The 85,527-nt window shown below is 65.4% G+C and carries 81 protein-coding genes, 1 tRNA gene and 2 pseudogenes (1 of these 84 cut by a window edge); 48 read left to right on the top strand and 36 right to left on the bottom strand.

Annotation, left to right across the window (positions count from 1 at the left end):
* Positions 1–188 precede the first annotated feature (188 nt).
* From ME121_RS33295 to ME121_RS33260, 10 genes are all read left to right on the top strand, one after another.
* Positions 189–659: a hypothetical protein gene (locus ME121_RS33295; RefSeq protein ID WP_139239579.1), complete on the top strand. Its 471-nt coding sequence runs from the start codon at positions 189–191 to the stop codon at positions 657–659.
* 1,862 nt (positions 660–2,521) lie between these two features.
* Positions 2,522–3,100, top strand: a complete 579-nt coding sequence (locus ME121_RS33290; RefSeq protein ID WP_139239580.1) for an ABC transporter C-terminal domain-containing protein — start codon at positions 2,522–2,524, stop codon at positions 3,098–3,100.
* A 700-nt stretch (positions 3,101–3,800) separates the two neighbouring features.
* Positions 3,801–4,616 (top strand): hypothetical protein, encoded by an 816-nt coding sequence (locus ME121_RS33285; RefSeq protein WP_139239581.1) that lies wholly within the window; start codon positions 3,801–3,803, stop codon positions 4,614–4,616.
* Positions 4,613–6,847, top strand: a complete 2,235-nt coding sequence (locus ME121_RS33280; RefSeq protein ID WP_081948797.1) for a TnsB C-terminal domain-containing protein — start codon at positions 4,613–4,615, stop codon at positions 6,845–6,847. The genes ME121_RS33285 and ME121_RS33280 overlap by 4 nt, the downstream gene beginning before the upstream one ends.
* A 1-nt stretch (position 6,848) precedes the next feature.
* Positions 6,849–7,901, top strand: coding sequence for an AAA family ATPase (locus tag ME121_RS33275; protein ID WP_179696867.1), 1,053 nt, complete (start codon positions 6,849–6,851; stop codon positions 7,899–7,901).
* On the top strand, positions 7,894–8,985 hold the full coding sequence (locus ME121_RS33270) for a hypothetical protein (protein WP_139239620.1): 1,092 nt from the start codon (positions 7,894–7,896) through the stop codon (positions 8,983–8,985). The genes ME121_RS33275 and ME121_RS33270 overlap by 8 nt, the downstream gene beginning before the upstream one ends.
* A gap of 1,070 nt (positions 8,986–10,055) precedes the next feature.
* A complete protein-coding gene (locus ME121_RS04845) occupies positions 10,056–10,424 on the top strand; it encodes a cupin domain-containing protein (RefSeq protein WP_059408428.1) in 369 nt (122 codons plus the stop codon).
* Between the two features lie 54 nt (positions 10,425–10,478).
* Positions 10,479–11,015: a cyclase family protein gene (locus ME121_RS33265; protein ID WP_353806844.1), complete on the top strand. Its 537-nt coding sequence runs from the start codon at positions 10,479–10,481 to the stop codon at positions 11,013–11,015.
* Positions 10,952–11,272, top strand: coding sequence for a hypothetical protein (locus ME121_RS04840; RefSeq protein WP_059408427.1), 321 nt, complete (start codon positions 10,952–10,954; stop codon positions 11,270–11,272). The genes ME121_RS33265 and ME121_RS04840 overlap by 64 nt, the downstream gene beginning before the upstream one ends.
* A gap of 28 nt (positions 11,273–11,300) precedes the next feature.
* Positions 11,301–11,732: a LysR family transcriptional regulator gene (locus ME121_RS33260; RefSeq protein WP_179239981.1), complete on the top strand. Its 432-nt coding sequence runs from the start codon at positions 11,301–11,303 to the stop codon at positions 11,730–11,732.
* On the opposite strand, the gene ME121_RS04835 is transcribed toward ME121_RS33260, so the two are convergent.
* Positions 11,723–12,184, bottom strand: a complete 462-nt coding sequence (locus tag ME121_RS04835; RefSeq protein WP_043378308.1) for a MarR family winged helix-turn-helix transcriptional regulator — start codon at positions 12,182–12,184, stop codon at positions 11,723–11,725. The genes ME121_RS33260 and ME121_RS04835 overlap by 10 nt on opposite strands.
* A gap of 222 nt (positions 12,185–12,406) precedes the next feature.
* On the opposite strand from ME121_RS04835, the gene ME121_RS04830 reads away from it, so the two are divergent.
* From ME121_RS04830 to ME121_RS33250, 5 genes are all read left to right on the top strand, one after another.
* On the top strand, positions 12,407–12,715 hold the full coding sequence (locus tag ME121_RS04830; RefSeq protein WP_043378310.1) for a hypothetical protein: 309 nt from the start codon (positions 12,407–12,409) through the stop codon (positions 12,713–12,715).
* 79 nt (positions 12,716–12,794) lie between these two features.
* Positions 12,795–13,322: a YkgB family protein gene (locus ME121_RS04825; RefSeq protein ID WP_043378313.1), complete on the top strand. Its 528-nt coding sequence runs from the start codon at positions 12,795–12,797 to the stop codon at positions 13,320–13,322.
* A 45-nt stretch (positions 13,323–13,367) separates the two neighbouring features.
* On the top strand, positions 13,368–13,919 hold the full coding sequence (locus ME121_RS04820; protein WP_043378316.1) for a carboxymuconolactone decarboxylase family protein: 552 nt from the start codon (positions 13,368–13,370) through the stop codon (positions 13,917–13,919).
* Between the two features lie 343 nt (positions 13,920–14,262).
* Positions 14,263–14,403, top strand: a complete 141-nt coding sequence (locus tag ME121_RS33255) for a hypothetical protein (RefSeq protein ID WP_158713259.1) — start codon at positions 14,263–14,265, stop codon at positions 14,401–14,403.
* Entirely contained in the window at positions 14,400–15,311 is a 912-nt protein-coding gene (locus ME121_RS33250; RefSeq protein ID WP_139239449.1) for a helix-turn-helix domain-containing protein, read from the top strand. The genes ME121_RS33255 and ME121_RS33250 overlap by 4 nt, the downstream gene beginning before the upstream one ends.
* A gap of 473 nt (positions 15,312–15,784) precedes the next feature.
* Here ME121_RS33250 and ME121_RS04815 read toward each other — a convergent pair whose 3' ends face one another.
* A complete protein-coding gene (locus ME121_RS04815) occupies positions 15,785–16,381 on the bottom strand; it encodes a cytochrome P460 family protein (protein WP_051975887.1) in 597 nt (198 codons plus the stop codon).
* A 36-nt stretch (positions 16,382–16,417) separates the two neighbouring features.
* The gene (locus ME121_RS04810) at positions 16,418–17,293 is read right to left on the bottom strand and encodes a cytochrome P460 family protein (protein WP_051975888.1); all 876 of its coding nucleotides are present in this window, start codon (positions 17,291–17,293) and stop codon (positions 16,418–16,420) included.
* 226 nt (positions 17,294–17,519) lie between these two features.
* On the opposite strand from ME121_RS04810, the gene ME121_RS04805 reads away from it, so the two are divergent.
* Positions 17,520–17,852 carry a hypothetical protein gene (locus ME121_RS04805; protein WP_043378319.1) on the top strand — a complete coding sequence of 111 codons (333 nt, stop codon included), beginning with the start codon at positions 17,520–17,522 and terminating at the stop codon, positions 17,850–17,852.
* Between the two features lie 66 nt (positions 17,853–17,918).
* On the opposite strand, the gene ME121_RS04800 is transcribed toward ME121_RS04805, so the two are convergent.
* Together ME121_RS04800 and ME121_RS04790 are read right to left on the bottom strand one after the other, a co-directional pair.
* Entirely contained in the window at positions 17,919–20,684 is a 2,766-nt protein-coding gene (locus ME121_RS04800) for a sensor domain-containing protein (protein WP_051975889.1), read from the bottom strand.
* A gap of 608 nt (positions 20,685–21,292) precedes the next feature.
* Positions 21,293–22,426, bottom strand: a complete 1,134-nt coding sequence (locus ME121_RS04790; protein WP_230365910.1) for an RNA-guided endonuclease InsQ/TnpB family protein — start codon at positions 22,424–22,426, stop codon at positions 21,293–21,295.
* Between ME121_RS04790 and tnpA the strand changes: the two genes are divergently transcribed.
* Positions 22,403–22,810 carry an IS200/IS605 family transposase gene (tnpA, locus tag ME121_RS04785; protein WP_043378321.1) on the top strand — a complete coding sequence of 136 codons (408 nt, stop codon included), beginning with the start codon at positions 22,403–22,405 and terminating at the stop codon, positions 22,808–22,810. The two genes, ME121_RS04790 and tnpA, sit on opposite strands and share 24 nt — an antisense overlap.
* A gap of 88 nt (positions 22,811–22,898) precedes the next feature.
* Here tnpA and ME121_RS04780 read toward each other — a convergent pair whose 3' ends face one another.
* Both ME121_RS04780 and ME121_RS04775 read right to left on the bottom strand, forming a co-directional pair.
* On the bottom strand, positions 22,899–24,170 hold the full coding sequence (locus ME121_RS04780; protein ID WP_043378323.1) for a glycosyltransferase: 1,272 nt from the start codon (positions 24,168–24,170) through the stop codon (positions 22,899–22,901).
* Between the two features lie 485 nt (positions 24,171–24,655).
* Positions 24,656–25,642 carry an AraC family transcriptional regulator gene (locus tag ME121_RS04775; RefSeq protein WP_043378325.1) on the bottom strand — a complete coding sequence of 329 codons (987 nt, stop codon included), beginning with the start codon at positions 25,640–25,642 and terminating at the stop codon, positions 24,656–24,658.
* A gap of 162 nt (positions 25,643–25,804) precedes the next feature.
* On the opposite strand from ME121_RS04775, the gene ME121_RS04770 reads away from it, so the two are divergent.
* From ME121_RS04770 to ME121_RS04715, 12 genes are all read left to right on the top strand, one after another.
* Positions 25,805–26,494: a cytochrome b/b6 domain-containing protein gene (locus ME121_RS04770; RefSeq protein WP_051975891.1), complete on the top strand. Its 690-nt coding sequence runs from the start codon at positions 25,805–25,807 to the stop codon at positions 26,492–26,494.
* Positions 26,491–27,264, top strand: coding sequence for a molybdopterin-dependent oxidoreductase (locus ME121_RS04765; protein WP_043378328.1), 774 nt, complete (start codon positions 26,491–26,493; stop codon positions 27,262–27,264). The genes ME121_RS04770 and ME121_RS04765 overlap by 4 nt, the downstream gene beginning before the upstream one ends.
* Entirely contained in the window at positions 27,261–27,791 is a 531-nt protein-coding gene (locus ME121_RS04760; RefSeq protein ID WP_043378331.1) for a hypothetical protein, read from the top strand. The genes ME121_RS04765 and ME121_RS04760 overlap by 4 nt, the downstream gene beginning before the upstream one ends.
* A gap of 19 nt (positions 27,792–27,810) precedes the next feature.
* Entirely contained in the window at positions 27,811–28,554 is a 744-nt protein-coding gene (locus ME121_RS04755; RefSeq protein ID WP_043378332.1) for a TIGR04282 family arsenosugar biosynthesis glycosyltransferase, read from the top strand.
* The gene (locus ME121_RS04750; RefSeq protein WP_043378335.1) at positions 28,551–29,909 is read left to right on the top strand and encodes an MptA/MptB family glycosyltransferase; all 1,359 of its coding nucleotides are present in this window, start codon (positions 28,551–28,553) and stop codon (positions 29,907–29,909) included. Before ME121_RS04755 ends, ME121_RS04750 begins: the two co-directional genes overlap by 4 nt.
* Positions 29,906–30,958, top strand: a complete 1,053-nt coding sequence (locus ME121_RS04745; protein ID WP_043378338.1) for a radical SAM protein — start codon at positions 29,906–29,908, stop codon at positions 30,956–30,958. The genes ME121_RS04750 and ME121_RS04745 overlap by 4 nt, the downstream gene beginning before the upstream one ends.
* Before the next feature lie 3 nt (positions 30,959–30,961).
* Positions 30,962–31,660, top strand: a complete 699-nt coding sequence (locus ME121_RS04740) for a glycosyltransferase family 2 protein (RefSeq protein ID WP_043378343.1) — start codon at positions 30,962–30,964, stop codon at positions 31,658–31,660.
* Positions 31,657–32,889 (top strand): pyridoxal phosphate-dependent aminotransferase, encoded by a 1,233-nt coding sequence (locus ME121_RS04735; protein ID WP_491892820.1) that lies wholly within the window; start codon positions 31,657–31,659, stop codon positions 32,887–32,889. Before ME121_RS04740 ends, ME121_RS04735 begins: the two co-directional genes overlap by 4 nt.
* Positions 32,890–33,128: 239 nt before the next feature.
* Entirely contained in the window at positions 33,129–34,784 is a 1,656-nt protein-coding gene (locus tag ME121_RS04730) for a patatin-like phospholipase family protein (RefSeq protein ID WP_210274612.1), read from the top strand.
* Positions 34,785–34,855: 71 nt separating this feature from the next.
* On the top strand, positions 34,856–35,071 hold the full coding sequence (locus tag ME121_RS04725; RefSeq protein WP_043378346.1) for a ferredoxin: 216 nt from the start codon (positions 34,856–34,858) through the stop codon (positions 35,069–35,071).
* Positions 35,068–36,393 (top strand): NAD(P)/FAD-dependent oxidoreductase, encoded by a 1,326-nt coding sequence (locus ME121_RS04720; RefSeq protein WP_043378349.1) that lies wholly within the window; start codon positions 35,068–35,070, stop codon positions 36,391–36,393. The genes ME121_RS04725 and ME121_RS04720 overlap by 4 nt, the downstream gene beginning before the upstream one ends.
* On the top strand, positions 36,386–37,627 hold the full coding sequence (locus ME121_RS04715; protein ID WP_043378352.1) for a cytochrome P450: 1,242 nt from the start codon (positions 36,386–36,388) through the stop codon (positions 37,625–37,627). Before ME121_RS04720 ends, ME121_RS04715 begins: the two co-directional genes overlap by 8 nt.
* A gap of 238 nt (positions 37,628–37,865) precedes the next feature.
* Here the strand turns inward: ME121_RS04715 and ME121_RS04710 are convergent, their stop codons facing one another.
* Both ME121_RS04710 and ME121_RS04705 read right to left on the bottom strand, forming a co-directional pair.
* Entirely contained in the window at positions 37,866–40,577 is a 2,712-nt protein-coding gene (locus ME121_RS04710; RefSeq protein WP_043378355.1) for an MGH1-like glycoside hydrolase domain-containing protein, read from the bottom strand.
* 11 nt (positions 40,578–40,588) lie between these two features.
* Entirely contained in the window at positions 40,589–42,526 is a 1,938-nt protein-coding gene (locus ME121_RS04705) for an amylo-alpha-1,6-glucosidase (RefSeq protein ID WP_051975920.1), read from the bottom strand.
* 232 nt (positions 42,527–42,758) lie between these two features.
* Here ME121_RS04705 and ME121_RS04700 point away from each other — a divergent pair, with 232 nt between their 5' ends.
* On the top strand, positions 42,759–43,022 hold the full coding sequence (locus ME121_RS04700) for a hypothetical protein (protein WP_043378358.1): 264 nt from the start codon (positions 42,759–42,761) through the stop codon (positions 43,020–43,022).
* Between the two features lie 7 nt (positions 43,023–43,029).
* Here ME121_RS04700 and ME121_RS04695 read toward each other — a convergent pair whose 3' ends face one another.
* The 4 genes from ME121_RS04695 to ME121_RS04675 all read right to left on the bottom strand — a co-directional run bounded on the left by ME121_RS04695 (position 43,030) and on the right by ME121_RS04675 (position 46,352).
* A complete protein-coding gene (locus tag ME121_RS04695) occupies positions 43,030–43,257 on the bottom strand; it encodes a zf-HC2 domain-containing protein (protein ID WP_043378361.1) in 228 nt (75 codons plus the stop codon).
* 26 nt (positions 43,258–43,283) lie between these two features.
* Positions 43,284–43,925 carry a sigma-70 family RNA polymerase sigma factor gene (locus ME121_RS04690; protein ID WP_043378920.1) on the bottom strand — a complete coding sequence of 214 codons (642 nt, stop codon included), beginning with the start codon at positions 43,923–43,925 and terminating at the stop codon, positions 43,284–43,286.
* Positions 43,926–43,932: 7 nt separating this feature from the next.
* Positions 43,933–44,505: a chlorite dismutase family protein gene (locus tag ME121_RS04685; RefSeq protein WP_043378364.1), complete on the bottom strand. Its 573-nt coding sequence runs from the start codon at positions 44,503–44,505 to the stop codon at positions 43,933–43,935.
* A gap of 935 nt (positions 44,506–45,440) precedes the next feature.
* Positions 45,441–46,352, bottom strand: coding sequence for a LysR family transcriptional regulator (locus ME121_RS04675; protein ID WP_043378370.1), 912 nt, complete (start codon positions 46,350–46,352; stop codon positions 45,441–45,443).
* A 306-nt stretch (positions 46,353–46,658) separates the two neighbouring features.
* Between ME121_RS04675 and ME121_RS04670 the strand changes: the two genes are divergently transcribed.
* The 7 genes and pseudogenes from ME121_RS04670 to ME121_RS33245 all read left to right on the top strand — a co-directional run bounded on the left by ME121_RS04670 (position 46,659) and on the right by ME121_RS33245 (position 52,035).
* Positions 46,659–47,525 carry an alpha/beta fold hydrolase gene (locus ME121_RS04670; protein ID WP_043378372.1) on the top strand — a complete coding sequence of 289 codons (867 nt, stop codon included), beginning with the start codon at positions 46,659–46,661 and terminating at the stop codon, positions 47,523–47,525.
* 2 nt (positions 47,526–47,527) lie between these two features.
* A complete protein-coding gene (locus tag ME121_RS04665) occupies positions 47,528–48,460 on the top strand; it encodes a C-terminal binding protein (RefSeq protein WP_043378923.1) in 933 nt (310 codons plus the stop codon).
* Between the two features lie 18 nt (positions 48,461–48,478).
* Positions 48,479–49,054 (top strand): carboxymuconolactone decarboxylase family protein, encoded by a 576-nt coding sequence (locus ME121_RS04660; protein WP_043378376.1) that lies wholly within the window; start codon positions 48,479–48,481, stop codon positions 49,052–49,054.
* Positions 49,055–49,076: 22 nt separating this feature from the next.
* The gene (locus tag ME121_RS04655) at positions 49,077–49,799 is read left to right on the top strand and encodes a glutathione S-transferase family protein (protein WP_051975893.1); all 723 of its coding nucleotides are present in this window, start codon (positions 49,077–49,079) and stop codon (positions 49,797–49,799) included.
* Positions 49,796–50,491, top strand: a pseudogene (locus tag ME121_RS04650) (glutathione binding-like protein). The gene ME121_RS04655 and the pseudogene ME121_RS04650 overlap by 4 nt, the downstream one beginning before the upstream one ends.
* Positions 50,492–50,544: 53 nt before the next feature.
* Entirely contained in the window at positions 50,545–50,898 is a 354-nt protein-coding gene (locus ME121_RS04645; protein ID WP_043378379.1) for an ABC transporter substrate-binding protein, read from the top strand.
* Positions 50,867–52,035 (top strand): IS3 family transposase gene (locus ME121_RS33245; protein ID WP_089231281.1). Its coding sequence is split into 2 segments (ribosomal slippage): positions 50,867–51,134 and positions 51,134–52,035, totalling 1,170 coding nucleotides; the frame shifts between segments, so codons are not numbered across the junction. Before ME121_RS04645 ends, ME121_RS33245 begins: the two co-directional genes overlap by 32 nt.
* Positions 52,036–52,104: 69 nt before the next feature.
* On the opposite strand, the pseudogene ME121_RS04635 reads toward ME121_RS33245, so the two are convergent.
* Positions 52,105–52,935: pseudogene (locus tag ME121_RS04635) on the bottom strand (FAD-dependent oxidoreductase); the annotation flags it as partial.
* A gap of 144 nt (positions 52,936–53,079) precedes the next feature.
* Here ME121_RS04635 and ME121_RS04630 point away from each other — a divergent pair.
* Together ME121_RS04630 and ME121_RS04625 are read left to right on the top strand one after the other, a co-directional pair.
* The gene (locus ME121_RS04630) at positions 53,080–53,742 is read left to right on the top strand and encodes a TetR/AcrR family transcriptional regulator (protein ID WP_051975894.1); all 663 of its coding nucleotides are present in this window, start codon (positions 53,080–53,082) and stop codon (positions 53,740–53,742) included.
* A gap of 599 nt (positions 53,743–54,341) precedes the next feature.
* On the top strand, positions 54,342–54,896 hold the full coding sequence (locus ME121_RS04625; RefSeq protein WP_051975895.1) for a GNAT family N-acetyltransferase: 555 nt from the start codon (positions 54,342–54,344) through the stop codon (positions 54,894–54,896).
* Positions 54,897–55,101: 205 nt separating this feature from the next.
* Here ME121_RS04625 and ME121_RS04620 read toward each other — a convergent pair whose 3' ends face one another.
* Positions 55,102–55,920, bottom strand: coding sequence for a helix-turn-helix transcriptional regulator (locus ME121_RS04620; RefSeq protein WP_043378391.1), 819 nt, complete (start codon positions 55,918–55,920; stop codon positions 55,102–55,104).
* A 96-nt stretch (positions 55,921–56,016) separates the two neighbouring features.
* On the opposite strand from ME121_RS04620, the gene ME121_RS04615 reads away from it, so the two are divergent.
* Together ME121_RS04615 and ME121_RS04610 are read left to right on the top strand one after the other, a co-directional pair.
* Entirely contained in the window at positions 56,017–56,562 is a 546-nt protein-coding gene (locus ME121_RS04615; protein WP_043378394.1) for a carboxymuconolactone decarboxylase family protein, read from the top strand.
* Between the two features lie 107 nt (positions 56,563–56,669).
* Positions 56,670–57,056 (top strand): SPW repeat domain-containing protein, encoded by a 387-nt coding sequence (locus ME121_RS04610; protein ID WP_043378397.1) that lies wholly within the window; start codon positions 56,670–56,672, stop codon positions 57,054–57,056.
* A 1,418-nt stretch (positions 57,057–58,474) separates the two neighbouring features.
* Here ME121_RS04610 and ME121_RS33240 read toward each other — a convergent pair.
* The 8 genes from ME121_RS33240 to ME121_RS04585 form a co-directional block, all read right to left on the bottom strand.
* On the bottom strand, positions 58,475–58,795 hold the full coding sequence (locus ME121_RS33240; RefSeq protein ID WP_081948535.1) for a DUF6634 family protein: 321 nt from the start codon (positions 58,793–58,795) through the stop codon (positions 58,475–58,477).
* Between the two features lie 328 nt (positions 58,796–59,123).
* Positions 59,124–59,879, bottom strand: coding sequence for a tyrosine-type recombinase/integrase (locus ME121_RS04605; protein WP_158713260.1), 756 nt, complete (start codon positions 59,877–59,879; stop codon positions 59,124–59,126).
* Complete coding sequence (locus ME121_RS33235; RefSeq protein ID WP_081948537.1) at positions 59,876–61,282, bottom strand: tyrosine-type recombinase/integrase; 1,407 nt, start codon at positions 61,280–61,282, stop codon at positions 59,876–59,878. The genes ME121_RS04605 and ME121_RS33235 overlap by 4 nt, the downstream gene beginning before the upstream one ends.
* A gap of 161 nt (positions 61,283–61,443) precedes the next feature.
* Positions 61,444–61,923 carry a hypothetical protein gene (locus ME121_RS33230; protein WP_051975896.1) on the bottom strand — a complete coding sequence of 160 codons (480 nt, stop codon included), beginning with the start codon at positions 61,921–61,923 and terminating at the stop codon, positions 61,444–61,446.
* Complete coding sequence (locus ME121_RS04600) at positions 61,913–62,680, bottom strand: GIY-YIG nuclease family protein (protein WP_139239451.1); 768 nt, start codon at positions 62,678–62,680, stop codon at positions 61,913–61,915. Before ME121_RS04600 ends, ME121_RS33230 begins: the two co-directional genes overlap by 11 nt.
* Positions 62,681–62,952: 272 nt before the next feature.
* Entirely contained in the window at positions 62,953–64,998 is a 2,046-nt protein-coding gene (locus ME121_RS04595) for an AAA family ATPase (RefSeq protein ID WP_051975897.1), read from the bottom strand.
* Positions 64,995–65,729, bottom strand: a complete 735-nt coding sequence (locus ME121_RS04590; RefSeq protein WP_043378406.1) for a hypothetical protein — start codon at positions 65,727–65,729, stop codon at positions 64,995–64,997. Before ME121_RS04590 ends, ME121_RS04595 begins: the two co-directional genes overlap by 4 nt.
* Positions 65,730–65,892: 163 nt before the next feature.
* Positions 65,893–66,321 (bottom strand): hypothetical protein, encoded by a 429-nt coding sequence (locus ME121_RS04585; protein WP_043378410.1) that lies wholly within the window; start codon positions 66,319–66,321, stop codon positions 65,893–65,895.
* Between ME121_RS04585 and ME121_RS33225 the strand changes: the two genes are divergently transcribed.
* Both ME121_RS33225 and ME121_RS04575 read left to right on the top strand, forming a co-directional pair.
* The gene (locus ME121_RS33225) at positions 66,305–66,883 is read left to right on the top strand and encodes a helix-turn-helix domain-containing protein (protein ID WP_179239979.1); all 579 of its coding nucleotides are present in this window, start codon (positions 66,305–66,307) and stop codon (positions 66,881–66,883) included. The genes ME121_RS04585 and ME121_RS33225 overlap by 17 nt on opposite strands.
* A 509-nt stretch (positions 66,884–67,392) precedes the next feature.
* Complete coding sequence (locus tag ME121_RS04575) at positions 67,393–67,797, top strand: TetR/AcrR family transcriptional regulator C-terminal domain-containing protein (RefSeq protein WP_230365904.1); 405 nt, start codon at positions 67,393–67,395, stop codon at positions 67,795–67,797.
* 326 nt (positions 67,798–68,123) lie between these two features.
* Here ME121_RS04575 and ME121_RS04570 read toward each other — a convergent pair whose 3' ends face one another.
* The 5 genes from ME121_RS04570 to ME121_RS04550 form a co-directional block, all read right to left on the bottom strand.
* Complete coding sequence (locus ME121_RS04570; RefSeq protein WP_043378413.1) at positions 68,124–69,953, bottom strand: ATP-dependent helicase; 1,830 nt, start codon at positions 69,951–69,953, stop codon at positions 68,124–68,126.
* Positions 69,919–71,703, bottom strand: a complete 1,785-nt coding sequence (locus tag ME121_RS04565; RefSeq protein WP_043378416.1) for an ATP-dependent nuclease — start codon at positions 71,701–71,703, stop codon at positions 69,919–69,921. The genes ME121_RS04570 and ME121_RS04565 overlap by 35 nt, the downstream gene beginning before the upstream one ends.
* 53 nt (positions 71,704–71,756) lie before the next feature.
* A complete protein-coding gene (locus ME121_RS04560) occupies positions 71,757–72,677 on the bottom strand; it encodes a restriction endonuclease (RefSeq protein ID WP_043378421.1) in 921 nt (306 codons plus the stop codon).
* Positions 72,678–73,720: 1,043 nt separating this feature from the next.
* Positions 73,721–74,743, bottom strand: coding sequence for an IS110 family RNA-guided transposase (locus ME121_RS04555; RefSeq protein WP_043378424.1), 1,023 nt, complete (start codon positions 74,741–74,743; stop codon positions 73,721–73,723).
* Between the two features lie 149 nt (positions 74,744–74,892).
* On the bottom strand, positions 74,893–75,408 hold the full coding sequence (locus ME121_RS04550; protein WP_043378427.1) for a metallophosphoesterase: 516 nt from the start codon (positions 75,406–75,408) through the stop codon (positions 74,893–74,895).
* Positions 75,409–75,530: 122 nt separating this feature from the next.
* Here ME121_RS04550 and ME121_RS33220 point away from each other — a divergent pair, with 122 nt between their 5' ends.
* From ME121_RS33220 to ME121_RS04540, 3 genes are all read left to right on the top strand, one after another.
* Positions 75,531–75,773 (top strand): helix-turn-helix domain-containing protein, encoded by a 243-nt coding sequence (locus ME121_RS33220; RefSeq protein WP_043378430.1) that lies wholly within the window; start codon positions 75,531–75,533, stop codon positions 75,771–75,773.
* A gap of 173 nt (positions 75,774–75,946) precedes the next feature.
* Positions 75,947–77,101, top strand: coding sequence for a nucleoside triphosphate pyrophosphohydrolase family protein (locus ME121_RS04545; protein ID WP_230365903.1), 1,155 nt, complete (start codon positions 75,947–75,949; stop codon positions 77,099–77,101).
* 107 nt (positions 77,102–77,208) lie between these two features.
* Entirely contained in the window at positions 77,209–77,775 is a 567-nt protein-coding gene (locus ME121_RS04540; RefSeq protein ID WP_230365902.1) for a uracil-DNA glycosylase, read from the top strand.
* A 102-nt stretch (positions 77,776–77,877) separates the two neighbouring features.
* Here the strand turns inward: ME121_RS04540 and ME121_RS04535 are convergent, their stop codons facing one another.
* The 8 genes from ME121_RS04535 to ME121_RS04500 form a co-directional block, all read right to left on the bottom strand.
* Complete coding sequence (locus ME121_RS04535) at positions 77,878–78,600, bottom strand: hypothetical protein (protein ID WP_206406839.1); 723 nt, start codon at positions 78,598–78,600, stop codon at positions 77,878–77,880.
* A 31-nt stretch (positions 78,601–78,631) separates the two neighbouring features.
* Positions 78,632–79,318: a C1 family peptidase gene (locus ME121_RS04530; protein ID WP_043378441.1), complete on the bottom strand. Its 687-nt coding sequence runs from the start codon at positions 79,316–79,318 to the stop codon at positions 78,632–78,634.
* Complete coding sequence (locus ME121_RS04525; RefSeq protein ID WP_081948541.1) at positions 79,315–80,328, bottom strand: ImmA/IrrE family metallo-endopeptidase; 1,014 nt, start codon at positions 80,326–80,328, stop codon at positions 79,315–79,317. Before ME121_RS04525 ends, ME121_RS04530 begins: the two co-directional genes overlap by 4 nt.
* Before the next feature lie 3 nt (positions 80,329–80,331).
* The gene (locus ME121_RS04520) at positions 80,332–80,706 is read right to left on the bottom strand and encodes a helix-turn-helix domain-containing protein (RefSeq protein ID WP_043378444.1); all 375 of its coding nucleotides are present in this window, start codon (positions 80,704–80,706) and stop codon (positions 80,332–80,334) included.
* Entirely contained in the window at positions 80,703–81,041 is a 339-nt protein-coding gene (locus tag ME121_RS04515; RefSeq protein WP_051975900.1) for a hypothetical protein, read from the bottom strand. The genes ME121_RS04520 and ME121_RS04515 overlap by 4 nt, the downstream gene beginning before the upstream one ends.
* A gap of 1,155 nt (positions 81,042–82,196) precedes the next feature.
* Positions 82,197–82,271: transfer RNA gene (locus ME121_RS04510), tRNA-Gly, on the bottom strand.
* Positions 82,272–82,378: 107 nt separating this feature from the next.
* The gene (locus ME121_RS04505) at positions 82,379–82,843 is read right to left on the bottom strand and encodes an NUDIX domain-containing protein (RefSeq protein WP_012320000.1); all 465 of its coding nucleotides are present in this window, start codon (positions 82,841–82,843) and stop codon (positions 82,379–82,381) included.
* A 13-nt stretch (positions 82,844–82,856) separates the two neighbouring features.
* Positions 82,857–83,552, bottom strand: a complete 696-nt coding sequence (locus ME121_RS04500; RefSeq protein ID WP_012320001.1) for a fumarylacetoacetate hydrolase family protein — start codon at positions 83,550–83,552, stop codon at positions 82,857–82,859.
* Positions 83,553–83,689: 137 nt separating this feature from the next.
* On the opposite strand from ME121_RS04500, the gene ME121_RS04495 reads away from it, so the two are divergent.
* Together ME121_RS04495 and ME121_RS04490 are read left to right on the top strand one after the other, a co-directional pair.
* The gene (locus ME121_RS04495; RefSeq protein WP_043074006.1) at positions 83,690–85,135 is read left to right on the top strand and encodes an FAD-binding oxidoreductase; all 1,446 of its coding nucleotides are present in this window, start codon (positions 83,690–83,692) and stop codon (positions 85,133–85,135) included.
* A gap of 258 nt (positions 85,136–85,393) precedes the next feature.
* A protein-coding gene (locus ME121_RS04490; protein WP_012320003.1) for a DUF2218 domain-containing protein crosses the window boundary here: on the top strand, positions 85,394–85,527 show its 5' end (the start). Its footprint extends 160 nt past the window's final position; 134 of the gene's 294 nt are visible here — the first part of the coding sequence; the start codon lies at positions 85,394–85,396; the stop codon falls past the right edge of the window.

Raw genomic sequence — 85,527 nt, 5'->3', positions numbered from 1 at the left:
CAAAACCGGAAAACTCGCACTCACGCCGGACCAAAGCGATGGGGGGACGTCAGCTCGCGCGACTGATCCGCCAGTTGGCTGGCTGCGCCCACTCGGGCTTTGCCCCACACGTAGCCTCATACCAGCTGAGCGCGGAGGCGAGCCGTTGCACCAGCTCCCGAGCGAGCCCGCACAAGTGCCGACGCGGAGTGACAAACATCCACGAAGGAATGATGTTATGCTCCAAGCGAGGCACCTTCGCAGGTGGCTGCGATGCACCTGCGATCGAAGGAACCTGCGTGGTCGGGCGTTCCAAGAGTCATCTGACGAATATGACCGGCGCGGAATTCCGTTCGCGCCTCCGTGAGCTAGGGCGAACGGATGCAGCATTCGCGGAGGAGGTCGGCAGTTCAACTCGCAGCGTGAGCCGATGGGTCAGCGAAGGGCCACCGCCCGAAATCGCCTATCTCGTCGACCTCTTGCTGACTCTCGAGTTGCATATCGGCGCACCCATTTCGCCGGAAGGAGGTGCGGGAAAGGACGCTTTTGATATCGTGTTCGACGACATGCTTGCGCGCGCAGCTATAAGTGGCCGAAAATCCGAATTGATTGCGAGTATGCGCCGCTGGTTAGAGCACCAATATGTCAAGATGAGCAGAAGTACTACTGGTGAAAGTTAGCATCTCGCAGTCGTCGATCGCACGCGAACGCCCGCGACGTCTCGAGGTCAACGGGAAGACGGACGCACCGTCCAAGCTGGTAGCCGTCTTCCCCCAGCGGCTGGCCGCCGCACGTCGGTCCTTCAGTTGAGCTGAGAGTTGCTCAACCCGGTTGCAGCCGTTGAGGCGTCATTTCGGGCAAGCGGCGGGAGACTCATTCCTCGGCGGCGGGATCGCGGGCCGAGCGTCCTTGCTCCAGACGTGCTCGCGGAAGAAGTAGCTGTCATGGTCGCGATTGCCGACAGCCTACCTAAGCATGCCCGGAAGCTGATCGAGCAGCGGGAACGCAAGCGGCCACTCATACCCTGCGCCGGCACAATCAAGGCTGTCGCGAGGCCTTGCCATCAGCGATCACGCGCACCGTGGTGGCACACCCACCAAGTGATCGGCCATGAGCCTAACGATCGTCTCGGTTTCAGCTGCAAACTCCGTCATTTCGCAACCACTGGCCCCATTCTCCGGAGCGAGCCCGCTGGTTCCGTCGAGAGAAACCGCGCCGCCTTGCGAGCCGTACTCCTGAGAGGCTGAGGAGCCGCTTCCAAACGCAAGCGCGGGCTCAATAGATGGAGAGCTGGGCGGTCCATCGCCAAGGTCCAGGCTCGACTCCCACAGCGCGCCGCTTGCTTCGGTCTGGATCCGCCAGAAGATGGCCGAGAAGGCGCAGCGAAAAATTCTGCGGGCTCCCACTCCGATTTGCCCGTTGCGCCTCCGATAGCACCGATCCCGAGCAGCGTGGACAAGTCGCTCATTACATCAGACGGCTCAAGCGGTTACAGTAACAACCGGTGACGGGCATCCCCATGATTCACAGATCCGCCAGAAGCGTTCATTTGGTGGTGCGCCATTTTGTCTATACTGTATCCATGCTGGTATTTCGGGGCCGATCGGAGGCAATGCCGCCGGATGTCGGATGTTAATGATGGCAGCTGGCTCGCGATGATTGCCGCCGCGATGAGTTAATGTCTCGCCGATCCGTGCGTTGCCGGTGCGAGCTGAGCAGGCATGGAGGCAATCAAGATGGACCCAATCTCCCCAGCTGAACTAAGGAACGAATTTGGACGGAAAGCGAGTCGTCACAGTTTTGTATCGATAAAAAACATGCGGCCGATCAGATATAATCAGCGCTGGCACCGTGATGCCCTTGTCCAACTATCCCTTGATCCGTCTGTGATAGCATTCGAAGCCGAGTCCGAGCCGCTCCCCCACGAAGTGCTGAACTTGATCGTTACCATTTTGGGCGGGCAGATGCGTGTTTCCCTCGTTCGGGACCACACCAACAGCACTGACTCAAACCAAGCGAAAGACCAGATAAGAATCAGCAGATCGACGATTCTGCGGGAGCCAAGAGCGAGTAATGCAAGAGCAATATGGGCCACTCGAAAGAGCATCGTATCTATCGGAGACAGAGTGAGAATTTTAGGAAAGCTAGATGCTGCGCCGAATGGCCTCAAGTTGGCGGAGTTGCTCGCATGCATCTCGACGTCACGAGTCGACCCAGTCGATGCAATCCTTGCTCTTGTATGCCAGGGCTTGGTCACTCTCGATATCGAGAAGCCAATCGCACCAAGCACAACCGTCCGACGTTCCTTGAATCCAAGATCGGACTGTGGACCCAAGACAGCTTTGAAGTCCTAGCTCGCGTCCTTGAGTACGGATAATCAGCTGATTGTTCCGGAGCGGGGCCGATCCGAATGTGTCCGGAGCTTTTGGAGGGCAGCGGAGATCAATCGTCCATGTCCATCCAAGCCACTTGCCACCGCTGTCCAATGCTCTACAAAATGCCGAGGATTGCTCTTCGTCTCCGCCTGAGGGAGCGAACCCAGATGTCGAAACGACGTCGAGAGATTGAGCAGCTTGAGGCTGAAATCGCTGCCATGGAGCAGCAGGTTCAGCAGATCGCTTCTAAGCGAGCAGTCGCAGTACTGCGTATGAGAACGCTCGAAGCCATGGAATTTTTCGAGACCGCGGCCGTTCCACATCAGGAGCGACAAGGGCATTTACCTCTCATACCCATCAATGGCGACATGCGAGGTGGTCCTTCTGAGCAGCGAAGTCGGCCGATAAAGGGAAAAAATACTACGACTGCACCCACTGACAAGAAGCGGTTGGTTGATAGAGACAAGCTGGCTGAATTGACGCGCCAACTGTGTCCAGCGCGTCAAAAAGCCGTGCTTCTGGTCGTCGAGATGATCGAAGCAGCGTATCCTTCAAGCGTCACATCTGCGGAGATCAATTCTCGATTCGCTGAAGATGGGACCGTCTCGATATCCGTGCTTGCGAAGTGCAAGACGGCTCTCCATCGGTCTCAGCTCGTGTCATTTAGTCGGGTAGATCAGAGGTGGTCCATCAAAGGAGCGCCAACTGACTCCGAGTCGCCAGGTTTGGCAATCGTGCCAGCATGACTGTGCAGCGGAGGAAGCATGAATTCACCGGCTTACAGCTGGGAGGCCGCCGGAAAGGTGGTGCGCAATAGCGCAAAGCGAAGGCGCGGCCTTTTGGGCCGCGCCTTCCAGGTGCGAATCTCAGGCTAGCAACCAGCTTCGCACCTCCAGACACTTTCGATTCGTCTGTTTCGAAGCCCCTGTGGCAAGCAGGGACTTCGACCGACACTCTGCAGGTACCATGCCGCTGTAGCAAGCAGAGGCACGGGCCGAGCGCTGAGACTTTGGCATTTTTGACGTCAAAGGCAAGCCTCTCCCCTGTGGGATCGGTCGGTACTGGGCGGTCGACGGCTTTCAGCACGCGCCCCTGTGTTCCGCGGGCAAACAGCTCAGCAGGTTGGAAGGCCCGTCCATCCGGCTCCCAACCTTGGATATCGAGCGCGGCGAAGTGGGTGCCGGACCGGCCCCCGCCAAGAGGTGTCATCGACTCCCTCATGCATCGAGCTCGCGTCGTGTTGGTCCGTAGCCGTTCCTCAAGCCGTTCCGGGGCGCGGGCAATAACGGCAGCAGGCACAGCACGGCGAGCAGATGGCGCGCGGCTGAGTGTGGATTGGCAGCAGTAGACGAAAAATTTTCCCTGTAGAAATAAGCATATTTATCGGGCCAAGCGACTGAACTGCCGATCGCAGAAGGAGAGGTTTAGTTTATCGGAGGAGATGTCATGTTTCAACCTCGTGTATTTAGGAGCGCTGACAAAAGAATACTGCATAAATCTGGACCCGAAAAAGTCTGGGAAAGCCTTGGTCCGGGCGTAGAGGTATTCAGATATCCAACTGGCGAACCCGTACGGCGGATCATCACTCAAGGTGGCTCAAGGAAAGTTGGCGGGTTCTACTCGTGGAAGATGATGAACCACACCGTCTTCGAGTCTGTGACCGAAGAGCGTTGCAGCATGCTGATGGACGTTCACTCCGCCGTTGACGCATTCTACGCCCAGCCTGAAACCATCCGCGTTACGGGTACCGAAGGCAATTCCTTCGAGTACACTCCGGACTTTCTAAGCATTTTAGGTGGAACAAGGTTCCGACTTGAGAATAAGCGTGCTTGTGATCTGTGGCCACCGAAACCGGCCGACCGCTACGACGAGTCGGGCATCCGGAAATGGGAGAAAGCCGCACTTGTGCGCGCTCGCCTCCGTGCCGTGCGGCAAGCCTACACACGCTGCGGCCTACAATGGAAATTGGTCTTAGACCTTCATATCGCCAACATGGCTGCACCGGAGGTAGTGGACGAACTGGTCTCACATGGCGGACGTCCGATTAGTGAGGGGGATTGGCGCCGCCTCCGGGAACATATTATCGCAGCCGAAAACGCCACGACGCTGGATGCCGCGTCCGCTGTTCTGCGTGAAGCAGAGGACCCGCGGGGGACGGTTCTGGCGCGTGTAAGTGAGGGCCTCCTCGGGATCGATCTCCACGAAATCCCTAGAGACGAGAGCCTTGTCTTCCTCACCGGCAGACGGAGGGACGAGGTATGACGGACGTCATGGAAGCGGACCTGAGCAGCGAAGACTCAATCGAGCCGGTCACCATAGATCATATTGTACCTGACGATCTTGAGGTCGGGGCTTTCATTATCTACGAAGGAAGGCCGTTTAGTTTCCTTCATAAAGATGAAGGGTGTGCGCCACTTATTTTCAAATCCGAAACCGGCCCTCCTCGGCTGATTGAGCTGCTGCCGACCGAATATATTCACAAAATTGCGCTCGGCGAAATAAAAAGGCCTGGTAGAAAAAACATCGCCGGACTAAATGCAGAGCCTGAGTCGTATAGGCATGACGAGAAATTTGAGGCGCTTCCTAAAAAAGCGCGAGAAGTTGCAGGATTGAAGGATTTATATGTCGAAGAGTTTGCGCGCAGGATCCGAGACGCCGAAGAACGAGGTGAGAGGTTCGCGCGAAACGAAACGAATGCATTGATTGTTCGCGAAATCGTAGATGCTGCTCTACCAAAGGACGTTCATCCACCGGCCATGCGATCGGCCCGCAGCATTTTGCGTTGGTTGCAGAGATCGGAGCTTAAGAAGGGCTCTCCGATGGCGAACGTCCACGGCAACTACCAACGTCCATACAACCGTAAAATATCCCAACGTGTGCTGGACCTTATTGCCACGATCATTCGTGAACAAGCCGACACTCTACCTCATGCCTTGCGGCCAGGTATTATCCGCGGTCAAGTAAACACCAAAATTAAAGAAATAAATTTGGAGGAGAGTCTCCAAATACCGCCAGTAAGAACAACAACTGTGACTTCAGAGTTCAATCGTTACGACGGATGGATACGGCTTGCAGCTACAAAGGGTAAACATGCGGCGGACTTGGAATTCGGTGCCGTCGGAAAACTCGTCCGGCCAACACGTATCAATCAGCATTGGGAGCTTGACCATCACTCGATCGACCTCATCCCCATTTTAGGAAGCACAGAACTCGGGCAAATGTTGTCAAAATCGGCGTTAGGCAGATTGGACATAACTTTAGCGATAGACGTTTACTCGGGCTATCCCGTTGGATTCTACCCGTCTTTCGAAGGTACTGGTCTGCTGCCTTCTTTGATGTGCATTGCTCATGGCGTTCAGGAAAAGACCTACGTGGCTCAACGCTTCCCGCATATCAGCGGCTCACTGCTCGCACATGGCAAGCCTACCAAGGTCCGGTTCGATCGCGCACGGGAGTACGTCGGCAGACAGATGGCGAGATCTCTCCGCAGAGTTGGAATTGGCTTCGAGCTGGCGCGACCCAGATTTCCAGACGATAAACCATACATTGAACGATTTTTTGGAACGCTCGAGAATGATTTCGTCTCTTGGCTTAAAGGAAGAACCGGATCAAGCCCTCGTGACAGGGGTGCTGCAAACCCCGCGAAGGAGGCGGCTATTGAACTAGATGATTTCGTTGCGCTTCTGCACGAATATTTTATCACTGTTTACGCTCGCAGACCCCAAAGAGGTCTTGATTGGGAAACCCCGGAGCAACGCTGGCTGCGAGGTCTGCGAAACTATAAGCCTAGGCTTCTGACTCCTGATGAACAAGCTCGCGTAGACGTTCTTGCCTCCATTGAGGTAAAGGTGAACGCTGGCCGGGAGGGGATACAGTGGCGCAACAAGCATTATCAATCCCCGGAGCTTCAGAGCATCCGCCGTACGTCGGGTAATTTCGGAGTTCGCAAAAACTCTATGACTCCGCTGATTGGCAGAATTTCACTACGAGACGTCGGCGTTATATTCGTGTCCGTTCCTAATACTGATACTCCCTCAGAGATTGCTGTTCCCTGTACCGCAGCGGCAGCACACGGCAGGACTGTTTGGCAGGACGAAGTTGTACAGGCGCTTCTTCGCCAGAAGAAAAAGAATCCGCAATCGAAGATCGACTATGAGGATGGATTTTCGGCGCTGTTCCGCCGGTCGATTGGATGCATGGGCATCAAAACCGACAAAGCCTCGAAGCTTGGTTCATCTCGCGGTGCAGTTACCGCTGCACGATTTACCGGCGTGATGGTCGACGGCGTATGTAAACATGCTTTGACGCGTCTGGTTCGTGACGGCACTGCGCTTGATCTGTTCGGCCAATTGGCGGCGCAAGATAAAAGCCAGGCGGTCTGCGAAGAAAATATAAATGCAATAAATACGGATGATGAGGACATCGTCGATATCTACGATGACATGCCTGCCGATGAAATAGATATGAGCGATCTCCTCGGTGAGGAGGATTGAGGTGGCAATATTCCCTCACGAGCTTCCGCACAAGAAGCGGCTGGATTACATAGACAGGATCTTTATACGGCATGATGCGATCAAGATCGCCGCACAGGCTCTCCAGCACCTCACGTTCGCTCCGAATCGGCGCAGGGAAGGATCCGTAGGATATATACGCGGATATTCACGTTGCGGCAAAAGCGAAATTCTAAAACGTCACATCGAAGAACTTACTGGCACACAGGTCGGAAAGGGGCTTCAGCGGCTCATCGAAGGCAACGGCCATTTGATCGTTTACCTCGAGCTTTCTGCCGGGGAAACACCGCTAGGTGTTGCGACCCGATGGTTGCGCCTCTTCGAGGATTTGCGTGTGAGCGCACGGGGCCGCAGGTATGAGCCGCCCCTACGTGAGCGTGACGCGATTCAGCGCGCTATAGATATTTCCAATGACAACAACGTCACGCTTGTCGCGCTCGACGAGTACCAGAATTTGTTCAGAAGTGGATCTTCTGCGGCAGTCGATGCAGCCAGAAGTATGCTCATAACCATGCAGAATGCAGCAACGTTTCCGATCGCAATCACCGGTTCTCCGCTCCTAGAGGAATTGTTCTCGCGACATGAGGCAGTTAAGGAACGTGCGGGTCCAAGAGTACTCTTAAAGCCGCTGCCGTTCCGTGCGCGGAAAGAACAAATTGCGTTCGCTAGTGTAATTAAAAAATTTGAAGACAAGCTACCGTTCTTGCAGAAGCCGGGATTGTCGACGAAGGATTGGTTACAGTCGACATTTTTTGCAACGCGCGGCCGTCTTGGGCGGCTCACCCTGCTCACTCGCGCTGCGACTGATTTGGCATTCGCCGATTGCGCTGAGGGAACGATGCCTTCGACGTTGTCTATCAAGCATTTAAATCAAGCTTTCGATCTACTTCATGGCGACGATCCTACAATGAATGGCGTAAATCCTTGGGTCAAAGATTTCCAACTTCCCAATATTCCGCTGTCGGTCGAGGACGCAATGCGCATCAATTTGGACGATAGGAAGCGACGCAAAGGAAGGACGCTTTACGATGAGTGACGTGCCTCCTTCAGCGGCGCGGCTGCGTCGAACCGTACAAGCACAACCTGGGGAGGACCTAAGAAGTGTAGTCGTGCGCTACGCTCGGATAAAACGTATATCGGTCGAGATGCTTCTGCGTTTTGGCCTGCAGGTAGACGCGAATAGCTTAGCTTCTGTCCCGCTTCGCAGATACCAACTCGAGACGTTTGCGGACCTTGCGGGTCTCGAGCTGCAAAAGCTTGCAAATGATGCATTTGCCGAAGGTAAGAACGGCTTTGAGCTTTTCGGTCAGGACGCTGGCTTGGACGTCATCGAGCCACATCGGCGGCGAGTGGCACCCGGCATGCTCAAATCGGATGGTATTCCCTGGATCAGGGCGCACTGGCAAGTCGCCTGCCTTCCATGCGATCCGGACACTGGGGAATGTTTTGTTCAAATCTGTCCTACATGTCAGAAGTCGCTTTCTTGGGTAGGAATCGAGAGTGTCTATCTGTGTCAAAACTGCGCTATCGATTTGCGTATGGTCGCGCCCCGGTACGCCTCAGAGAGGAAACAGGAGTTGGCCAAGCTAATGGTCGGCGTGCTGCGTCGCGACGCGAACGCCCTCACGCAGTTGCCGGCCATAATTGCGCATTCAACTGCCCGCGAGCAACTCGCCTTCTTCTCGGTTCTCGCCAGTCTATCCTTCATTGTCGCAGGCCGTATCTTGCCACATGGGGCATTTGCAACTTTCCGCGGCCTTGAGCTTGCGCTCGAATATCCCTCTTGTCTCGATGGCATAATCGCAGATATAGTCCGGTCTCATGAAGAATGTAGCATTAAATTGGGCTGGTTTGCGGCGTTCATGGAAGTACGTTGTCGAGTAAAATTGCTCCCTTCCGGAAAGCTTAAGCGATCGATGGAGAGGCGTATCTTTAGAATTATGGGAATTGACGAGAAAAACTACATGGTTGTTCGCAGGGTCAGGCCTGATTTTTCTTCGGAATCTTGGCGATCAATTTCCTTTAAATACCAGAGTTTCCTGAGAGGCGTCCCAGCCAATCGTGAACCGGAATCATTGCCCGTGGGCGTAATCGATATGCCGGGCCCATTTCAGTCTTGATTTTTTCAACAATTTCGAGTTCTGCGACTCTCCTGAGGCAGGACTCGGCTTCGTCTTTTCCTAATATCTCTCGTTCGATGTCGCGCATCGTCTTGTAATCATCCGAGATGAATTCCAGCAGGAGTCTCACTCCTGGGTGGTACAATGCCTTGAAAAACAGATCTTCCCGCGCAAGTTGAGAGATCATGTTGCATTGTGGACGGCCGGATGCGTCGTCGAAAATATTAAGCTTGCTCGTATTTTGATTTGAGGGTTCCGCGCGAGTGCTACGGCGGGGCGGCTGCGCGGGTGATGCCCTTTCCATGTCCCACTCCCTCGAAATCAGTCTCTCAACTGCTGCAACATCAGGTGCGGAGTCGTGATGTGAACAGGCTCGCCGCGCCGAATCCATATGTCCGAAATCTGGCTAGAGCGTGCGTAGCTACAGCTGTTTAACCGTTCTGCGCTCGGTGTCTATCGGTCGGTTCAATAAAGCTGGCTTTCACCCTGTCAATGAGGAGCTATCGTGCGGTCGATCCAGTGTCAGAATATTTGTTCGAACTGCTTTTTGGTGTCAATTCGCCGGCATTCGGTGACAGAATAAGAGTGTCGTCGGCGGTGAGATCGCTTGAGAGCTCAGATTATTTCGGTGCCAATTTATTCCGAGCCCGACACGGGCTTCGCACAGGCCGCCATCGTCGGCCGGTTCGAGGCCGGACCCGCCGCGATCCGGGTCGAGGCTTGAAGGGGGGGCGATGCCACCTCGTGACGCGCTCGCCGCTCCGATGCTGCGCGACAAGGTGCACGGAGCGTCCTCGGCGTTCACGTCCTAGAGCCTGCTGCGCAAGGCGGGCAACGCGGCCTCGACACCGTGCCGAACCGGTGGTCGTCGCGGGCTTGATCGATCGGCCCGAGCGGGTGATAGAGGCCCTATGCGCGGGGGCCGTCGCGTTCACGGTCGGCACGGCAGTGTTGGATGGCGTCTTCCAGGCCCAATCGTCCGCGCTCGCCGACCAGTTCGAGGCCATCCGGGCTGCGCTCGCGGCCGCGTGGGGCTGCAACAAGAGCCCTCCACAGCAAGGAGCGACATCATGGACAAGGTCAACCTCGCGAAGGCGTTCAGCACGTTCTCGGACCACTGGAGCCCCAAGATCGCCGGCGACCTGGGCGACTTTCAGGTCAAGCTCGCCAAGTTTAGGGGTTCCTTTCACTGGCACCAGCACGACCAGGAGGACGAACTCTTCCTCGTCGTCGAGGGTCGGTTGCGAATGAGCTTCCGCGACCGGCCGGCGCTTGATCTCGATCCGGGCGAGTTCATCATCGTCCCTCACGGGACCGAGCACTTGCCGGAGGCGCTCACCGACGAGTGCCATGTCGTGCTGTTGGAGCCGAACACCACGCTGAACACCGGCAACGTCGAGAATGAGCACACCATTCGCGAGCTCGGCCGGGTCGCCTGATGGGGCACGACCCGCATTCGGTCGAGGATCTCTGGGCGCTGCTGCCGCAACTGCGTGCGGCGCGCTGGGGGACCTGGCGCATGCCTTCGACGTGGACATTCTCCACCGCTCGAGCTTCGCCCCGGCGCAGCGGACGGTGATCTACCACCAAGATCCCGGCGTGGGCAGCAAGAAACACGGCTTCCTTGCCGAGGAGTGGCGATTGCAGGGCCAGTGGGGCGCGCATGTCGACCCGCCAGCTCAGTTCGTGCGGGTCCCCCGCTTCCTGCATCGGATAGCGGTGCAGAGCTGGTCTTTCCGCTCGTCGTGTCGATCATCGGCGAGCACACGGTAACCGATCCGGATTACCGTGCGAGGCTTGAGGATGTCCGAGCCTGGGAAGGACACAACGGACCCATGCCGGCGGGCGCCTTCGTCGCGCCGCGGACCGACTGGTCGCGTCGCTGGCCCAGCCAGGAGGGCATGCTGAACCGGCATGTGGCCGGCATGTGCCACTTCCCGGCTGGAGCCGCGACGTTCCTGCCTACGTGCATGAGGAACGAGACATCACCGCTTCCGGGTATGACACCACCGATACCGACCCGGACGTGATCGTCAGCGGAGGCGCCGTGTTCTTGGAAGCCTACGCTCTCGGATTGCCCCGCCGGCAGGTCGAGCTGACGGTCAATCTCGATCAGGTGCACATGTGCGGCTGTCTGCCGGTCGCGAGTTGGCCAAAGATGAAGCAGAGCGCGGGCTTTCCCGCACGGATTTTCGCCCTAATGCCGGCCGCCGGCGATAGCGACCTGCCAAATCGAGCCGGCCGGTCCGCGGAGGACGTGGGGCTGAGCCCCGCTCGGATCGGATGACGCTTTGGCTCGTCGGGCTGGAAGCACCGTGCGATCGGGAGGCCGGCTTGAAGCCACCCCGATTGATCTCGTATCGTTGCATATCGCGCTTCAGGTCAACGAGCTTGGAAGCATTCGGTGCGCCGCCGAGGTACTCGGATCGCCGGCGTCCGTAGTGAGCCGTCGAATTCGTGCGCTCGAGGACACGCTGCCGGTTTCGCTGTTCGATGGGTCGGCTCGTGGCGTAGAGCCGACGATCGCCGGGCATCGGCTGCGGAGTGCTGCACGGTCCATCATCGTCGATTCCGAACACACGGTTCGTTCCGCACTCGCCCTCGACATAGATCGAATGGGATCGCTTCGGGGAGCTGGTCGCAGCCATCGCCGCGGGACAAGCGTGTCAGCTTCTCGACGCGTACAGCCCGACTCATGCAAGTATCGACAACGACCATACGGACGGCCTACTTGGGTTCAGACTTGATCACGGTCCGCCAACTTCGCCAATGCTCGGCGAAGCGAGCCCGCATTTGCCTCGCCGAGACGAGCCAAACACTCCGCCTGCATGTGCTCCCACAGTGGAACGGTTTCGTCGAGACGGGCACGGCCCACCTCTGTTAGGTGAACGCGCCGGGCACGCCGATCGTCCGGATCGGGTTCGATCGTGATCAACCCACGCCGCTCGAGCAGCTTGATGTTGGCCGTGAGCGTGCTTTTATCGAGGGCAAGCTCATCGGCCAATTCACGCATCGTCGGTCCGTCAGCACAGGCGAGCACGGTGAGAAGTGTGAACTGCCAGTTCGAAAGACCGACGGCTCGGAACGCCGCGTCGAACTCGCGCCCGATCACGCGGGCGGCGCGCTGGACGGCGACGCAGATGCATGCCTGCTCGATGGCTGCAGCCGCGACGGGGGTCAGCTTGAAGGACGAGGGCACGTCGTGGTTCCAAACGGAAGCTGGTTCTAGGATATAGATCGAGCGAGCGCTCATGCGAGCCGCCGAGCCGGACCTCCAAGAAGTTTGATATCACATCATGTGCGCCGGCGCACGTGCCGCGGACGAAAATGGTTTTATATAAAACTTGTTCAACGAGCGGCGCCATTCGCCGCCTCGAATCAATCGCGGCAGAGACCCGCTCAGGCTCGACGGAGATCCAAGATGTTCATGCGCACGATGTCAGCGTTCACGGTCGCGTTTGCCTTGACCGCCACCACGCTGCCGGCCGCGGCCCAGCAGAGCCGCACCTTCACCGCCTGGGGCCACGAATTCGTCGCGCCGGAGATCGACCCCCGGGAGATCACGCCCGCCGCCCCGAACGGCGCGGGCCCTGCCCCGTTGCGCAGCAACGGTCGGACCACCGCCTACACCGCCTCTTCCGGACAGCCTGCGACCACGGCATCGACGGCTCGGAACCCGACGCGAGCCATCGACGTCCGGGGCGCCCGCTTTGAAGTTCCGGCGCGGTGATGCGTCGTACCCTCTCCTGGACGGCGAAGGTGCATCTCGTCTCCGCCGGCACAACTTCGCAATAGAAAGCTCGATTCCCATGTCCAATCACTCTCTTGTTTCCGGCCGAAGCGGCGCCTTTGTCGAAGTCGGTCCGGCTTTGACTGCGATCGAGCGGTACGGGGATCACCTGACCCGAGCGGCGCTCTACGGTTCGCTCGCCGTCATCTACGCTTGGTTCGGGGGAATGAAGTTTACAGCCTATGAAGCGGAAGGACTGGTTCCGCTGGTCGGCAACAGCCCGCTGTTGAGCTGGTTCTACAGCATCTTCAGCGTGCGTGGCTTCTCGGCTTTCCTCGGCGTGCTCGAACTCAGCATCGGCGCCCTCGTCGCCGCGCGGCTCGTCAACCCCAAGCTCTCCGCGCTCGGCGGTCTCCTGTCGGCCGGCCTCTTCGTCACGACCCTGAGCTTTATGGCGTCGACGCCCGGTGTCGCCGCGCCGGAGCTCGGCTTCCCCGCCATCTCGGTGTCGATCGGTCAGTTCCTCCTCAAGGATGTCGGCCTGCTCGCCATTTCGCTTTGGATTGCCGCCGACTCGCTCAAGGCGATCCGTCACCGTCGCGACTGATTTGTCGCCGGCCTCGGATACCGACCATTAATGAGGAGACCCACCATGCAACGCATCGCTTCCATCGACCCGGTCACGGCGACCGGTAGCGTCAAAGATCTGCTTGAGGGTGTGAGAACGCAGCTCGGTGTCGTACCGAACCTTCACAAGGTCCTCGCGCAGAGCTCGGCCGGCCTGGAAGGCGTGCTGGCCTTCTCCGGTGCTCTCGCACGGGGTACGCTCGATCCCGCGACGCGCGAGCGCATCGCGCTGGCCATTGCGAACGTCAACGGCTGCGACTACTGCAACGCCGCCCACACGGCGCTCGCCAAGCACCGCAAGCTGGATGAGGCGGAGATCGCGGCCAACCGCACAGGCCGCTCGACCGACGCCCGCGCGGATGTGGCGGTCAACTTCGCCCGCAAGATCGCGGTCACCCGCGCCGATGTCGCTGAGGACGACCTCGCGGCTTTGCGCAGGGTCGGTTACACGGACGCGCAGATCGTCGAGATCGTGCTTCATGTCGCGGTCAACGTGCTGACCAACTACGTCAACGAGGTGTTCAAGACCGAGGTCGACTTCCCGCATATCGGGCCTGCCACGCGCATCGCGGGCTGACGTCGAGCGGAGCCGGAGCCTCGGCACATGGGCTCTGGCTCCGTCGTGGGAGTGCGGATCACCGCCGTGGGGCGCATGAGCTCCGTTTCGACGCACTCTCTTTAACCGGACCGTCATTCATTTCGGCGGAGAGCGCTCCAGCCCGACGCGCTGCGTTCTCCGATCGTATGACGAGGTCCAGCTAGTGCTCTGACGCCGACAAAGCGTACACAAGGCAGCGCCGTTTTCGCATCGATAGCAGCAAGTTAACGGACAGGCACGTGGTGCGTTCGTTGGCGTCTGTGCACTAGCGGCCGTTCCGGGCGATCCACGCCCCCGCCCAAGATCGCCGGAAGACCCCGTTATGATCCAGTTCACCGTCCATACTACCGACCTCTGCTCCGGAGCTTCGAAGGTGGTGCTCGCCGACGTCGAACAGGCGCTCGGCTTCGTGCCGCGTGCGCTGAACTATGGGCGCCCGGATCGGAGGGGGGACTGCTCGTGAACACGCCGGCGATCATCGCCCTTTTGGCACAAGGCCGGGATAGCCAACCAGTCAAGCGGCCGAAGGGACGAGCAGAGTACACCGAATCCGTGGCGTTCCAGACGCGCAACGACGATGAGGCTTGGAAGCCTTGGGCCGAGCCGAACCGCGAGCACCATGACTTGACACTTCGGTTCTGCACATTCGACTGCGACATTTTGCAAGACGATAATTATCAATTTCATACTCAAAAATCACTAAGTAGCATTTACTTGGTGTGTCTAGATGAACACCCGCGGCTTCCGATCGGCGGATTTCGCACCCTGAATATCTACGTACCTGAACCGTCGCTTGGCGATATAGTCGAGTCCGGGGATTCAGTTTCGTCTGCTGCGCCAACAGGATCGATTGACCCCAGAGCCGTTCCTGACTGGCAACTTCGTCGCCTTGAAGTCGAGATGCTGGCTGAAATGCGCATGGCTCGACCTTTATCGCGTCTTCGCATCGATACGTTGGGACTGGAGGTTGCGGTCCATCTTCTTCGGCAGCACTCGTCCATGAACGGCGCAGTCCGTTGGGAATCCCTCGGTCCGCGCCGTAGCCGTTTCGATCCCGCCGTCGGAAGGGCGATCGAGTACATGGAATCGCGTTGGGCCGACGATATCAGGCTGGTGGACGTGGCTCGCGCGGCGCAGCTATCTCCACGCAAGCTCACGACTCTTGTTGCCAAGGCAACGGGTTTGCCTCCCCACCGTTGGCTCATGCGCCGTCGTATCGAACGCGCGTGCGAAATGCTGCTCGATCCGCGCCGCTCGATCACCGAGGTCGCCTTTGCGTGCGGATTCCACTCCTCGCAGCACTTCGCGACCAGGTTTCGCAAGCAGATTGGTTGTACGCCGAGTGCATATCGACGGGAGCGGCTCTCGTGAATTTTTCTGACACTCCACACCGAAGCGACGGCTGCAGCAGGATTCTCAATTTTTTCGGAGAGGACTTTGCATGCACGTCTGGATAAATTCCAGCAACGAGTATTGCATATTGCTTTAGTTAATTTGATACATTAAATAATTACTTTTGTCCCGTGATATATCGATATTGTAATTATGATATACATTAACTAGATATTTTTGTTTTATCAATCGAAGACAATAAATGCCCCCTGCCAATAAATAAGAAAGATGAAACTTACGAGATCACGCGGCGGCAGGTTGTTCGGACCTCTTAGTGAACAGAGCGCCTGGCCCATTCGCTCAGGCTGATGGAGGTGATGCGCGGGGGATCAGTCGACGAGCCCGTTGCAGGCGTCGCAGCAGAGGTCGAGGGCAATGGCGCTAGGATGATGACAACAACCGCGAGCTTCGTCGTGATGTGCCATCCAGCTTGATCGAGCAGCAGCGTGGCCTCAGCGGGCAAGGACTGGGTAACCTTTGACGTACAGCCAGTCGGTGGCTTGCGCCGGGGTGTGGCAGCCCAGACATTCCTGGCGATAGTCGAGCGTCTTGGTCTTGTCCGGGCTCCCTTTGTCGAACCATGCCCAGCCCCACCCGTCACCCCAAAGCGGATTGCCCGGGTAGCTGCCGCGATCGTCTTTCACCATCATGAACCAACCGGCTAGACCGGCGGCCCGACTCACCCGGCCGGTGGTCATGTCCTCGCTCTCGGCGTTGAACACCTCCTTCACCAAGACGGTGCCATTTTTGAACCGGCCGTTGGCTCGATACTCGTCGATCGCGCCCGGAGAGACGTAGACCGTATGCATCTCCTTCGAGCCTGGCACGGTATCGGAGGCGACAGCCCAGGTGCCGAGGAACTGGTAAGCCGCTCGATAGTCGAGAGGTAGACGCATGGTGCCGGCGACGTCGACCAGCCCAACCGACGCCCTCGGGGTTTCTGCAACGTTCGCGGACCGTACCTGTTGGGCGAGCAAGCCTGTCGCCGCGGCGAGCGTCGCTCCGCAGGTTAGAAGAAGAGTAGCCGAGGGAAGACGGCGACGGAACATATGATCCTCCACTGACAACGCCGAGCGCTTGGGCCCCTAGTTCTTGCCGACGCGCTCCAGCAAGCCACGCAGCACCGGGTAGTGCTGAATGAATACGAAATCCCGGCCGGCGTTTGCAGCATGGCAGGCATTGCAGGTCTCGACGGCCTTTACCTCGGTCGCCGAGGCGTATTGTGCCTCGGGCACGTGACCGAAGGAGAAGTAGGCCCATTGACCCGGTTCGTTCGCGAAGCGACGCGAGTCCTTCACAGCCGCCTCGAGACCGGCATACTCTGCCATGAAATAGCCTTTGCCGCTCGATTCCGTGATCGCGCCGTTTGCCGGGTCCGTCGTGCTGTTGATCTGCTGGCGCACGAGCTCCTTGACGATCACAGTACCTTCGCGGAACTCTCCCGTCCGTTTGAAGTGCTCCCAAGCAGTCGGCTCGACATAGACGATGTGAAACTCCGGGAATGGCGCCTCCGGTAGGTTGAGCCGGTTCGGCGTCAGCGGCGTGCCGATGAACGGCCACTCGCGCCAGCCGATCGGGCGCACCAGCCGGCCGTCCGGCAGGTACTCGGCGACGTACGGGGTCCGCCTGCCGTCGACCGTGTACGGCTGGGCCGGCGGACGACCGGATTCGGCCGCGGCCGCAGCCCGCTCCTGCGGCTGGTTCTGCCGGGCTGCGCCGCTTTGCTGCGGGGGTGGCGTCTGCCTAAGCTGCTCCGGGGTGCGCTCCTGCGACTGGGTCTGTCGGGGCTGCGGTTCGCCGCTCGGCTGGGGCGGCGGTACTTGCCCCGACCGCGCCGTACCGGCCGCGGGCGGCGGCGTGGTCTGCGCCTCGGAGCTCTGGATCCCGCCACAGCCGACCATCAGGGCGACAGCCCCGGCCGTCCGAAGCAGCGTCCAGCGATGACGAGACATGAAGAACATTTTCGGATCCTCCGGATTGCGGCATGGCCCGAACGGCGCGTCAGGGCGAAGCTCGACGGTTCGGCACGCGCGCGTGTTCCTGGCCGGTTGCCGGGCCAGCCCGAGATATGAGGCACACGACCAGCCCTCTGCAAGATCACGCCCGGTTCGCAGGCGACGCGTAAGGGTGCCCGCGCCGACGCGCGATTGCGTTCACGAAAAAGAGGCGACGTTCACGATCCGGAGCATGGGTCAGGTCGACGCGATCCATGCCGCAGCGCAAAGCACAACGGACGCGGTCGGCGGTATCGCGGCGACGATCGCGCAGTCGAGTGGCACGGCGCGCGCCGTCGCCGCTGCCGCCGACGACCAGGATCAGGTCGGCCAGGAGATCGCCCGTGCCATCGCGAGTGCGGCCGAGCAGACCATCGCCGGGCGCATCGGGACGATGCGAGCGGCGGCCGCCTCCAACGGGGGTCCGAGCGGGCGCGGTGCGAGCGGACGCCGGGCAGCGAATCAGGGCTCTCACATCCCGCGGAGCGCGATACCAGCCTTTCCTGAACGCGTGCGCACAGCCTGAGCGACGTGCGACGAGGCTGCAGGTTCATATGCGGCCCTCGTCCGAACCGGGTTGCGCGCGCGATCGTCAGGCGGCTCGCGCGGCCTGTTCAGTCGCCGCGATCAGCTGCCGCAGATCGGCGACCGGCAGCGGACGGCTGAACAGGTAGCCCTGCATCTCGTCGCAACCCTCATGCTGCAGGTGATCGCGCTGCGCCGCGGTCTCGACACCTTCGGCCACTGTCGTGATGCCCAGATCGGCACCGAGTCCGGCCACCGCCCGCACGATCGCCGCGCAGTGGCGGTTGACACCGAGCTCGCGCACAAAGGACTGATCGATCTTGATCTTGTCGAAGGGAAACGTCCGGAGATAGCTCAAGGAGGAGTAGCCCGTCCCGAAATCGTCCATGGCGATGCGCACGCCGAGGTTGCGCAGCCGGTGTAGGACCGCCAGGTTGGCGTCGCTGTCGGCGAGCAGCACCGACTCCGTGATCTCCAGCTCCAGTCGGCTGGGATCGAGCCCGGCGTTCGCCAGGGCCGACACGACGGCCGGGACGAGGCTCTGCTGACGGAACTGCACGGGCGAGAGATTGACCGCGACCTTGATCTCGCCCGGCCAGGTTGCCGCCTCCCGGCACGCTTCGCGCAGGACCCATTCGCCGATCGGCGCGATCAGGCCGGTCTCCTCGGCGATCGGGATGAACTCGGCCGGCGAGACGAAGCCACGCTCGGGATGGCGCCAGCGCAGCAGCGCCTCGCAGGCGTTGATGCGGTTCTCCCGCAGGTTCAGGAGCGGCTGGTAGAACAGCTCCAAGGCGCCGGTGTTCAGCGCCTCGCGCAGCTCGCGCTCCAGCGTACGACGCGCCTGGATGCGGGCGTTCATCTCCGGCTCGAAGAACCGGAACGTGCCGCGTCGCTCCGCTTTGGCCTGATACAGCGCGAGGTCGGCGTTGTTGAGCAGAAGGTCCGGCGTGGTCCCGTCGCCCGGCAGCATCGCGATACCGAGGCTCGCTCCGATCACCACCTTCTGACCGATGATGGAGAACGGCTGCGCCAAGCACTCGACCAGGCGCGCGGCGAGCTGGCCCGCAGCTTCAGGCGACGGCGCGCTCGCCTGCAGGATGGCGAACTCGTCACCGCCGAAGCGGGCGACCAAGTCCTCCTCGCGCACGCAGTGCCGGAGGCGATCCGCCACCGCGCGCAGCAGCGCGTCGCCGGCTGCGTGTCCCAGCGTGTCGTTGACTGCCTTGAACCCGTCGAGATCGAGGCAGAGCACGGCCGCCGGCTCGGCATGACGATGCTGTCGCTCGAGCGCGTCGCTCAGACGTTCGCGGAAGCAGGCACGGTTCGGCAGGTCGGTGAGCGGGTCGTGGTGTGCCATGTGAGCGATCCGCGCCTCAACGGCGCGGCGCTCCGTCACGTCCTCGGCGATCCCGAGCAGGTACTGCGGTCGCCCTTCCTCGTCGCTCACGGCGAGCTTCTTGACGTGCAGGAGGCGCGTACCGTTGCCGCGCGTCTCGAATTGACGCTCCTCGACGATCGCGTCCCGACCGCTGGCGCGAAACAGCGCCGCGTCCTGATCCAGCACGGCCCGGGCCGTCGTGTGCTGAAACAGAGCATGCGACGGCCCTCCGATCAGTTCGTCGCGCGGCACGCCGAGCAGGGCCTCGCAGGCACGGTTGACGAGCAGGAGGCGGTGATCAACCGCATCCTGCACGTAGAGCATCGCGGGGATGTTCTCGATCACCGTGTCGAGGAAGCTGCGCGTGCGGCGCAGTTCCGCCTCGGCGAGCTGGCGCTCGGTGACGTCGATGCTCGCAGCGAGCACGGCCGGCCGGCCCCGCAGCATGAGCGGACGCACGTAAGGCAGGATCTGGATCACCGATCCATCCGCCTTGCAATGACGCCAGATCCGCTCGCCATCGTAGGGCTTCGTCCGGTTCGCGAAGACGATCTGCAGTTCGGCACGGTCCGCCTCCGGTCGGATGTCGTGGGCTGTCATCGCCAGGAAGCGGTCGCGGCTGTAGCCGTAGTGCTCGACGGCGGCGGTGTTGACGTCGAGGAAGCGCAAGGATCCGGCGTCCAAGACCCACATCGGAACCGGGTTGGCCTCGAACAACATCCGGAAGGAGGCTTCGCGGGTGCGCAGCTCCGTGATGTCGACGAGGGTGACTACGAGCAGGTCGCCGAGTGGGGCTACGGCGATCTTGAGGTAGGATTCCGCATCGTCCCCGATGAATTCCAGCTCGAAATTGTCGCTTCCGCCGTTCTCGACGACACGGAACAGGCGAGCTGTGATCTCCTGCGCGTGATGACCCATGTAGACTTCGGAAAGATGCTGCCACAACAGGCTGTCCAACGACCGGCGCATCAGCTGCGCGGCGCCGGCGTTCAGGGTGACGATCTGCAGATCACACAGCTGTCCGTCCGCGTCGCGCACGGGCGCGAGGGCGAGAACCCCTTCCCGGGTCGACTGGTAGACTTGTTCGATGAGACTGGATCGGGTCTGGGGTTCGCTGACGTGGACGAGGGCGACCGGGAAGCCCCAGTGCGTGTGCAGGGGCAACGCGAGGATCTCGTGAACCTCGACGATGCCGTTCTCGACGCGGCTTGCAACCTGCCGCTCTGGCTGGCCGGTCCGGAGGGCGCGTCGCACGATTTGATCCAAGAGCCGCGCGCAGTCGCTCCGCTGGTGTCCGGCGGCATGACGGGGCGTCCCTTCGAGCCATGTAGCGACGGCTGATGCCGTTTGCAGGTGGACGAGATCTGGCCCGTCGAGGCGCACCAGCACCGTGCCATCGGCGAAACGACCGAGCGAGCCGAGAGCGATCTCTTCGTAAGGCGGCAACGCCATACCCGGCTTCCGAGCGGCATGCCAACGTTGGCTCAGGATGTGGGCAGCACTGCCCGCGAGTCCAGGCGGTCGTTGCTTGGTCTGAGGCGACATGGCGCGAAGAGCGTTCTGGCGGATGCGGGCGAATGACCGTTGGCCGAATTCGCTAAATATTTCTGAATAACCGATTGGATCGGTGACAAAAACCGCAGCGATAAGCCGGCTAGCGATATCTCTCAAGTCATGCGTGCGTGCGAAAATCCGCACCTGGAGCTCCTGAACACGGGTCTGTTACAGACATTCGACGTTTGAAACCGGAACGCGGAACATGAATCTTGATGATTTACACTCTGGATAGCCGTGCAGTCCTTGCCCGGCCTTCACAGCGTCCGAAAGCTCTTTCCCGCTCGCCCGCCCGGATCGGGACAGCGCGGCCGTCCCGATTTCCGTTCGTCGACGTCAGGCGTGGAAGGTGCATCGATCGTGCACGCCACATTCGGGGCTGCAGATCCAACCGACGGCGCTTTTCGACCGGTGCGAGGAATCGAACGGGCTCTCGATCACCTGCATGACGTTATGTGAAGGCGTCATCGCGCTGTCATGATGCACCTTCGTGATGTCTCCCCGACTTAAAAGCCGGGGCTTCCATGCCCGGACGGGCACGGCGTCTCACATCCGAGACGAGCGATATTCCGCGCGGCATTCTGGTCGCGCTCATGTTCTGATCCGCACTCGCCGCACGTCCACCGCCTGATGCTGAGACCGGCCAGCCCCGTGGGTCCACTGAGGCGCCCACAGAACGAACAGGTCCGTGTCGTGTTGGCTTCGTTCACCTCGGCGTAGGCGACCCCTGCGTGATCGCATTTGTACCGGAGCATGCCGCGTAGCGTAGACCATCCGGCGTCGAGCACGCTCTTCGCCATCCGGGTCTTCGTCATAGCCGAGGCCGACACGTCGCCGACCGTGATCTTGCGGGCGCGATCCACGAGCGCCCGAGAGAATTTGTGAAGCACATCCTTCCGCCGATTGGCGATCTTGGCGTGAATCGATTTGACCTGCCGCTTGCGCCTCTTGCGCTGCGCTTCGGCGAGCTTGGGTTCGAGGCAGCGATAGAACTGCGCCTGCTCAAGTCCTGTGCCGTCCGAGCACTTGGCGACGGACTTGAGCCCGAGATCGACGCCGATGTCATCGCGCCCGCGCCCCTGCGAACGGGGCACCTCGCACACGAGGTTGCAGTACCAACGGCCGCGCGCGTCTTGGCTGAAGTTGCCCGACTTGATCCGCCCCTCGACGGCGCGGTGCAGCCACAGGCGGAAGCGCTGGCCACGCAGGAGCACGGTTGTTCCGTCGAGGGCGATGTCTTGGTTCGTGAACGGCACCCACCCGAGCGCCCGCCTGGGCCCACGGCTCGCACGCCAGCGAAGCTTCGGACGGCGCGCAGCCTTCCGTTTTATGACGTACTGGTTGATCATCTCTTGCACGACCTGCGACGGAAGGCCGAGCAGCTTGCCACTGCCCTTGGTCAGAACGCGAAGCTGCTTCTTGGCCGCCCAGATCGGACCACGCTGTGCCGAGCGCATGCTGATCTCGTTAAAGTAGTTCCAGACCGTATTGACCGCATCGCCGAGCGCGATCAGCCGCTCGTCGCGTCCTTGACGCGGAAGCTGAAGGTCTTCAGAACCGTTTGGTCTGTAAGGGTGGTCACGCCCTTGACATAGGGCATCGAGACGGTTTGGTCTATGGAGCTTCGCACCGGGCGGCACGTCGTCTTCACCCTGCACGCCCACCTAGTGTTCACGACGAAGCGGCGGGGCAAGGTGCTGACCCGTGCGCACCTCGACCGGCTCCAAGCGATCTTCGCCAGCGTGTGTGCGGACTTCGAGGTCGAGTTGCGCGAGTTCAACGGCGAGCGGGACCACGTTCACCTGCTGGTGTTCTATCCGCCGAAGGTTCGGCTCTCGGAACTGGTCAACAGCTTGAAGGGAGTGTCGAGCCGCCTGCTGAAGAAGGAGTTCCCCGAGATCGCCTCGTTCTGGTCTGTCAGGAAGAGCCGAGGCGTGCTGTGGACACCGAGCTACTTCGCCGGGTCGGTGGGCGGCGCCCCGCTCTCGATCCTGAAGCAGTACATCGAGAACCAAGGTCGCTGATCGCGGCTGTCGCCGCGAGCGCGCCTACAACCTCTCCCTGAAAGAAGAGGGATTGGCGCGCGTTCCGCTAAGAGCGAAAGTCGAAACTCTACCCCGACACGTGGGTGAGAGCGTCGATGGCAGCTAGGATCTCGCGCCCTGGGTCCAGATCGGCGAAGGCCCGTGCCATCACACGAGCACGTTCGCGAAACCGCTGCTCCGTGAGCACCCTCTCGACGGCCCAACGCAAGGCGTCCACGGTCGGGCGGTTCGTCGCAAGATTCAAGCCGACGCCCGACCACTCGATCCGGGCTCCGACCTCGGCCTTGTCCTCGGTCAAGCCGGCGGAGACAATCGGAACGCCAGCGGCGAGAGCTTGTGAGACGCTTCCGTAGCCCCCGTTGGTTACCAGGAGATCGATTTTGGGGAGAAGCACGTCGAAAGGCAGAAAGGTGGCGACCCGGCCATTAGCCGGTATTTCACAGTGTATCTCCTCTACGGATCTCCCGCCAGTTGTTGCAACGATGAGAAGATCGTCGCGCCCCTCAAGCGCCTGGAGCGTCGGCTCAAGTAGTTCGCTGAAATCAGCGTTTGCGAGCGTGCCTTGTGTCACTAGGATGATGCTCTTGCCGCTCTCCAGATCCGGCCACCATTCCGGTACCGCGACCGCCATCGGCGTGGTCGGCAGCAGCCCGACAAAACGCAGTCCTGGAGGAAACGTACCGAAATCGTACTCGAACTCGCGGACGCTCGGCTGCAGGAATGCGTCGGGCAGTATCGCGAGCGATTGGGTCAACGAGGCTGGCAAAGGTCGCGCGCCGAGCCGGGCCAGGCGGGCGTCGGTGAGGGCGCGAACCGGTCGGACGAATGAGGCATCGAGACCCACCTTCAATGCGGCGTAGCGAGCACGCTCGATGTCGTCCCGGGCCGGGAGCAGCCCCATGCCGACCGGCGCATCGTCGGGACGGTCGAGGAACAGAAAGCTGATGTTGAGTACGATGATCGGAGGCCGGCACGTCGTCGCATCGAGAAGAAGCGGCAAGATCCCAAGAAACAGGCTGCCTGCCACGATCACATCCGGAGCCTCCGTCCGGATCGTCTCGCGCAGAACCGCGGCTTGCGTCGCCATCGGTTCGATGAAGCGGTGCTCGAATTCGTGCGTCCACCGCACCGGTCCAGGCGGCAGGTGCGGCTCCAGATAGGTCGCCGCACCCCTGTCTTCGTAAGCTGTGAGGCGCAAACCCGAAGATTCGACCTTCTGCCGAAACGAAGGATCGGTCACCACCAAGACGGTGTCGCCGCGCCTGGCCAGCAGTCGTCCCACAGCCAACAGGGGGTTGACGTGGCCCGTAAGGGGGCTGGCTGCAATCAAAACTTTCATGCCGACATCCGGCGCAATCCTCGATCAGGGTTAGTCACATTTATTTCGCGTGTGTCGCTCGGTCCGTTACCAGCGGTTCCGCAAGTATCGGCTGGCGCCTTCGCAATCGGCGTTGCGAAGTTCGGCCAAGGTGATGCGAACTCGCTCCTGCGGGGGAACCAGGAAGCCGCACCGCGTCCGTCGCTGGTCGGACGGCACGTGAAACAAGCCTTGTTCCATCGCATGTCAGGCGATCACCTCGAATGTGGCGCCTCATGCACGTGCGGCCGCCGCGCACGTCGCAACGGTGCCGCTCGCCATAGGACTGCGACCGATCTGAAATTGTCGACACGGGATATGCGGCGCAGCACCTGTTTTGGACGATAACGCACGCCAGTCCGCTTCCATGCCTGCCTTCGATCCGCAAAATCGAGCGGGAAATCGCGAAGATGGTAGGCTCGATGTCGTCGTCGCATGGGCTGCCGGTTCTCCAGGCCAGCGCGCGCTCAATCTTCGCCCGTGACATCCTGTGCGGAGTCGAAGGTCGCGTTGGATCCGGGTTCGATGGCCTTGGCCGCGTCCGCGCATCGACCGCGGTATGCGCTCGGATCGACGCCGTAGGCCGCCTTGAAGGCATGCGAGAAGTAGCTTCGACTGGTGTAGCCCACACTTGCGGCGATGACCTTCACGGGCATGGGCGACGTCGTCAGCAACTGTGCCGCGAGGCGCAGGCGGACCCGGTGCAGGTACTCGATGGGCCCCTCGCCGAAGATGGCGGAGAACCGCTCGGCGAACGCGGACCGGCTCATCCCGCAGAGTGCAGCGAGACTATCGACCGTGTGGGAGGCGCCGGGTGCGTCGAGGACCGCCGCGACGGCGCGCATGAGCCGCGGATCCCGCAGCGCCGCGAAGATTGGCGAACTGGTACCCCGCTCCTTCAGGTGAACCCGCAGCAGAATGGCGAGGCACTGCCTCATCAGCGCGCTCGTCACCTCCTGCGTGCCGAGTCCGGGCTGGACCAACTCCTCGATCATGAAGGCGAAGGCGTGCCGCAGTCGGTCGTTGCCCGACAGGTCCTCGATCAATGCGCCCTGCAGGCGGTCGAAGAGGCCGAGCGCGCCGGCGTAACTGGCCGAGATCGCGCCGCAAGCCACGAGGATGTCGCGACTGCCGTCGCCGGCCGTCAGCGCGACGAGGCCGTCGGGAAGCACCCTGAGCGCATCTCGAGCTGTAACCGTGTGCATGGCCCCGGCGAAACCGAGGGAGTGAGGAACGCCGCGCGGCGGAATCACCATGCTGTTCGGCCCGAAGGCCACGGGCTCCTGGTCGCCGACGACGATAGTCCCGGTGCCTGACAAGACATAATGGACGAGCAGGGCGTCAGCGATGCCCTGCTTCCGCAATCGCCACCCCGATTGAATCTCGCAGAATGCGAAGGCATGAACCCTCACCGTCAAAGTCGATAGTAATTTGACTAATACATGATCTGACATGTGTGCCGACCGAATCAAAGCGCAACGGATTTAAACGATATCGTGCCGGAAGACGAAATGAATTAGGAGTTGTAGCATGATACAACAAACCACACCCGTGAAGCACGCACGCAGCATAAGCCACGCTGGGATGCTCGACGTCCTTCCACGCGATCACGGTTCATGTCCGTGTTGAGAGGCAACCCTGGAACTGCGCCGACGCAGTCCACAGCTGTGCCTCGCCGGCTGCATCCCTGGCCGGTACGGGTCATGCACTGGACGAACGCCGCGGCGATGGTGGTGCTGATCGGGTCCGGCTGGGGCATCTACGACGATTCCGTCATCATCCACGGCATCTATTTCCCCAAGTCGGCCCGGATCGGATCCTGGGCGGCCGAGAGCCTGCTCTGGCACTTCGCCGCCATGTGGGTGCTGGTCGCCAACGGCGCCGCCTATCTCGTCTACGGCGTCGCGACCGGGCGCCTGCGCGAGCGCCTCCTGCCGATCCGTCCGCGCGAAATCGTGCAGACCGTCCGCGACACGTTGCGGCTCAAGCTCGCGCACGAGGACCTCACGACCTACAACGCCGTCCAGAAGATCCTCTACATCGTCGCCATCCTGGCCGGCATCGGCCAGGTCGTCAGCGGCCTGGCCATCTGGAAGCCGGTCCAGTTCTCCGGGCTCGTCGCGCTGCTCGGCGGGTTCCAGGGCGCGCGCCTCGTCCACTTCGCCGGCATGGCGGTGCTGGTCGGCTTCCTCGTCGTTCACGTCGTGCTGTCCCTGCTCGTGCCGCGAACGCTGTGGGCGATGCTGACCGGCGGCCCCGTACGCCGCCCGGCCCTCCCTGCCACGGCGCGGGAGGCGACGCGATGAGGTCGCCGTTCCGCCCCCTCAAGGTGCCGGATCCCGGCATCCTCGACGACCACCGCGCTTTGGTCCGGAGGATCGAGCGTCGCGGCCTCCTGCGGGGCGGCCTGTCGCTCGGCGCGCTCACGATGTTGACCGGCTGCGACGTGACGGACACGAGCGCGGTCGGGCGGGCGCTCCGTGCCATGTCCGACTTCAACGACGGCGTCCAGGCCGCCCTTTTCGATCCCCGAAAGCTCGCGCCCGAGTATCCGGGGTCCCAGGTGCTGAAGCCGCCGCGCTTCAACGCCTACTACGACGTCGAGGACGTCAAGCCGATCGACGGCGACGCGTGGCGGCTGGAACTCGCCGGGTTGATCTCCGACAAGCGGCCCTGGACGCGCCGCCGGATCGCGGAGCTGCCCGAGCGCGAGATCATCATTCGCCACGTCTGCGTCGAGGGCTGGGACTACATCGGGCAGTGGTCGGGCGTACCGCTCCGGGCGTTCCTGGAGCGCGTCGGCGCCGACCTCACCGCCAAGTACGTCGCCTTCAAGACGGCGGACGACTACCCGAGCAGCATCGACATGGCGACCGCGCTGCACCCCCAGACACTGCTCGCGACCAGATACGCCCGCGAAGAATTGCCTGACCCGTATGGATACCCGCTGCGCCTGCGCATGGCGGTCAAGCTCGGCTACAAGAATCCGAAGTGGATCACGGTCATCGAAGTCACCAACACCTACCCCGGCGGATACTGGGAGAGCCGCGGCTTCGGCTGGTTCGCAGGCCTATGAGCGTCCGCGCGATCCGGTGCGCCGTCGGCACCTGCCTGCTCACGCTGGCGCTCTCCGCATCGGCGCAGGCGCAGACGCCGGGCCCCTCCCCGGCCCCCGACCACATGCCGAAGCCCGGCATGACCGCGCCCGAGATGGCGGGTCGCGCGGCGGACCGGTTTCCGCAGCCGGTGCGCGTCGGCGACCTCGCCGGCCGCCTCCTGCTCCGGCCGGAGGAGTCCCAGTCCGTCCTCGGCCGCGTCACGGGGCTCGTGCGCCGCGGCGACGGCGCGGGCGAGATGGCCGTGCGCCTCGACGGTGCGTTGGGGCTGGGCTGGCTAGGCCTGCGAGCGGTCGCCTGGAGCGGATTCGGGTCCCGGCTCGTGGCCGTGCCGGTGGAGGCGGTGGCGCTCCTGGGCGAGCACGTCGCCCTCATGGGCCTGACGCCCGAGCGCCTGCGCGCGCTGCCGACCTTCACGCCCGGTTCCGCCACCGAGATACCGCCGGACGAGACGATCCGCCTCGGGATCGTCCGCCCCTTCCATTGACCACGCGGGAGCCTTCTACATGGCACGAGGACCGACCTCCGGACCGGCCCCCACCTGCGCGATCGGGGTGATGGCGAAAGCGCCGCGAAGCGGGCGCTCCAAGACGCGGCTGTGCCCGCCGCTGACCCTCGACGACGCAGCGGCTCTGAGCGCCGCCTTCCTGCGCGACACGACCGCCAACATCCAAGAGGCGGCCCGCGCCGCGCCGATTGCCGCCTACGCGGCTTTCGCGCCGCCGGGCGCGGAGGCTCTGGTGATCCCCCATCTTGCGCGGGGAACCGACCTCGTCCTGGCGGATGGAAGCGTCACAACCGCGGCGCAGGTCGAGGGCTTCGGCCGTTGCCTGCTGCAGGCCGTCCAGGGCATGCTGGCGCACGGTCACGCGGCGGCCTGCGTGCTGAGCTCCGACATCCCGACCCTGCCGACGCGGCTCCTGATCCAGGCGGCCCGGATCCTGCTCGAACCGGGCGAGCGGGGCGTGTTCGGCGCCTGCGACGACGGCGGCTACTACATCCTCGGCCTCAAGCAGGCCCATGCCCGCCTGTTCGCCGACATCGCCTGGAGCACCGACACCGTCGCCGAAGCGACCCGCGCCCGGGCGCGCGAGATCGGCCTCGATCTCGTCGAGCTGGAGCCCTGGTACGACGTCGACGACGCGGCCTCGCTCGCGCGGCTCGCCGCCGACAGGACCGGCTACGCGGCCCCGGCGACGCGCTCGGTCCTGGCGCGGCTCGCGCGCGCGTCGGAGTTGGTGCCGGCATGATCCGGCTTCTCGCCAGCCCCGCTCATCGGCTCGCGGCCCTCGGCCTCCTGCTTCTGGCCGTCACTGTCGGCGCGCTGGCGATCCAGGTGCCGGGCGCCGACACCGTCGGCGCGGCGCCCCAATCCAACGCCTTCATCGGCGTGGTCGCGGTCGGCCTCGCGGTCTACCTCCTCGCCGTGCGCCTCGTGTTGCGGGAGCGGCTGCCGCGCGCGGCCCTATGGACGATCCTCGGCATCGCCGTGCTGCTGCGGGCCGCTTTGCTGCCGGCGCTGCCGTTCCTGTCGACCGACATCTACCGCTACGTCTGGGACGGGCAGGTCCAGGCCGCCGGAATCAACCCCTACCGCTACATCCCGGCCGACCCCGCCCTCGAGCGGCTGCGCGACCCGGCGGTCTACCCGCTGATCAACCGCAAGGACTACGCTCGTACGATTTACCCGCCCGCGGCGCAGCTGGTCTTCGCCGCCGTCGGGCAGGTATCGCACAGCGTCACCGGGATGAAGCTGGCGATGTTGGGTTTCGAGGCCCTGGGCATGCTGGCCATGCTCGCGGTTCTGCGCGGCGCCGGCTTGCCTTCGGCCCGCATCCTGATCTACGCCTGGAATCCGCTGGCCCTGTGGTCCTTCGCGCGCGACGGGCACGTCGATGCCGTGGCGATCGGCCTCCTCGGCATCGCGTTGCTGGCCCGCACCCGTCGTCGGTACGGGCTCGCGGGCGCGCTCCTGGGCGCGGCGACGCTGGTGAAGGTTCTGCCTGTCGCGGTCGCGCCCGCCTTCGTCCGTGGAGGCCGGCTGTGGCGGCCTATGCTCGCCGGGGTGGCCGTGATCGCCGTCCTGTACCTGCCCTACCTCGCTGCCGGCCCGAACGTGTTCGGTTTCGCCGGCGGCTACGGGGCCGAGGAGGGCTACGACACCGGCGTGGGCTACTGGCTGCTCGCCGGTCTCGGGCATCTCGGGCTCAGCCCCCCGAGCCTGCTGCGGACCTACCTGGTCTGCGCCGGACTGACGCTCGCCGCCCTCGCGCTCCGGATCGCCTTCGGCCCGAACCGGCAGACCGCGCCCGACGCGGTCGCGCTGTGCCGCGATGCCGGGCTCCTCGCAGCCCTCACCACCTGCGCGGCGAGCCCACACTACGCTTGGTACTATCCCTGGCTGGCGCTGCCCGCGGTGGTCGCGCCGGCCCCGGCCCTGATCTGGCTCGGCTCGGCGCCGATCCTGTTCCTGATCGACCCGTTCGACGACCGCTTCCTGTGGCCGTCGCTGGTCTTCGTCCCGGCCCTCTTCCTAGCCGCCCGCTCCCTGCGGCAGGCCTGCACCGCACCCCTCTCCGCTCTCCCGGAAGGAACCGCACCATGACGGCCTCAGCCGCAGTGAAGGACCCGCGCCGCTACTTCGAGGCGGTCGGCCCCGACCGCGCCTCCGAGGCCTTGGCGCCGCCGGTCTGCCTCTATCTGGAGGTCACGAACCGCTGCAACCTGCTGTGCGAGACCTGCCCGCGCACCTTCGAGACCCTGGAGCCCCCGGCCGACATGAGCTGGGCGCTGTTCAGCCGGATCGTCGACCAGGTTCCGGACGTCGCCCGGGTCGTGCTCCACGGGGTCGGCGAGCCGATGCTGGTGAAGGACCTGCCGCGGATGGTCCGCTACCTCAAGGACCGCGGCACCTACGTCCTGTTCAACACCAACGGCACCCTGATGCAGCCGAGGCGCTTTCAGGAGCTGATCGATACCGGGCTCGACGAGCTGCGCGTCTCCCTCGATGCCGCCGACCGGGCCTCGTACCGCCGGGTGCGGGGCAAGGACTTCTTCGACCGCATCGTGCGCGACGTCGGCAAGTTCGTCGCGTTCCAGAAGGCGACCGGCGCCGCGACCCCCCGGGTCTCGCTCTGGCTCACGGGCCTCAAGGAGACCGTGGACCAGCTCCCGACCTTCGTGCGGCTCGCCGCCGAGATGGGCGTGACCGAGGTGCACCTGCAGCGCCTCGTCTTCGACGAGGCCGGGTACGGTATGGCCCGCGCCGACCTGTCGCTGTTCGAGAGCACCCAGGCGGCGGAGGCCGCCGCCATCGCCGAGGCCGAGGCCATCGGCCGTTCGCTAGGGGTGACGCTCGACGCCTCGGGCGCGACCGAGCCCGGAATCAGCCTGAAGCGTCAGGAGGACCGCGCCTGGGCCACCTGTCGGCGACCCTGGTCCCTGATGTACGTCACCGCCCACGGTCGGGCGCTGCCCTGCTGCATCGCGCCGTTCTCGGTGCGCGGCTATTCCAACTACACGCTGGGCGACGCCACGCAGGCCACGCTCCGGGAGATCTGGAACGGCGCGGCCTATCGCGACTTCCGGACGTCGCTCCTCTCCGACGTGCCGCCCGCCCCGTGCCGGAACTGCGGCCTGCGCTGGAGTCTCTGAGCGATGCATCCGGTCAGCATCGTCATCCCGACCCTGAACGAGGCCGAAGCGATCGGCGCGGTGATCCGCGAGATCCCGCCGGCCTACGCGGCGGACGTCGTCGTCGCCGACAGCGGCTCGACCGACGGGACGCAGGACGTCGCCCGGGCCGCGGGCGCCCGGGTGATCGAGGCCGGACGCGGCTACGGCCGGGCCTGCGCGCTCGGGGCGGCCGCGGCCGATCCGGCCTCGCGCGTGATCGTCTATCTCGACGGCGACGGCGCGGATCGCGGCGACCTGATCGACCGGATCGCCGGGCCGGTGCTCGCCGGCCGCCACGACCTCGTCCTCGCCTCGCGCACGCTGGGCAGCCGCGAGCCCGGATCGATGCTCTGGCACCAAGTGCTCGCCGGCCGGCTCGCCGGCCTCGGCATCGGCCTACGCTACGGCGTCCGATACACCGACATGTGCGCCTACCGCGCCATCGACCGCGCCGTGCTGCGGGCCCTCGCCCTGCGCGAGCCGACCTACGGCTGGAACATCGAGATGCAGATGCAGGCCGCGCGAGCCGGCCTGCGCATCCGCGAGGTGCCTATGCCCTACCGGCGCCGGTTGGGCGGATCCTCGAAGGTCGCGGGTTCGCTCGGTGGGACGATGCGGGCCGCCGCTCGGATCGGCGCGACCTACCTGCGCGTCGCCGCCGGCTCGGAGCGGCGCGCGTGAGGCCGGCGATGGCGCTCAAGGACGACGCTGCACCGGGCCTTTGGGCCGGCGCCCGGACGGAGGCGCCCGGCCCCGATACGGACCACGGGATCGCGCCCGCAGGGTCGTTCGCGCTGGCGGCGTACCTGGATCGCTGGTCGGCCTGCGCGCATCACGACCTCGCCGCCTCGGACTCGGAGCCGCTGTCGCTCGCCGCCTTGCTGCGCCTTGCCGGCCCGGAGGATCGTCCGCGCTGGCGGAGGGCCGACCTCGGCTACGCCGACCCGCGCGGCGCCTCCTGGCTGCGCGCCACGATCGCCGGCTGCTACCGCCGGCTCGCTGCCGACGACGTGCTGGTCAGCGCAGGGGCGCAGGAAGCAGTGGCCTGCGTGCTGAGTGCGCTGCTCGGTCCGGCCGATCACGCGGTGGTGGTGGTGCCGATCTACCAACCCTCGGAGCTCGTCGTGTCGCGGCTGTGCGCGGCCGATGGCGTCGCCCTCCGACCGGAACCGGCCTGGACCCTCGATCTCGACGGGCTGGTCGCCGCCATCCGGCCGAACACGCGGCTGGTGCTGATGAATTTTCCCAACAGCCCGACCGGCGCGTCGCTGGATCGAACGACTCTGGAGAGGCTGGTCGACCTCTGTCGCCGACACGGGCTCTGGCTCGTCAACGACGAGGTCTATCGCCAGACGGACCTCGACCCGGGCCGAGCCGTCCCACCCGTCGTCGACGTGTACGAGCGCGGGATCTCCATCAACGGGTTGTCGAAGGGCTTCGGGCTTCCGGGCCTGCGCGTCGGCTGGGCCGCCTGTCGCGACCGCGGGGCGCTCGACCGCGTCCTCGCGGTCAAGAGCCTGCTGTCGAGCTGCCTCGCCGGACCGAGCGAGATCCTGGCGCAGGTCGCGCTGCGGGCCGAGCAGCGCCTGACCGGCCGCGCCCGCGCGATCGGGCGGCGCAACCACCACCGTCTGCGTGCTCTGCTCGATCGCTACCCGAACCTGTTCGATCCGGAAGAACCGACGAATCTCGCCTTCGCCTGCCCCCGCTTCCGTGGGCGAGAGGGTGCGACCGAGTTCTCGAAGGCTCTCGCGTCCGAGGACGGCGTCCTCGTGCTGCCCTCCGCGTTGTGGCACTCGGCGCTGGCGCCGGTCCCCACGGACCGCCTGCGCCTCGGCCTCGGTCGCGTCGGCAGCGGCGCGGCGCTCGGGATCCTCGGGGATCATCTGCAGCGGCGCGCCGGCCGATGAGTGCCGAGATCGGACGCGACCGGAGCATCGAGCACCCCGGTTCCGTTCCTCCGGGCGCGGCCCCAGCCGCTTCCCCGAGGCTCACCGGGCTCGGCGGCCTATCCGCACCACCCACGGAGGCCGAACGCCTCGGCGCCTGCGACGTGGCGCCCGTCCCTGCCGCCCGGGCTTCGGGGCGCACGGAGATTCCGTTTCTTGCCCCCCTCGACGGAGACGCCGACGTCGCGATCCGGGCGCGGATGACCTCCGTCGCCGTCGCCGGAGGGCGGACGCTGTTCGAGGAGGGGGACGAGGCCGACGCCCTCTACACGCTCGTGAGCGGCGCGGTCGGCCTCTCGATCCGCGACCCGCGCGACGGCAGCGTGCGCCGCCTCATCCGACTCGCCCCTCCGGATACCGTGGGCGAACTCGCCCTGCTCACCGGCGAGCCGCGCTCGGTCACGGCAACGGCCCTGCGCGATACGCACCTCCTGCGGCTCTCCCGCGCGTCGTTCGAGGATCTGATCGCCGCCCATCCCGGGACGCTGCTCTATTTCGCCCGGATCCTGGCCGCGCGGCTGCGCACCGCCCATACGGGCGTGACCCTGAGCCATGCGCCGCGGAGCTTCGCCGTCCTGGCGGTGACCGAGGGCCTCAAGGCGACGGCCTTCGGCGAGCGGCTGGCGCAGGCCCTCGATGCCGCGCTGCCGGGGCGGACCGGCTGCCTCTCCGAATGGCCCCCCGAGGCCGACGAGGCGTGGTTCCACCGCTACGAGCAAACGCACGACCGCACGGTCTTCGTCGCCCACCAGATCGACTGCCCCTGGTGCCGGCTCTGCCTGCGCCACGCCGACCACGTCCTGTTGCTGGCCGAGCCAGGCGCGCCGCCACGGCCCGGCGCCGCGGACTATCTCGCTTCGATCCGCTCCGACTGGATCCGCATGGACCTCGCCGTGGCGCAGCCCGCCGAGGCGCGCCTGCCGCGCCCTCTGCATCCCGACGTCGCCGCGCTGCCCTTCTCCCTGCGGCTCCAGGTTCGCGAGAACCACGGTGGCGACTTCGCCCGGCTTGCCCGGATCGCGTCCGGCCATGCCCGCGCCCTCGTCCTCGGCGGCGGCGGCGCCCGCGGCCTCGCCCATCTCGGCGTTCTGCGGGCGCTCGGCGAGGCCGGGCTCGACATCGATCTCGTCGGCGGCACCAGCATGGGCTCGATCCTGGCCGCCAGCGTCGCCCTTGACTGGAGCCTCGACGCGATCGAGACCCACACGGTGGCTTCCTTCGTCGGACGCAACCCCCTCGACGACTACACCCTGCCGTTCCACGCCCTGACGCGCGGGGCCAAGGTGGATGCGGGGTTGGCCGAGCGGTTCGGCGATGCCCGCGTCGAGGATCTCTGGCGCCCGTTCTTCTGCGTGTCCTCGAACCTCACGACCGGCACCGCAATGGTCCACTGGGCGGGCCCCCTCGACCGGGCGATCCGCGCCAGCATCGCCATTCCCGGCCTGCTGCCCCCGGTGGCGAGTGCGGACGGCATCCTCGTGGACGGCGGCATGATGAACAACCTGCCTGCCGACGTGATGGCCGATCTCGACCGCGGGCCGGTTCTCGCCGTGGATGTCGGCAGCGACGCCGCCTTCCAGGTCATGCCGCGGCAGGGCCGGAGCGCGCAGGCGTTCCGGCGCCTCCTCGGCATCTCGGACCAGCTCCCCGGCATCGCGCACCTGCTCCTGCGCTCCGCGATGGTGTCGAGCGACGCCCAGACCATGGCGGCCGTCACCCGGGCTGCGGTCCTGCTCAAGCCCTCCTTGGCCGGGGTCGATCTGCGGGCGTGGTCGAGCTTCGAGACGACGGCCGAACTCGGCTATCGCTGCGCCCGGGAAGCGCTGGAGTCGGGCCGCCTGGGAGCCTGGACATGAGCCGCTCCGATGTTCGGGCAGGCGCAGATCCCGACCGACCGGTCATCCGCACATCTCTTCGGAGCCCCTGAATGCGTGTCGTGGTCGATCTCAACCGCTGCCAGAGCTACGCGCAGTGCTGCTACGCCGCCCCTGAGCATTTCGAGGTGCGCGGTCACGAGATCCTGTTCTACGATCCGGCGCCGCCCGAGGCGAAGAGGTCGCAGGTCGAGCGGGCGCAGCAGGCCTGCCCCGTCCGGGCCATCGCGATCGAGCCCGCCGGACTCGCCGAGGGTGACGAGCCGTGACGGACGGGCAGCGACCGGGCATCGTCGTGGTAGGCGCCTCCCTCGCCGGCCTGCGGGGCGCGGAGGCGTTGCGGGACGGCGGCTATGACGGCCCTCTGACCCTGGTCGGGGACGAGCCGCACCGGCCCTACGACCGGCCGCCTCTGTCCAAGCACGTCCTGGCGGGCGAGCTTCACCCCGACGCGACCGCACTTCCGCAACTCACCCGTCTGCGCGCGCAGTGGCGGCTCGGCCTGCCGGCCGTCGCCCTGGACCGGGACCGCCGGGTGGTGCGCCTCGCCGACGGCGCGACGCTTCCCTACGAGACGCTCCTGATCGCCACCGGCGCCAGGGCGCGGCCATGGCCCGGAGAAGGCGCCGATCTCGCCGGGATCTTCACGATCCGGACCCTGGAGGATGCCCGCTCCCTGCGGAGCGCGCTGGCGCTGCGGCCGAGCCGCGTCCTCATCGTCGGCGCCGGCCTGATCGGCTGCGAGGCCGCCTCCTGCTGCCGCGATCTCGGCCTGGCGGTGACGCTCGTCGATCCCAACCCGACGCCGCTCGCCCGCCTCCTCGGGACGGTGATCGGGGCCACACTCGCCGGGCGGATGCGGGCTTCCGGAGTGGACCTCCGCCCGAACGTCAAGGTGGTGGCCTTCTCCGGCGAGGATGGACAAGTCCGCCGCGCCCACTTGGCGGGTGGCGCGGACATCGCGACGGATCTCGTCATCGTCGCCCTCGGCGCGACGCGCGACACGGGTTGGCTCGCCGCGGCCGCCCTCGTCGCCGACCCGGGAGGCCTGACCTGCGACGCGGCCTGCCGCGCCCTGACCACGACGGGGGAGCCCGATCCCGCCATCTACGCGGCCGGCGATGTCGCGCGCTGGCCGAACCCACTCACCGGCGGCCGCTTGGTGACCGTCGAGCATTGGGGCAACGCGGTGGACCAGGCCCGGCACGCGGCGGCGAACATGCTTGCTCCGCCCACGGGCCAGGTCGAATACCAGCACGTGCCTTCCTTCTGGTCGAGCCAGTTCGGTCTCAACATCAAGCTCGCCGGCCTGACCGAGGGGGCGGAGGCGCTCGCGATCGTCCAGGGATCGCGGGCCTCGCACCGGTTCCTCGCCGTCTATGGCCGGGCCGGGCGAACCGTCGCGGCCCTCTCCTTCGATCAGGCACGCTGGCTTCCCGCCTATGCCGAGGCCGTGGCTGACGGGGCGGCCTTCCCGCCGATCCTCGGCGCCACCGACCAGCCGCGGATCGAGACCCTGGAGCCCGGCTTTCCCAGCCCGCGGCGATCCTCCGGCCGATCGGTTACGGCTCTGGAGACGGCCCATGCCTGACGAGACGCTGTTCGCGCAGGTTCTCGATCCGAGAAACAGGGCGAACCCCTATCCCCTCTACGCGCGCTTGCGCGAGACGCCCGTGTCCCGGCAGGCGGACGGCAGCTACGTCGTCAGCACCCATGCCGCGCTGAAGAGCCTGATTTTCGATCCCCGGCTGAGCTCGGAAGACCTGCCGCCCTCGCGGCGACCCAGAACGGGCAACCCTCTGAAGGACTGGATCCTCAACCCGATCCGGAATCGGGTGGTCAACGGCCATCGCCCGCTGATCTTCCGCGATCCGCCCGACCACGACACCCTGCGCGGTTTCGTGATGAAGGAGTTCACGATCGCCCGGGTGCGGGAATCTCACGCCAAGGTTGCGAAGCTCGTGGATGCCCTGATCGACAAGTGCCACGGCCGCGACACTGTCTGCTTGGTGGAGGACCTGTCCTATCCGCTGCCGGTGGCCGTCATCTGCGAGCTGCTCGGCGTGCCCGAGGCCGATGAGGCGCAATTCCACGTCTGGGCGATCCGCCTCGCGACGGCCCTGGAGCCCGACGTGCGCCACGACGAGGCGGGGCGGCGGGAGATCGCCGCAACCTTCGACGCGATCTCCGACTACATGCGTCGGCTGATCCGCGAGAAGCGCCGCCATCCGGCCGACGACATGCTCAGCGGGCTCGCCGCCCACGGTGGCCGGGGCAGCGCGGCCATGGGCGACATAGACCTGATCTCGACGGCGATCCTGCTCCTCGTCGCGGGTCACGAGACGACGGTGAATCTCATCACCAACAGCATGCTCACACTGCTCAGGCATCCGGAGGAGCTGCGAAAGCTGAAGGCCGACCCCGAGCGGGCACCCCGCGTGATCGAGGAGATGCTGCGCTACGAGCCCCCCGTCCATTTCCGCACCCGCAAGGCGCTCGGCGCCATCGCGGTGGCGGGAACGACGATCCCGCCGGGATCGTCGGTGGTGCTGCTCTTTGCGGCCGGAAACCGCGACCCGGCGCGGTTCGAGCAACCGGACCGGTTCGATCCGGACCGGACGGACAACCAGCATTTCGGGTTCGGCGGTGGCCTCCATTACTGCGTGGGCGCGCCCCTCGCGCGGATCGAGGCCGAGATCGCCCTTGTCACGCTCTGCCGGCGCCTCATCGCACCGAGGCTCCTGGACGACCCGCCGCCTTACCGACCGGGCGCTTCCCTCCGCGGTCCACAGCACCTCGGCATCGCCATAGCGGGGATCGCGTGATCCTACAGGCGCGAACGGTTATGAGACGATGGCGAGAGCCAAGCGCGGTCGTCTTGCGGAGCGGGGTACGTCAGCTCTGGACTTGCGTCGGTCTGGATGCTGCTCGTCGTTACGTCTGGATCGAGGAGCCGGGAGCGGTCCTCCTTCATCTGCGCGCCGAACCAGCCGGCGATGGACGACTTCAGCGACGCGGTGTCTCCCCCGCAGGATAAGACACCGGAGCCGGGGGGCCCGATCGTCAGGACGGGATGGCGCGGGTGATCGGCAGTGCGGTGAGGCGCCCGGGCCTCAGGAGCAGTGCTACGAGGCCTGTCCAGCCCGTCTGATGCATCGCGCCGAGCCCTGCGCCGGTATCGCCGTGGAAGTACTCGTGAAACGGGATGCAGTCGCACACATGCGGATCGTCGGCGAGAGCGCCATAGGAGGCGAGCACCGGCCGGCGTCCATCTGGCCCGCGCAGGAATAGCCTGCAGAGGCGCTCGCTCAACTCGTCGGCGATCTCGGGCAGGCTGAGATAACGGCCGGAGCCGGTCGGGCACTCGAAGCGGGTGTCGTCGCCATAGAACGTCCCGAAGCGGTCGAGCGCCTCGATGAGGAGGATGTTAATCGGCATCCAGACCGGACCGCGCCAATTCGAGTTGCCCCCGAACGTGGCGGTCGTCGATTCCGCTGGTTCGTAGTCGACGGAGTAGCGGGCACCGCTCCAATCGAGAACGAACGGGTGCTCGGCATGCGCCTTCGACAGAGAGCGAATACCGTGGTCGGAGAAGAGCTCGGTCTCGTCGAGCATCCGCGCCAGAAGCGCCTTCATGCGGTGCCGGCGCAGCAGCGAGAGCAGCATCCGGTCGCCGCCCGGGCCGGGCGGCGGTCCCTCACCCTCGCCTTGGCTCCAGTGCGAGACCAAGGCGGCGAGGTCGGGACGGTTACGCAGCATCCACTCGGCCCGGCGCGCGAAGCCGGGGAATCGGTCGCGCAAGGAAATGTCGAGCACCTCGACGGCGCAAAGCGGGATCAACCCGACCAGCGAGCGGACGCGCAACGGCAGCATCTTGCCGTCGGGCAGGTTCAGCACGTCGTAGAAGAATTCATCCGCCTCATCCCAGAGGCCGACCCCGCTGCCGCCGATGTCGGTCATCGCCTCGGCAATGTAGAGGAAGTGCTCGAAGAACTTGGTCGCGATGTCCTCGTAGACCGGGTCCTCGGCGGCCAGTTCAAGGGCGATCCGCATCAGGTTGAGCGTGTACATCGCCATCCAGGCGGTGCCGTCGGCCTGGTCGATGGTGCCGCCGGTGGGCAGCGGCGCCGAGCGGTCGAAGATGCCGATGTTATCCAGTCCGAGGAAGCCGCCCTGGAAGACGTTGCGCCCGTCCGCGTCCTTCCGGTTCACCCACCAGGTGAAGTTCAGCATCAGCTTGTGGAACACCCGCTCCAGGAATGTCCGGTCGGGTCGCCCGGTGAGCGCGGCGTCCATCTGGTAGACGCGCAACGCCGCCCAGGCATGAACCGGCGGGTTCACGTCGCCGAAGGCCCACTCGTAGGCCGGCAGCTGGCCGTTGGGGTGCATGTACCACTCGCGCGTCAGCAGCACGAGTTGGCCCTTGGCGAATTCTGGGTCAATCAGCGCGAAGGTCACGCAGTGGAAGGCGAGGTCCCAGGCCGCGTACCAGGGGTATTCCCAGGTGTCGGGCATCGAGACGATGTCGGCGTTGTTGAGGTGCGCCCACTCGCTGTCGCGTCCGTGTCGCCGCTCCGCTGGGGGCTCCGGCTGCGTCGGATCGCCCATCAGCCAGCGGCGCACGTCGAAGTGGTAGAATTGCTTCGACCAGAGCATGCCGGCCAGGGCCTGGCGCTGGACGAGGCGTGCGTCGGGGTCCGTCATGTCGCGTTGAAGGGCGGCGTAGAAGGCGTCGGCCTCCGCGACCCGACGCGCGAACACCGCCTCGAAACCCGCGTCGTCGAGACCCGGCGCGTCGGCCGGGGACAACCGGTAGCGCAAGACGATCGTCTCGCCGGCCATCAGCGTGTGGCGGCTCAGCGCCGCGCACTTGGTGCCCTCGTGGAGCGGGTTCACCCGCGTGCGGGTTCCCGCCACCACATCGTCGTTGATCGCGTCCTTGGGGTGGTACGATCCGCTCACGCCGAACAGGCGAGCAGTGTTGGTCTCGTTCTCGCAGAACAGGAACTCGGCCGGCTGTAGGGCCCTGAACAGCCGACAGGGACCCGCGGCGCGGGTCGCCTCGACGCTTGGCCCCTCGACGAGCCGGAGGAGCGGCCGCTTCGGATCCTCGCGCCACGACCACGTGTTGCGCGACCACAGATGGGGCAGGACGTGGATTTCGGCCGCTTCCGGCCCGCGATTGACGACCGAGACCCGCATCAGCACGTCGTCGGGGGCGGCCTTGGCGTACTCGACCGTGACGTCGAAGCAGCGGTTCTCCGCCAGTACACCGGTGTCGGCGAGCTCGTACTCGGGCATGTCGCGGCCCTTGCGCCGTCGGTTCTCGGCCACGAGCTCGGCGTAGGGAAACGCCGCGTGCGGGTACCTGTAGAGCATCCGCATGTACGAGTGCGTCGGCGTGCCGTCGAGGAGCCAGTAGAGTTCCTTCATGTCTTCGCCGTGGTTGCCCTCCTCGTTGGTCAAGCCGAACATCCGCTCCTTGAGGATTGGGTCCCGCCCGTTCCAGAGGGCCAGCGCGAGACACCAGAGCTGCTTGTCGTCGCTGAACCCGGCGATGCCGTCCTCGCCCCAGCGGTAGGCCCGCGAGCGCGCGTGATCATGGGGCAGGTAGTCCCAGGCGGTGCCGTCCCGGCTGTAATCCTCGCGGACCGTCCCCCATTGCCGCTCGGCGAGATACGGTCCCCAGCGGTGCCACCCGTCCGCGGCACAGGCCCGAAGACGGCGTCCTTCCTCGGTCTCGAACAGGTGGGATGCGTTCGGGCCCTCAGGCATTGCGGTCTCCCTCAGAACGCTTTGAGGCCGAGCATCCGGCGCAGGCGGATATATTCGCCAAGCGACCAGGCCTGGAACGGGCAGCCGCCGGGTCGATAGGGCGCATCGCCGTCGGCGACTTCGCTGACATGACCGAGGCCGGCCTCGCCGAGGTGCTGCTCCAGCGGCGGCAGAAAGCGAGCCCGCCCCTCCGTCAGGGCCGCCTCGCTGCGGCCGCGGACCGAGAGCCACGCGTCGACGAAGGGACCGAGCAGCCAGGGCCAGACCGTGCCCTGGTGGTACGCACCGTCTCGCGTCCGCGCGTCGCCCCCGTAATGACCGGCATAGGCGGGATCGTCCGGCGACAGGGTGCGCAGGCCGAGCGGCGTCAGAAGCCTGTGCTCGACCGCATCGACGACGGATTTGGCGAGCTCCCCAGTCAGGAGCGGAAACGGGAGACCGCCGACGCAGAAGATCTGGTTCGGACGCACCGCCGCATCGTGCGTGCCGGGGACGTGGTCGACATCGACGACGTCGAATAAGCCACCCACCGGGTTTGGAAATTTCTGCGCGAAGCTCGCTCGCGCCGCGGTCTCGGCCTCGGAGAAGCGCGGCTCCCACAGCGTCGCCGCGATGTGGAGGGCGTTGATCCAGAGGGCCTGGATCTCGACCGGCTTGCCGATACGGGGCGTGACCACCCAATCGCCGACCTTGGCGTCCATCCACGTGAGTTGCCATCCGGGCTGACCGGCCGCGATCAGACCATCCGCATCGGCCCGGATGCCGAAACGGGTACCGGCAGCGTAGCCATCGAGGATCGCGAGGCAGGCTGTACGCAGAGCTGGCTCGGACTGGACGGAGCGCCCAACCAGCCTGCAGGCTGCCAAGAAGTCGTACACGCTGACCACGTACCAGAGCGAGGCGTCGACGGAATTGTATTCCGGTACCTCGCCGGAATCCGGGAAACGGTTGGGCATCATGCCCTCGCTGACGACGCCCGCCCAGGCTCTGAGGATGCTCTCCGCGGTGTCGAGTTCGCCGGTCGCCAGCAGCAGGCCGCGCAGCGCGATGAAGGTGTCACGCCCCCAATCCGTAAACCAGGGGAAGCCTGCCACCAGGGTACTGCCCCGTCCTCGATCAACCCGGTAGCTCAGGGCACTTCGGCGAAGATCCGGACCGGCCCGCGTCGCGCGCGCCGCGGCGATCATCCGGTCAGCCAAGGCTCGGACGCGGACCGGCCCGCTCTCGCCAGCGCGTAGCAGCATCAGCCCGGGCTCGGGCCCCGCGAGATCGAAGCGAAAGCTGCCGGGCGCGGCGAGATCCTCGACGCAGTCGAGTCCCCGCGCCCGCTCCGCCGCGTAGAGGAACTGGCGATACCAGTCCGGTTCATGTCGATAGGTGCCCGTGGTCAGGGCGGAGATCGCCGGTCGATCCGGATAGGGATGCCACGTGACGCAGGTTCCGGTCTCCGCGCCGCCGATTTGTGGCTTGAAGTCGAAAGCGGGATTTGCGGTTTGCAGGCTGTGATAGTCCCGTCCCGAGAGCAGCGGGACGACGACGAGCGTGCAAGGACCAGCGCCTGAGATCCGCCGCCATCGCAGCAGCGTGTCGCAGGCATCGGGATCAACCAAGATCTCCTGGGTGATCTCGGTGCCATCCGGCAGGCCGAATGTCCATGACGGCCAGGGCTCGTGAGTGAAGCTCGTAATTCGCTCAAAACCGCGCGGATGGATCACGTCCGGCAGGTAGCGCTGGGCGCTGAGATCGGTGTGTCCGGCCGCGGTCTCGATCCAGGCCTCGATGCCGTTGACGAGCACCGTCCGCCCGGTCGGCGGATTCGCCGCCGTGAGCAGGAGCGCGTGGTAGCGGCGTGTCCGGACGCCCGAAACGGTGCCCGAGGCGAAACCGCCGAGCCCGTCGGCCTCCAGCCACTCGAACGCCTCGCCCGGCAGGGGTATCGCGTCAGGCATCCCGGTGTCCCGCTCCGTCCGCGCGGCATCCGGCGTGCGCAGCCGCACGCGGATCCGGCCTCCTGCAGGCACTCAGGATCATGGCGCGATCGACGCGCCGCGGAGAACCTCGATGTTCGATCCAGCCCGCGCCCTTCCTCCGATCGTCGGCGCGATCGCGGCCTTCTTCAGCCTGATGGTCGTCGCCTTCGTCTGAACGCTTCCCGCTCCAAACCACGTAGGGACAAAGATCATGACCCGCCCCGCTTTCGCCGCCATCGCTCTCATCACCTTCGCTGCGTTCCCGGTCAGTGCCGCGCCGGTCGACCATTTGCCGGCCGCGGTCGGCTCGGCATCGACGATGCCACAGGCGCTGTTCCGCCAAGTGACGTCGAACGGTACGACGAAGCCGGGGGGCTCGGCCCTCGACGGGCGCAGTGGGACCACCGCGGCGCTCGACCGGAAGAGTCGCGCTCTGCACAACCTGATCGCGACCTCGATCTGTACCGGTTGCTGACCGGCGCTCACCGCGATGCCTCCCGCAGGGCCGCCACGAGTTCGTCCTCGCGGGCGGCGTCGAGGGGCGGAGGCGGGAGCCGGCCGAGAGCGTCGCGCGTGAGCGCGATCTGCCGCACGAAACGCCGGCAATTCCTGCAGGTCGCGAGATGAAGCCGGATGCGCCATCGAACGCGTCCGGACACCTCCGCGTCCACGAACGCGCCTGCCTGCTCCGCCGCCTCTCGACACCGCATCCGATCATCCTCGCCCGTTCCGCTCGTCACGCTCGCGCCGCGTCGCGGGTCAACGCCTCGAACACCCGTCGGATCTTCAGCCTCGCTCGATCGAGCAGCACGCGCTGACGCGCCTCGCCGAGGCCGAGCAACTCCTCCGTCTCGCGCGGGCCGAAACCCTCGATGTCGCGATGCCGGATCACGGCGGCCTCGTCCGGCGGCAGAGCGGCGATGGCCGCCTCGACCGCTTGCCAGACCTGCCGCCCCGCGAGCCCGCGCTCCAAGTCGATCTCGCTCCAGTGCCAGGGCGCCTCACGCCAGTGGCCGTCGGCGAGGAAGGCATCGGCGTCGAAACCGGATCCCTCGTCCTCGTCATGCCGTGGCGTGAGTTCCGCGAAGGTCGCGGTGCGCCTGGCGGAGACCGAGGCCTTGCGCGCGATGTTCAGGACGATCCCGGTCAGCCACGTGCGCAGCGACGAGCGCGCCTCGAATCCCGCGATGTTGCGCATCACCGCGATCCAGGCCTCCTGCACCGCCTCCTCCGCCGCCTCCCGCGTCAGGTGTGCGCCACGGGCGATCGCCACGAGCCGCACGTGATAGCGCCGCACGAGGATCCGGAAAGCGGCCTCCTCGCCGAGCCGAAGCCGCGGAAGCAGCAGGTCGTCGCTCGGTTCCAGATCGGCCGTCATCACCGGATCAGCCTGGCGCATCACGGGTCAACCTGATGTCGACCTCGCGCTCGACGAAGGTCCACTCGCGGGTAGCGCGTAGCGCTGCGACGAGCGCCTCGAAGGCTACCTCGTGCTCCGGCGGGAACTCGAACCACGTCAGGAAATCGAACGGCTCGCCGAGGTCACGACTGTGGTGGAGTCGCCGTGCGATCGCCGGCAGGTAGCCGAGGCCGATGCTCGTGTGGTGCGAGGTTTCCTCGAAGATCGCCCGGCGCTCGTCCTGAGCCAGCTCCCACCAGCGCGCCGACTTCCTGATCGGGATCAGGGCGGCCCGCGTCGCCGAAGGTCGATCGAGAGGTGGCTGCACGGCGCGTAGCCGCTGCGCCTCGTTGCTGGTTGTATAGCGCAGATTGCTCACCACCCCGCGCAAGCGCCAGATCGTGCCGGTCGAAGGACCGGTCCGCTGTCCCATGTTGCCGATCGGAAGGCTGACGGAAAGGCGGGTTGCGCTGGGCAGACGCTCCCCAAGCGGCGACTCCGCGCGCGTCACCCGCCAAGGGCCTGCATCGCCACCCGCGAACTCGATCAGGTCGATCATTCCGCCATCCTCTCGGTAAAGGCCGCTTCGCTTGCAAGGCTCGCCGCGTTACACAGTCGAAGGCAGTCAACATCTTCCCCGCCCTGAAGGACGAGGATTTTCGGAGACCGTGAGATCTCGTGCAGTTGACGCTTCATAGGGCCGCTGATGCAAACCCTCCACGTTGAGCAAAGGTGTGTTCCATCTCCGACGAATATCAAACGCCGCGTTCGTGTCGGCAAGAACGTGGCGAGAAGGATAGGTCGGAGAAGGTTTCATTTGTCGAGGCACCATTTCTATCGGGTGGGCCAGATCCTGTGTTTCGTGCCGATCCGCAGCGGCGATGATCGGGCCCTTGCCTGCGGCGAGGCGGGCAGTGTACGCGGCGCGTCGTCTGGGACTGCGCCCTCGACCGGGACTTGTCACCCGGCCGAGTGGGCTGCTTGAGGGGGTGAAACAGCCGGGAGACCGATAGGAGCACCTGATGCATTCCACACCGCAATCCGGATAGCCAAGAAACTCGTGGGCTCGTCACCCGGTGCAACGCCGGATGGGACGCACCGGGCCGTACGCGCCCATGAAGGGAGCGCATCAGGTCATGGCTTATCGGATCGGCTAAGGTCCGCGCGCTCGCTCCGCCCGTCGACGCAGACTTCGACCACCGCGATCCTGGTCCCGTTCCGTAGGATCGACGGTGGAAGGTTCGCGAAGACGCCGGCGTCGAAAGATCGGTCGACGACCCGCTCATCGGCCTTCCGCGGATACGTCCTCGCGAATCGGCCATCGGCATGGTCCCCGACCGTGCACACGACGAGGACCGCCGCAAACGCGTGGATCCGCGAGTCGGGCACTTGTACGACATCCCGACTCTCGTCGCTCATTCAAACGACCGATGATCGACCAGTTGCGGAAACTTTCCCTTCGAGCCGAGGTAAGGCCAAGCCCTTCGAACGCTCTCAACCGGCGCCAGAGATCCGTGCGTCCTGCAGAAATTCTCTTCTCAGGTAGTCGATGGCTGCCCGCACCTTGAGCGGAACGAACCGGCGCGACGGGTAGACGGCCTGCATCGGCAACGGCATCGGCCGGTGAGCGGGGAGGATGATCTTCACCCGTCCCGTCTCGATCTCGTCGCGGAACGCCCAGATCGGCACGACGCCGATGCCGAGGCCCGCGATGACGCCCTCGCGCACCCCTTCCGAATTGTTGACCCGGAAACGACCCGCGACGTCGACTGAGACGGGTCCATCCGGGCTCGTGAACGACCAGCGGTGGCCGGCGACGAGACGCGTGTAGACGATGCAGTCATGGGCGGCGAGGTCGCCCGGGCACGTGGGTTCGCCGCATTTCGCGAGATAGGCCGGGGCGGCGACCGTGACGCGCCGCGTGATCCCGATCCGTTTCGCGACGAGGCCCGGATCGGTGATCTCGCCGACCCGGATCGCGAGGTCGATCGCCTCCTCGACCAGGTCGGAGAAGGCGTCGTTCATGATGAGATCGACGCGGATGTCCGGGTAGCGCTCCGCGAACAGCGCAAGGCGCGGCACGACGTGCAGACGCCCGAACACGACCGGCACGGTGAGTCGCAGCGTTCCGGACGGCCGGCCCTTGCGCCTGCCGACCGCGGCTTCGGCCTCGGCCAGCGTCTCGAGCGACCGCAGGGCGTGTTCGTAGAAGACGCGACCGTCCTCCGTCACGGCGAGCGCGCGGGTCGTGCGGGTGATGAGCCGCGTGCCGAGATGCTGTTCCAGCGAAGCCACTTGCCGGCTGATCGTCGGCTGGGTGGTACAGAGCTCGGCCGCCACGGCGGTGAAGCTGCCGGCCTCCACGACCCGCACGTAGGTCCGCATGGCCGTGATCAGGTCGTTCATCCATACCGTCCCCGTATCGTCCGGAGCTCCGACACCCCGTAGCCGACCGCGGCGGACCGGTCACCGATGACTGCCGATCGAGGCGGTGGATTCCGGCGGGCGACGACGCCCGCGAGACCGACGCATCCTTCGGCACGCGCCGCTCGCTCGCGCCGCCACGGTCCCCGTCGCCACGGTCCCCGTCGCCACGAGCGCCCAGGATCTTCCAGCACGTACTCATACAGGTCGCGTATAGATCCTATTCCCGCGTCACCTCTTCTCACGACTCCCGGTTGTCCGCACGCTGGTTGCAAAGGGGAGACCCTCATGACTCCGGATGCACGGCACCATACGGCCCAGGTCAACGGCATCCGGATGCACTACCTCGACGCGGGTGCGGGCCCGGCCGTGCTGCTTCTGCACGGCTATCCGGAGACGCATTTCGCGCGGCGCCATCAGTGGCCCGTCCTGGCCGAGCGGTATCGAATCATCGCTCCGGATCTGCGCGGCTATGGCGCGACCGACAAGCCCGATACGGGATACGACAAGCGGTCGATGGCGGGAGACGTCCGGGCCCTGATGGCGCATTGCGGCATCGGGCGTGCCGCCCTCGTCGGTCACGACCGCGGCGCCCGTGTCGCGACACGGTTCGCCAAGGACTACCCGGAGGCCATCGACCGCCTCGTCGTGATCGACAACATACCGACGCGCGTGGTCTTCCAGGCCACGGACGCGCGGCTCGCCAAGCTCTATTGGTTCTTCTACTTCCAGCAGGTGCCGCATCTTCCGGAGGCGCTGGTCGCAGGGCGCGAGGAGATGTTCCTGCGGCACTTCTTCGATAGCTGGTCCTACGCGCCGGGTGCGATCGGCGAGGAGGCGGTGGCGGAGTACGTCCGCGCCTATTCTCGGCCCGGCGCCTTCCGCGGCGCCTTCGCGGACTACCGGGCAGGACCGGTCGACCTCGCGCAGGACGAGGCCGACGCCGACCGGCTGATCGCGTGCCCGACCCTCGCGATCTGGGGCGCCGACTTCGACCTCGTGGGCCGGACCTTCGACGTCCTGGCCGTGTGGCAGGGCATGGCCGGAGACGTGCGCGGCGTCGCCATTCCGCAATGCGGGCACCTGCCTCCAGAGGAGCGGCCCGACCGCGTCAACGCGGAACTCCTTGCCATTCTCGAGCCGTGGCGGGGCTGACCATGACAAGGCGGAAGGTCGTCGTCACCGACCACGTATTCCCGAACCTGGAGCCCGAACGCGCAATCCTCGACGGCTTGGCCGATCTGGTCGTCGCGCCGTCCACGGACCCGCAAGCTCTGCTGGAGGTCTGCCGCGATGCCGACGCTCTGCTGAACTGCTACGCGAGGCTTCCGCCGACCCTCGTCCAGCAACTGGAGCGCTGCGCGATCATCGCGCGCTACGGCATCGGCGTGGACACGATCCCGCTGCCCACGACGCGGGACAAGGGCATCCGGGTGACCAATGTCCCGGACTACTGCATCGAAGAAGTCGCCGATCACACCCTGGCGCTGATGCTGGCGCTCGCCCGCGGGCTGGTCCGCGGGATCGACCAGACCCGCGCGGGCGTGTGGAACGTGGCCGCCGTCGCGCCTCTCCACCGCCTCCGCGGACGCACGCTCGTCCTGCTCGGGTTCGGGCGCATCGCGCGCGCCCTGGGCCTGGACATCCTCGTGTGCGACCCGTTCGTCCCTCAGGACCCGATCGCGGGGCTGGGGGCCCGCCGCGTCGAACGCGACGAGGCCTGGGAGGCGGCCGACATCCTCTCGCTCCACGTGCCGCTGGAGGCCGAGACGCACCACGTCGTCAACGCCGAGAGCTTGGCGCGGCTGAAGCCCGGGGCCCTCCTCGTCAACACCTCCCGCGGCGGCCTCGTCGACCTTCCCGCAGTGTGCGCGGCGCTGGCATCGGGGCGATTAGGCGGCGCCGCGCTTGATGTCCTCGAGACCGAGCCGCCGACGGCGGAGACTTGGATCGGGACCGTTCCCAACCTCATCGTGACGCCGCACCTCGCCTTCTACTCGGAGGAATCGCTGGTCGATCTCCAGAGGCGCACCGCCGAGGAGGTGGCCCCGGCGCTGCGCGGCGAGCCAGCCCTCAATCCCGTCCACTGATCGCAGGAAGGCACCGTCATGGACCTGACCATCCACACCCCCGGGACCGCGCCCGAGCGGTCGAAGCCGATCGCGGCCGACTCGCTCGAGCGCTACGGCTTCCTGCCGAACCTGCACGGGATCATGGCCGAGTCGCCGGTTATGTACGAAATCTATCGGCAGACCGGCGCGACCTTTGCCAGGCGCACCCTGTCCGTGCTCGAACGCCAGATCGTCCTGCGGGCGATCGACTACGAGAACGAGTGCCATCACTGCATGGCGGTGCACTCGCCGATCGCCACGCGCGAGAGGATTCCCGGGGCAATCCTGTCCGCGCTGCGCCACGGCGACCCGCTGGCCGACCCGAAGCTCGAGACGCTGCGCAGCTTCGCCGCCGCCATGACCCGGACTCGCGGCCAAGTCGGGCAGGCCGAGCTCGATCGCTTCGAAGCGGCGGGCTACACGCGGGAGAACCTGATCGAGGCGATCGTCGCCATCGGGTACGAGGTGCTCGGCAACGACATCGATCACGTCGCGGCCACGCCCCTCGACGCGGCGTTCGAGGCCTACGCGTGGAGCAAGCCCGAACCCGTCCAGCAGGCCGACGCGGCCTGAATGGCGCGGTGGAACGGGTCCGATGGCGCTGAAGCTCTACGATCTCGCGGCGGCCGACGAGCGCGTCCGGTTCAGTCCGTTCGTCTGGCGCGTGCGTCTGGCGCTTGCGCACAAGGGCCTCTCGGCTGACACGGTGCCGTGGCGCTTCACCGACAAGGCGACCATCGCCTTCTCGGGCCAGGATCGCGTTCCCGTCCTAGTGGACGAAGGCGCGGTGATCGTCGATTCCTGGTCGATCGCCTGTCATCTCGACGCCAAGTATCCCGACCGGCCGTCCCTGCTGGGTCCGCGCGAGGCCCGAGCCGGGATCGTGTTCGTCAGGAACTGGTGCGACGGGGTCGTGATTCCCGGGATCGGGCGCCAGATCGTGCTGGACGTCTGGACCATCCTGCACGAGCGCGACCAAGAATACTTCAGGCGCACGCGGGAGGCGCGGTTCGGGGCGACGCTCGAGGCGGTCGCGGCGGGCGCCGATCAGGCCCTGCCCGCCTTCCGGGCCTCCCTCGAGCCGCTCCGCGCGACCATCCGGTCGCAACCCTTCCTGGGGGGCGAGCGCCCGAACTTTGCCGACTACATCGTATTCGCCGCGTTCCAGTGGGCTCGATGCTCGTCGCCGCGCGGACTCCTGGCGGCGGACGACCCGGTCGCGGCCTGGCGCGACCGGTCGCTCGCCCTCTTCGACGGCCTGGCTGCGAGGGCGGCTCGCGCCCACCTCTCCAACGAAGGATCGGATTCTCCGCCATGATCGACGTGCATTTCTGGACGACCCCGAACGGCTACAAGATCCTGCTGGCGCTGGAGGAGGCTGGAGCGGCCTACCGGATCGTGCCGGTCAACATCAGCGAGGGCCGGCAGTTCGAACCCGACTTTCTGCGCATCTCCCCGAACGGCCGCATGCCGGCCATCGTCGATCACGCGCCGGCCGACGGCGGCGAGCCCGTTCCGGTCTTCGAGTCCGGCGCGATCCTGATCTACCTCGCCGAGAAGCTCGGCGGCCTGATGCCCGACGACCGGCGCAGCCGCAAGACCACGCTGGAATGGCTGATGTGGCAGATGGGCGGGCTCGGCCCCATGCTCGGCCAGAATCACCATTTCAGCCACTACGCGCCCGAGCGCATTCCCTATGCGATAGAACGCTACGTCAAGGAGACGTCGCGCCTCTACGGGGTCCTCGACGAGCGATTGGCCGATCGCCCCTTCATCGTAGGCGACGCATACGGCATCGCCGACATGGCGGCCTACCCGTGATGCCTGCTGTGGGAACGGCAGGGTCAGCGGATCGAGGAGTACCCGAACGTCCGCCGTTGGCTCGATGCCCTGGCGGTGCGCCCCTCCGTGCAGCGCGCCTACGCGGCCGGTAAGGCCGTCAACTCGACTCCGACCGTCACCGAGGAGTCGAAGGCCATCCTGTTCGGCCAGGGACGCCGCGGCGGCTGAGCGCCGCGACCACGCTTCCGAAGCCCGAGCGTCACGACACGGGGAGGACGACCATGACCGGACGGTTCGGCGCGCGCGGCCGCGCCGCCGCGTTCCGCGCGCTCGCGGCGGCCCTCGTCCCGACCGGTGCTCCGGCCGCGGAGGCCTTCTCCGACGGCGTCGTCAAGATCGGTGTGCTCGGCGACCGATCGAGCGTCTACGCGGACAAGTCGGGCGCGGGCTCGGAGCTGGCCGCCCGCATGACCGCGGAGGAGGCGGCGGCGCTGTTGCCCGGGGTCGCCATCCGGATCGTCGGCGCCGACCACCAGAACAAGCCCGACATTGGACTTGCCTCGCAAAAGTGGAGAGCTCTTTTCCTGAAGGAGGAGGGTTCCGATGTCAGACCGGAAGCAAACCTTTACCCCTGAGTTTCGTGCCGAGGCGGTGCGACTGGCGCAGACGAGCGGGCGGTCCCGCCGGGAAGTCGCCGCCGATCTAGGCGTCGGGCTCTCGACGCTGCGCAACTGGATCGACGGCCGACGTGAGCGGGAGATGGACCACCCGCCGGCGGAACGGCAGGAGGACATGGCCGCCGAGCTCAAGCGCCTGCGCCGCGAGAACGAGGTGCTGCGCCAGGAGCGGGAGATCCTGAAGCGGGCCACGGCTTTTTTCGCCAAAGAGGGAAGTCGATGAGGTTCCGCCTCGTCGACGCGGCGAAGAAGGACTTCCCGGTCGCGCGCCTGTGCAAGGTCCTCGACGTCAGTCCGAGCGGCTACTTTGCCTGGAAGAATCGTCCGGCTTCGGCACGGCAGCGCGAGGACCTCGTGCTGCTTGCCCATGTTCGCTCCGCCTTCACGCTCTCGCACGAGACGTATGGCAGCCCGCGCATGACGCATGAGTTGCGCGAGCAGGGCTTGGCGGCAGGCCGGCGACGCGTGGCCCGGCTGATGCGGGAGAACGGGCTCAAGGCCCGCCAGCCGCGCCGCTTCCGACGCACGACGGACAGCGGCCACGCCTTCCCGATCGCGCCCAACCACCTCGACCAGGACTTCACGGCGGCTGGGCCGGATCGGAAGTGGGGGAGCGACATCTCCTACATCTGGACGCGGGAGGGCTGGCTGTACCTGGCGGTGGTCCTCGACCTGTACTCTCGACGGGTCGTGGGCTGGGCGGTGGGCGACCGTCTTCACAAGGAGCTCGCGCTGACTGCGCTGCGACGTGCCCTCGTCGTCCGGCAGCCCGGACCAGGTTTGCTGCATCATTCCGACCGCGGCAGTCAGTACTGTGCGAATGAGTATCAGGCGGAACTACGAGGACATGGCATCGTGATTTCGATGTCTGGCAAGGGGAATTGCTTTGACAACGCGATGGTCGAGACGTTCTTCAAGACGCTGAAGAGCGAACTGGTCTGGCGCACCGCCTTCCAGACGCGAGCCGAGGCCATCGACGCGCTGGCCCGTTACATCGATGGCTTCTACAATCCCCGACGCCGTCACTCGGCGCTCGGCTTCACCAGCCCCACCCAATTCGAAAGGGGCATCGCCCACCACACCGCTCTCCACTAAACTGAAGCAAGTCCAATCGCGGATGCCCGTGTTCAGACCTTGCCCGCCGGCCGGGCTGTTGAGGTGCGCGGCGTCCCCCGCCAGCAGCACGCGCCCGCTCCGGAAATGAGGCGCCACGCGCTCGTGCTTGCGGTAGGCCGAGGTCCACACCGTCTTCCGCCAGGCCCCCTCGCCGAACAGAACCTCTGTCAGCTCTCGCGCGTGATCGGCGAGCTCGGCGTCCGTCAGCGTGTCGGGAATGCCCTGCTCGATCAAGCGCCATATCCGCGGCGCATACCGGATCGACATAAGGAGCGACGGGCGATCGGGCTCGGCGAGCCACCCGTCCGCGGTGTCCGCCTCCTCGCTCACCTCGACATCGGCAAGGACGGCTCGAGTCGCGTAGGTCTTACCCTGCAACTCCCAGCCGAGCTGCTGCCGAACGCTGCTGTGGGAACCGTCCGCCCCCACGAGGAATCGCGCCTCGACGACGCTCTCGACGCCTTCCCCTTCGCGAAGACGAACATGCACGCACCCGCCGGCCTCATCGTCCTCGAATCGAACGAACGAGCATCCCATACGCAGCTCGATCCTGTCGTTGCGCTGGGCGTGCTCGAAGAGGACGCGCTCCGTGCGGTTCTGAGGGATGGCGAGCAAGTAGTTACACTGCGTGATCGGGTCGTAGGTTCCGAAGTCGAAGTCGATGAGGGTCTTGCGGTCTGACGCGCGGCGCAGCCGGAGGTGGGACGACTGCTCGCCGCTGACGATCAAATCCTCGACCACGCCGAGCGACCGAAAGATTTCCAGCGTCCGTGGAAACAGCGCGATTGCGCGGGAGTGAGTGTCCAGCTCCCGCTTCTGATCGACGACGATGCTCCTGACGCCCCCTCTTCGCGAGGCCGAGAGCGAGCGTGAGGCCAACGGGGCCGGCGCCGCAGATAAGGACTTCGGTGCTTTGAGGAAGGGACGACACGATGATCTCCTCGGATCATTGCCACGGCGCCGCGACCCGCTATGTTGTCAGCGACAACACACAACTGGGAGCCTTTGTAGGCTGTGTCAACATTGGATCGCGAATCCTGCTGCCCATCCGGCGCGCGGCGTTACCATCACGGTAACCTGCGCGATGCGCTGCTCGAACGGGCGGCCGAGGTGATAGGTGCGGAGGGAATCGAGGCGCTGAGTCTGCGGGCGCTCGCCCGCGACCTCGGCGTCTCGCACGCTGCACCCGGCAGACACTTCCAGACCCGGACGGACCTCCTCGCCGCGCTGGCGGAGGACGGCGTGGACAGGCTGATCGCGGCGACTGAGTCGGCGATGGCCGCATCGGGCGGTGATCCGGTCGAACAGCTTCGCTCGCTCGCCAGCGCCTATCTGCAATGGGCCAACGAACACCCCGCACACTACAACGCGGTCCGGAACCCGGAGGTCGTCCGATGCGCGAGCCCGGGCCTTAAGGCCAAGATGATGCGGTTCGCCGAGAAGCAGAGGGCAACTTTGCGGCAGGCGCAGGCCGCAGGATGGATGGTCGAGGTGGACCTCGACCTCCTGATGTTCCAGTTCGTGGCGACCCTGGTCGGGTCGGCCACGGTGATCTCCGATCCGCTCTATCGTGAGGTGCTCGGACCGATCTGCGCGCCCGACCGCGTGGGTGACATCGTCGAGCGCGCCTTCCCCCGGATGACGGCATCGCCCCGATTCGGCGAGCAGGCCAGGACGCGCGGCTGAGCAGCACCGGCATTGCGCGACCAGGTCCCGGAGAATGCAGCCACAGCAACGATCGGGGTTCACGATGGCATACGAGAAAGGCGCAGCCGCCGTTCTCCGCAACGGCTCGGCCGGAGGTTCCCGCCTCGGGCGGAGCGGGTCGTCGGCGGCAGCACCGAGAGCGCGACGCGCGTGAGGAAGAACGATCCGCCCCAACGTACGGATAGGGCGAGCAGAATCGTCTGCTCGGACGCGGTCATGCTGCGGTTCACGGAAGTGGACTTGGCGGGACGGTTCAGTCGCGGAAGGCCATCCGGTCTGCACCGCGTCCACGGGGTCGCGCATCCCGCTTCTTGCGCCGCAATCTCGATCGATCTGCCGGCGCCCGGCGGCTCAAGCCGTGATCGCCTGGTTGGGCCACAGCCAAGAGCACGGCGTTATTGGACGATCCAGCCCGCAGGCTCGGGAGACCGCCGAGAAGCGCCGGCGCGGTTGTTCGTTCATCGGATGCCTTCACCCATGACAGGCGGATCGGTCGGGTCGCGGAGGACTCCAGACCAGGAATGGCGAGGGTTGGATAACATGATGTCGGCGCACCGCCCGGGGGACTAAGCTGAACGATGACGCACGATCTGCGACAGACGGATGGGGCGCCCGAGGTCTCGACGCATCCGCCCGAAGTGACCCTCGTGGCCGGCTACCAGAGCGGTGCTCTCGCGCGCTGCACGGAGATGCACGCCCAGCACTACGCGAGGATTGCGGGGTTCGGACGCGCGTTCGAGGCACGCATCGCCGCAGGTCTGGCCGATTTCGCAGATCGACTCGATCATCCCTGCAACGGCCTCTGGCTCGCGGTTCGCCGGGGGCAGATCGTCGGCACGGTGGCCATCGACGGCGAGGACATCGGCGCGGGCATCGCGCATCTGCGCTGGTTCATCGTCGATGACGGATTGCGCGGTGGCGGCGTCGGCAGAAGGCTGTTGACCGCCGCTGTGGGCTTCTGCGAGCTGCGGGCCTTCGACGCCGTCCACCTTTGGACGTTCCAGGGCCTACATGCCGCCCGTCACCTGTACGAGTCGCACGGCTTCCGGCTTGTAGAGGAGCGGCCCGGACAGCAATGGGGGGTAGAGGTGCTGGAGCAACGTTTCGCCCGGCCGATCACGCGGGCGGGCTGACCCTCAGACGCAACGGCGCTCAATGGGCGGCGGCGTGTTCGCCTGACTTGGGTCGGAAGCGGAGCGTTCGCTGTTCCGGCGGCCCTTCTCCGAAGCGGGCGGACCGAATCGGCCAGCTCCTGCTGACGTCAAGGGGTAGCTGAACGCCTTGGACGGGTGGATTTCCGCCCGACCGCTCCCGGAGGGCGGATGCATCAAAGCAGGCTTACTCAGGAGATGCGCTGTCCTGTTGTTCGCGCGGTGAGTGCCCGACGATGCGGGAGAACACCCGCGAAAACGCAGCGGGGCTGTCGTAGCCGACCTCCGCGGCCACGCTCTTGACAGACTTGCCCTTGGCGAGGCGCTGGCGCGCCACTGTCATCCGCCAGAGCGTGAGATAGTCGATCGGTGTCCGGCCGACAACGACGCGGAAGCGCTCCGCGAAACGGGTGCGCGACATGCCGGCCACCTCGGCGAGGTTCTCGAGCGACCAAGGCTTGCCCGGCGCCTCGTGCAGCGCGGTGAGCGCACGCGCCAGCCGGGTGTCGGCGAGCCCCGCGAGGACGCCGCCGTCGACGAGACCGCTCCTCACCACGTGCCGCACGATCAGTATCAGCAGGTAATCGAACAGCCGGTCGAGCGCCGTCTGCCGGCCGTCGCCCTCCGCGAAGGCCTCGTCGACGATCAGGTCGCAGGTCGGCCCGAGCGCGGGATGGCTGGCGAGCGGCAGCACCACGAACGCCGGCAGCCCCTCGCCGATCGGGCTACCCGCTTCGCCGCCGAGGTCGACGGCAGCGCAGGCAAGGTCGGCGCCACGCTCGGGGTCGACGAGAAAGCGGTGGGTGCGGCTGCGCGGGAAGAACAGCAGCGTCGGCTCTGAGAGCATAAGGTCGGGCTCGCCACGTTGCGCGAGCGTCAGCGTGCCGGCGTTGAGGAAGTGCAGATGGCCGCCTTCGGCGAATTCTACCGCCTGGCATAGGTTGCCCGTGAAGAAGGTCCGCGCGGTGGGCGTGGCGTGGGCGAAGAGGGCGGCGAGGTGATCCATCGGGACGATCGGCAACGTTCTCGGGACCTACGCTACCGCGTCGTTCGGCATAGAGCGGGCGTGCAAGCCGCACAAACCAAGACGAGGATCTCGCCGATGCCCCGTATCGCTCCCATCGACACCGCCCATGCCGCCGCCGAAGTCCAGGCGACGCTCTCGGCCGTGAAGGCCAAGATCGGCATGGTGCCGAACCTGTTCACCACCTTCGCGCAGTCGCCCGCCGTGCTGAACGGCTATCTCGGCTTCTCCGACGCGCTCGCCAAGGGCGCGCTGACGGCCAAGCAGCGCGAGATCATCGCGCTTGCCGTCGCACAGGCCAACGGCTGCCACTACTGCCTGTCCGCCCACACGCTGATGGGCAAGGGCGCGGGCCTGACGCCCGAAGGCGTCCATGCCGCCCGCCACGGCAAGGCGCAGGACGCGCTCGACAACGCGGTCGCCGCCTTCGCCCAGCGCGTGGCGGAGGCGAAGGGCCACGTGAGCGACGCCGACATCGCCGCCGCCCGTTCGGCCGGCCTCGACGATGGCCGGCTCGTCGAGGTGATCGCCAATGTGGCGATCAATGTCCTCACCAACTTCACCAACAACGTCGCGCTGACCGACATCGACTTCCCCAAGGTCGACGTCGCGCTGGCGGCCTGACCCACGGCGGACGCGGCGTCTTACTAGCCGCCGCGTCCGACTCCCTCGACGTCCATCAACTGCGGCCTCGCCATGACGAGCGTTCGCAAAGCCAACAGGAGAGTGTCATGAACTTCCGTTTCGTCACCAAGACCGTCCACGCTTACCTCGACTATCCGGTGGCGCTGAGCCTGATAATCACCCCGTTCCTGCTGGGACTGGGCAAGACCAACCCGCTGGCGCTGTGGCTGTCGGTCGCGACTGGCGTCGCCGCTTTCGCGCTGACCTTCCTCACTGACCACAAGACCGGCGTCATCCGCGTGCTGCCCTACTGGCTGCATGTGGCGGTCGATCGCTTGGTCGGCGCCACCTTCATCGTCGCGCCGTTCGTGCTTGGCTTCGAGGGCCTCGACGCGATCTACTACTGGGCGAATGGCGCGGCGGTGCTGCTGGTGACGTTCGTCCTGAACGCGCCCGAGACCGAGGACCGCGCTCCGGTTCTCGCCGACGCTTGAGCTCCGGATGACCAGTCCTGAGGCGGCTGGACGCAGGCTCGGCCGCCATTTCATTCGCCTGGATCATCCTCCGGTGGGTTAGGCCGATGCGCAGGCGGAGAGGAGCCGGACATGACGACCACCATGGACGCGCGGCTCATCGAGGCGCGTCGGTGCGTTGTCTTTGTGCTGCACATACCGCGGGGATCCGCTGTCGATCGTGCAAGCGGGTGCAGGCGCCCGACTGCCCGCTTCTCCGGCGTACTTACGGCAAAGCGGATCAGCGGCTTTCGGCCATTCTCGGTCGTCCCGGCGCCAATCAGATTGCCGGCAATCAGACCATCCGAAAGCCTGGTCGGAAGCAGCCCCTCGCTACGGATACCAAGCATTGATTTCCGGCCGGTAGCCGCGCCGGAGAGCGACCTTACTCGGAAGCCACCATGTCCCTTCCACGAGAACTTCATCGGACGACGGTACGCCGAACGCGAAGCTAAATGCCGAACTTCCGGCACTCGATCCGCTTCCGACCTCGCGCCCTCATTCGGGCGCTCCGCAATCTGAGGTAGTACGTTCGGAGGCAGACTTCGCGGCCGTCACAAAGGAACGATCGACCGAGACTATTGCGCGATCGTGCATCGGGCCGAGGCCGGCGGGTTTGGTGCACCGTTCCATCAGGTCTGGACGGCCAAAAGGAACAGGGCAATCCATTGCCAGGCAATCGATACCGTGGCACGGGAGGGCACCGGAAGGAACCGGAAGGAGCGGAGGCCGCACTTCGACCGCCGCTCCAGGCGGGGCCGCGATGTGCGGCGCCGGAGTCGAGCGAGGTTGGCCCCATGAGGTAGATCGCGATCACGCAGAGCGGAACCGAGCCGAAAAATGGGTTTTTGGCAATGGTTTTGGCAATTGGATGCCCCGTTCGTGCGTACGCGGGCCGGCAACCTCGGCCCGCGTCCGATCGACGTCCGGCCGCGCGATCCGAAGGAGTGGCGCGGCCGGGCGGACGGGCGACGGCACTTAAGCCCCATGCGGCCCGATCGGACGGGGCGCCCAACCTGAGCGTGCGCCGCCTCCCCGTATCTCATCCGCGACGGAACCATCGAAGCCTCATGAAGCGCCGGCCATTCTATGCGGCAGCAATCGCCACTTCGCGTCGGACGTCGTGCCCGGAGCCTCGTTCGCGCAATTCGCGATTCGGCGGCGGGTGCCGGGCGCGGCGCCGTCCGGCTTCCGATCGGCAACGGTCTCGGCCGAGCCGACCACGCTGGGCTGCCCACGCGTTCGCAGGCGACGTGGGCCCGCACGGAGAAGGGAATCGGGATCCCCAGGCGTCCGACCCGAGATGCAAACAGCCGGCTTCCGGAAGCCGCCGGCAAGGCCGGCAGGAGAACCGGCCAGGAGCGACCTGCAGCCACGATCGTCGCGCCGCCTAGCGGAGTTCAGTTGGCCCTTTCTCCCAGCCTGTAGAACCTCGACCTCGTGCGCGCGTAACCCAAGTCCGGTTCGAGCGTGAACAGTTCGCTGGTTCTGCAGAGTTCTCCGTCCGGTATGACAGGATGACCGAGCACGATGCCGACGAGGTGTGGCGCGGGAGCCAAGCGAAGCCTCCATTCCATCAGGAGTGGCGCATCCCTCAAATCGTCGGCACCGGGATGGTGGCCGCCGGCGATGCGTTCGAGATCCTCCGCCAACCGACGATGGCGGGCAGCGATGCGGGCGAGTTCGGGAAAAGGGCCAGGACCCTTGTGCAGGACCGACATGATCGATGTCCTTCGTTCCGACACCGTGGTCGGATGGGGGGCGACAGAGCGCATCGAGGTCGGCAGGATCGCGCCTCCGAACGCGGCGATGCGACATCGGCCATCGTCGGCCGTCGTCGGGACGGATCGTGCGGCAACTGGGCCCCGATCCTCCCGCGCGCGCCCGAAACTCGCACGGGCGCGATTCCTTTGATCGCGGCTCGAACGACGTCACCGAGCGGTCCCGTCCGAAGCCAGCGCCGGATCCCGGCGTGCGACTGCCGATCGCCTTCGGCGACACGGACTTCCGGGCGGCTTCGAAACCGACCGCCTCGCCGGAGATCGCCTTTCATCGTTGAGTCCCGACCTTCCAGGTCGACAGCCCGGGAGCCGGAACGGAATCCGGATCGTCCCCGGACCGAGATACCGGAGCTTCGCCGACCGACCGAGCCGCCGCCGAACCTGCGACTTCGTCGTAACGGGCGCCGAAGACGTGATGCCGATTGAGCAGGCGCAGTACGAAGTGCGGCGACCTCTGCCGCAGATAGAACTCCTCTCTCGAGCGTCGGGCCCGTCCGCCGCGCGCAGTCAGGTAGGCGACGAGATCCTCGGTCGCCTGGGCCCGCATGAGTGCCGCGGCGAAGGTGAGCCGCGCCGACCGGATCTGCGCACCCTTTCCGAGCGACCTGTCCCGAGCGCAGCGCGCGATCGCAGTCCTGAGATCGGCCGCGCCAAGTGGTTGCTTCGCCGACAACATGAACAGGCCGTTCCCGCCGGTCGCATATTTCCGGCGGTCGCGCATGTACGCTTCCAGAACGTTCCGGACGGGCTTGAGCAGCGGAACCGTTCTGGCGGCGTCCCGGCCGTGGATCGAGCGGCGCGCACCGACCACGATCGTCGCGATGCCGGCTTCTGTCCCGAGATCGTGAGGGTGGACGGCGCATAGCTCGTCCGGTCCTGCCCCTGTTCCTATGGAGACGGCCAGAGCAGCCGCAAGACAGCGTTGCGCTGAGGGAGGAACGTCCGGTCGTGCATGGACGACAGGATCGATCAGCGCCAGAGCGGTCGCCCTGTCGAACGGCAGAGCCGCGAACGACGGGATCATGGCGTACGTCGCCGGTTCGGTCGCTTGGACATGCGCCAATCGCGCGTCCATCTGTCACCACGACCATTGGATCTGCCGGGGTCGCTCGGCACCCGTAATGTGACGGGAGCTGCGGATGCATTGCTCCGGCGGTCCGGCGACACCTGCCGCTTTCGATGAGCGAATGCGTCCACGACCAACTCGTGGGAGTCGAGCGTATGCGAACCGTAGACGTTCTCGAGAGTTTCCACCGTCATCGAGAGGTAGTCCGCCGCAACCCAGATCGGCACCCCCTCGTTTTTCATCCAGTGCGCGCAAGTGTGCCGGAGAGTATGAGGGGTGATGCGCTCGGGGTCCAGTCCGGCGTCTTTGACGATCTGCTTGAAGGTTATTTGAATGTACGCATTGTAACCTGTACCATTTTGCTGATGGACGATGTTCAGAAGATCGCGCTTGTCGTCGTTCTCCTGCCAACGACGTATATGTGCCTGAAGCGATGTTGGGATTCTGCAAGGATTGCGGCTTTTCGAGGTATCGGCCTCGCGATCACCTCTGCGAAACAATGTCCTCAGATCGCCTGAAACGTATCCGGCCGAGTCGTTTTTCTTCCAGCGCAATCGGAGCACCGAGTCGTGCCGTGTTCCGGTCCAAGCTGCCAGCAATATGAAACGGGCGATCCCGGCACGTCGGCGCCGTGTGTAGGGATCCTTGATGACGAGACGGCCGCGAGCGTCGCGAATCCAGTCGTCCGCCTCGGGATCCCAACGACGCCCACGGCACGCTAGGAGGAGGCGGGCGACCTCGTCGTAGGTCAACCACTCGTCCCTAGGCTGAGCTTTCGGCGGAAGCTCGGCCTGTCTGATCGCGGTTAGGTTCTTCTCGCGCGCATAGCGCTGGATCGCCGAGTTCAAAACCTCGAGCTCTCTGCGAGCCGACTGTGTTCCGGTTACGCGGATCTTGGAAGAATCGGACTCCTTCGTCTGATTCTTCCAGCGCACACCCGTTCTGATGTTGCGGTATTCAACACTGGATTGCGCCGTGACATCGGACAGGTACTTTCCGCTCCAGTATTTTCGAAGTTCGGAAATGCAGAACAGGAGGTTCGTGCGATTGCGGATCTCTGCATCCGTCGCGCCCGCCTTTTCAGGGTTGGACGCCTCCATGTGGTCGAGGATGTCGTCGAGGGGAATCTCATCCGCATTGGATGGCGCCGCCGCCGTTCGCGGCCCTTTCGCTTTGTCCACCTTGTACTCGGAAAGCAGAAGATCAGCCTTCGTACCGTCGGGGTCATGCGGATCCCAGAACAGGCCCAGACTGAGCTGATTTTTTCCGTCGATGATATACCACATCCACGTTGAAGAATCCTGTTCGTCGCGCTTGCGCAACCAGAGCCGCGCACCCGCCTGTTTCCTTCTTCCAGCCATGGCCCGATCCCTTGCTTCGGTCAGCGGAACATCAAGGTGCAGTCGTTCTCGAGATGTTAACGGGAAGATCTTCTATTCCCTCCGCCGGACCTCGCTTTGGAGTCTGGTTGATGAGACCATAGTCTCACTTCTAAAAGCCGGCGGTAGAGATTCAGCGCGACTTACCAGGATCGATGGAGCAGCTTCGGCTTGCGACCCCGGCGGCGGGCGACGGACGGCACCTCCGCCTCTCGATCCGATCGCGGGCTCCTTCGGTCGTCCATGCTTTCGGCCGATCCGCACGTGTCCTTCGCATCCCGACGAAGCTGCGGCTCGAGAAGCGAGCGGACCGCCGAAGGCGTCGTGTAGAGCCTGCCTGCGATCGAAGCGGATGCGAGTTGACCGAGACGGACCGCCGAACGAAGCGATTTGACCGTCAGCGGGCCGTTCGGGAAGAACAGAGCGCGCGCCTCTTCGAGGGTCACGATCTCGTCGTCGGCCCATTGATCGACCGCCGGCCTTCCGACGAGGCGTCGAAGAGGATCCGCACGGTCGTCGATCCGGCCGCGGCTTGGACGCTCATGCCGCTGGCCGCGGTCTGCGGCCCGAGGCCGGTCGCCTCCGAACGCGTCCGGATCCGGGCCGGGAGCTTCAGAGTTCATCGATCGGCATCCAGGTGAGACGCGCGGACGCGGACGCCCCGCCGGTGACGAAGGCGGTCGCTTCGCGTGCGCTGCGGAAAGTGACGAAGGCGGCGACGGTGAGGTACCGCGCGTCGTCGCCGGGCACGAGGACGCCGGATCCGATCAGTTCGATCCGCTTCTCCCGCAACCACTGCGTGTTCGCGCATACGTCCGCGACGATCCGCGAGCCGGGCAGAAGCACGGTTTCACCGCCGCGCATCGTCGCGGTCGCCAGCGCGCCCCGCCAACGCATCGTATGTGTGGTTCGGACGAGACCGAGGGGATCGAGGCCGCGCGGGGCCATGACCACACGCGCGCCGATCGGCGCCTTCACCGGTTCGACCGCCGCGACGAGTCCCGGCATCGCCATGTCGAGGAGCGGGCGTAGATCTTCGGTCACCTGCGCCGCCGTGGCGATGTCGTGTTCCGTGGCCGTGAACCTCTCCGCGTCCTGCCTGTTCGCAATCGTCGCGAAACCATGGTTGGCGATCTCGTCGACGAACGCGCGCTGGAGGATCAGTCGAACGGTCTCGTTCATGATGCGCGGCCCGGTCGCGACGCACGCGTCCCAAACGAAATCGAGCGTCGGGTCAGCGGCGTGTGCGGCGAGACGCTCTTGAAGCATGCCCGATTCGCCGACTACAGCTCTGAGCTTCGTCGATTGCGGTGCCGGCATCCCGACCAGGATGTACAAGCCGGGACCAAGCATTGCAGGAAGGTCCAGCAGACGATCCATCGACCATATCGGACATGCATGGAGCGCGACGCCCGATGAGACGAACTCGAGTGAGACGTACCCTTCGTCCCGTGTGCCGGCCATCATTCCTCGGAACGGACGCGGACGTTTCTCCAGCATCGCGATTCCTCCTGCACATCATGTTGGGAGTCGCGATCGGTTCGTCGCGACGATCGCGCTACTTGGATCGGAAGGACCGACCGGTCGGCGACGCACCTCCGGTCGTCGACCGCATCGAGGACCGGCGGGTCGCGTCGCCGATCATCGGAACGTCAGCGGAGAAACTCCTCGACTTCGACCGAGGCGAGCGACCTTCGCGATTCGAGCATCTCGGCCAGTTCCAGGAGTCGTTCACGTCGGGTCCCCAGGAGGGCCAGCGCGGACTTCGCCGCCGACCGCAGCGCCCTCTCGACGAGAGTCCCCACCGCAGGGTCGACCATGCGTCCGCCATCCGCCGACAGCCGCCGGTCCAAACCCCAGCGGACGTGCATGTCGCGCGCGAGCGTCGTTGCGGCGAGGAGATCCGCCTCGGCTCCGGCGGAAGGGTCGCCGAACGCGAGTATCTCGGCCGCACGTCCCGCCATGAGAACGATGAGCATGTTCCGGAGCACGTGTCGGGTCACGACCCCGGGGGGCGCAAAGCCCATGTAGCCGCCCCCCCCGTGTCCGGGCGAGCGCAGGACCAGATCGCCGATCGACAGGCCGAGCGACCGCGCGGCTACGGCATGCCCGCATTCGTGGATCGCCACCCGTCTCTCGTCCTCGACTCGTGCGCGTCCGGCTGAGCCTGCGATCTCCACGAGGATATCGTTCTCGACGAGAGGCCGTCCGGCGCGGCGGGCCCGGCCTCTGGCGCGCCGCACCCAGGCGGCGCAGTCGGCGCCGGTTCCGCCCAACGCCTTTCGGGCAATGGGCCGAAGATCGGAGGCGACGAGATCCGATCCGAGATGGTGGCGCAGGATGGCGGGCAGTTCCTCGAGGGCGGGCCGGGCGATCGCGATCACCCGATCGAATCGTCCCGCTCTCAGGATCGCGGGATCGATCTGAGTGGCGTCGTTGGTCGCGCCGATCATCAGCACGCCGGCCCGGCCGCCATCGCCGTCGAGACATTCCAGGAAGCCGTTGATGACCTGGACCCCGTAGCTGCGGTTGTAATCCGCGAGTTTGCGGCGATCTCCGAAAGAGTCGAGCTCGTCGACGAGCGCGACGCAAGGCGCCATTTTTCGCGCCTCGCGGAAGAAGCCGATCATCGCCTTTAGCGTGGTCCCAAGGTGCGCTTCGCCTTCCGCCTGCCACTGTGCCAACGAACCTGCGATGAAAGGTACATCCGCTTCTCTCGCCAGTGCCGATGCGAAAATGGTCTTGCCGACGCCCGGCGGGCCGCTCAGTAGCGCACCGGGCTCGCAATCCGCCCAGGGCAGCTCACCTCTGCCGAACGCCGCCAGATCTGCCGCTGCAGCGATCCCCCATTCGGCCGCAGCGCCGTAACCCGATAGATGCGACAGACGCGGCGTAGGAGCGGCCGGCGGCTTCGAAACTCTGCGTTCCACGATCGCCCTGAGCCGGTCGATGGACCCGTCCGCTCCCCGGGAGGCATGCAGCGCGATCCGGAGATCCGTCGCGTCGACCCGCGCCGCGATCGAAGCAGGAACGGTCGTCTTCGGATCCGACCCGACGATCCGGGCTGCAATCATGGTCAAATCGTCGGGCTCGAGCGGGCCGAGCGGGATCCGCTCCTCCCACGATCGTTCCACTTCGAAGGGCAGCCGTGATCGGCCGGGGGCCGCGACGCAGATCAAGGCTTGGAAGTTCCGAAACGCTCGTCCGACGTCGACGCCCGGCGTCTCGGCTCTGATCCGAACGTCGTCGGACCGCCCCTTCACGACCACCGCCTGGCCGGCACTTCGCTGCATGCCGGGCGTTCGCTTCCATAGCGTGGATCCGGACCCGAAACCTCGTACGAGGACGTTCGTCATCGGTTCGAGCCAGCTGTCGTCGGGGCAATCCACGATGAGTACCGGCGAGCGCTCCCGGATCCGATCCAGTATCGCGGGGTCCCGCTCGATGGCGCGACCGAACAGGATCGCCGCTGCGATTTCGGCCGGGTCGTCGGGTAGGTGGGACGAAGAGGCACCCGGCTCGGCCTCGTCCGGGTCGACATCGACCGCTCGACGGCTAGAGTCGAGAAGCCGAAGCATCGCGAGGATGCCTGACGGGCGATCTTCCGCGAAGGCGACGCTTGTCGTCGGCCCGCCTTCCGCGGGCCGCTGCGTGCCCTTCGAACGGCCGAGGGACGGGATCGGACCCTGGCCGCTCATCTCGTTCCCCCGGTCGTTCCGACGAGTCCGGGACACGCGATTCCGATGAGAAAGAGGTGACGGCGGGCTTCGCGTGCGCGCTCCACCTCCCCGGCTGGAAAGTTGCATGACCACGGCGCGGCGGTTCGAACCTGCGTTCCGCCGTGCCGCAGCGCGTCCTCGATGCCGGCGACGGCCAGGGCCCGGCGCTGTGCCGAGAGAGGCAGCCCGCCCACCCAAACAACCTGCCGCTTCTCGGATGGATCCTGTCCGTGGTCTGCGCGCCTCTGATCGTCGAGCCGAAGTCGTGCCATGCTCACATCGATCGTAGGACGGCCGTTCGGATCCAGGCTGTGCACCAGCTGAAGCGTACCGCTTTCTGGAGGGCACAGACCGCACAGCAGGTCGAGATCGGCGAACCCGCTCCGAGCCACCCAGGCACAGCTCGCCCGGTCCTCGATTCTGATCGCGAAGCGCCCGAACACGTCACCGGCGAAAATGAATCGCTGGCCGTGAGGCCGCGCGTCGTGCGCACCGGCGGCTTCCGACCAGGGGCGCCCGATCTCGAAAGCATGACGCATCGCTAGTCTCGCCGCCGTGGCAGGCGTGAGGACCCGGCTTCGGGCGAGAGCCGACAACATGTCCACCGTCTCGTCGGCCACGCCGGTCAGATCGCGAAGTTCGATGGAGAGAGGCTGGCGCCCGGATACGGACTGCCGGCGCCGAAGTGCGGACGCCAGCTTCCGTGCCATGGTCGCGACTCTTCCTCGGTCGTTCGTGAGTCGTGGCATCGGTCGTCCGGTCGGGAACACGACGACGTTCTCGTTCCGCATGAGGCACCTGTCGGGTCCGGAAAGGTTCGATAGCGTTCGCGCGCCAGGATCGAAGCAAGCCGCTCGAAGGACGACGAAAGGGTCAGTCCAGGGAACGGGACGGCGAGAGGCTTCGCGGGTCGCGTCTGCACCCGGCCAAGCGGAGCAAGCCCCTTCCCGTGACGAGCACGACGCGTCGGCCGATACGGCGGGCGTCGCGCTTGACCGCGATCAGCCGACGTCTCAGATCCGGCCGCCGCCAGACGCGACCGGCCGCCGCCAGGACGATCACAGTTCCTTGGGCGCGCCGGACTGTTGCGTGCGCCAAGCCGTGGTCGGCGAGCTTCCTGTAGGATTGGATGTCCTCCAACCCCCTGGGAAGGACGGACAGGACGTCGTCGCGCGATCTCGCGACGATCTCGAGTTCGCGGGCCAATCGGATGCGCTCGCCCGCGATGCGGATGCTGCGACACAGGCTGTCATGGATGCCGCCGACGATGGCGTCACCAGATCCGGTGTACGACTTCGACATGGCACAATCTCCCGATCCGCCGAAGGAGCGGAGGAACAAGGCTGCCAAGTTTCGGGGTGCCGTCGCTTCCTCTCGCCTGCGGCGCCAAGGAAGCGCGTCGTCTTCGACAAGCATCGAAGGAATCGCCGTAGCAACGGCGTGGACCCATTTCGACGGACTTGCAGGTCGGCCAAAGATCAGGTCTTCTGGACAGACGCCTTCCGCAATTGGCGTTCCGGCTCCGTCTTCCAGCGATTCGCAGGCTGCACCAGAGATGCGTCCGCGTCAAGTATCTTCCGCGGCCAAAGTGGAAGCTTCGCAGATCCGAGGCGCCAGGGCGATGCTCGGCTGGACACAGAAGGAGCTCGCCGTCCGCTCCGGCGTCGCCAAGAGAAGTATCGCCGGACTGGAACTCGGTACCAGCACACCGAAGCCCGAAACCCTCGAGCGTTTGGTTGCCACGCTTTCGGCCGGCGGCATAGAATTCCGGAACGCCGACGCCGACGGTGTCGGCATCAAGCTTTTCAAAACTTCGAAGTTCGCCCACGGATCGAAGCCGCGGTTCGACGAGATGAAGGGCTGAGGTGATTTCGGTGTGGAATGCACCGGAATTTTCTCACCGCTCTCTGAACTGTCTCGTGTCGCCTGAGGCTGCGCGAGCGGCCAGTCGAGGAGCTTCGGCCTGAGGTGCAGCCCCAGACGACATCCCTCGTACCGTGCCCGCCTCGCGGTTGGCGGGCGCGCGGGGCCCCGAGCGAGCTCCGGATGGGGGCGGCATTCGCCGAGAGCCGCCGCTTTGATCCTCCGGTGAGCCTCCGCCCATCCGCACGCACGCTGGGGCAGCGCCGCTGTGGGCCAACTCCGATCCTTTCATAAACCGGAGGCGACTTCGTGCGTGCAGGACGGCAGGACGTCCATGATCCCGCGCGCGGCGGCCGATCAACGCCGCGCATTTCGTGCCGGCTGGGCAACCGCCGCGGCGAGCATCGGAAAGTGAATATGAAAGAAAACGCTATGTTCCTTTGAGGCCGAAGTATCGCGTCTGCGGCCGAAGTGCAGGCTCTCAAGGCGGCACCGCAGGAGGCGAAGGCTGTGCTGGACAAATTGAGCCGGTTCCTGCTCGCCTGCAGCCAGGATCCAGGATCGGCCACGCTCACGCACTACATCGTCGCGCAAGCGCTGCAGTTTCCCAACCTCGCGCGGCTCGCCTACGAGGAAGGATGGTTGGGTGGCGTGCGCGCGGTTGCACCGCTCCTGGAGGTCATGGCCGCACGGGGCCAGATCGCCGTCGACGACGTCGAGATCGCCGCGGACCTGTTCCTCAACCTTGTGCCCGGACGCAGTTCCAAGCAGGCGCTGTACGGCATCCAGGGCGACCCGGAGGCGCAGGAGAAGCGCTGTCGGGCAGCCGTCGCGCTCTTTCTCGCGGGCGTTCGCCCGCAGCGACAGGGACGGCCGCGACGAGCCGGAGTTCCGTCCCAGGCGGAACCGACGTGAACAGTCGCGTTCGTGAGCCGGTTCCGATCTGACCGCCAGCCCGTATCGACGGGTTTCAAGCTTCGCGCGAACAAATCGACCCGAGCCGTGTCGACAAACGTTAAAGGTCGGCGTTCGTGGTGATCTCGGCCTCTGCACGCGGGGCGGCATGCAGGGTACGCGGCGCGGTCGAGGTCTGGGCTGTCGGCGGAGTTCGTTGCCCGTTGCTCGCGCGGCCTCAGGCGCGGCGAGACAATCCGGAGGCCGGTCCGGTGCAGCTCATGCTTTCGGCAGGAATCCAGACAGCCGATCGGAACGGTGAGGACCGGTACAATTCGTCAGATCCTTCAGAGACCAACTCCCGCGTCCGAGTCATCGGCTTTACTCCTCTGGTATAGTTCGTTCACCCAGGGTGATTGTTGATTTTCTTGAAATATCAACCCAAGCTCTTTCCGTGGTCGGGTAACTCCCACATAGAACAGGCGGCGAGTCTCACGCAGGGCTCCGGCGGTCCTTTTGTCGCGTTCACTGGGAAAGTCTCGTGCATTCACGCCATACATGACTACGGCATCGAACTCCCTTCCCTTGACGCTGTGCAACGTGCTCAGATTGACGCGACCGGTTCCGCCCACGCGGCCGGCGAAATGGCCGAGCGGCATATCGAGACTCGAAGCCGGATCGGTGTTGGCGATCATCTCGACGCAGACATCCCACTCCTGCTCCGAATTACGGCCAATTGACCGCCAAGAGGATATCAGCTCGCGATCGAAGCGTTGCAGCCAAGCATGCGTGCCGTCGACATGTCCTATCGTCGATTGAAGGAAGCCGATGAGTTGCTCCGACAGAAATCGCTCTTCATCGGCGGTGGCGTGCCTGCCGAAGACGAGCAGCGATGCTCGATAGATCAGACGACTGTATCGCGGGTCCGCATCCCGCCAGCCCCCGACGACCCAGCGCGCACAGTCCTCGATGAAGCGAGCGAGACGCGAGCTACGTCGTACGAGCGCATTTCCATCCGTCCGCACGAAGGGAATGTCGGCTTGCTTCAGGGCGTCCGCGACTTTGTCGCCGAGGTATGCGGCTCGGTACAGCACGGCGATTTCGTCGAGCGGAATGCCTTTTTCCACGAGCTTGGGAACAACCGTCTCGGCGATCGCCCGCGCTTGCATATCGAGGCCCTGGGTCGTCGACCAGAAGGTGAGCTCGCCTTCGGGCGCGCCTGCACGTTCCCGGTAATCGCGCTCCTCGCCCAACGCGCCTAGGGAGGCGCGGACGATCTTCCTGCCGGACCGATAGTTGAAGCGCAATCTGATCGTTCGCACATCCGGTCGTTCGGTCAGGCCCTCGAGCAGTTCCGGGTTCGCTCCCGTGAAACCATATATCGACTGGTCCGCGTCGCCGACCGCGAACAATCGGATGCCTCCGCCGAAGCACGACAGGAGAACGAGCTCGTGCAGTGCATGGCCGAGATCCTGATATTCGTCGACGAACAGGATGGGAAAGCGGGCGCGAAGCGCGTCGCGTATCCAGTCATGCTCCTTGATCATGCGATAGGCCAGTAGTGGCATGTCATCGAAATCGATCAAGCCTTGCTGCCGAAGCTTGAACTCGTATGCTTCGATGAACATCGCGAGCTCCGGATTGCGTCCCCGCCACTCCGGTCGGGTGCGATCCACGTCCCGACGACGCTTCTCCGAGGCGAAGCTCCATCGGCGATGAGGGTCGTCCGTGCCGGCGATCGCGACCGCGTAGGCGGCTTCCACCGACGCGCGCATCTCGGCGCGCTTCGCGACCCGGAAATCGGCGGGCAGTCCGATCGGCACGCATCGGGCGTACGGCGCGATCACCTGGCTAAGCGCAAAGCCGTGAACCGTACCGACGAAGACGCGGTCGCCAGCTTCCATGCCGAGGCGCGCCAGCCGCATTTCGAGCTCAATCGCGCATTCGTTGTTGTAGGTGATGCATGCCACGCCGCGTGGTTCAACCACGTCCTCCGCCAGCGCGCGCGCCATTGCGGTAGTCAGCGTCTTGGTCTTTCCGCTGCCTGGGCCCGCCAGCACCACGCAATGCCCGGTCTCGCGTACGGCCGCCGACTGCTCCGGATTCGCGGCGAGTTCCTCGAGCGCCTGAAGAAGCAACCGACTACTGGACACGGCCGGCCACGAAGCGGATTGCATCGGTGATGTAGTCGGGTGGAGCCAGACCAACCGCCTTTTTCGCGAGCTTCGCGCTCAGCCGGCCTTTACCGATGTCCGCCACCATGGCCAGCAGCTGCGACGCGTCGACGGGGGCCGAGCCTGCCCTCCAGTTCGCTATGCGGGTGCTTCGGGTGGATCCGAAGCCCTGCTCATCGAGGATGTCGAGGAGAGGCTTCAGCAGCGACGGCGTATTCGCGACGGAGACTTCAAATGTCTGCTCGTTGAGAAAGATGCCGGCACCGGCCCAGGTCGATGCGAACGACACGAACTGGAGCGCCTCCCACGCTGTCCGCTGCGCGGGATGGATGGGCGGCTGCCCACGCACCTTCAGCACATCGCTCCAGAGATCGATCACACGCTTTTTTCCGAGCGGTTGTTTGGCACCATCCAAAGGATCCCAGTCGGTAATCACCGCGTAGGGCATGCCCAGAGCTTCGGCGAGCTTGACGTATGGACCGAAGTTCGTGCCGGCGACGTTGCACACCGTGATGCCGAGATCATCCAATACTTGTCCGAGAGCCGAGGCGAACACGGGAACCAGCGCCTCCTCGGCGTCGCCTTCGACGAATATCACGCCGCGGGCGAAGAGCAGCTCCGCTCGCGTGGCATCGAGGTAGTTCTCGAGATCGTCCAACTCGTCGGACGTCACCGGCAGGTTGGCAAGGGAGAATGCCTGCGTCGACCGGTTCCGTCCTTTCAGCTGGATGATCGACCGCAGCGGCGTGACCGCGGCGAGCGTCGGGGAATGGCTGGTGACGATCAATGCCTGTGCGGCATCCGCAGAAGCGAACAGCTTCTTGAAGACGGACCGCTGCAGCTGCGGGTGAAGGTGCGCCTCCGGTTCCTCGATGCACAGCAGGGAGAAGTTGCGCTCGTTCTTCCTCCGGCGCCATGCGAATTCGGCCAGCTTCAACGCCAGCAGGGCGACGTTGGCTGATCCAAGACTCGCCTCCGCGATGCCGCGCTTGCCGCCGTCGATGAACATCGCGATCGCCCGGAACAGTCGCAGCGGGTCGGACGGCGCGAATCCCAGACGTGGATCGATATCATGCGCTTCGCCGGAGAGATGAAGGATGCCGGCGCGCAGCTCGTTCTCCAGCACCTTGATCGTCGGAAACGCCTCCAGCGTCTTCGTGGCCTTGTCGAGATCGGCCGCGACCGCGGCGAGATCCTCGCGGGTCACGCTCGAAATCGCGTCCTCAAGAAGGGGGCGCAGTGGCGAACCTCTCCATGTGCCGAGATGCCCTTCGGCATCGCGCAACGCGTCGAGCACGTCGATTGCGATCCGGCGTCGAACCTTGCTGGGCACCGGCCGGGACTCCTCGCCGCCGCCGAACACGACAAATTCGAAGTCGTCGCTCGACTGCGGAATTCCAGCGACGTCGGCCTTCTTCCGGAAGATGTAGCTGAGTCGCGCAATCGTCGGATCGCCGGCGACACGATACTCCGTCAATAAGGCGAGCAGACCGAAATCGGTCGTGAATTCCGCGAAATCCAGATGGATTTCGATCGGACTGCCGTAGTCGGGCGCCGCACCATCCCAGAAGTCCGACATCTTGAGCTGACGCGCCGAGTCCGGAAGCGTAGGATCGAGAACCAAGCGTATCGCGAACAGGAGATTGCTCTTTCCGATGCGGTTTTCCCCCAGGATAACGATGTTTCCCGAGAGAGGGATATCGACCTGTAGAAAATTTCTGAAATTTCTTATGCTGAAATTACTCAACAGCATCCGCTTAGATCCGATTCTCTAAAGTGAAATAATTCAAGAGTAAGATCAGTAACCTAGAGCAGTCGCTTCCACAATAGGAAAAGACCACGGACCCGCTTGAAATACCTTCGGGTTTCCGACGCGTGCCTGATCTTTGCTGCGATGATATCCGGGATCGAGAGGCGCCGGGCCAGCGCTTCGTAGATATCCATTCCGTCTGCGAGAATGATCTTCCTGACTGTGAACGCCTGCAGACCGACTTCGGTGAATCCCGCGAAGCTAACGAAAAGACCGCGCGTCCATTTCGGACGTTCGTTCACCTTACCTTGAAAACCGCGCAAAGTACTGGCGTCGGTCTTCACGCGGTGCCACTTCGCCTCGAGCAGATACGTGTTGCCATTCAACTGGAACGAACCGTCGATCTGCTCGCCGACAACGGTGAAACCTCCGCGCGCATCCATGTCCCATGCGTTGTAGAGGTCCGTAAGTAGCCGCTCGAAATGGCGCCCTCGGGCCTGAGGATCATCCGACAATTCGTGAAGAGCAAGAAAGCGCTCCTCAAGTCGTCGCAACTCCTGCTCGTTCGAACGTAGTGCTTTCCGAGTGTTCGGCGGATTCGGATCGACGCCGCTCCGAACGATTTCGTAATCTGGAAGTAGAGGTCCGCCCAATCGCTCCACGATTAGGCTTAGACGCCGATGTGCATCGACGGCCATCTCGATCTGCTGGCTAGCGACTCGCTTCGTCTCACAGTATTCCCATAACGCGGCCAGTGCTCTTACGATCGCCCGCGGTTGCCCGACCGTCAAGAATGCGCGGAGGCGTTTACCCTTGCTGCCGCCATAGATCGCGTAGGCGCCATCATCGATATCGACCCCGACCTCCCGGTTGAAGAAATCCGCGAAAGTGTTGTTGGTAAAATCAACCACGTAGCCCGAGCTCATGCCGAACAGCTCGTCGACGAGAATTAGTTCGATTGGTCGAAGCTGCTCCATCCGTTCGACTATCCGCATGTTCGTGTGCAGCCCTGCTCCGTTCCGCGCTGTTCGCGGGACCTCCTTGCTGCGTCCGAGCCTGTGCGAACGGCCGGGCGACGCGCTTCGGCCGCAGACGCGGATTCGGGTGGCACACCGCGTAACCTGACGAGCTTGCGGCGCAAAGGGTTCGAGACCCCGAAGCGAGCCTCCGACGCGAGCGGTGCACAAGGAGTGTCGCTTCCGCCTCCCGACGGGCGGCGCCCGCTCCGACGTACATCCCGGAAGCCTGGTCGAGCGAGGCGCGTTCTACCGCTCTCCGGATTTCTGCGTGGAATGCATGAGCCGCTCCGAACCTGCCTTCGGACTGCCTCGCCTCGCATGAGATCGCGCGAGCGGCAGGGCCACGCGTTCGGTACCGCGCAGTTCATCGGCCGGCCCGGCTACCAGCGGAAGTCGGGAAAGCGGATTGTCAAAATCCGACAACGGACCGGGCGCTGTCAGCCTCCGAAAAGATTTCCGGCCCGGTCCCTGCCCGACGTCTCGCGATGAGGGGGCAGAAATCGCGAGACACGGCGGAGTGGCACAGGCTCCGAATTCGGCCCGCACCGATGACGAAAGGTGTTCAGTTCGCGCTATACGGCCAATGCAGCTCGGAGTTCGCGACACCTGCCACTTCGATCTCGTGTGCCAGCGCCTCATCACAATGGACCCGACCTCGCGGCGACAAACTAGCATACTGCGCCAACGAACTCGCTGGATGCGCCGGCTACGCGAGTTGGCAAGATGCGCCTGAACGTCCGTGTGTGGACGCCCCATCGGATTCAAGGGGGTGTTTGAGAGATCTGTGCGCGCAGGTTCAGGTGCTTCCGTGTGTCCGGCCTTTCGATGCAGCCATCCTCACGGCTGCTGGCCTGTATGGAGATCGCGGATCGGGTCCAAGTCGCTTTGGCGCGCTCGAGGCGCTTGGACGTTCACTGGTTTTCCCGACCCCGTCTTCTGACCGTTGCGCCATACCTCTCGCCTGACCTTCCCTGCCTCCCTGACGCCTCAGGCCGTGGCGGTCACGCCGTGGCCGGAGCTCTGTAGGAGCCGCCGCGGGCCATCAACGCCCAGACGATCCTCGCCATCTTGTTCGCCAGGGCGACGGTGATCAGCATGCGCGGCTTGCGCGACAGCATACCGGCCAACCACGCCCCAGCTTTGTCGGGAGCGCGCGCCGCGACCTTGGTCGCAGAACTCGCGCCCAGGATCAGCAACCGTCGCAAGCTGCGCTCGCCCATCTTAGTCGTTCGCCCCAGCCGCTCCTTGCCGCCGCTGGAGTGCTGCCGCGGGACGAGGCCGAGCCAGGCCGCAAAGTCGCGCCCGCGGCGGAAGGTACTGGCGGCCGGTGCCAGTGCCACCAGTGCGGTCGCGACCACCGGGCCGATACCCGGTACCGTCATCAGCCGCTTAGCCACGGCATCGTCCTTCGCACGCTGGGCGATCGCGCGGTCGAGGCGCGCGATCTGCGCTTGGAGCGCTTGCAGGCTGTCCGCGATGACGGCCAGGACCGGCCGTGCCTCGGCCGGAACGTCAGATGTGGGGTCGCGGACGATCGCGACGAGCTGGCCAACGTGCCCGGCCCCCTGGCGAACGACGTATCCAAACTCGGTGAGGTGCCCGCGCAGCGCGTTGATCAACTGGGTCCGCTGACGCACGAGCAGGTCGCGCGTACGGAACACCACTGCCGCAGCTTGAGCCTGCGCGCTCTTGCCCTGGACGAACCGCATCGTCGGGCGCTGCGCCGCCTCGCAAATCGCTTCCGCGTCGGCCATGTCGTTCTTCTGCCGCTTCACAAACGGCTTCACGTAGGCTGGTGGGATGAGCCGCGTGTCGTGACCTGCCACGGCTATCTCGCGCGCCCAGTAATGAGCACTGGCGCACGCCTCCATCGCGACCACGCATCGCGGAAGTGTCGAGAAGAACGCCAGCACCTGATCACGCCGCAGCTTCTTGCGGAACACGACTGCGCCACTCGGACCGGAGCCGTGAACTTGGAAAACCGATTTGGCCAGATCGATTCCGACCGTGCTAACCTCGCCCATGGACGCCTCCTGCAGTGGTGTCACAACACCTCCACTCTGGCACGCCGATGCCGTCAGGGGGCGTCCACCCCAACGCTCCCGGGAACGGCAAGGACCCGCTTCGACCGCGAGATCGGCCGGAGAGCGGCTCCACGTGCACCCGCGCCGCCTCACGAAGGTGGCGAAGCGGATTCGATCTTCCGGAGAATTTCGGGCAACGAAACCGGCCTGAAATTCCAAACGTCCACTCCGACGTCGCAGGTGGCTGGCAGGTTCGGCAAGGCTCCGTGGCTATGTCCATGCAAAGCCAGAGATCCGCGGCGGGATCCCCTCCACCCGCGCAATGCGTAATGGAACAGGACCAGCAGGCGGCCATTCGCGTCGATCTCGGCGTAGTGCTGCACCGAAGCCCAAGGCAGCGCCAGGGTTCTTCCACGGTCGTGGTTGCCGCGCACCAGATGGATCGCCCGACCGTGTAGGCGACCGAAGATCTCCGCCTGCCGATTGGGACCACAGCGGTAGGCGAAGTCGCCCAGATGCCAGACTTCGTCGCGGTCCTCGACGACGGCGTTCCAGCGTTCGATCATCGCCTCGTCCATCTCGGCCACGTCGGCGAATGGACGATGGCAGAAGCGGATGATGTTGGCGTGGCCGAAATGGTGATCTGCCGTGAACCAGAGGGTCATGGCTCCCTCCCCCATGCGCCTGCTGAGTCGCGATCGGCGCCCACTTAGAAAACCAGATTTTCTGATAATCTTCCATCCGGTCTAGCTGGCTGGTCGGCTTTCTCGATCCCGCCGACGGGCCAATGCCCAAGACCCTCAGAAGCGCACGTCATCGAAGATTGATCGAACTGCTCGTCGAAGCTCGTGAGCGATCAGGCCTGACTCAAAGCGAGCTCGCCTCGCGACTTGGCCGATATCAATCGGTCGTCGCCGCGATCGAAGGAGGGGGAAGGCGGATCGATCTGGTCGAGTTTCTCGAGATCGCGGACGCGTTGGAAATCGACGCGACGGTGGTCCTGAAGGCAGTTCGCGCGATCTCCCCCTGACGTCGGTTCAGCCCGACCAATCCTCGTCGAGGAACCCCAGGCCGGCGAAGGGCGGCTCGGGTTTGCAGCGATCGTATCGATTGCGACGGTCGCTGCGACGGCACCAGCGCCCATCGCGGATTCCGTCATTGTAGCTGGCGACAGGCTACGGCCGCACGGCTAGGATCCTCTCCATGACTGCGCCGATGGATGAATTCTCACCTCTCACGATCGCAGGCTACGCCTCGCTCGCCTCGTCCACCGACCAGCGAAGCGACGGTGGCTCGCTGGCGTTCCCTCTGCTCGGGCTCTTCGGGGAAACGGGCAGCCTTCTCAGCGAAGTCAAAAAGAAGCAACGTGATCGGGCCTCGTATCTCGGATACGCCAGCGCCGTCGTCGAAGAACTCGGCGATGTCCTCTGGTACGTGACCGCGGTCGCTTCACGCGGCGGACTCCGATTGGAGGAGATCTTCGCAAGCCCGACCCAGACCGGTGCGGCGACCTTCGCATCCCTCCAGCCCGCGATCATGCCGCATCAGGACGCGCCGAACGCGGCTTTCGAAAGGACGCTTCTCCAGCTTGCCAGCGAGGTCGGTGTGCTGCTCGCCGACCAGCACGAGGAGCGGCTCGGACAAGGCGATCTGCTTGCGGATCGGTTGAGATCGATCACACGGTCCCTGGTCGAGGCCGCCACCGAAGCGGGAGTGACGCTCGAGGCGGCGGCAGTGAAGAACCTGGAGAAGATCTTCGACAGGTGGCCGCACGAGCGCATCTATCCGGTGCCCCTCGATGCGCAGTCCGATCCGGCGGAGCAGCTGCCGCGAGACCTGTACGTCGACATCTTCGAGCGCGACGTCCGCGAGCGCAAATTCGTCTACCAGCGTTGCAACGGCATCAACATCGGCGACCGGCTGACGGACAACGCCATGCTTCAGGACGACTACCGCTTCCACGACGTCTTCCACTACGCCTACGTCGCCGTGCTCGGCTGGTCGCCGGTCGTCCGGGCCCTGCTCCGGGTGAAGCGCAAGAGCGCGCCGAAAGTGGACGAAGCGCAGGACGGCGCACGGGCGATCCTGATCGAGGAGGGGATCACGACCTGGATCTTCGGGCAGGCAGTGGACCTGGAATTGTTCGCCGGCGCTCGGCCCGGCGACATCCCGTTCGACCTCCTGAAGCACGTCCGCCAGTTCGCGGCGGGCTACGAGGCGGAGCGCTGCCCGCTTTGGATGTGGGAAGAAGCCATTCTTCAGGGCTATGCGGCTTTCCGCTTCCTGCGCGAACATCGGCGCGGGCGTATCCACATCGACATGGTCAACCACCGCCTCTCGATCGAGCACCTGCTTTGAGAACGCCCGCATCCTTCGCTGCAGCGCTCGCCGAAGTTCGGCTGCCCTCGGTCTTCAATCCGTACGGAGACGTCTGCCCGGAACATGATCGCGCCGATGCCGCCACCGTGCGTCGACGCAATCTCACGCGCTGCCTGGAAGCGGCGCTCGACGCCAACGTCGATACGATCTGGATCGCCCGCGACCTCGGATATCGCGGCGGCCGCCGGACCGGATTGCCCCTGACGGACGAGGTCCATCTCGAGCCGGCCGGCGCCCTTATGGGCGGCATCGACCTCAAGCGCGCCACCCGCGGTCCCGTCGTCGCCGAGCGCACCGCGGCGATCATCTGGCGTGTTCTCGCCCGGATAGGCGAGCCTGCGATCCTATGGAACGTCTTCCCGCTCCACCCACACGAGCCGAAGAACCCGTTCTCGAACCGATGCCACACCCGCGCCGAGCGCGACGCCACGTGGTGCCTCATGGAGGCCTTGATCGCGATGGTCGCGCCCAAGCGCATCGTCGCGATCGGGCGCGATGCGGCTCTGGCTCTTTCTGGTATCGACATCCCGCTCTCAGTCGTCCGCCACCCGAGCTACGGCGGACAGGCGGAGTTCATCTCTGGCGTGCATTCGCTCTACGGTGTCGCCCAGACGACCAAGGAGCGGCCGACGCCTGCGAGCCTGCCCTTCTGAACACGCATGCGGGCCTTGCGGAAGGGCTCCGGCGACTCCGTCCGAGACGATCGGCGGCGACGGGACGAACGTGGTCGCGGCGCCCCCTCGATCCGGCATCGGTCAGGCCGCGTATTTCTGGCCGGCATCCCGGACTCGGCTTAGAAGGGTCTTGATGTCGTTGCGACGGGTGCCCTTCGGCAAATCGACCTCAGCACGCGTGGAGACGATCGTGAGTTCGCCGAGATCGAGGCCCGTCTCACGGCAGACGAAATCCATCAGACGCCCAAGGCCGATGAGGTTTCCGAGCAATTTTTCAACGTAGAAGTGGTTACGATACATCGCCGTAAGCCCAAGCTTCTTTCCGCTGTTCTTCGCTCCGGGCACCACCTTGAAACTCAGGAAGCTGAGACATTGTCCTCCGTAGGGTGAATTGTCGACGTCGCGTGCCGCATCGAACAATGGAAGCTCGAATTTGTTGAGGGATTTGACTTTTTTGTCGTTGATCCGTCCGACGATATCCCAAAGCTGATTCGGGCTCTTCCCTTCCGGCACCGAAACGTCGATCATCCGCTCGAAGTAGTAGCCAGACCACCGCTCGTTGCGCCGAACCCTTCTCAACACCCGTTCCTGGAAGACGTCGAAGAAGGCCGGGGCACCGTATCGGTGGTAAAGACTGGCAGGGAAGATCGTGTTCGCCACGGTCCCGACCGCCTGTTGACCCTGTTGGCGGAGGAAGTCATCGACCAGAGCGACGCCTGGATCCTGCAGCGTCGTGTTCCTCGTCGGGTCCGCGATGTCGAGGACGACGTTGTAGGCGCAGTGGCTCGGCTGCGCTTCGACCATCCGTACGGCCTCGCGCCAAGCGCTGATGCAGTCAGGCTGCTGGGGGATCGGGAGATACAACGACATCCTCCGTCAGTTTCGCGGCAGCGTAGATGCGCGGGGCGATAAACGTCTCGGTGAGCCAAGCGTGGCCTCGCTTGCCCCACTTCGCGCCCCAGCTGTTCCGCACCAGGATCGCACGATGGCCGCCGGCCTTTCCGTGGCCGACGGCGACCACGGCGTGACGGCGCTGCGGCTCCGGCGTTTCGCCGGTGGCGGGATGGATCATGCCGTCCGCATCCGGTCGAAAGAAGGAGCGGGAAAGCTGGATCAGGACGATGACCGGCTGGCCGCGCTCGATCTCGCCCACGATGATGTCGAAGGCGACCGGGCGACGTTCGGATCCGCGTCTGAACAGAAGGCCGACGTCGCCCGGCGGGACCCAGGACGCAGCATCGACCGGCGTCGCCGGAAGGTAGGGCCAACCGCCCTCCTCCGGCTGCCCGTCCTCACGCAGTACGTCCAGCATGGACGCCAGCGTCGCTCCTTCATCCGGACCGAAACCCATGCGCGTCTGAGCCCGATGAAACGCGTACTCGGACGAAAGGGGGAGCCATCCGGGCCGAACCCCGGCATGGGTGTCGCTCGCAGCAAACGCGAGACAGGTCGGCCGGGGGCCCTGATCGCGCGCATGACCGAAGCGCGGCCGCAGGTCTACGAAAACCTCGACGCCGCTCATGCCGCCTCAAGCAAGCTCCGCCGCTCGGCACGAGAGAGGCCTTCCTCCTCGGGGCCGGTCAGGTCCATCTCGACGTCCAATTTGGTTAGGAGCGCGTCGGGATCCCAGGGCCGAAACTCGGCGAGTTCGATCAGTCCGCGGAAGTCGTCCGGCGGCGCGGCCGTGACGCGCCGAAGCACGTTGTCGCCGACGCTGTCTTCGGGTGGCTCCGACAATTCGTCCCCGACGATCGCGAAGCCGCTGTCTTTGAGCTGATCGATGTCCCACAGATATCCGCCGCCGCTGTGCTCCTTCAGGCGGAGCACGAAGATGTCGTTGCGGCTTCCATCGATGCGGGTTCCGGCGTCGCGTTCCGTGAGAAGCCAGACGTCGCCTCGATAGTCGTCTGGGCGGTAGGGATCCAGAAGCTCGGCCTTGAGTTCCCGCGGTTTCGTCTCGAGGAGCGCGTCGACGTGTCCGGAGGTGATCAGACGATGCCTCGCGAGCGTGTAGCAGGTCGCCGCGTAGCTGGCGCCCAGACGCAGAGAAAGCTGGTAGACGCGATCGGGTCGGACGAAGTCCCTCGCCGTCCAGCCCTGACGCGATGCGTGTGCGAAGAAGAGCCAACGCGGCATCATGAACTCGACCGCGAAGGCATCCGCTTCGACCTCCTGGAATTTCGGCGCCCTCTCACCAGCCATCGGCATGCGCCGCAGAATTCCCTCGTCGTCGAGACTGGGCTCGTGCCCAAGGGAGAAGTGCCCGAGCTCGTGGGCTGCCGTGAAGCGCTGGATGCTCATGGCGCGCTGTGTGGTCACGAGGATTCCCGGAGCCGGATCGTTCAGATAGGCTCCGAGGAGTCCCTGCAGAGGACGCAGAAGGAGTGGCAGGTCGAGCGCTCCGATCGATCCGAATACGTCGACATTGCCCCCATGCGCTTCGACCCGTGATCGTATGCCGAGATCCCGATGAAGCCGCGCGGCGGCCTGTGTACCGGCCCGGACCGCTCCTGCGTAGGTTGTCGCGACCATCGCTCAGCCTCGATCCGGCCGCGCTCTGACCCGCAGGTACTCCGCGAAGCGACCGAGCTCCTCTCTGTCCTTCTCCGAGAGCGCCGCCGCCTGCCGCGCCAAGTGGGCGACGTCGATCGGCAGTTGTGAGGAGGCCTCGTCTTCTCCGGTGAAGTAGCCCACAGGTTGGCGGTAGAGTCTGGCCAAACGCGTCAGCTCGATGGCTTCCACACGGCGCTGGCCACTCTCGATATCGGTCAAGGCAGTGCGCGGGATCTTGAGGTAGTTCGCCACCTCCTCCTGCTTCAGACCGAGATACTTCCTGGCCTCTTTCAGCCGATCGCCCAGCTTCCTGCGTTCCTCCTCGTCGCTGCCCGGAGGGCTCGAGGCTTGGTTCACGTCTTCACTCCGTTGATCTTGGCCCAGTGCTTCTCGATCCGTGGAACAAGCTGTTCCAACGCCTGCTCCACCGACGTGAAGCCACCCGCGCGTACGACGGTATCCGGCAGGTTGCAGCCGACGACACTTTCGACCGCCGTGAGCAGCGAGACGACCACCAGGGAGTCGATCTGAAACTTCGTCGTGGCGATCGCCGCCGGCGTGGGCGGCAGGGCGTCGCCTTTCACGGCCGCCTCCGATTTGACCGCCTCGATCAGCTCGTCGCGTAGGCACTTCTCGACTTCGGCCGTCGGGAAGGACGACACGGATGGAGCGGGGAACGTGGCGAGCGTCATGGCCTGTCGAAATCCGTGACTTTCCAAGAACAATAATGTCGAATTTTTCGACATGCAAGCGGCGATCAGGATGCGACCTGAAACGGCTGCGGACGCCCTGCAAAAGCGTTGGACGACCGATCGCGGCCAAGCGTATCGGAAATGCCGCATCCGATTTCGGACCGGTGGCACGACGCCGATCCGTACCTTCCATGGCCTCGCGATAGGTTGCCGAGGAAGTTACGGACAAGGAAGACGCCGGACCCAAGCCCGAACGGATCAGTCACCCGACGTGCCGAACCCGCGATCATCCGGCCTCGGGACTAGAACGCCACGCGGCCCTGCAACTGGTCGCGCCGTGTCCCGCCCTGCTGACCGCGGCGATGGCACGACGACCGATCTCGGTCGACGGTGCTGCCTCAGGCGACGCATCGCACACCCGGCCCGCCTCGCGACGAGCGGCAGGTCGATACGCGATGCGAGATCCGGATGCGGGCGAAGGACGCCGTGCGACGCTTCGGCCCGTTGGTGGATCGACCCGATCCGCACGTGAGCCGAGAAGGCACCCCCATCAAAAGGGTGTTTCGATTTTTTCGTGGGCCGACGGCGACCTCGTGCGCGTAAGAACGGCAGGACCTCCTCGATGTCCCACCGAGTGACCGCGCCCGGCGCGCGATCTCGGCCGCCGATGTGCCCGTGTCGAGTGCATAGGAAGCACCGGCCCACTTTTGAACCGCGTTCGCCGTCGGGCGGAGGAGGCGCCCGCATGGACCGCGGAGCACCGAAGGAACCAGCGTACCCTGGATCGGCATAGCCGCGGACGACGTCTGGAACGTCGAACGCCTCCGACCCTGGATATCGCCGATCGACGAGCGGCACACCCGCCTGGACCGAAGGCAGTGGATTTCTGAGCAGGTCGGAAGGAATGCGCAGGTCCCGTGTCCCGCACCTAGGTCGAGATCGAGCTACGAAGGCGCCTAAGGCGTCGGGAGATCCAGCGCGGCCGAAACCGGAAAATCGGAGTGAGCCGTCGCTTGCCCATTCCTTCGGGAGCGGACCCACACGCGGGTCCCGCAGCGTGGCATACCCGGTGCCGCCTTGGTGCTGCCTGGAAAGCTGCAACGCCGGGGTGAGGTGTTGCAACGATCCTGCAAGTACTTGCAATAATTGAAGTTTTGGAGCGGGCGAAGGGATTCGAACCCTCGACCCCAACCTTGGCAAGGTTGTGCTCTACCCCTGAGCTACACCCGCTCACTGTGCCGCGCCGCCCGGACTTTCGTGCCGGCGGCCCCCGGCGCGGCTCTCTAAACACCATTCCGCCGGGCGACGCAAGCGCCCTTTTCGCGAACCGTGACGATTTACCAATTCGGCTCCGGCGGGAGGCTCTCGCGGAGCTCTCGGAGACGGGCGCGGGTCCCCCGCGTTGTGCCCTCGGGGAGCGCGTCCACCGGGAAGAAGGCGCACTCGGCGATCTCCCGATCCGGCGCCTTGGGACACAGGACCGTGAAGGCCGGCAGGACGAACAGGGCGACGTGGTCCCGGGGAGCGGCGGCGACGTTCCGATAGAGGCCATGCAGGCGCGGCTCTCCCTCGGGGACGATCTCCGCCTCCTCGCGGAACTCCCGCACCATCGCGTCGCGCGCGGTCTCGCCGCGCTCGACGCCGCCGCCAGGAAGGTGCCAGCCACTCACGTAGGTGTGGCGCACCAGGGCCACCCGCCCCGCCCCGTCGAGTGCGACGCCGCGCACGCCGAGGGTCATGCCCCGGGACGCGAGCGCCCCGAGGTGAAACAGGCGCCGCAGGACCGGCCGATCGAGGATCATGCGGCTGCGCGGCTCACACGACGTCGAGGGTGATGGCGCCGAGACCGTCGATCGCCGCGACCATGCGCTGGCCGCGCTGGACCGGACCGACGCCGGAGGGCGTGCCGGTGAAGATCAGGTCGCCGGGCTGCAGGACGAAGTAGCCCGAAAGGTAGGCGATCTGCTCGGCGACGGACCAGATCATGTCGGCGAGGTCGCCCTTCTGGCGGATCTCGCCGTCGACCGACAGGGTGATCGCGCCCTTCGCCGGGTGGCCGATGACGGAGACCGGGTGGAGGGCGCCGACCGGGCCCGAACCGTCGGCGGCCTTGGCGGTGTCCCAGGGCCGGGACATCTTCTTGGCCTCGTCCTGGACGTCGCGCCGGGTCATGTCGAGGCCGATGGCGTAGCCGTAGACGTGCTCCAGCGCGGTCTCGGCCGGAATGTCGCTGCCGCCGCTGGCGAGGGCCGCCACCATCTCCACCTCGAAATGGTAGTTGGCGGTCTTTGGCGGGTAGGCGTGGGCCGTGGGTTCCGGGCCGACGATCTGCAGGGCGTCGGCAGGCTTCATGAAGAAGAACGGCGGCTCACGGTCCGGGTCCGCACCCATCTCACGGGCATGGGCGGCGTAGTTGCGGCCGACGCAGTAGACGCGGCGCACGGGGAAGAAGTCACTGCTGCCGACGATGGGGAGCGCGATGCGGGGCGGGTTCTGGATGACGGAGAGCATCTCTGCCTCTGCGGTGGATCGTCCGGGTGGCCCGGCGCGACGACGCACGGGCCCTACATCACCGTTGTAAGGTTCGCATCGGCGCGCGCCATACCGGCGCTTGCGTACGGCCTCCTCTGGCCTACAGAATCCACGCGATGACGCCGACAGCCGACCTCGACACCCTGCTGACCGCCCTCCGGGACGGGCTCGGCGCGCGGCACGTGCTGACGGACCCGGACGGCCTGGCGCCCTACCTGACGGAGAGCCGACGCCTGTTCACCGGGTCGGCCCTGGCCGTGCTGCGGCCGGGAAGCACGGAGGAGGTCGCCTTCGCGGTCCGCGCCTGCACGCAGGCCGGCGTCGCCGTGGTGCCGCTCGGCGGCAACACCGGCCTCACCGGCGCCGGCGTGCCGCGCGGCGGCGTCGTTTTGTCTCTGGAGCGCGTGAACCGCCTGCGCGCGGTGGATCCCGTGGACGCCACCATCACGGTGGAGGCCGGGATGATCCTGCAGGACGTGCAGGAGGCGGCCGAGGCCGCCGGCATGCTGTTCCCGCTCTCCTACGCGTCGCGCGGATCCGCCCGGATCGGCGGCGGCGTCAGCACCAATGCCGGCGGCATCGCGGTCCTCGCCTACGGGAACGCCCGCGACCTCGTCCTCGGGCTCGAGGTCGTCCTCGCCGACGGGCGCGTCTGGAACGGGCTCAAGGCCCTGCGCAAGGACAATGCCGGCTACGACCTGAAGCAGCTCTTCATCGGGTCGGAAGGCACGCTGGGCGTCGTCACGGCGGCGGTTCTGAAGCTGTTCCCGCGGCCGCGCTCGACGAGCGTCGCCTTCGTGGGGCTCGCCTCGGCCAGGGCGGCCCTGGACCTGTTCGTCTTCCTGCGGACGCGGATGGACCGCGACCTCACGGCGTTCGAGTACCTGCCGCCCTTCGCCCTGGAGATCGTGCTGCGCCACGTGCCGGGCACGGTTCGGCCCCTCGACGGCGCGCACGGCGCCTACGCCCTGATCGAGATCGCGTCCGCCCGCCCCGATGCCGACACGGGGGCTGAACTCGAGTCGGCCCTCGGGCAGGCCCTGGAGGACGGGCTGATCGCCGACGCCACGATCGCGACCAGCGGGGCCCAGAACGCCGCGCTCTGGCGCCTGCGCGAAGGCGTTCCCGAGGCGCAGACCCGCGAGGGCGCCTCGATCAAGCACGACGTCTCGGTGCCGCTCTCCCGCCTGCCCGAGTTCCTGGAGCGGGCGGGCGCGGCCTGCCTCGCCGAGATGCCGGGCCTGAGGCCTTGCGGCTTCGGCCATTTCGGCGACGGCAACATCCACTTCAACCTGTCGCAACCGCTCGGCATGGAGCCCGCGGAGTTCCTCGCCGCGTGGGGCCGGTTCAACCGGATCGTTCACGACCTCGTGCACGCGCTCGGCGGCTCCATCGCGGCCGAGCACGGCGTCGGGCTGATCAAGCGCGAGGAACTCGCGCGCTACGGCGACCCGGTCGGGCTCGACCTGATGCGGCGCCTCAAGGCCGCCCTGGATCCGGAAGACCTGCTCAACCCCGGCAAGGTCCTCGTGCGGACCGACCGCGCCGCGCCGACGGGCTGAGGAAATTTGTGCATCGCGCCATAATTCGGCGCGCAGGCGGGTGCAGGACGGCCACGCCGCGCCGCCAACCGGCCGGGCGGCCCGTCGCGTTAAGCCGCTGCTAACGCTTCGGACAGACCTTCATCACAGACGGCGGAGACGGATCCGTCGGCGCCAGGCATGGCAATTGCTCTGAGGCCTCCCTATCTCGCACATGCGAGATCGAACGACGAACCGTCACCGACAGGCTGTTTTCATACCCATCTGGAGACCGACGGAATGCCCACCTCTCAGGCCCGCGTGCAGACCACCGAGGCGAGCCGCTACCTGCAGCAGCTCTGCCGGCACTGGAGCCACAAGTTCAAGGTCGAGGCGACCCCCGTTCACGGCACCGTGCCCTTCGGCGAGGACCG

This window comes from Methylobacterium sp. ME121 (assembly GCF_000974725.1).
In the GTDB taxonomy this organism is placed as follows: domain Bacteria; phylum Pseudomonadota; class Alphaproteobacteria; order Rhizobiales; family Beijerinckiaceae; genus Methylobacterium; species Methylobacterium radiotolerans.
This window is presented reverse-complemented; position numbering and strand designations above follow the sequence as displayed.

Coding starts and splice junctions, on each gene's coding strand:
- ME121_RS33290 (WP_139239580.1), top strand. CDS start 2,522: ATGTCGAAACGACGTCGAGAGATTGAGCAGCTTGAGGCTGAAATCGCT.
- ME121_RS33285 (WP_139239581.1), top strand. CDS start 3,801: ATGTTTCAACCTCGTGTATTTAGGAGCGCTGACAAAAGAATACTGCAT.
- ME121_RS33280 (WP_081948797.1), top strand. CDS start 4,613: ATGACGGACGTCATGGAAGCGGACCTGAGCAGCGAAGACTCAATCGAG.
- ME121_RS33270 (WP_139239620.1), top strand. CDS start 7,894: ATGAGTGACGTGCCTCCTTCAGCGGCGCGGCTGCGTCGAACCGTACAA.
- ME121_RS04845 (WP_059408428.1), top strand. CDS start 10,056: ATGGACAAGGTCAACCTCGCGAAGGCGTTCAGCACGTTCTCGGACCAC.
- ME121_RS04830 (WP_043378310.1), top strand. CDS start 12,407: ATGTTCATGCGCACGATGTCAGCGTTCACGGTCGCGTTTGCCTTGACC.
- ME121_RS04825 (WP_043378313.1), top strand. CDS start 12,795: ATGTCCAATCACTCTCTTGTTTCCGGCCGAAGCGGCGCCTTTGTCGAA.
- ME121_RS04820 (WP_043378316.1), top strand. CDS start 13,368: ATGCAACGCATCGCTTCCATCGACCCGGTCACGGCGACCGGTAGCGTC.
- ME121_RS33255 (WP_158713259.1), top strand. CDS start 14,263: ATGATCCAGTTCACCGTCCATACTACCGACCTCTGCTCCGGAGCTTCG.
- ME121_RS04815 (WP_051975887.1), bottom strand. CDS start 16,381: ATGTTCCGTCGCCGTCTTCCCTCGGCTACTCTTCTTCTAACCTGCGGA.
- ME121_RS04810 (WP_051975888.1), bottom strand. CDS start 17,293: ATGTTCTTCATGTCTCGTCATCGCTGGACGCTGCTTCGGACGGCCGGG.
- ME121_RS04805 (WP_043378319.1), top strand. CDS start 17,520: ATGGGTCAGGTCGACGCGATCCATGCCGCAGCGCAAAGCACAACGGAC.
- ME121_RS04800 (WP_051975889.1), bottom strand. CDS start 20,684: ATGGCGTTGCCGCCTTACGAAGAGATCGCTCTCGGCTCGCTCGGTCGT.
- tnpA (WP_043378321.1), top strand. CDS start 22,403: ATGGAGCTTCGCACCGGGCGGCACGTCGTCTTCACCCTGCACGCCCAC.
- ME121_RS04780 (WP_043378323.1), bottom strand. CDS start 24,170: ATGAAAGTTTTGATTGCAGCCAGCCCCCTTACGGGCCACGTCAACCCC.
- ME121_RS04775 (WP_043378325.1), bottom strand. CDS start 25,642: ATGTCAGATCATGTATTAGTCAAATTACTATCGACTTTGACGGTGAGG.
- ME121_RS04770 (WP_051975891.1), top strand. CDS start 25,805: ATGTCCGTGTTGAGAGGCAACCCTGGAACTGCGCCGACGCAGTCCACA.
- ME121_RS04765 (WP_043378328.1), top strand. CDS start 26,491: ATGAGGTCGCCGTTCCGCCCCCTCAAGGTGCCGGATCCCGGCATCCTC.
- ME121_RS04760 (WP_043378331.1), top strand. CDS start 27,261: ATGAGCGTCCGCGCGATCCGGTGCGCCGTCGGCACCTGCCTGCTCACG.
- ME121_RS04755 (WP_043378332.1), top strand. CDS start 27,811: ATGGCACGAGGACCGACCTCCGGACCGGCCCCCACCTGCGCGATCGGG.
- ME121_RS04750 (WP_043378335.1), top strand. CDS start 28,551: ATGATCCGGCTTCTCGCCAGCCCCGCTCATCGGCTCGCGGCCCTCGGC.
- ME121_RS04745 (WP_043378338.1), top strand. CDS start 29,906: ATGACGGCCTCAGCCGCAGTGAAGGACCCGCGCCGCTACTTCGAGGCG.
- ME121_RS04740 (WP_043378343.1), top strand. CDS start 30,962: ATGCATCCGGTCAGCATCGTCATCCCGACCCTGAACGAGGCCGAAGCG.
- ME121_RS04730 (WP_210274612.1), top strand. CDS start 33,129: ATGACCTCCGTCGCCGTCGCCGGAGGGCGGACGCTGTTCGAGGAGGGG.
- ME121_RS04725 (WP_043378346.1), top strand. CDS start 34,856: ATGCGTGTCGTGGTCGATCTCAACCGCTGCCAGAGCTACGCGCAGTGC.
- ME121_RS04715 (WP_043378352.1), top strand. CDS start 36,386: ATGCCTGACGAGACGCTGTTCGCGCAGGTTCTCGATCCGAGAAACAGG.
- ME121_RS04710 (WP_043378355.1), bottom strand. CDS start 40,577: ATGCCTGAGGGCCCGAACGCATCCCACCTGTTCGAGACCGAGGAAGGA.
- ME121_RS04705 (WP_051975920.1), bottom strand. CDS start 42,526: ATGCCTGACGCGATACCCCTGCCGGGCGAGGCGTTCGAGTGGCTGGAG.
- ME121_RS04700 (WP_043378358.1), top strand. CDS start 42,759: ATGACCCGCCCCGCTTTCGCCGCCATCGCTCTCATCACCTTCGCTGCG.
- ME121_RS04695 (WP_043378361.1), bottom strand. CDS start 43,257: ATGCGGTGTCGAGAGGCGGCGGAGCAGGCAGGCGCGTTCGTGGACGCG.
- ME121_RS04690 (WP_043378920.1), bottom strand. CDS start 43,925: ATGACGGCCGATCTGGAACCGAGCGACGACCTGCTGCTTCCGCGGCTT.
- ME121_RS04685 (WP_043378364.1), bottom strand. CDS start 44,505: ATGATCGACCTGATCGAGTTCGCGGGTGGCGATGCAGGCCCTTGGCGG.
- ME121_RS04675 (WP_043378370.1), bottom strand. CDS start 46,352: ATGAACGACCTGATCACGGCCATGCGGACCTACGTGCGGGTCGTGGAG.
- ME121_RS04670 (WP_043378372.1), top strand. CDS start 46,659: ATGACTCCGGATGCACGGCACCATACGGCCCAGGTCAACGGCATCCGG.
- ME121_RS04665 (WP_043378923.1), top strand. CDS start 47,528: ATGACAAGGCGGAAGGTCGTCGTCACCGACCACGTATTCCCGAACCTG.
- ME121_RS04660 (WP_043378376.1), top strand. CDS start 48,479: ATGGACCTGACCATCCACACCCCCGGGACCGCGCCCGAGCGGTCGAAG.
- ME121_RS04655 (WP_051975893.1), top strand. CDS start 49,077: ATGGCGCTGAAGCTCTACGATCTCGCGGCGGCCGACGAGCGCGTCCGG.
- ME121_RS04645 (WP_043378379.1), top strand. CDS start 50,545: ATGACCGGACGGTTCGGCGCGCGCGGCCGCGCCGCCGCGTTCCGCGCG.
- ME121_RS04625 (WP_051975895.1), top strand. CDS start 54,342: ATGACGCACGATCTGCGACAGACGGATGGGGCGCCCGAGGTCTCGACG.
- ME121_RS04620 (WP_043378391.1), bottom strand. CDS start 55,920: ATGGATCACCTCGCCGCCCTCTTCGCCCACGCCACGCCCACCGCGCGG.
- ME121_RS04615 (WP_043378394.1), top strand. CDS start 56,017: ATGCCCCGTATCGCTCCCATCGACACCGCCCATGCCGCCGCCGAAGTC.
- ME121_RS04610 (WP_043378397.1), top strand. CDS start 56,670: ATGAACTTCCGTTTCGTCACCAAGACCGTCCACGCTTACCTCGACTAT.
- ME121_RS33240 (WP_081948535.1), bottom strand. CDS start 58,795: ATGTCGGTCCTGCACAAGGGTCCTGGCCCTTTTCCCGAACTCGCCCGC.
- ME121_RS04605 (WP_158713260.1), bottom strand. CDS start 59,879: ATGATCCCGTCGTTCGCGGCTCTGCCGTTCGACAGGGCGACCGCTCTG.
- ME121_RS33235 (WP_081948537.1), bottom strand. CDS start 61,282: ATGGCTGGAAGAAGGAAACAGGCGGGTGCGCGGCTCTGGTTGCGCAAG.
- ME121_RS33230 (WP_051975896.1), bottom strand. CDS start 61,923: ATGAACTCTGAAGCTCCCGGCCCGGATCCGGACGCGTTCGGAGGCGAC.
- ME121_RS04600 (WP_139239451.1), bottom strand. CDS start 62,680: ATGGATCGTCTGCTGGACCTTCCTGCAATGCTTGGTCCCGGCTTGTAC.
- ME121_RS04595 (WP_051975897.1), bottom strand. CDS start 64,998: ATGAGCGGCCAGGGTCCGATCCCGTCCCTCGGCCGTTCGAAGGGCACG.
- ME121_RS04590 (WP_043378406.1), bottom strand. CDS start 65,729: ATGGCACGGAAGCTGGCGTCCGCACTTCGGCGCCGGCAGTCCGTATCC.
- ME121_RS04585 (WP_043378410.1), bottom strand. CDS start 66,321: ATGTCGAAGTCGTACACCGGATCTGGTGACGCCATCGTCGGCGGCATC.
- ME121_RS04570 (WP_043378413.1), bottom strand. CDS start 69,953: ATGCAATCCGCTTCGTGGCCGGCCGTGTCCAGTAGTCGGTTGCTTCTT.
- ME121_RS04565 (WP_043378416.1), bottom strand. CDS start 71,703: ATGCTGTTGAGTAATTTCAGCATAAGAAATTTCAGAAATTTTCTACAG.
- ME121_RS04560 (WP_043378421.1), bottom strand. CDS start 72,677: ATGGAGCAGCTTCGACCAATCGAACTAATTCTCGTCGACGAGCTGTTC.
- ME121_RS04555 (WP_043378424.1), bottom strand. CDS start 74,743: ATGGGCGAGGTTAGCACGGTCGGAATCGATCTGGCCAAATCGGTTTTC.
- ME121_RS04550 (WP_043378427.1), bottom strand. CDS start 75,408: ATGACCCTCTGGTTCACGGCAGATCACCATTTCGGCCACGCCAACATC.
- ME121_RS33220 (WP_043378430.1), top strand. CDS start 75,531: ATGCCCAAGACCCTCAGAAGCGCACGTCATCGAAGATTGATCGAACTG.
- ME121_RS04545 (WP_230365903.1), top strand. CDS start 75,947: ATGACTGCGCCGATGGATGAATTCTCACCTCTCACGATCGCAGGCTAC.
- ME121_RS04535 (WP_206406839.1), bottom strand. CDS start 78,600: ATGGTCGAAGCGCAGCCGAGCCACTGCGCCTACAACGTCGTCCTCGAC.
- ME121_RS04530 (WP_043378441.1), bottom strand. CDS start 79,318: ATGAGCGGCGTCGAGGTTTTCGTAGACCTGCGGCCGCGCTTCGGTCAT.
- ME121_RS04525 (WP_081948541.1), bottom strand. CDS start 80,328: ATGGTCGCGACAACCTACGCAGGAGCGGTCCGGGCCGGTACACAGGCC.
- ME121_RS04515 (WP_051975900.1), bottom strand. CDS start 81,041: ATGACGCTCGCCACGTTCCCCGCTCCATCCGTGTCGTCCTTCCCGACG.
- ME121_RS04505 (WP_012320000.1), bottom strand. CDS start 82,843: ATGATCCTCGATCGGCCGGTCCTGCGGCGCCTGTTTCACCTCGGGGCG.
- ME121_RS04500 (WP_012320001.1), bottom strand. CDS start 83,552: ATGCTCTCCGTCATCCAGAACCCGCCCCGCATCGCGCTCCCCATCGTC.
- ME121_RS04495 (WP_043074006.1), top strand. CDS start 83,690: ATGACGCCGACAGCCGACCTCGACACCCTGCTGACCGCCCTCCGGGAC.